This window comes from Nocardioides sp. Arc9.136 (genome assembly GCF_030506255.1).
Lineage (GTDB): Bacteria > Actinomycetota > Actinomycetes > Propionibacteriales > Nocardioidaceae > Nocardioides.
This window is the reverse complement of sequence record NZ_CP113431.1, coordinates 1,468,428-1,580,276: the sequence shown is the minus strand read 5'-3', so window position 1 is coordinate 1,580,276 and position 111,849 is coordinate 1,468,428. Positions and strand designations below refer to the sequence as shown.

The window sequence follows — 111,849 nt, the reverse complement described above, 5'->3', positions numbered from 1 at the left end:
CGGCTTGGGCATGTCGGCGAGCGCGCAGAGCCGGTCGATCATGCCGTGCAGCTCGGGGGCCTCGGCCGGGGTCACCTCGCGAGCACGCATCGCGCGCATCGCCACCGAGTCGGAGGACCACCACTGGTACCAGGCGATGCCGAGGCCGGCGACGCCGATGAGCAGGGCGATGCCCGGGGAGCTGCTGAAGGCGTACATCAGCCCCACGATGAGGGCGACGAAAAGGCCGCCCAGCAGGAACATCACCAGGGTCATCCGGGCGGTCAGCCCGGGATCACCCACGAACCGCGACTTGGCCATGGCCCCAGTCTCGCGTGCCACCCCAAGAGCAGCCTGAGCGGGTCCGGCGGACCGGACCCGCGGTCGGCGACGGCGGTCAGCCCTCCTCGCGGGGGCGCTCCACCTTCTCCGGCTCCGCCACGAGGATGTCGTCGCTAGTAGAGCCGCCGGCCTCGATCGCGTCCGGCGCGGCCGGGGCGTCGAGGCCCTTCATCCGGGCCAGCTCGGCCTCGACGTCGGACTGGGAGCTCATCGCCTCGAGCTCGCGGGCGATGTCGTCGCCGCGGTTGAGCGAGCTCGCGTCGTCCAGCGCGCCGGAGGCGATCAGCTCGTCGATGGCGCCGGCGCGGGCCTGCATCTGCGCGGTCTTGTCCTCGGCACGCTCGATGGCCGCACCCACGTCGCCCATCTCGTCGCCGATGCCGGACATCGCCTCGTTGATGCGGGTCTGGGCCTCGGCGGCGGTGTACGTCGCCTTGATCGTCTCCTTGCGGGTGCGGAAGGACTCCACCTTGGCCTGCAGCCGCTGCTGGGCGAGGGTGAGCTTCTCCTCCTCGCCCTGGAGCTGCGCCTGCTGGGTGCGCAGGTCGTTGATCTGGCCCGAGAGCGCCGACTTGCGGGTCAGCGCCTCGCGGGCGAGGTCCTCGCGGCCCATGTCGATCGCCTTCTGGGCCTGGGCCTGCAGCTTGGCGGCCTGCGCCTCGAGCTGGTTGACCTGCAGCTCGACGCGCTTGCGGCTCGTCGCCACGTCCGCCACGCCGCGGCGCACCTTGGAGAGCAGGTCGAGCTGACGCTGGTAGCTGTAGTCCAGCGTCTCGCGCGGGTCCTCCGCGCGGTCGAGGGCCTTGTTGGCCTTCGAGCGGAAGATCATGCTGAGGCGCTTCATCAAGCTCATCGGGTACGGCCCTTCCAAGACGACCTGCGGTGTGGACCTCACCCTACGGCTCGACGGCAACCGGCGGCGAGGCGCCGGTAGGCTGGCCAGCACCGTCCGTCATACGCAGAAGGCCTCCGTGTTCCGTCGCAGCAAGCCAGAGACCGTCGTCTCCCCCGAGCCCGTCCCGACCAAGGTCGGCGGCAAGGGCCGTCCCACGCCCTCGCGCAAGGAGGCCGAGGCCGCCGCGCGGGCTCGCGCCAAGACCCCGCGCACCCGCAAGGAGATGGCCCGCGCCCAGCGCAGCGCCCGTGCGGAGTCCAGCCAGAAGGTGCGCGCCGCGATGAAGGCCGGTGACGAGCGCTACTACCTGCCGCGCGACCGCGGGCCGGTGCGCCGCTTCGTGCGCGACTTCGTCGACACCCGGTTCTCGATCATCGAGCTGATGATCCCGCTGCTGATCCTCACCATGGTGCTCGGCTACTCCGGGAACACCCGGCTGGCCGGGATCGGCAACACCATCCTGTTCGGCACAGTGCTGCTGGTGGTGCTCGACATGGTCTTCCTGCGCTTCCGCCTGCGCCGCGAGCTCGCCCGCCGGTTCCCCGAGGAGAGCACCAAGGGCACGACGTACTACGCCGTCACCCGCGCGATGCAGATGAAGTTCATGCGGCTGCCCAAGGCCCAGGTCAAGATCGGGCAGCAACTGCCCGACCAGTACCGCTGATCCTCGGGCCCGTCGGGCCGGTCTCGCGACCGGCCCGACGGGCGTCCGGGCGAGCGACCCTCAGGAGGGTCGGCTGGCCGGCGACTGCGTCTTGGCGGGGTCGCGCTCGACGACCGGGTCGAGGACCTCGTCGATCGCCTTGAGCACCGCGTCGTCGAGGGAGACCCCGGCGGCCTTGACGTTCTCGGTGACCTGCTCGGGACGGCTGGCTCCGATGATCGCCGAGGAGACGTTGTCGTTCTGCAGCACCCAGGCCACGGCCAGCTGCGACATCGACAGACCGGCGTCCTCGGCGATCGGGCGCAGCTGCTGGACCCGGGTGAGCACGTCGTCCTGCATCCAGCGGCCGATCATGTCGGCCCCGCCCTTGCTGTCGGTGGCGCGCGACCCCTCCGGCGGGGCCTGGCCCGGCTGGTACTTGCCGGTCAGCACGCCCTGGGCGATCGGGGACCAGACGATCTGGCCGATCCCCAGCTCCTCGCACGTCGGGACCACCTCGGCCTCGATGACGCGCCAGAGCATGGAGTACTGCGGCTGGCTGGAGACCAGCGGGATCCGCAGCTCGCGGGCCAGCGCGTGGGCGGCGCGGATCTCCTCCGCGCGCCACTCCGAGACGCCGATGTAGAGCGCCTTGCCCGAGTGGACGACGTCAGCGAAGGCCTCCATCGTCTCCTCGAGCGGGGTCTCGTAGTCGTAGCGGTGCGCCTGGTAGAGGTCGACGTAGTCGGTGCCGAGCCGCTGCAGCGAGCCGTTGATCGACTCCATGATGTGCTTGCGCGACAGCCCGTGGTCGTTGTGCTTGCCCGGGCCGGTGGGCCAGTAGACCTTGGTGAAGATCTCCAGGCCCTCGCGCCGCTCGCCGGCCAGTGCCTTGCCGAGCACGGTCTCGGCCGCGGTGTTGGCGTACACGTCGGCGGTGTCGAAGGTGGTGATCCCCTCGTCGAGGGCTTGACGCACGCAGGCCAGCGCGGCGTCCTCCTCGACCTGGGATCCGTGGGTGAGCCAGTTTCCGTACGAGATGGCCGAGATCTTCAGGCCGCTCGCTCCGAGGTTGCGAATCTCCATGCCGCGACGGTACCCAGCCCCATTCACCCGTCGAAGTCGAGCACCACTCGCTCGGAGGTCGGGTGCGCCTGGCAGGTCAGCACGTGCCCGGCGGCGACCTCGTCGGGCTCCAGCGCCCAGGCGGTGTCCATCGCGACGCTCCCCTCGACGAGGCGGGCGCGGCAGGTGCCGCACACCCCGCCGCGACAGGCCCAGGGCAGGTCGGACCGCACCCCCAGCGCGGCCTCGAGGACGGGCGGCCCGTCCGGGCGCAGGTCGATCGCCGTGCTGCGCCCGTCGCAGCGCACGACGACCCGCGCGGCGCCCGCCACGGCCGGCGCGACCACGGCGGACCGCGGCGCGGGCTCGGCGTGGAAGAGCTCGGTGTGCACCCGGCCGGGCAGCACCGGCTGCAGCTCGGCCACCAGGGGCTGCGGCCCGCAGACGAACCACTCGTCGGTCCCCTGCAGTCCGAGCACCTCGACCAGCCGGGTCATCCGCGCGCCGTCCAGCCGGCCCGACAGCAGCTCGACGTCCTGCTCCTCACGCGAGAGCACGTGCACGAGCTGCAGCCGCTCGGGGAAGCGGTCCTTGAGGTCGTGCACCTCGTCGAGGAACATGACCGACCGCAGGGTCCGGTCGGCGCGGACCAGCGTCACCCGCGCGTGCGGCTCGCCCTCCAGCAGCGCCGCGACGATCGGCAGGACCGGCGTGATGCCCGATCCGGCGGCGACCGCTCCGTAGCGCCGGTGCGCGGTGGCCTCGATGGTCGGGGTGAAGCGTCCCGACGGCGTCATCACCTCCAGCCGGTCGCCGGCCCGCAGCCGCGGGACGACCCCGTCGCTGAACGCCCCTCCCGGCAGCCGCTTGACCCCGATCCGGAGGGAGCCGGCCGGGCCCGGCGAGCACAGCGAGTAGGAGCGCCGGGTCTCGTCGGTGCCGGCCCGCACCGAGACGTGCTGGCCCGGTCTCGCGGCGTACGCCGTGGCGAGCTCGGGCGGCACGCGGAAGGTGATCGCGACGGCCTCGTCGGTCAGCTCCTCGACCTCGGCGACCTCGAGCGCGTGGAACGGCACGTGCGGCCCCTCAGATCGGCTTGACGTGGTCGAACGGCTCGGCGCAGGTGCGGCAGACGCGCAGTGCCTTGCACGCGGTCGAGCCGAAGCGGCTGAGCTCGCGCGTCTCGTGGCTGCCGCAGCGGGGACAGCGGACGGCGAGCACGAGGTCGACCGGCCCGGCGGCGACCGGCGCCGGCGGGGCGATGCCCGAGGCCGCCAGGCGGGCGCGGCCCTGCGGGGTGATCCAGTCGGTCGTCCACGAGGGCCACAGCACCGTCTCGACGTCGACCCGGCGGTAGCCGGCGCAGCTGAGCCGCTCGACGAGGTCCTCGCGGATGGTCTCGACCGCCGGGCAGCCGGAGTAGGTCGGGGTGATCTGCACGTGCACGCAGCCGGTGTCGTTCTCGGTGACGTCGCGCAGGATCCCGAGGTCGCCGATGGTGACGACCGGGAGCTCGGGGTCGGGGACCGCCGCGGCGATGTCCCAGGCGGGCAGCAGCGTGTGGCTCACCAGGAGGCTCCCGGGTGGGCGCGGGCGACCTGCTGCATCTCGGCGAGCAGCTCGGCCAGGTGGGCGGTGTGCCGCCCGGCGCGGCCTCCGCCGTCGGCGGGAGGAGCGCCGAGCTCGGGCACGACGAGGGTCGCCGCGGTCAGCACGGGCACCACGTGGTCGAGCACCGCCTCGTGGAGGCCGGCCGGGTCGACCGGGGCTGCCGGGTCCGCGGCGAGCAGCTCGGGCAGGTGCGGCCACTCGGCGTCGAGCGCGGACTGGGCACGGTCGTGGGAGAGGTCGGTGCCGTCCCCGAGACGGAGCACCCAGTGTCGGGCGTGGTCGAGGTGGTAGGCCACCTCCTTCACCGCCTTGCCCGCGACTCCCCGCGCTGGGCCCTCCCGCGCCGCCAGCGCGGCGTACACCTCGTGCTGCCAGGCGGCGAGCAGCAGCATCCGCACCACGCAGACGGCGAAGTCGGCCTGCGGCCGCTCGACGAGCACGACGTTGCGGAACTCCTCGGGGTCGCGGAGGTAGGCCAGGTCGTCCTCGGTGCGGCCGGCACCCTCGAGGTCCGCGACGACGGTGAGCAGCCCACGGGCCTGGCCGAGCTGGTCGAGCCCGATGTTGGCGAGGGCGACGTCCTCCTCGAGCTCCGGCGCGCGGCTGACCCACCAGCCGAGTCGCTGGGCGGTCACCAGTGCGTCGTCGGCCAGGCCGAGCAGGAAGGAGGACGTCGCGCGCGGGCGCGGCAGCGTGGTCACAGGTGCTCCACCCCGTCCGGCACGGAGTAGTGCGTCGGGTGGCGGTAGTCCTTGTCGGCGGCCGGCTCGAAGAACGCCCCCTGGAGGTCCGGGGTGGACGCGACCACCGCCGTCGACGGGACGACCCACAGCGACACCCCCTCCTGGCGGCGGGTGTAGACGTCGCGGGCGTTGCGCAGGGCCAGCTCGGCGTCAGGAGCGTGCAGCGACCCGACGTGGACGTGGGACATGCCCCGGCGGGCCCGCACGAAGACCTCCCACAGCGGCCACTCCCCCGGACCTCCGGTCGCGTCGCTCGTCATGCCGCCGGCTCCGTCCGCGCCGTGCGGGCGGCCTGCTTCGCGGCGTGGGCGGCCGCGGCCTCGCGCACCCAGGCGCCGTCCTCGTGCGCGCGCACGCGGTGGGCGAGCCGCTGGGCGTTGCACGGGCCGCGGCCGGCGACGACCTCGGCGAGCTCGGAGAAGTCCGGCGTGCCGAAGTCCCAGTGGCCCCGCTCGGCGTCCCAGCGCAGCTCCGGGTCCGGCAGCGTCAGCCCGAGCGCCTCGGCCTGGGGGACCGTGATGTCGACGAAGCGCTGGCGCAGCTCGTCGTTGGTGAACCGCTTGATGCCCCACTCCATCGACTGCGCGGTGTTCGGGGAGTCGGCGTCGGGCGGGCCGAACATCATCAGCGAGGGCCACCAGAAGCGGTCGACGGCGTCCTGGGCCATCGCCTTCTGCTCGGCGGTCCCGTGGCTGAGGGTGTGGAGGATCTCGAAGCCCTGGCGCTGGTGGAAGGACTCCTCCTTGCAGATCCGGACCATCGCGCGGGCGTAGGGACCGTAGGAGCACCGGCACAGCGGCACCTGGTTCACGATCGCGGCCCCGTCGACCAGCCAGCCGATGGCGCCGACGTCGGCCCAGGTGAGCGTCGGGTAGTTGAAGATCGAGGAGTACTTCTGCCGGCCGGTGTGCAGGGCGTCCAGCAGCTCGGCGCGCGGGGTGCCGAGCGTCTCGGCCGCGGCGTACAGGTAGAGCCCGTGGCCGGCCTCGTCCTGCACCTTGGCCATCAGGATCGCCTTGCGCCGCAGGCTCGGCGCCCGGGCGATCCACTGCCCCTCCGGCTGCATGCCGATGATCTCGGAGTGCGCGTGCTGGGCGACCTGGCGCACCAGCGTGCGGCGGTACCCCTCCGGCATCGGGTCCGGGGGCTCCACCGTCGCGCTGCGGTCCATCCCGGCACGCTAGCACCGATGTGTGACAGTTCACAGCACGCGTGCACGAACGGTGTCACAAGATGTGCGCCTGCGAGGATGCCCGGCATGACCACCGCCGACGTGAGCGTGCGCATCGCCTGGGCCGACGACGCGCCCGCGATCGCCGAGCTGCAGCTGCGCACCTGGCCCGAGACGTACGCCGGCGTCCTGCCGGCCGCGTCGTTCCCCACCGGGCCGGAGGCGGTCGAGCACGCCGCGGCCGCCTGGTACGCCTCGTTGACCCGCCCGCCGGACGCCCGCCACCGGGCGCTGGTCGCGCTGGAGCACAACCGCGTCGTGGGCTTCGCGGTGACCGGACCGGCCGGGGACCCCGACTGCGACCCGGTCGCCGACGCCGAGCTCACCGAGCTCACCGTCGCCCCCGCCGAGCGGGGCCGGGGCCACGGGTCGCGGCTGCTCCAGGCGGCGGTCGACACCATGCGCGCCGACCGGTTCGGACGTGCCGTGCTGTGGGCGGTCGCCTCCGACGACGCGCTGCGCGGCTTCCTCGCCTCCGCCGGGTGGGCGGCCGACGGCGCGCACCGCGAGCTGGACCTCGACGGCGAGGGCACCACGACGGTCAAGCAGGTCCGCCTCCACACGGGCCTCACCTGACCGTGGCTCCGCCACCCGAGCCACCCGAGCCGCCCGGGCTGCCCGAGCCCCTCGAGCAGCTGGACCCCTCCGAGCACCGCCGCATCGTCCGTGACGGCCTGGGCGTGGGCATCGCGACCGGCGTGTACGGCACGTCGTTCGGCGCCGTGTCGGTGGCCGCGGGCCTCGACGTGTGGCAGACGTGCGTGCTGTCGCTGCTGATGTTCACCGGCGCCTCGCAGTTCGCGCTCGTCGGCGTCGTGGCCTCCGGCGGCGCCCCGCTCTCCGGCGCGCTCACCGCGCTCCTCCTAGGGACCCGCAACACCCTCTACGGCCTGCGCCTGGCCCCGCAGCTGGGCTGGTCCGGCCGGCGCCGGGCGGCCGCGGCGCACCTGGTGATCGACGAGTCGACCGCGATGTCGGTGACCCGCGCGACCCGTCCGGCCGCGCGCCTCGGCTTCCTCGTGACGGGCGGGTCGGTCTTCGTGCTCTGGAACCTGGCCACGCTGGTCGGCGCGCTCGCCGGCACCGTGGTCGGCGACCCGCGCGACTACGGGCTCGACGCCGCCGTGGGAGCGGCGTTCCTCGCCCTGCTGTGGCCGCGGCTCGACACCACCCGCAACCGGGTCGTCGCCGTCGCGGCGGCGGCCGTGGCCGTCGGTGCGATCCCGCTGACCGCGGCAGGCGTCCCCGTCCTCGTCGCCGGTGGGGTCGCCCTCCTGGTCGGTGCCCTGGGCCCGCGGACGGGAGGGGCGCGGTGAGCCTGTGGGGAGCCGTGCTGGTGGCCGGGGTCGGTTGCTACCTGCTCAAGCTGGTCGGGCTGTCGATCCCCGCCCGCGTCCTGGAGCGGCCGGCCGTCTCGCGGGTCGCCGACCTGATCCCGGTCGCGCTGCTCACGGCACTCGTCGCGGTGCAGGTCGTCGGGGACGGTCGGTCGCTCGTCGCCGACGCCCGGCTGGCGGGCCTGGGCGCGGCCGTCGTGCTGCTGGTCCTGCGCGCGCCGTTCCTGCTCGTCGTCTTCGGCTCCGCACTCGTCGCCGCCCTCGTCCGCCTGCTCTGAGGCGGGTCCTTCAGTCCAGGTCGAGGTAGTGCTCGAGACCGACGGTGAGGCCCGGGTGGTCGGCCACGGCGCGGACGCCGGCGAGCACGCCGGGGCTGAAGGAGGAGCGGTCGAGCGAGTCGTGCCGGATGGTGAGGGTCTCCCCCACCCCGCCGAGGACGACCTCCTGGTGGGCGACCAGACCGCGGATCCGCAGGCCGTGCACGCGGATGCCGTCGACGTCGGCGCCGCGGGCGCCCTCGAGCGCGGTGCTGGTCGCGTCGGGCACCGGGCCGAGGCCGGCGTCGCGGCGGGCGGCGGCCACGAGCTGCGCCGTACGACGCGCCGTGCCGGAGGGCGCGTCGGCCTTGTCCGGGTGGTGCAGCTCGACGATCTCGACCGACTCGTAGAACGGCGCGGCCGCGGCCGCGAACCGCATCATCAGGATCGCGCCGATCGAGAAGTTGGGGGCCACGAGCACACCGACGCCCGGGGACCCCGCCAGCCAGCCGCGCAGCGTCTCGAGGCGCTGCTCGTCGAAGCCGGTGGTGCCCACGACGGCGTGGATGCCGTGCTGCACGCAGAAGCGCAGGTTGTCCATCACCACGTCGGGGTGGGTGAAGTCGACGACGACCTCCGCGCCGGAGTCGAGGAGCACGGCGACGTCGTCGCCCGCATCGACCTGCGCCACCAGCTCGGTCCCGTCGGCCGCCTCGACCGCCCGGCACACCTCGGCGCCGACCTTGCCGCGTGCGCCGAGCACGCCCACCTTGATGTTCTTGCTCACGCGTCCACGCTAGTCGGAGCGACCGCCGCACCCACCGCCCGGTCGGTTCTGGCAAAGTTGGCCTCATGGCTGTGCAGGCGATCCCCGCGCGTATCCGCTGGGCGGTGGACTTCATGGACGTCCAGCCCTCCGACCACGTGCTCGAGATCGGGTGCGGACCGGGCGCCGGGGTCGAGGCGATCTGCGCCAAGCTGGAGTCCGGCAGCGGCAAGATGTTCGCCATCGACCGCTCCGAGTCCGGTGTCGACCGCACCAAGCGCCGCAACCAGAAGCACGTCGACGCCGGCCGGCTCACCGTCCGCCAGATCGACCTGGCCACGCTGCGGGTGCCGGTCAAGCGGCTGAACAAGGTCTTCGCGTTCAACGTCAACCTGTTCTGGGTGCGCGACTGCGCCGACGAGATCGCGCTGCTGCACGAGCGGCTCCTGCCCGGCGGGGCGGTCTTCCTGTTCTTCGAGGTGAAGTTCCCCGACCAGGTCCAGGAGATGATCGCCAAGGCGTCGGCGTCGCTGGCGCAGGGCGGCTTCCGCGTCTCGGTCGTCGAGCAGAAGCAGCCGGCCGTCATCGGGATCATCGGCCGCCGCTGATCCCCCGATGAAGGCTGCACCCTGATGGACGGTCGACATTAGGCAATTCCCTAATGTAAGGTCGGCACCAGGTCGCACCCGGGACCGGAGGAGGCGAGGCGATGTCGCGCACGACCTCCGTCGCCGTGCTCACCGTCGACCAGCGCGGCAGCCGCAGCGGGCCCGACCGGGTCCCCGCCCTCCTGGACACCCTCGCCGGCCACCGCCTGCTGCGCCCGTTCGAGCGCACCGCCGGGGACGAGCTGCAGGGCGTGGTCAACGACGCCGCCACGCTCGCCTCGGTCGCCGGCGCCCTGCTGCGCGCGGAGGCGTGGTACGTCGGCATCGGGATCGGTCCCGTCGAGGAGCCCCTGCCGGCCAGCGCGCGCGCCGGCCGCGGCGCGGCGTACCTCCACGCGCGGGACGCCGTCACCGCGGCGAAGAACAGCCCCTGGAACCTCCGGGTGGTCGGCGAGCACCCCGACGCGCGCTCCCTGGAGACCACGCTGTGGCTGTGGGCGGCGGTCCTGGCCCGCCGCACCGCCCGGGGGTGGGAGGTGGCTGACCTGGTCGCCGAGGGGCTCACCTACGAGGAGGTCGGCCGGCGGCTGGGCATCAGCCAGTCCGCGGTCAGCCAGCGGGCGCAGGCGGCCGGCATCGTCGAGGCCCGCCGGGCACAGGAGCTCGCCACGACCCTGGCCGCCGGGATGCTGGACGCCCGGTCCGGGGGTGGCGACCGGTGAGCCAGGAGAACCTCGGCCAGCTGGTGGTCGTGCTGGTCGCCTTCGGCGCGCTGGCCTCGCTCCCGGCCTGGACCCGCGCCGGGGAACGGGTGTTCGTGCCGGCGACGGCCGGCCTGCTCGGCGCCGCGGCGCTGGTCGCCGCCGTGCCACCGCACGTGGCGGTCGAGGGGCGGTCGCTGACCGCGCTGCTGGTCCTGCTCGGCGGGGTCCTGGCCGTCGCCGGCGGCGGACCGGTGACCGCCCGGGTCTTCGCGCTCGTCGACCGCGAGGACTCCGGCTCCTCGCTCGACCGCGCCGGGAGGGTCCTGCGGGGCGGCGCCTGGATCGGGGTGCTGGAGCGGGCGGCGATCTACGCCACGCTCGTCGCGTCGTGGCCGGAGGGCCTGGCGGTCGTCCTGGCCCTCAAGGGCCTGGGCCGCTACCCCGAGCTCAAGGCCGAGGGCGAAGGCACCGCTGAGCGGTTCATCATCGGCACCTTCGCCTCGGTCCTCTGGGCGGCGGCCTGCGCCGCCGTCGTCGTGCTGGTGCGCTAGGCGGGACCCACCACGGCCAGCACCTCGGGCCGGGCGAACACCTCGGCGGCGACCGCGCGGACCTCCTCGAGGGTCACGCCGTCGATCCGGGCGATGACCTCGTCGATCGAGAGCAGCTCGTCGTAGACCAGCTCGGCCTTGCCCAGGCGCGACATCCGCGAGGCGGAGTCCTCCAGGCCCAGGACCAGCCCGCCGCGGAGCTGGCCCTTGCCGCGGGCGAGCTCCTCAGCGTCGATGCCCTCGGCGGCGACCCGGGCGAGCTCGGCGCGCACGGTGGCCAGCACCTCGTCGTACTTCGCGGGCAGGCAGCCGACCGCCACGCCGACCAGGCCGGAGTCGGCGTGGGTGCTGGCGAAGGAGTAGACCGAGTAGGCCAGCCCCCGCCGCTCGCGGACCTCCTGGAACAGCCGGCTGGACGTGCCGCCGCCCAGGGCGGTGTTGAGGACGCCCATGGCGAAGCGGCGCTCGTCGTTGCGGGCCAGGCCCTCCATGCCGAGCACGACGTTGACCTGCTCGAAGGGGCGGGTCGTCGCGACCGTGCCGGGTGCGACCGGCAGCCAGGGTCCGCCCGCCCGGGGCGCAGCCGGCTCGTCGGTGCCGTCGAGGAAGCCGTTGCGCCCGAAGGCCTCGACCACCTGCCCGACCAGCGCGTCGTGGTCGACCGCACCGGCGACCGAGACCACCATGCGCGGCGCCCGGTAGTGCTCGGCGTAGAAGGCCCGCACCTGGTCGGCGTCCAGCGCGGTGATCGAGTCGACCGTGCCGGCGATGTCCCGGCCGAGGGGCGAGTCGCTCCCCCACGCCTGCTCGGCGAAGAGGTTGTGCACCACGTCGTCGGGGTCGTCGTCGTGCATGGCGATCTCGTCGAGGATGACGTCCCGCTCGGCCTCGACGTCGTCGTCGGCCAGCACGGAGGCGGTCATCATGTCGCCGAGCACGTCGACGGCCAGCGGCAGGTCCTCGTCGAGGACCCGGGCGTGGAAGCAGGTGTACTCCTTGGCGGTGAAGGCGTTGACCTCCCCGCCCACCGCGTCCAGCGCGATCGAGATGTCGAACGCCGAGCGCTCCGCGGTGCCCTTGAACAGCAGGTGCTCGAGGAAGTGGGAGCAGCCGTGCAGCGTCGCCGACTCGTCGCGCGAGCCGACGCCGACCCACACGCCGATCGAGGCGGAGCGGACCCCGGCCATCTCCTCGGAGATGACCCGCAGGCCGCCGGGCAGGACCGTCCGGCGGATGGTGGAGGTGACCTGGCCCGAGGAGTCCCGCACCGTCTGCAGGGTCTCGGTCCGGGCGGTCATGTCGTCAGAACGGGACGACCGGCCAGCAGCGGGCTGCTGGCCGGTCGTCGTGGTCCGTGGAGCCACGATGGAGCTCAGGCCTCCTCGGTGACCTCGGCCGCGGCGTCGTCGGCACCCTCGGTGCCCTCGGCCTCCTCGACCACGGGGACCAGCGAGAGCTTGCCCCGGTCGTCGATCTCGCCGATCTCGACCTGGATCTTCTGGCCGACCGAGAGGACGTCCTCGACGGCCTCGACGCGCTTGCCGCCGGCGAGCGGGCGCAGCTTGCTGATGTGCAGCAGGCCGTCCTTGCCGGGGAGCAGCGAGACGAAGGCACCGAAGTTCGTCGTCTTCACGACCGTGCCGAGGTAGCGCTCGCCGACCTCGGGCATGGTCGGGTTCGCGATCGCGTTGACCGCGGACCGGGCGGCGTCAGCGGCCTCGCCGTTGGTGGCACCGATGTAGATCGTGCCGTCGTCCTCGATCGAGATCGACGCACCGGTGTCGTCCTGGATCTGGTTGATCACCTTGCCCTTCGGGCCGATGACCTCGCCGATCTTGTCGACAGGGATCTTGATGGTGATGATCCGCGGCGCGGTGGAGGACATCTCCTCGGGCGCGTCGATGGCCTCGGCCATGACGTCGAGGATGGTGTGGCGGGCGTCGCGGGCCTGCTTCAGGGCCGCGCCGAGCACGTCGGCGGGGATGCCGTCGAGCTTGGTGTCGAGCTGGAGCGCGGTCACGAAGTCCCGGGTGCCGGCGACCTTGAAGTCCATGTCGCCGAAGGCGTCCTCGGCACCGAGGATGTCGGTCAGCGCGACGTACTCGGTCTTGCCGTCGATCTCACCGGAGACCAGGCCCATCGCGATGCCGGCGACGGGGGCCTTCAGCGGCACACCGGCCTGCAGCAGCGACAGCGTCGAGGCGCAGACCGAGCCCATCGAGGTCGAGCCGTTGGAGCCCATGGCCTCGGAGAGCTGGCGGATGGCGTAGGGGAACTCCTCGCGGTCCGGCAGCACCGGCAGCAGCGCGCGGCGCGCGAGCGCGCCGTGGCCGACCTCGCGGCGCTTCGGCGAGCCGACGCGGCCGGTCTCGCCGGTGGAGAACGGCGGGAAGACGTACTTATGCATGTAGCGGCGCGACTTCTCCGGGGAGAGGGTGTCGAGCTGCTGCTCCATCTTGAGCATGTCGAGGGTGGTGACGCCCAGGATCTGGGTCTCGCCGCGCTCGAACAGCGCCGAGCCGTGGACGCGCGGGATCACGCCGACCTCGGCGTGCAGCGGACGGATGTCGGCCAGGCCGCGACCGTCGATGCGGATCTTGTCGCGCAGGATGCTCTCGCGGACGAGCTGCTTGTTCAGTGCACGGAACGCCGCGCCGAGCTCCTTCTCGCGACCCACGAACTGGGCGCCCAGCTTCTCCAGCACCGAGTCCTTGAGCTCGTCGGTGCGGTCGTTGCGCTCGGTCTTGTCGGCGATCTTCATCGCGGTGGCGAGGTCGGCCTTGACGGCGGACTCGACGGCGGCGAAGACGTCGTCCTCGAAGTCGAGGAAGACCGGGAAGTCCTGGACCGGCTTCGCGGCGGCGGCGGCCAGCTCGGCCTGCGCCTCGCACAGCTGCTTGATGAACGGCTTGGCCGCGTCGAGACCGCCGGCGACGACCTCCTCGGTCGGGGCCTGGACGCCGCTCTGGACCTTGGCGAAGGTCTGCTCGGTGGCCTCGGCCTCGACCATCATGATCGCGACGTCACCGGTGTCGGTGACACGACCCGCGACCACCATGTCGAAGACGGCGTCCTCGAGCTGGCTGTGGGTCGGGAACGCGACCCACTGGCCCTCGATGAGGGCGACGCGGACGCCGCCGACCGGGCCGGAGAACGGCAGGCCGGAGAGCTGGGTGGAGATCGAGGCGGCGTTGATCGCGAGCACGTCGTACGGCGTGTCGGGGTTCAGCGCGAGGACGGTGATGACGACCTGGACCTCGTTGCGCAGGCCCTTCTTGAAGGTCGGGCGCAGCGGGCGGTCGATCAGGCGGCAGGTGAGGATCGCGTCCTCGCCCGGGCGCCCCTCGGAGCGGAAGAACGAGCCGGGGATCTTGCCCGCGGCGTACATCCGCTCCTCGACGTCGATCGTCAGGGGGAAGAAGTCGAAGTGGTCCTTGGGCTGCTTGCCGGCGGTGGTCGCCGAGAGCAGCATCGTGTCGTCGTCGAGGTAGGCCGTGACGGAGCCGGCGGCCTGACGGGCCAGCAGGCCGGTCTCGAACTTGACGGTGCGGGTGCCGAACTTGCCGTTGTCCAGCACGGTCTCGACGGCGGAGATGACGGGGTCGGTCAAAGGGTGTCCCTTGTCTGTCGCGGAGCGATCCCGCGGCGTCCCGCGTGGTGTGGCAGGCCGGTCTTCGATCGAGGCCCGCAGGCGCGCCCGCGAGGGGCGTCCGTCCTGAGGGCCACTACCGAGGACCGGGCCGAAACGGCGGGTCGCTCCTGGTGTGGTTGTTCAGTTGGTGAATCTAGCGCAGCGCGGCCGATCGGCCGGGGTTGCGTGGGCCGTGCGGCCCCGAAATGCGTGAAGGGCCCACCGGGGTGGGCCCTCCACGTCGTGTCAGCGGCGCAGGCCGAGGCGCTCGACGATCGACCGGTAGCGGTCGATCTCGGTCTTCTGCAGGTAGTTCAGCAGGCGACGGCGCTGGCCGACCAGCAGGAGCAGGCCACGACGGCTGTGGTGGTCGTGCTTGTGCTGCTTGAGGTGCTCGGTCAGGTGGGAGATGCGGTGGCTGAGCAGCGCGATCTGCACCTCGGGCGAGCCGGTGTCGCCCTCGGTCGTGGCGTACTCGGCGATGATGCGCTTCTTGGTCTCCGCGTCGGTACCGATCGACATGCGGGCTCCTTCCGGCCTGTGCGGCCTTGTCGTTGCGCGGCGCGCCGGGGCCTGTTCACCCGGGCACTCTGGTTCCGCGGCCGTCAGACGGCGGTCGCCCTCCTTCGGGCAACCGGAGAAGACTAGCGCGGCGCCGGAGGGCCGCCCAAAACGACGACCACCCGGCCGGCGGGGGCCGACCGGGTGGTGCGTGGTCCTGCAGGCGCTCCACCGGAGCGCACCGTGGTCAGACGGCGGGCGGCTCCTGGCGCTGCACGGTCTGCGAGCCGTCGGCGTGCGTGGTGGTCGACACCGCGCCGCCGCGGGCGCGCCGGCTGTTCAGCGTGACCGCCGTCAGCACGAGCACGAGGATGCCACCGATCGCCATGATCCAGCCGACCATCGTGAGGTCCACACCGCTGATCGCGTCCTCCACGGCGAGCGCGAGGATGAGACCGACGACGAGGAGGAAGACTCCGAGTCCGTAGCCCATGACTGTCCTTTCTCAGGTGACGTCGCAGGGGTGACGTCAGACGCCGGTCCCGGTGCCCACCCCGGTGGACGGGAAACGGCGCCGGATCAGACCACCCGACCGGCGGAGACCCGGTCGCGCAGTGCCAGGTAGACCGCGCGGACGCCGACCGCGCGCTCCATCTCCCGCAGCACGCTGCCGAAGAACTGCTCGCGGTAGGTCTCGTCGGTCACCGTCGAGACGGTCAGGTAGAGGTTGGAGAACGCCGCGAGGAACAGCGAGACCTGGAACAGCGGGACCGAGACCTGGTCGAGGTAGGGCAGGTTGCGGATCGACCCCTCGGCGGCGCCGGTCCAGGCCTCCTGGACCCCGATGTCCATGACCAGGCCGCCGAAGACCAGGAAGAAGACCAGGACGGTCGCCGCGAGCAGGAGCACCTGCACGGCCTGGATCACCACGAGGACGAGCACGAGGTTCCAGCGCTCGAACCCCACGACCGTCGCGTACGCCGCGGGGTCGGCGCCCGGGTCGTCGACCAGTGCGCGGCACTCCCCCTCCAGGGGCGTCCCGGCGCAGGCGCGCAGCAGGAAGTCGTCGTCGACGTCGTCGTCGGTGCGGTCGACCTCCTCGGGCAGCCGCACCAGCAGGAACGCGACGGCCAGCAGGCCGAACAGCAGGACGACGAGCCACAGGGTGCCGGTCGAGAGGCTCGCCGAGAGCTGCCAGGCCTCGGCGTTGATGAAGAGGAAGGTCACGAAGAGCAGCAGCAGCGGGAGCGCCCGGCTCATCATCGGCAGCAGCGTCCGCAGGCTGCCCAGCCCGCGGCGCAGCGCCCAGACGACGATCGGCCGCGTGCGCAGCGCGGTCAGGGAGTACGCCGCGGCGCCGAGCACGCCGATCGTCAGCAGGAACGCCGGGGCCGCGGTCAGCTCCTCGGAGAGCCACGCGAGCACCACCCCGCCGCCGAGGGCGAGCAGGACCGTCAGCACCGCCGCCGGAAGGAACCTCCGGGGCCGCAGCGCCTCGCGGGCCTGGTGGCGCTCCTCCGGCACGAAGTAGGACAGCCCGTGCTGCAGGAACCAGGCCTCCGTCGCCGGGAGCGGTCCGCCGGCGACGCCGTGCTCGGTGCTCACGGGACGAGCAGCTCGCGGGCCCGGCGGACGTCGTCGTCCATCTGGGCGACCAGGGACTCCACCGAGTCGAAGGCGGTCATCCCGCGGAGGCGGTCGACGAAGGACACCTCGACCTCCACGCCGTACAGCTCGAGGTCGGTGCGGTCGAGCACGTAGCTCTCGACCCGCCGCTCGCGCACGCCGTCGAAGGTCGGGTTGGTGCCGACCGAGATCGCGGCCGGGAACCGCTCGCCGGTGTCGAGCCGCCGCAGCCAGCCGGCGTACACGCCGTCGGCGGGGGCGGCCTGCATGCCGTCGGTGGGGACGTTGGCGGTCGGGTAGCCGAGCTCGCGGCCACGCTGGTCGCCGCGGACCACGACGCCGCGGACGGCGTAGGGGCGGCCCAGCGCCTCGGCGGCGCCGGCGACGTCGCCGGCCGCCAGGCAGGTCCGGACGTACGTCGAGGACCACACCATCGGCCCGCCGTCGAGCGGGATGCCCTCGGCGGTGAAGTCGTGGGTGCGGCCCTGCTCGGCGAGGGTGGCCACGTCACCGGCGGCACGGCTGCCGAACCGGAAGTTGGCACCGACGACCACGGCGGCGGCGTGGAGGGCGTCGACCAGCACGCGCTCGACGAACTCCTCGGGGCTCCAGCCCGCGACCTCCCGGGAGAAGGGCACCGCCAGCACGCCGTCGGCGCCGGCACCGGCCAGCAGGTCGGCGCGCACCTCCATGGTGGTCAGCGTCGTCGGGGCGTGCTCGGGCCGCAGGACCGCCATCGGGTGCGGGTCGAAGGTGACGGCCACGACCGGCAGGTCGCCGAGGTCGGCGGCGATCTGCTGGGCGCGGGCCAGCACCCGGCGGTGGCCGAGGTGGACGCCGTCGAAGTTGCCGATCACGACCACGGTGCGGCCGAGGCCGCCCGGGACCTCGTCGAGCGAGCGCCAGATCTGCACGGAGCGAACCCTATCGAGGCGGTGATCAGACGAAGACGGCAACCGGGCGGGCGAGACCGCCGCGCGGCTCGTAGAGCGCGAGGAACTCCCCCGACGGGGCGAAGACCGCGGTCGTGGCGTCGAGCTCGAGGTCGAGGCTGCGGCCGACCCGCACGTCGGCGGCCGCGCGGTCGTCGAGGTCGCGGGCCGGGAACGCCGCCCGCGCCGCGTCGGCGATCGGCAGCACTCCCCCGTGGCCGGCGGCGACCTCGTCGGCGAGCTCCTCCAGCGTGCGGGCGACGTCGAGCCCGTAGGGGCCGACGGCGGTGCGCCGCAGCGCCGTCAGGTGCCCGCCGACGCCGAGCCGGGCGCCGGCGTCGCGGGCGATCGCGCGGACGTAGGTGCCGCTCGAGCAGCGCAGGCTGATGTCGACGTCGACCACCTCGACCGCGTCGCCGCGCCCAGGCCTGTGCGCACCGCGACGCACCTCGTGCACGACGAGCTCGTGGACGGTCACGGCGCGGGCCTGGAGCTCGACCTGCTCGCCGTCGCGGACCCGCTGGTAGGCGCGCTTGCCGTCCACCTTGATCGCCGACACGGCGGTCGGGACCTGCTGCAGCTCGCCGACGAACTCGGCGAGCACCGCGCGGACGGCGTCCTCGTCCAGGTGGCCGGCCGGCGTCGCCGCGAGCACCTCGCCCTCGGCGTCGTCGGTCGTCGTGGCGACGCCGAGCCGCACCGTGGCGTCGTACCCCTTGTCGGTGAGCATCAGGTGACCCAGCAGGCGGGTCGCCCGGTCGACGCCGAGCACCAGCACGCCGGTGGCCATCGGGTCGAGCGTGCCGGCGTGGCCCACCTTGCGGGTGCCGACGAGCCGACGGACGCGGGAGACGACGTCGTGGGAGGTCATCCCGCCGGGCTTGTCGACCACGACGAGCCCGGGGCGCACGGCAGGGCGGGCGGCCGGAGCCGTCACACCTCGTCCGGGTCGACGGGGTCGATCGGCTGGGCCGGGCGGGCGGGGGCGCCCGCGGCCCCGTCGTCCTCGCCGTCGTCCTCGCCGTCGTCCTCGTCGGCGTCCTCGTCGTCACCCTCGGCGCGGGGCTTCTTGTAGGGGTCGGGCTCGCCGGCGTAGGCCTCCACGCGGCGGGCGGCGACCTCCTCGTCGAGCGCCTTCGCCCGGGCCAGCACCTCGTCGAGGTGGCGGGCGGACTCCGGCAGCGCGTCGGCGACGAAGGTCAGGCTCGGCACGTGCCGCATGCCGAGCTGCTTGCCGACCTCGGAGCGGATCAGGCCCTTGGCCGACTCGAGCGCCGCGGCCGTGCCGGCCATGGCGGTCTCGTCGTCCTGGGCGCCCTCGCCGGTGCCGGCGAGGACCGTGTAGAAGATCGTCGCCTGCTGGGAGTCGCCCGAGACACGGACGTCGGTGAGGGTCACGAAGCCGAGCCGCGGGTCCTTGATCCGCCGCTCGAGCATCTCGGCCACGACGACCTGGATCCGGTCGGCGATCTTGCGTACCCGGGGACTGCTCATGTCTCTCACTCTCTCAGAACGTGCCCGAGCCTTGACGGCCAGGCGGGGTCGGGCGGGCCGGCCCGTGCCGGCCCGCCCCAGACGCACCGGTCGGCGGGCCCCACCCACGAAGGGGGGACCCGCCGACCGGGTGGTGATCAGCTGCGGGGGATCTCCCGCATCTCGAACGCCTCGACGACGTCGCCTTCCTTGATGTCCTGGAAGTTGCGCAGGACCAGACCGCACTCGAAGCCCTCGCGGACCTCGGACGCGTCGTCCTTCTCCCGCTTGAGCGACGCGAGGTCGAGGTTGTCGGCCACCACGGCGCCGTCACGGATGACGCGCACCTTGGCGTTGCGTCGGATGACGCCCGAGGTGACCATGCAGCCCGCGATGTTGCCGATCCGGGAGGAGCGGAAGATCGCACGGATCTCCGCCTGGCCCAGGGTCGACTCCTCGTACTCGGGCTTGAGCATGCCCTTGAGCGCCGCCTCGATCTCCTCGATCGCCTGGTAGATGACCGAGTAGTAGCGGATCTCGACACCCTCCTTGTCCGCCATCTCGGTCGCCTTGCCCTGGGGGCGGACGTTGAAGCCGATGATGATGGCGTCGGAGGCTGCGGCCAGGTCGACGTTGGTCTCGGTGATCGCACCGACACCGCGGTCGATGACCCGCAGCGTGACCTCGTCGCCGACGTCGATCTGCGACAGCGAGTCCTCGAGGGCCTCGACCGAACCGGACACGTCGCCCTTGAGGATCAGGTTGAGCTCCTGGCTCTGGCCCTTCTCCATGGAGGCCATGAAGTCCTCGAGCGTACGACGCACGCGGCGCTTGGCCTGCATGGCCGCCCGCTCGCGGGCCTCGCGCTTCTCGGCGATCTGACGGGCCATCCGGTCGTCCTCGACGACCAGGAAGTTCTGGCCCGCACCCGGCACCGCGGAGAGACCCAGGACCATCGCCGGACGCGCCGGCGTGGCCTCGGTCAGCTCGTTGCCGTGCTCGTCGAGCATCGCCCGGACCCGGCCGTGGGCCGGACCGGCGACGATCGAGTCGCCGACGCGGAGCGTTCCGCGCTGGACCAGGACCGTGGCGACCGGACCGCGACCGCGGTCCAGGTGCGCCTCGACCACGAGGCCCTGGGCGTCCTGCTTCGGGTTGGCCCGCAGGTCCAGCGACGCGTCGGCGGTCAGCACGACGGCCTCGAGGAGGCTGTCGAGGTTGAGCCCCGACTTGGCCGAGACGTCGACGAACATCGCGTCGCCGCCGTACTCCTCGGGGACCAGGCCGTACTCGGTCAGCTGGCCACGGACCTTGGTCGGGTCCGCCTCCGGCTTGTCGATCTTGTTGACCGCCACCACGATCGGCACCCCGGCGGCCTTGGCGTGGTTGAGCGCCTCGACCGTCTGGGGCATGACGCCGTCGTCGGCCGCGACCACGAGGATCGCGATGTCGGTGGCCTGGGCACCACGGGCACGCATGGCGGTGAACGCCTCGTGACCGGGGGTGTCGATGAGGGTGATGCGGCGCTGCTCGCCGTCGACCTCGGCCGCGACCTGGTAGGCACCGATGTGCTGGGTGATGCCACCGGCCTCCTTGTCGACGACGTTGGCGTTGCGCAGCGCGTCGAGGAGCTTGGTCTTTCCGTGGTCGACGTGACCCATGACCGTGACGACCGGGGGTCGCACGACCAGGTCGGCCTCGTCGCCCTCGTCCTCACCGAACTCGAGGTCGAAGGACTCCAGCAGCTCGCGGTCCTCGTCCTCGGGCGAGACGACCTGCACGACGTAGTTGAGCTCCTCGCCGAGCAGCTCGAGCGTGGCGTCGTTGACCGACTCGGTCGCGGTGACCATCTCGCCGAGGCTGAACAGCATCTGCACCAGCGAGGCGGCGTCGACGCCGATCCGCTCGGCGAAGTCGGTCAGGGACGCACCGCGGGGCAGCTTGACGGTCTCGCCGTCGCCCTTGCGGACGCGCACGCCGCCGATCGTCGGGGCCTGCATGGCCTCGAACTCCTGACGACGCGCCCGCTTGGACTTGCGACCGCGACGCGAGGGACCGCCGGGGCGACCGAACGCACCCTGGGTCTGACCGCGCTGGCCGGGACGGTTGCCGCCGCCGGGACGACCGGCGAAGCCACCGGGACGACCCGGGGCACCGGCGCCGGCGCCACCCGGGCCACCGCGACCCGGAGCACCGGGACGACCGGGGGCGCCCGGACGGCCGGGACCGCCACCGGGACGACCCGGACCACCGGCGCGACCGCCGGGGCCGGCGCCGAAGGCGGCCGGGGACTTGGGCATCATCGCCGGGTTCGGACGGGGCATGCCCGGACGACCCGGAGCACCGCCGTCGCGACCGGCCGGCGGACGCGGCGGACGCTGGTCACCAGCGCCGGTGCCCGCACCGGCGCCGCCACCGGCGGGAGCGCCGCCGGCAGCCGGACCGGACGGAGCCGGACGCCGGCCCATGCCCTGGTTGGAGCTGAACGGGTTGTTGCCGGGACGCGGCGCGCCGGGGCGACCGACCGGGCGCGGAGCCGGGCTCGGGGCCTTCGGCGTGGCCGGAGCACCGGCCGACGCTGCGGGTGCGGCCGGCGTGGCGGGAGCGGCAGGAGCGGCCGGTGCCTGCTTGGCAGGCGCCTGCGGACGCTCGGGGGCCTTCTCCGGCTCCGGGGCCGGCTTGGCGGCCGGGCCGGGTCGCGGACCCGGCCGGGGGCCGGAGGGCGCAGCCGGGGCAGCCGGAGCCGACGGGGCAGCCGGAGCCGACACCGCGGGAGCCGGCGCTGCCGGAGCCGTGGGCGCCGGGGCGGACGGGGTGGGCGCCGACTGCGCGGGGGCAGCCGGAGCGGGGGCCGCGGGTGCGGCCGGGGAGGCCTGCGTGGCCGCCTTCTCGGCGGGCGCGTCGGCCTGGGCGGAGCCGCCGGCAGCCTTCAGCTGCTCGCCGAACTCCTTCTTGAAGCGCATCTCGACGGGGGGCTCCACCGTGGAGCTCGCCGACTTGACGAACTCCCCCATCTCCTTGAGCTTCTCGAGAACGAACTTGCTCTCGACGCCGTACTGCTTGGCGAGCTCGTGAACTCGGGTCTTGGCCACGTTTCTCCTTCTGGCCCCAGACCCGCGCTCGGCGTCCTAGGACCGTTGGTGGTTGTGCAAACTCATTGGGAAGTACTCATCGAGTGCTCATGAGCTGCTGCTCCAGTTCCTGGTCGTGTCATCAGGTCGGACGTGCGTGCGAGCGATGTGCTCGGCCACCGGCGTGCTGGGGAGCCCGGGCGTGCCGCTGATCCTCAGGGCCCGGCCGAACGCCTTCCGGCGCACCGCGAGGTCGTAGCACTCCTGGGTGGGGTGCAGGTGTGCACCACGCCCCGGAGCGGTGGCAGTCGGATCGGGGACCACGGCCGGACGGCCGTCGTCGCCCGAGCCGGCGGTCACCCGCAACAACTCGCGCTTGGCGGTCCGCCTCCGGCATCCGATGCAGGTCCGGACCGGCCCCGAGGGGTCGATGTCGTCCGGGCGTGCGGAGGACTGAGGAGAGCGAGCCACTGGCCTCAACCCTACCGGTTCGACGGCTCTTCACCGAACCGGGAGGGTCGAGGGCCGTTCTCAGGCGTCGTCGTCGGGCTCGTCGGAGCGGATGTCGATGCGCCATCCGGTCAGCCGGGCGGCGAGGCGGGCGTTCTGGCCCTCCTTGCCGATGGCGAGGGAGAGCTGGAAGTCCGGCACGACGACGCGGGCCGAGCGGGCGGCGGCGTCCACGACCTCCACGGAGGTGACGCGGGCCGGGGAGAGCGCGTTGGCGACCAGGGTGGCGGGGTCGTCGGACCAGTCGACGATGTCGATCTTCTCGCCGTTGAGCTCGGCCATCACGTTGCGCACGCGCTGGCCCATCGGGCCGATGCACGCGCCCTTGGGGTTGACCCCCGAGGCGGTGCTGTGGACGGCGATCTTGCTGCGGTGGCCCGCCTCGCGGGCGATCGCGGCGATCTCGACGGTGCCGTCGGCGATCTCCGGGACCTCGAGCGCGAAGAGCTTCTTGACCAGGCTCGGGTGCGAGCGCGACAGCGTGATCTGGGGACCGCGCATCCCCTTGCGGACCGAGACGACCAGGCACTTGATGCGGGTGCCGTGGCTGTAGTCCTCGCCCGGCACGCGCTCGCTGACGGGCAGGAGCGCCTCGACCTTCCCCAGGTCGACCATGACGTCGTCGGGGTTGCGACCCTGCTGGATGACGCCGGAGATGATGTCGCCCTCCTTGCCGGAGAACTCACCGAACCGCATCTCGTCCTCGGCGTCGCGCAGCCGCTGCAGCATGATCTGCTTGGCGGTCGTGGCGGCGATCCGGCCGAACCCCTGCGGGGTGTCGTCGTACTCCCCCACCGGGTTGCCCTCGTCGTCGACCTCGGTCGCCATCACGGTCACGTGGCCGGACTTGCGGTCGAGCTCGACACGCGCACGCTCCTGTGCGCCGGGGGTCTTGTGGTACGCCGTGAGCAGGGCCTGCTCGATCGCCTCGACGAGGACGTCGAAGGAGATCTCCTTCTCCCGCTCCAGCATCCGCAGGATGCTCAGGTCGATGTCCATCAGGACTCCTCCTCCTCGAGGCCCTCGGCCTCGTCCGGACCCTCGTCGGGGTCGGCCTTGCGGTTGAACTCGACCTGGACGAGCGCCTTGGCGACCTCGGTGTACGCCACCCGCCGCGCGCGGCCGGTCACGTCGAGCGTGACGCCGTCGTCGTCGGACGCGGTCACCCGGCCGGTGAGGGTCTGGCCGTCGGTCGTGGTGACCTTGACCAGGCGGTCGGCGTTGCGGCGCCAGTGGCGCGGGAGGGTCAGCGGGCGGTCGACGCCCCGGGAGGTGACCTCGAGGGTGTAGGGCTGCTCGCCCATCACGTCGGAGGCCTCCAGCACGCGGTCCACCTCGCGGGTGGCCTCGGCGACGTCGTCGAGGGTGACCCCGCCGTCCTTGTCGACCGCGACGCGGAGCACGCGCCGCTTCCCGGCCGGGGTGATCTCGACCGCCTCGACGTCGAGCCCCAGCTCCTTCAGGGGGTCGCGGAGCTCGTCCTCGATCCGACCCCGGACGGCGTCCTGCTTGCCTGTGGTCACGGGTGCGCGACCTCCCTGTTCTGTTGTCCTGCACGTGCCGGTGTCCGGACACCATAACGCCCGGGAGGACGGACGTTAGGGTCACGCCGTGCCCTCCCTCCCGACCGCCTCCCGACGCACCGTCGTCGGGGTGGCTGCGGTCACCCTCGGGCCCCTCGTGGGGGGCGCGCTGGCCGGCTGCGACGCCGACCTCGACGGCCTGCTGCCCGGCGGCGACCAGCCCGGCGCGGCGTCGCCGGCGCCCGACCCGGACGCCGACGAGGCGCTCGTCGAGGAGGTCGTGGGCGAGGTGGCGGCCCAGCTGTCGCTGGTCGCGGCCGTGCGGGTCCGCCACCCCAGGCTCCGCCCGGTGCTGGCCGGCCTGGAGGCGGTGCACGTCGCCCACCTCGAGGCGCTCGAGGGCACGCAGGATGGCCCGTCCGCCCCACCGACCGCGGACGCCGCCGCCGCGCTCGCGCTGGTCCGCCGCCGCGAGACCGCCCACCAGCGACGGCTGGCCGGCGCCGCGGTGCGCGCCGACAGCGGCCCCCTGGCCCAGCTGCTGGCCTCCATGGCCGCGGCGCTCGCCCAGCAGCTCACGGTCCTCCCCCGGACCGGCGCCGGGCCCTCGCCCTCCTCACCGGGGGCGTCCTCGTGACCACCCTGGAGGCGCTGCGGACCACCCTCGCGGCCGAGCACGCCGCGCTCTACGTCGTAGGCGCGCTCGGCGCGCAGACGTCGCAGTCCGGCGCCCCGGGCCTGTACGCCGCGCTGCAGGACGCCTACGTCCAGCACCGCGCGCAGCGCGACCGTCTCGAGCGCGAGCTGCTGGACCGCGGCGCCGACCCGGTGGCGGCGGAGCCGGCCTACGAGCTCCCCGAGCGCCTCGGCACCACCGCGGCGGTCGAGCGCCGGGCCCTGCAGCTGGAGACCGACTGCGCCGCGACGTACGCCGCACTGGTCGCGCACAGCGCGGGACCGCTGCGGCGCTGGGCGGTGGAGGTGCTCGTGCGCACAGCGGTCCGCGAGCTCGCCTTCCGGGGAACGCCCGAGATGTTCCCCGGAGTGCGCGAGCACGCGGACCGCTGACGCGACCCGGACACGGTGGGTCCTGAGGGAGACGTCCGAGGTGGGGACCGACGGGGAACTCCCTCGTGCAGAACTCTGCATCACCGCAGGTCCCGGGCGCGATGCCGGCGACCCCTCAGGTTCTCGCATTGCACGAACCTGCAGACCGGCGAGGCGAGAGCAACCGCCCCGCGCGGTCAGTACCAGCGGCTGACGACCTCGTGGACCTCGCCGATCCGCTGCACCACGGCGTCCGGACTGCCCTCGGCGTGGCCGACCTGCTCGGGCGGGATGACGCTGTGCGGGACGTGCACCGCCCGGAGGCCGGCCTGCTGGGCTCCCCAGACGTCGTCGTAGAGCCGGTCGCCGACGTACACGCAGCGGGCGGGGTCGCTCGCGCCCACGGCGTCCATCGCAGCGCGGAAGGCCAGCGGCGAGGGCTTGGTCCACGGTATCTCGCTGGTGTAGACGTCGCCGTCCAGCAGGTCCAGCACGCCGTCGCGCTCGAAGAACCCGCGGTGCCACGAGCGCGGCCAGATCGTGTTGGAGAGCACGCCGACCTTGACGCCGTCGGCGCGAAGGGCCTCGAGCAGCGGGCGCACCTCGGGGTCGGTCCCGGTGTGCGGCTCCCAGAACTCGTAGTAGGCCGTCAGCAGCTCGGGGTCGTGCTCGAGGCCCGCCGCGGTGAAGAGGTCGCCGATCGTGGCGCTCTCCTGGTGGTCGCGGCTGCGGCCCCAGACGACGGAGCCGGCGGCGTGCAGGCGCTCGGCGTGGAGGTGGCGGTCGTCGTCCTTCGACGGGGTCGCGACCACGGCCGCGGCCAGCGCCAGCGACTCGGCGTGGAAGTCCACGTCGTGCCATCGGGTCAGCGTGCCGCCCCAGTCGAAGATCACCGCCTCGACGCCGCGCCCGCCGGCTCGGCCCGGAGTCCCGGGACGGCGCGGCTCAGGCACGGACGAGGCGCACCACGTGGTCGACCACGTGGTCGGCGGGGACCTGCTCGCGCTCGCCGGTGCGTCGGTCCTTGACCTCGATGACGCCGTCGGCGAGGCCCTTGCCGACCACGACGATCGTCGGGACGCCGATCAGCTCGGCGTCCTTGAACTTCACCCCGGGGCTGACCTTGCCCGGGCGGTCGTCGAAGAGCACGTCGATGCCCTGCTTGGACAGCTCGTGGGCGACGCGCTCGGCGGCGGCGAAGACGGCCTCGTCCTTGCCGGTGGCCACCAGGTGCACGTCGGCCGGCGCGACGTGGCGCGGCCAGCACAGGCCCAGCTCGTCGGCGGTGCCCTCGGCGATGGCCGCGACGGCGCGCGAGGGGCCGATGCCGTAGGAGCCCATCGTGACGGTGACCAGCTTGCCGTTCTCGTCGAGCACCTGCAGGCCCAGCGCGTCGGCGTACTTGCGGCCGAGCTGGAAGATGTGGCCCATCTCGATGCCGCGGGCGGTCTCCAGGACGCCGCCGTCGCAGGCGGGGCACGGGTCGCCGTCACGGACCTCGGCGGCCTCGATGGTGCCGTCGGGGGTGAAGTCGCGTCCGGCGACCAGGTCGAGGACGTGGCTGCCGTCGACGTCGGCGCCGGTCACCCACCGGGTGCCCTCGACGACGCGGGGGTCGACGAGGTAGCGGATGCCCGAGGCGTTGTCCTCCCCCAGCACGCCGGGGCCGATGTAGCCCTTGACCAGCGCGGGATGCTTGCGCAGCTCCGCCTCGTCCATCGGCTCGACCTCGATCGGCTCGAGCTGGCCCTCGAGCCGCTTCTGGTCGACCTCGCGGTCGCCGGGCAGGCCGATCGCGAGCGGCTCGCGGGTGCCGTCGGGGTGCTTGAGGGTCACCAGGACGTTCTTGAGCGTGTCGCCGGCGTGCCAGGGCCGGTCCGCGCGCGGGTACGCCGCGTTGAGGTGGTCGACGAGCGTCTCGATCGTGGGCGTGCCGGGGGTGGCCTCGGCGTGGGCGGCCGGCGCGTCGTCGTACGGCACCGGCTGCGGCGCGCGGACCTGGACGGCCTCGACGTTCGCGGCGTAGTCGCAGGTGGTGCAGCGGACGTAGGTGTCCTCGCCGACCGCGGCCTTGGCGAGGAACTCCTCGGACCTCGAGCCGCCCATGGCCCCCGAGGTGGCCCGGACGATGGCGTACTCGAACCCGAGCCGGTCGAAGATCCGGATGTAGGCGTCGCGGTGGCGCTGGTAGCTCTCCTCCAGGCCGGCGTCGTCGACGTCGAAGGAGTAGGAGTCCTTCATGATGAACTCGCGGCCGCGCAGCAGCCCGGCGCGGGGACGCGCCTCGTCGCGGTACTTCGTCTGGATCTGGTACAGCGCGAGCGGGAGGTCCTTGTAGGAGGAGTACAGGTCCTTGACCAGGAGCGTGAACATCTCCTCGTGGGTCGGGCCGAGCAGGTAGTCGCCGCCCTTGCGGTCCTGCAGGCGGAACAGCCCGTCGCCGTATTCGGTCCAGCGGTTGGTGGCCTCGTAGGGCTCCCGGGGCAGCAGCGCGGGGAAGCTGACCTCCTGGGCACCGATCCCGTCCATCTCGTCGCGGACGATGTCCTCGATCCGGCGCAGCACCCGCAGGCCCAGCGGCAGCCAGGTGTAGATGCCGGGGGCGGCGCGGCGGATGTACCCGGCGCGCACGAGCAGCTTGTGGCTGGGGACCTCCGCGTCCGCCGGGTCGTCGCGCAGCGTGCGGACGAAGAGGCTCGACATGCGCAGGATCCGGGCGGTCATGGGCGCAAGGGTACGGCGGGCGGTCCCCCGCCGGCGCACCGGTTCCGGGCCGCCCGCCGGGTCAGGCGCGGGCCGCCTTCAGCGCGGCGCGGATCATCGGCAGCTGCATCGGCAGCCGGCCCAGCGCGATCGCCTTGAACCGGGTGTTGCGGGTCCGCATGGCGTCCTGCGCCATCTGCACGTTGCCCGGGAAGACGCCGAGCAGCACCGCCACGCTGGCGTACGCCGCGACCTTGCGCGTGGCGGGCAGGGCCATGCCCGCGGCGCAGGCCAGCTCGGCGACGCCGCTGGCGTAGATCAGCTCGCGGTGGGCGGGCACCCAGGCCGGCATCAGCGGCTCGAAGACCTGGGGGCGGACCAGGTGGACGACCCCGCTGACGGTGAAGCCGGTGGCGAGGACCTTGGCGCTCAGGGGCAGGCTCATGCGCCCAGCGTGGCAGACCCGGCGGGGCGCGGGCTCAGGACCGGCTCAGGACGCCGCGGTCAGAACATCACGGTGGAGAAGCGGGCCGTCTCGCGGAAGCCCACGCGGTGGTAGGCGCGGCGGGCCGGCTCGTTCCACTCGTTGACGTAGAGCGAGACCACCGGGGCGACCTCGGTGCGGACCAGCTCCACCACGGCGGCCATGCCGCTCTCGGCCAGCCCCTGGCCGCGGTGGTCCGGCGGCACCCACACCCCCTGGATCTGGGCGGCGTACGGCGAGGCGCAGGCGACCTCGGCCTTGAAGACCAGCCGGTCGCCCTCGAAGGCGGCGAAGGACCAGCCGCGGTTCATCAGCTGGGTGACCCGCGCCCGGTAGAGCTCCGCGCCGCCGCCCTGCTCGGGCGAGACGCCGACCTCCTCGGTGTACATCGCCACGCACGCGGGGTAGAGCTCGGGCATGTCCTGCCGCGTCGTACGACGCACCCGCGGGTCCGGCTCGACCTCCGGCGGACCGGTCATCTCCAGGTGGGGCTGCTGCCAGCGCAGCTCGCGCGGGCGGCCCCAGCTGTCCGCGACGCCGTTCCAGAACTCCTGGACCGGCTCGTGGGGGCCGACGATGGTCGAGACGGTCCGGCCGCGGGCCAGCGCTCGCTCGGCGAAGGCCCGGGCGTCGTCGGGCGAGGCGCCGATCGGCACCAGGTTCGCGCCGACGTGGCAGGCGGCCACCAGCTGGCCGTCGGCGTACCGGCCCCACATCTCACCGCCGAGCCAGCGCGGCTCGAGGTTGGTGGTGCGGGCGCGGTAGTCGGCGAAGACGTTGACCACCGGGTCGCGGCCGGTCAGCTCGAGGAAGGCGCCGAGGTCGGCCGCCCCGAGGGGGCGAACACCGTGACGCGTCGACAGCACGTCGGCAGCCTACGCGACCGACGCGTCAGCCGACGGTGACCTCGGCGGCGGCGCCGTCGATGCTCTCCATGCCCTCCGCGATGCGCATGGCCTCCTCGATGAGGGTCTCCACGATCTGCGACTCCGGCACGGTCTTGATGACCTCGCCCTTGACGAAGATCTGCCCCTTGCCGTTGCCGGAGGCGACGCCGAGATCGGCCTCGCGCGCCTCGCCGGGACCGTTGACGACGCAGCCCATGACCGCGACGCGCAGCGGGACCTCCATGCCCTCGAGGCCGGCGGTCACCTCGTCGGCGAGCTTGTAGACGTCGACCTGGGCGCGGCCGCAGGACGGGCAGGAGACGATCTCGAGCTTGCGCGGGCGCAGGTTGAGCGACTGCAGGATCTGGATGCCGACCTTGACCTCCTCCACCGGCGGGGCGGAGAGGGAGACGCGGATCGTGTCGCCGATGCCCTGCGACAGCAGGGCACCGAAGGCGGTGGCCGACTTGATGGTGCCCTGGAAGGCCGGGCCGGCCTCGGTGACACCGAGGTGGAGCGGCCAGTCGCCCTCGGCGGCGAGCAGCTCGTAGGCGCGGACCATGACGACCGGGTCGTTGTGCTTGACCGAGATCTTGAAGTCGCGGAAGCCGTGCTCCTCGAAGAGGCCCGCCTCCCACTTCGCGGACTCCACGAGCGCCTCGGGGGTGGCCTTGCCGTACTTCTCCATCAGCCGCTTGTCCAGCGAGCCGGCGTTGACGCCGATCCGGATCGAGGTGCCGCGGTCCGCGGCGGCCCGCGCGATCTCCTTGACCTGGTCGTCGAACTTCTTGATGTTGCCCGGGTTCACCCGCACGGCGGCGCAGCCGGCGTCGATCGCGGCGAAGACGTACTTGGGCTGGAAGTGGATGTCGGCGATGACCGGGATCTGGCTCTTCGCGGCGATCGCGGGCAGGGCCTCGGCGTCGTCCTGGCTCGGGCACGCCACGCGCACGATGTCGCAGCCCGACGCGGTGAGCTCGGCGATCTGCTGGAGGGTGGCGTTGATGTCCGCGGTGACCGTCGTGGTCATCGACTGCACCGAGACCGGGTGGTCGCTGCCGACGCCCACCTTGCCGACCTGGATCTGGCGGGTCTTGCGGCGGGGCGCGAGCACCGGCGGCGGCGCTGCGGGCATCCCCAGGCTGATGGCGGTCATGCCCTCCAGCCTACGGGCCGCCCAGGCACGGTCACGACTCGAGATGCAGCGGCACGACGAGGTCGCCGACGATCAGCACGACGCCCATCACCAGCATGGCCGAGGCGACGACGTACGCGACCGGCAGCAGCTTGGCGGCGTCGACGTACCCGGGGTCGGGGCGGCCGACGACCCGGGCGAAGCCGCGGCGGACCGCCTCCCACAGCGCGCTGGCGATGTGGCCGCCGTCGAGCGGGAGCAGCGGCAGGAAGTTGAACATGCCGATGAAGAAGTTGAACCCGGCGATCAGCAGCAGCAGGAAGACGGCCTTGTCGCCGCCGGGGATCTCCTCGTGCGAGGTGGTCTCCCCCGCGAGGCGGCCGCCGCCGACGATGCTGACCGGGCCCTCGGGGTCGCGCTCCTCGAGGCCGACGATCGCCTGGCCTACGTCCCACACCTTCGCCGGGAGCGTCCCGAGGGCCACGAAGGTGTCCTTGGTCATCTCCCCCATCTGGCCCAGGGTGTAGCCGATGCCGCCGCTCACGAGGTCGGCGCTCGGCGAGATGCCGAGGAACCCGACCTGCTGCAGCGTCTCGTCGGTCGCCGAGGTCGGCCGCGCCGAGACGGTCGTGTTGGTGACCACGGTCTGCTGCTCGCCGTCGCGCTCGATGACGATCTCCGCGCGGCCGTCGTCGTTGCCGCGGATCAGGTCCTGCAGCTGCTCCCAGTCCGCCACCGGCGTGCCGTTGAAGGAGACGAACCGGTCACCCGGCTGCAGCCCCGCCTCGACGGCCGGCGTGGCGGGGTCCTCGTCGGTGCAGACGCGACCGTCCTCGGCCGCCGGGACCACGCACTTCTGGACCGAGCTGACGACCGGCTGGATCTCGACGTCGCCGGGGTTGCCGTAGGTGCCGAAGACCGAGGCGTAGATGCCGAACGCGATGAGGATGTTGACCGTCGGGCCCCCGGCCATCACGACGACCTTCTTCCACCAGGCCATCTTGTAGAACAGGCGCCCGTCGTCGCCGGGCTGGACCAGCTCCCACTCCGCCGCGCGGGCGTCGGAGATCAGCTGGGTGAACATGCCGGTGTTGGACTTGCGGACCTTCACGACCTGCTGGCCGTGCTCGTCGTACGTCACCTCGTCGGCGACCGCGGTGGCGCCCGGGGGCAGCATCCCGATGATCTTCACGTACCCGCCGAGCGGGATGGCCTTCAGGCCGTACTCGGTCTCGCCGACCTTCCTGCTCCACACGGTGGGGCCGAACCCGATCATGTACTGGGTGACCTTCCCGCCGAACCGCTTGGCGGGGATCATGTGGCCGAGCTCGTGCAGGCCGATCGAGGCGAGGATGGCGACGACGAAGGTCACCACTCCGAGCAGGTAGAGCAACGCGGTCATCCGGGTCCGATCAGGGGTGGGTCACGACACGAGCTCCTCGGCCCGGCGACGTGCCCAGGCGTCGGCAGCGAGGACGTCGTCGACGGAGAGGTGCTCGATCGAGGGTACGTCGTGCTCGCTGAGAACGGCCTGAACCGTGGGCACGATGTCGATGAACCCGAGCCGCCCGCGGCGGAAGGCGTCGACGCAGACCTCGTTCGCCGCGTTGTAGACCGCGGGCGCCGTGGCGCCACGCTCCCCGGCCGCCCGGGCCAGCGACACCGCGGGGAACGCCTCGTCGTCGAGCGGGTGGAACTCCCAGGTCTCGGTCCGGGTCCAGTCGACCGCGGGCGCGGCGTCCGGCACCCGGTCGGGCCAGGCCAGGCCCAGCGCGATCGGGATCATCATGGTAGGCGGGCTGGCCTGCACCAGCGTGGAGCCGTCGACGAACTCCACCATCGAGTGCACGACGCTCGTCGGGTGGACCACGACCTCGATCCGGTCGTAGGGGATGCCGAAGAGCAGGTGCGCCTCGATCACCTCCAGCCCCTTGTTGACCAGCGTCGCGGAGTTGATCGTGATCACCGGGCCCATCGCCCAGGTGGGGTGCGCCATCGCCTGCTCGGGGGTGACGTCGGCGAGCTCCGCGCGGGTGCGTCCGCGGAACGGCCCTCCGCTGGCGGTCAGCACCAGGCGCCGCACCTCCTCGGGCGAGCCGCCGCGCAGGCACTGGGCCAGCGCCGAGTGCTCGGAGTCCACCGGCACGATCTGGCCGGGCCGCGCGCGCTCGAGCACGAGCGGGCCGCCCATGACCAGCGACTCCTTGTTGGCCAGCGCCAGGGTGGTGCCCGCGTCGAGCGCGGCGAGCGTCGGGCGCAGCCCGACCGCACCGGTGATGCCGTTGAGCACGACGTCCGCCTCCATCGAGGCGGCCTCGACCGAGGCGTCCTCCCCCAGCCCGGCGTACGCCGGCCGCAGCTCGGCGACCTGCTGCTCGAACAGCTCGGGGTGGGAGCCGCCGGCGGTCAGCCCGACGACGCGGAAGCGGTCGGGGTTGGCCCGGACCAGGTCGATCGCCTGGGTGCCGATGGAGCCGGTCGAGCCGAGGATGACGATGTCGCGGCGGGCAGTCACCCGCCCAGTCTCCCAGCCGGCGCCCGTCCGGCCCGGGTGGGAGGTTCCAGCGACCGCTTGACGCGCGTCGGGAAGGCCGCTTCGATCCGGTTGTGACCTACGACACGATCATCAAGGGTGGCCGCTGGTTCGACGGGACGGGTGCACCGTCCGCGGTGCGCCACCTCGGGATCCGCGAGGGTCGCGTCGCGACGGTCTCGGCCGTCCCGCTGGAGGAGGCCGGGTGCCCCGAGGTGGTCGACGCGGCGGGGCGGTGGGTCATGCCGGGCATGGTCGACATCCACACCCACTACGACGTCGAGGTGCTCGAGGGACCGGCGCTGGAGGAGTCGCTGCGGCACGGCGTGACGACGATCCTGCTGGGATCCTGCTCGCTGTCGACGGTGCACGTCGACGCGGTCGACGCCGGCGACCTCTTCGGCCGCGTCGAGGCCATCCCGCGCCAGCACGTGATCCGCTCGGTCGGCGCGCACCGGACCTGGCGCTCCGCCCAGGAGTACGTCGCGGCGCTGGAGTCCCTGCCGCTGGGCCCCAACCTGGCCAGCTTCATCGGGCACTCCGACATGCGCACCGCCACGATGGGCCTGGACCGCGCCACCCGCGACGACGTCCGGCCCACGCGCAGCGAGCTGGACCGGATGGAGGGGATGCTCACCGAGGCGCTCGACGCCGGCTTCATCGGCATGTCCGCCCAGCAGCTGCTCTTCGACAAGCTCGACGGCGACCTGTGCCGCTCGCGCACGCTGCCCTCGACGTACGCCCGGCGGCACGAGATGAAGCGGCTGCGCGACGTCCTGCGCCGGCGCGGCCGCGCGCTGCAGGCCGGACCGGACGCCACCCACCCGCACACGATCGTCACCCAGGCGCTCGGCTCGATCGGCCTCCTCGGCCGCCGCCCGCTGAAGACCAGCCTGCTCTCCGCCGCCGACATCAAGGCGATCCCGTTCGTCATCCACCTGATGCGGCTGCTCGGCGGGGTCGTCAACCGGCTCGGCGCCGACTTCCGCTGGCAGCACCTCCCGGTGCCCTTCGAGGTCTACGCCGACGGCATCGACCTGGTGATCTTCGAGGAGTTCGGCTCCGGGGCCGCGGCGCTGCACCTGCAGGAGAAGCTCGCCCGCGACGAGCTCATGCGCGACCCGGCGTACCGCGCCCGCTTCCGCAAGGACTACGAGTCCAAGTACGGCCCGCGGGTGTGGCACCGCGACTTCTTCGACGCCGAGATCGTCGAGTGCCCCGACGCCTCGGTGGTCGGCAGGTCCTTCGGGCAGGTCGGCGTCGAGCGCGGCGGCGCGCACCCGGTCGACGCGTTCCTCGACCTCGTGCTCGAGCACGGGACCGCGCTGCGCTGGCGCACCACGATCTCCAACCACCGCCCGAAGGTGCTGCGGAGGATGGCGCAGACCCCGAGCATCCAGATGGGGTTCTCCGACGCCGGCGCCCACCTGCGCAACATGGCCTTCTACAACTTCGGCCTGCGCCTGCTCAAGCACGTGCGCGACGCCGAGCGGGCCGGCACGCCGTTCCTCACCACCGAGCAGGCCGTGCACCGGCTGACCGGCGAGCTCGCCGAGTGGTACGACCTCGACGCCGGCCACCTGCGCGAGGGCGACCGGGCCGACCTCGTCGTCGTCGACCCCGAGCGGCTGGACGCCTCGCTCGAGGAGTACGCCGAGAGCCCCGTCGAGCAGTACGGCGGCCTCTCGCGGATGGTCAACCGCAACGACGCCGCCGTGCCGCTGGTCATGGTCGGTGGCCGCACGGTCTGGCGCGACGGCCGCGCGGGCGAGGTGCTCGGCCGCGAGCGGACCGGGCGCTTCCTCCGCGCCGGGCAGCCGGCCGTGGACCCGTTGCCGGCCAGCGGCGCCGACACCCTCCCGTCGGCCAGCTGACCCTCGCCGGCCGCCCGCCCGGAGCCCGGAGGCGGGCCCTCAGGCGTCGAGCTCCTGGATCCCCCACGGGCTGCCGTAGGCCGTGAGCAGGTCGAGGAAAGGGACGGCGTCGAAGGCCTCCGGGCCGAGCACGCCGGCCCCCTTCCAGGCCCCGGTGGCGAGCAGCTCCAGCGCAACGACCGGGTTGACCGCCGTCTGCCAGACCACGCACTGGTGGCCGTACTCCTGCATCGACCACTCGTTGTCGACCACGTGGTAGAGGTACGTCGACCGCGGCGCCCCGTCCGTGCCGCGCCCGGTGACCCACAGCCCGGCGCAGGTCTTGCCGGTCATCAGCGGGCCGAGCTCGGCGGGGTTGGGCAGGCAGGCGGCCACCACGTCGCGGGGGCTGACCTCGACCCCGCCGACGCGCACCTTCTCGGTGCGGTCCAGGCCCAGCTTGTGCAGGGTCTTGAGCACCTCGATGAACTCGTTGCCGAGGCCGTACTTGAACGTTGCCCGCCGGCAGTCGATCCAGCGCGGCATGAGGAGCACCTCCTCGTGCTCGACGTTCACGCACTCGACCGGCCCGATCCCCTCGGGGAAGTCGAAGACCTCCGGCTCCGAGAACGGCGCGGTCGTGCGCCAGCGGCCGTCCTCCCAGATCACCGGCGGGTTGAGGCACTCCTCGATCGTCGTCCAGATCGAGAACGACGGCGCGAAGTCGTACCCCTCGACCGCGAGGTTGGCGCCGTCGCGGGTGCCGAGCTCGTCGATCTCGGAGAACAGGTGGTCCGCGGCGTACCGCGCGAAGACGTCGGAGAGCCCCGGCTCGACGCCGATGCCGACCAGGGCCAGCCGCCCGTCGGACTCCCAGGCCTCCGCCTGGGCGAACTGCTCGTCGCCGAGCTTCACGCCGGTCTGCTCGTACGGCGCGTCCGGGTGCGGGCGCGACAGCGACATCGCCATGTCGAGGTAGTCGGCGCCGGCGGCGCGTGCGCCCTCGAAGACCGGCATCACGAAGCGCGGGTCGACGGCGTTCATGACGTGGGTGGCGCGGTGCTCGCGGGCCAGCGCCGCAACCGACTCCGCGCTGGACGCGTCGACCTGCGCGGGGGTGAACCGGTCGTCGGCGGCCGCGGCCGCCCGCTCGGCCGAGGCCAGCGAGTAGTCGGCGACCACGACGGAGGAGAAGAAGTCGCGGCGGGTCGCGATGGAGCAGAAGGCGGCGCCGACGCCGCCGGCGCCGACCAGGAGGATGCGCATGGGTCTCTTTCCCGTGGCTGGTGGGTGGTGGCTGGGTGTGGAGGTCGGTGTCGCGGCGCTCAGCCGAGGTAGCTCATGACGTGCTTGATGCGGGTGTAGTCCTCGAGGCCGTACATCGAGAGGTCCTTGCCGTAGCCGGAGTGCTTGAAGCCGCCGTGCGGCATCTCCGAGACGTAGGGGATGTGGGTGTTGATCCACACGACGCCGAAGTCGAGGGCGCGCGACATCCGCATCGCGGTGCCGTGGTCCCGGGTCCACACGCTCGAGGCGAGCCCGTACTGCACCCCGTTGGCCCACCGGAGCGCCTCCGCCTCGTCGGCGAACCGCTGGACGGTGATCACCGGGCCGAAGATCTCCTGCTGCACCTGCTCGTCGTCCTGCCGCAGACCCGAGAGGACCGTGGGCTCGTAGAAGTAGCCGGCCTCCCCCTGCCGGTGGCCGCCGCCGTCGAGCCGGGCGTGGTCGGGCAGCCGGTCGACCATCGCGCTGACCCGGGCGAGCTGGTCGGCGTTGTTGAGCGCGCCGTAGAGGACGTCCTCGTCGTCGGGCATGCCGGTCCGGGTGCTGCGCGCCTGCTCGGTGAGCGCGGCCACGAAGTCGTCGTGGACGCCCGGGCCGGCCAGCACGCGGGTGGCGGCGGTGCAGTCCTGGCCGGCGTTGAAGTAGCCGGCCTCGGCGATCGCGGCGGCGGCCCGTCCCACGTCGGCGTCGTCGAAGACGATCACGGGCGCCTTGCCACCCAGCTCGAGGTGGACCCGCTTGAGGTCGGTGGCCGCGGAGCCGGCGACCTCCATCCCGGCGCGCACGGAGCCGGTGATCGCCACCATCTGCGGCGTCGGGTGGGCGACCAGCGCACGGCCGGTCTCCCGGTCGCCGCACACGACGTTCAGCACTCCGGGCGGCAGGAACTCCTGGGCCAGCTCGGCGAGCATCGTCGAGGTCGCCGGGGTGGTGTCCGAGGGCTTGAGGACGACGGTGTTGCCGGCGGCGAGCGCGGGCGCGATCTTCCAGACCATCATCGGCAGCGGGTAGTTCCAGGGCGTCACCTGCCCGACCACGCCGATCGGCTCGCGGCGGACGAAGGAGGTGTGGTCGGGGAGGTACTCCCCCGCGGACTTGCCCTCCAGCACACGGCAGGCGCCGGCGAAGAAGCGGAAGTGGTCGACGGTCGGCGGCATCTCCTCGCTGGTGGTCAGGTGGAGGGGCTTGCCGGTGTCGCGGCACTCCGCGGCCACGAACTCCTCGGTGCGCGCCTCGAGCGCGTCGGCGATCCGCAGCAGGGCGAGCGAGCGCTCCTGGGGCGTCGTGCTCCCCCAGCCGTCGAAGGCCCGGCTCGCGGCGGCGTACGCGCGGTCGACGTCCTCGGCGCCCGACCGCGGCGCGGTGGCGTAGACCTCGCCCGTGCTCGGGTCGATCACCTCGTAGGTCTCGCCGGAGGCGGGGTCGACGGCCTTCCCGTCGACGACATTGCGGAACGTCTGCTCGGCCATGGCCCGACCCTAGTGATCGGGCACGCGATTGGGGAGGTCTGAGCGGCACTTGTCCACGGATTTCGTCGTGAAACACGGGCGACACATGCGGATTCCCTCGTCGTGGTCTTGCTCGCCGGGGGTCAGGGCGCGCACCATGGACCCATGCACCCGGACTACGACCACCTGCAGCAGGCCGCCAAGGACCACCTGTGGCTGCACTTCTCCCGCCACGACGCCTACGCCCAGGGCGACGTGCCCGTCATGGTGCGCGGCGAGGGCGCCTACCTGTGGGACGCGACCGGGAAGCGCTACCTCGACGGCCTGGCCGGCCTGTTCGTCTCCCAGCTCGGCCACGGGCGCACCGAGCTGGCCGAGGCCGCCGCCGCGCAGGCCAAGGAGCTGGCCTTCATGCCGCTGTGGTCCTACGCCCACCCGCCGGCCATCGAGCTGGCCGCCAAGGTGGCGTCGTACGCACCGGGCGACCTCAACCGCGTCTTCTTCACCAGCGGCGGCGGCGAGGCCGTCGAGACGGCGTGGAAGCTGGCGAAGAACTACTTCAAGCTCACCGGCCGGCCGATGAAGCACAAGGTGGTCAGCCGGTCGATCGCCTACCACGGCACGACCCAGGGCGCGCTGTCCATCACCGGCCTCCCGCTGCTCAAGCAGCAGTTCGAGCCGCTCGTGCCCTCGACGTTCCGGGTGCCGAACACCAACGCCTACCGCGCCGACGAGATCACTTCCGGGTTCCTCGACGGCTCCGACCCCGAGGCGTTCGGCCGCTGGGCGGCCGACCAGATCGCGGTCGCGATCGAGAACGAGGGCCCCGACACGGTCGCGGCCGTCTTCCTCGAGCCGGTGCAGAACGCCGGCGGCTGCTTCCCGCCCCCGCCGGGCTACTTCCAGCGGGTGCGCGAGATCTGCGACGAGTACGACGTGCTGCTGGTCTCCGACGAGGTGATCTGCGCCTTCGGGCGCCTCGGGCACATGTTCGGCGCCGAGCGCTACGGCTACCAGCCCGACATCATCACCTGCGCGAAGGGCATCACGTCCGGCTACGCCCCGCTCGGCGCGATGATCGCCTCGGACCGGCTGATGGAGCCGTTCCTCGAGGAGAAAGCGATGTTCGCCCACGGCTACACCTTCGGCGGCCACCCGGTCTCCACCGCGGTCGGGCTGCGCAACCTCCAGCTGTTCGAGGAGGAGCGCGTCCTGGAGAACGTCCGCGACAACGAGGCGGAGTGCCGCGCGATCCTCGAGCGGCTGCTCGACCTGCCGATCGTCGGCGACGTCCGCGGCGACGGGTACTTCTACGGGATCGAGCTGGTCAAGGACAAGGCGACCAAGGAGTCCTTCACCGCCGAGGAGTCCGAGCGGATCCTCTACGGCTTCGTCTCCAAGCAGCTCTACGCCGAGGGCCTCTACTGCCGCGCCGACGACCGCGGCGACCCGGTCGTCCAGCTCGCTCCCCCGCTCATCTGCGGCCCCGAGCACTTCGAGGAGATGGAGCAGGTCCTCCGCGTCGTCCTGGACAAGGCCTCCTCGCTCCTCTGAGGAACCCGGGCCCCGCGCCCTGCCTCGTGGTGATGCCCAGCGCGCGCCGGAGCGCCCGCTGGGCATCACGAGGCGGTCCAGGGGCAGCCGCAGGCTCAGGTGCGGGCGCGGACCCGGCGGCGGTTGCCGACCTCGCCCAGGACCACCACGACGACCGAGACCAGGAACATCACCGCGCCGATGACGTTGACCTGCATCGGCACGCCGCGCTGGGCGACGCCCCAGACGTACATCGGGAACGTCGTGGTGGTGCCGGCGTTGAGGTTGGTGATGATGAAGTCGTCGAAGGACAGCGAGAAGCTCAGCAGCGCCGCGCCGAGGATGCCCGGGAAGACGAGCGGGAACGTCACCCGCCAGAACGTCTGGGCCGGGGTGGCGTACAGGTCCATCGCCGCCTGCTCGAGGTGGTCGTCCATGCCGGCGAGCCGTGCGCGCACCGCCACGACCACGAACGACAGGCAGAACATCACGTGGGCCACGAAGATGGTCCAGAAGCCCAGCTGCCCGCTGAACCCGGTCGCCACGAAGAGCGCCAGCAGCGAGGACCCCAGCACGATCTCCGGGGCCGCCATGGGCAGGAACACCAGCAGGTTGGTGGCCGAGCGGCCGGCGAAGTCGTGGCGCACGAGCGCGAACGCCGCCAGCGTGCCCAGCACCGTGGCGACCAGCGTCGAGAGCGCCCCGATCTCGACGCTGCGGACCAGCGCGTCGCACATGCTCGGGTCCGCGCACGGGTTCGCCCAGTTGTCGAGGGTGAAGGAGCCGAAGGCGTAGACGTTGCGGCTGGCCGGCTCGTTGAAGCTCATCAGGACGACGACCGCGATCGGCACGAACGTGTAGGCCAGCACCAGCAGGCCGAGGACCAGCACCAGGTGCTCGCGCAGCCAGCGGACGGGGGCGCTCACAGCAGCTCCTCGGTGCCGGCGCGGCGGACGTAGACGAGCACCATCACGACGATCAGCACCATCAGCACCATCGACAGCGCGGCGGCGGCCGGGTAGTCGTTGGCGTCGGTGAACAGGCTCTGGATGACGCCGCCGACCATGCGCTGGTTCGGCGAGCCGAGCAGCTCGGCGTTGATGTAGTCGCCGGAGGCCGGGATGAAGGTGAGCAGCGTGCCGGACACCACCCCCGGCAAGGAGAGCGGCCAGGTCACCTTGAAGAAGCCGACGGCCGGGTGGGCGTAGAGGTCGCTGGAGGCCTCCACGAGCCGAGGGTCGATCTTGTCAAGGCTGGCGTAGAGCGGCAGCACCATGAACGGCAGGAAGTTGTACGTCAGCCCCGCCACGACGGCGACCGGGGTGGCCAGCAGGCGGCCGTCGTCGCCGAGCACGTGCAGCAGCTGGAGGCCGTCGACGATCCAGCCGTCGTCGGCCAGGATCAGCTTCCACGACAGCGTGCGCACCAGGAAGCTGGTGAAGAACGGCGCGACGACGAGCACCAGCATCAGGTTCTTCCACCGCCCCGCCTTGAAGGCGATGGCGTAGGCCAGCACGTAGCCGAGCACCAGGCAGAACAGCGTCGCGAGGCCGCCGTACCACAGCGAGCGGAGCATCGGCCGCCAGTACTCCTGGAGGGCGTCGACGTAGTTCCCGAACGCCCACGTCATCTCGTAGCCGCGGAAGTCCGAGCCGGCCGGGTCGTAGAGACTGGTCGCGACCAGGGAGTAGAACGGCACGACGAAGAAGAGCGCCAGCCACAGCAGGCCGGGCAGGAGCAGCAGGTAGCCGGTGCGCCCGCGGCGGCGGCCGGTCTCGGCGGGGGTCTCCGGCGCGACGTCGGTCTCGGCGAGCGGGGCGACCCCCGCGGTGCTCGTCACTCAGGCCCCCGCCCGCTCGGCGGCGCCGGCGTCGGCGGCCTGGCTGCGGTCGAGGAGGAACGCGTACTCCGGGCGCCAGGACAGCTCGACGGGCTCGCCCTGCCGGAAGAGGCGGGTGCGGCCGGTGTTCTGCGAGAAGACCTGCAGCTCCTGGCCCCACGGCATCCGGACGAGGTACTGCGTGCTGACGCCGACGAAGCTGACGTCGCTGACGACGCCGCCGGGGATGGTGTTGCCCGGCGCGTCGAGCTCCTCGCCGGGCCGGCCGATGAGCACCTTCTCGGGCCGGATGCCGACCCAGCCGGCGTCGGAGCCGGTGTGCACCCGCGCGGTCGGCACCGACACCTCGATCCCCTGCATGTCGACGGTGGCCACGTCGCCGGCCCTGCGGCGTACCCGCCCCTCGATGAGGTTGGACTGGCCCAGGAAGTTGGCGACGAAGGTGCTGCGCGGGTTCTCGTACAGCTCGGCCGGCGCGCCCATCTGCTCGATGACGCCGCCGTTCATCACCGCCACGGTGTCGGCCATCGTCATCGCCTCCTCCTGGTCGTGGGTCACGTGGACGAACGTCCGGCCCACCTCGACCTGGATCCGCTTGACCTCGATCTGCATCGACCGGCGCAGCTTGAGGTCGAGCGCGCCGAGCGGCTCGTCGAGCAGCAGGACCTCGGGGCTGTTGATCAGGGCCCGCGCCAGCGCGACGCGCTGCTGCTGGCCGCCGGAGAGCTGGGCGGGCCGCTTGCGGGCCTGGGAGGTCAGCTCGACCAGCTCGAGCATCTCGCGGACCCGGGTGTCGACGTCCTTCTCCTTGCGCCGGCGCAGGCCGAACGCGACGTTCTCGAAGATGTCGAGGTGCGGGAAGAGCGCGTAGCTCTGGAAGACCGTGTTGACCGGGCGGCGGTAGGGCTTGGCGTAGGTGATGTCCTGGCCGGCCAGGGTGATCGTCCCCGAGGTCGGCGTCTCGAGGCCGGCGACCATCCGCAGCGTGGTGGTCTTGCCGCACCCCGACGGCCCGAGCAGCGCGAAGAACGACCCGCGCGGGACGTCGAGGTCGAGGTCGCGGACCGCGGTGAAGCCGGCGAACCTCTTGGTCACCTGGCGCAGCCGGAGCCCGTCGTACGGCGCGTCGTCGCCGCGGTCGCCCGGGGTCGTCCGGCTCGCGGGGTTCTCAGCCACCTGTGACATCGGACCAGTCCCTTTCGTAGGCCGTCGCCTGCCGGTCGTCCAGCGGCATGAAGGCGAAGGTGCGGGCGAGCATCTCCTCGTCGGGGAAGATCAGGGTGTTGTCGACCAGCGAGGCGTCGATCTTCTCCATCTCCTCGCGCGCCCCCTCGACGGGGCAGATGTAGTTGACCCAGGCGGCGAGGCGCGCGGCGACGGCCGGGTCGTAGAAGTGGTCGATCCAGGCCTCGGCGTTCGCCTGGTGCTCGGCGCCGTTGGGCACGAGCATGTTGTCGCTCCACAGCGCCAGGCCCTCCTCGGGCGCGACGAACTTGATGTCGGGGTTCTCGAACTGGAGCTGGATGACGTCGCCGGACCACGCCTCGCAGGCGACGATGTTGCCCGCGGCGAGGTCCTGGATGTACTCGTTCCCCGTGAAGGCGCGCACCTGGCCGTCGCTGACGGCTTTGCGCAGCCGGTCCACGGCGTCGTCCCACTCGTCCTGGGTGAAGTCCTCGGGGTCGGCGCCGACGATCTTCAGCGCGAACGCCATCGTGTCGCGCATCTCCGAGAGCAGCGTGACGCGCCCCTTGAGCTCGGGGTTGTCGAGCAGCTCGGCGAAGCTGCCGATCTCGCCGGTCTTGGCGGCGTTGTAGGCGACGCCGGTCAGCCCGGTCTGCCAGGGCGCGTGGAACTGGAGGTCGGGGTCCCAGGCGACGCCGCGCAGCGGCTCGATCAGGTTGGCGTGCAGGTTCGGCACCGCCCGCCGGTCGATCGGCTGCACCCAGCCGAGGCTGATCATCCGCGCGGCCATCCAGTCGGTGAGCATCATCAGGTCGCGACCGACCGGCTCGCAGCTGCTGAGCTGGTTCTTGACCTTGGCGTAGAACTCGGCGTTGTCGTTGACGTCGTCGGTGTAGCGGACCGTGACGCCGGTCCGCTCCTCGTAGAGCTCGCGGGTGTTCCCGGCGTCGCGGCGCGGGTCGATGTAGCCCGGCCAGTTCGACACCACGAGCAGGCCGTCGTCCTCCGACCGGTCCGTTGCCCGGCACTTCGCCGGGTCCTGCTGCGCACCGTCCTGGCCGAACAGCGGCAGGACGCCGACGCTGGCGCCCGCCACCACGAGGCCCCCCAGGCCTCGCAGCACGGTACGTCGGGAGGTCAGCGCCCCCCGGGCAGCCGACGGGCCGGTGGGTGTTCGCGGTGTCATCCGGCTCCGCTCCCCTCCGCGGCCCGGCCGGCCGCAGCGCTCCGTGGCTGGCGTGCTCCGGATCGTGCCACCGGTGACCGTCACCGGCAAGGGAAACCGTCGACACGAAACCTGTTCGCAACGAAATCGCTCGTCCGGCACCCCTCCGACCGGCGGTCCGCGCTCGCCAGGACCACGCCCCCGTGGGAGAGTGCCGCCCATGAGTCGCAAGCAGGACCGCGCCCCCATGGCGCTCGACGAGGTCTCCAAGGCGATCATCGAGCAGCTCCAGCAGGACGGGCGCCGGTCCTACGCCGCGATCGGCAAGGTCGTCGGGCTCTCCGAGGCCGCGGTCCGGCAACGGGTGCAGCGCCTCGTCGACGGCGGGGTGATGCAGGTCGTCGCGGTCACCGACCCGCTCGAGCTCGGGTTCGCCCGCCAGGCGATGGTCGGCATCAAGGTGCAGGGGCCCTTGGACGCGGTGGCCGACGCGCTCGCGGCCCTCGACGAGGTGGACTACGTGGTGGTCACCGCTGGCTCGTTCGACCTGCTCGTCGAGGTCGTGTGCGAGAGCGACGAGCACCTCCTGGACCTGCTCTCCCACCGGATCCGCGCGATCGACGGCGTCGTGGCGACCGAGACGTTCATGTACCTCAGCCTGCGCAAGCAGACCTACTCCTGGGGTGTCCGCTGACCGCCTCGCTCTGGCAGGACACCGCTCCGCCGGCTCCCGCGCGACCGCCCCTCCCGGGCGGCCGCGACGCCGACGTGGCGATCGTCGGCGGCGGCTACACCGGGTTGTGGACGGCGTACTCCCTCGCCGTGGCCGATCCCTCCCTGCGCATCGTGGTGCTCGAGGCCGAGCGGGTCGGCCACGGCGCGTCGGGGCGCAACGGCGGCTGGTGCTCGGCGCTGTTCCCCGCCTCGCTGCCCTCGCTGGCCGCGACGGCCGGCCGCGACGCCGCCCTCGCCCAGCACCGGGCGATGCGGGAGACCGTCGACGAGGTCGCCCGCACGACCGCCGCGGAGGGCATCGACTGCCACCTGGCCAAGGGCGGCACCGTCGTGCTCGCCCGCAGCCGCGCGCAGTGGACGCGTGCCCGGGACGAGGTCGCCGACGCCCGCCGCTGGGGGCGCGGCGAGGACGACTTGCGCCTGCTGGGCGCCGCCGAGGCCGACCGGGTCCTCCGCGCCGGCGGCACGCTCGGTGCGACGTACACCCCCGACTGCGCCGCCGTCCACCCGCTCCGCCTGGCCCGGGGGCTGGCCGAGGCGTGCGAGCGGCACGGCGTGACCATCCACGAGCAGACCCGCGTGACCGCGATCGAGCCGGGGGTCGCCAGCACCGAGCACGGGGACGTCCGGGCCGACGTGGTCGTGCGCGCCACCGAGGGCTTCACCCCGACCCTCCCGGGCCTGCGGCGCGCGGTCGTCCCGGTCTACTCCCTGATGATCGCGACGGAGCCGTTGCCCGCCGAGGTGTGGGACGAGATCGGCCTGGCGCGGCGCGAGACGTTCAGCGACCACCGGCACCTGGTGATCTACGGCCAGCGGACTTCCGACGACCGGCTGGCCTTCGGCGGCCGCGGCGCGCCGTACCACCTCGGCTCGCGGGTGCGCCCGGCGTTCGACCGGGACGAGCGGGTCTTCGCGGGGCTCTACGCGACCCTCACCGAGATGTTCCCGGTGCTGGCCGGCACGCGGGTCACGCACGCCTGGGGCGGACCTCTGGGCATCCCCCGCGACTGGTGCGCCTCCGTCGGGCTCGACCGGAGCACCGGGCTCGCCTGGGCGGGCGGGTACGTCGGCGATGGGGTCGCGACCACGAACCTCGCCGGCCGCACCCTCCGCGACCTCGTCCTCGGGCACGACACCGACCTCGTCCGCCTGCCGTGGGTCGACCACCGCTCGCCGGCCTGGGAGCGCGAGCCCCTGCGCTGGCTGGGCATCAACCTCGGCCTGCGCGCCACCCGGCTCGCCGACGCCGAGGAGGCCCTCACCGGCCGCCCCAGCCTCGTCGCCCGCGCCACCGCTCCCCTCCTCGGCTGACCGCTGGTCGAGCAGCCGAGCCCTGGCGAGGCGTCGTCGAGACCCGGTGAGGTGCGCAAGACCTGCTGGTCGAGCAGCCGAGCCCCGGCGAGGCGTCTGCTGGTCGAGCAGCGAGCCCCGGCGAGGCGTCGTCGAGACCCGGTGAGGTGCGCAAGACCTGCTGGTCGAGCAGCCGAGCCCCGGCGAGGCGTCGTCGAGACCCGGTGAGATGCGCAGGGCCTCGGGTCCTCGCCTTCGCCGCGAGTAGTCCCTGAACCCGTGGTCCACGATGTGGCCTGACCTGGGGAAACAGGACCGGGACTGTCGGTGGTCGGTGCTTGAGTAGACCCATGGCCAAGGACTCCCGACGCAGCGCGCACGTGGTGTGCCGCGCTGTCGCGAAGTCGCGAAAGCAGATGCGGTCGGCCGCCGAGGTCCACCTGTGGTCGATGTCGGACGACGACGTCACCGACACGCTCAGCGAAGCCGCGAAGCTGCGCGCACAGGCCGAGGCTCTCGAGCTCCGCCTCGCCGCCGAGGCCGACCGCCGGCACGCCGGCGAACGGGTCGGTGCCACCGACACCGCCGCCTGGTGGGCGACCGAGACCCGCCAGACCCGACCCGCCGCGAAGCACCGCATGCGGCTGGCCGAGTCGCTGGACCGCCACAGCCCGACGGCCACCGCTTTCGCGGAGGGTGATGTGTCGGTCGATCACGCTCGCGTGATCACCGAGTGCCTCGACCGGCTGCCCACCGACCTGGAGGACCCGACCATCCCGCTCCGTGCCGAGCAGCACCTGCTGGCCGAGGCACGGCACCGTGACCCCAAGTCGCTGCGCATCCTGGCCAAGCACGTGCTCACCGTCGTCGCACCCGAGGTCGGCGAAGCCCGCGACGCCCGCGCCCTGGAGGCCGAGGAGCGGCTCGCCCGGGAGACCGCGTGGCTGACGATGAGCCCCGACGGCCGCGGGTCGGTGATCGGGAAGTTCAAGATCCCCGAACTCCACGGCGCCATGCTCAAGAAGACCCTCCTCGCCTTCGCCGCACCGAAGCACCAAGCCGCCACCCAGGACCCCGCTGCTGCCGAGCCCGTGGAGCGCCGGCCGTCTCCGGAGCGGATGGGCGACGCGTTCTGCGAGCTCCTCGAACGCATCCCCACCGCCTCGGTCCCGAAGCTCGGCGGCCTCAACGCCACCGTCGTCGTCACCATGGACATCGCGTCCCTCATGGGTGGCCTCGCACCGGGTGTCCTCGACGACGGCAGCACCATCTCCGCCGCCCAGGCACGACGGCTCGCCTGCGAAGCAGGCCTGATCCCCGCCGTCCTCGGCACTCAGTCCGAGCTCCTGGACCTGGGGCGCACCACCCGGCTGTTCACCGGAGCCCAACGCAGAGCCCTCAACCTCACCCAACCGACCTGCACCGCAGAAGGCTGCGACTGGCCCGCCCACCTCTGCCACGCCCACCACGACCAACCCTGGTCGAACGGCGGAGCCACCGACCTGACGAACGCCCGCAACCTCTGCCCCAGGCACCACGCTCGGATCCACGACCCGGCCTACGAGACCACCCATCTACCCGGAGGGGAGGTCGCGTTCCACCGACGGACCTAGGCCGAACCCGCCGGTCCATGCTGATGGTCGAGCAGAGAGGCGCCCCAGCGCCGAACGTCGTCGCGACCCCCAAAGCCACTCGACGCCGCAACCACCCTCACCGGGTCTCGACGACGCTCGCCAGCGCTCGCTGCTCGACCAACAGGAGGCCGGCCCAACGACCACCCCGACGCCCTGCGCACCTCGCCGGGTCTCGACGACGCTCGCCAGCGCTCGCTGCTCGACCAGCAGGAGGCAGGCCCGACGACCACCCCGACGCCCTGCGCACCTCACGGGTCTCGACGACGCTCGCTCGCGCTCGCTGCTCGACCAGCAGGCGCGCGGTCTCGGCGACGCTCGCCAGGGCTCGCTGCTCGACCAGCGGGCGCGGTCTCGACGACGCTCGCCAGCGCTCGCTCGACCAACAGGGCGGCGGGCCTCAGTCGGCCGACCGGAGGGCGACAGCGGCGGAGGGGGCGAGCGGGAGCGACGGGAGCAGGAGGGCGTTGAAGGCGTGGTAGGCGTCCGGCTTGCCCGGCCAGGTGACCCCGGACGGGGCGAGGCCGGCGTCGAGCTCGTGCAGCCAGGAGCCGTCGGCCTCGACGAAGTGCTCGCGGGTGAAGGTCCACCAGCGGTCGGCCAGGTCGGCGTACCGCTGCTCCCCCGTCGCCGAGGCGAGGGCGCGGGCGGCCAGCACGGCCTCGCAGTGCACCCAGTGGAAGCGTTGGTCGACGACGGGCGTGCCGTCCCAGTCGGTGGTGTACGGGAAGCCGGTACGGCCCTCGTCGCAGTCGGCAGCGGCCCGCTCGACCAGTCCGACCGCGGCCTCGAGCAACCAGTCCGGGGACGCCTCGCCGGCGAGCGAGTGCGCGGCACGGAGGTGCAGGAGCAGCCGCGCCCACTCCAGGCCGTGGCCCGGCGTCGCGCCGTACGGGCGGAACGGGTCCGCCGGACGGTCGCGGGAGTGCTCGGGCAGCGGACGCCAGTCACCGTCGAAGTGCTCCACGACCCGCCAGTCGTGCTCCTGGGCGACCCGGTGCACGAGGTGCTCGGCGATGCGCAGGGCGCGGTCGCGCCAGACCGCGTCGCCGCTGGCGTCGGCGGCGACGAGGTAGGCCTCGACCGTGTGCATGTTGCTGTTGGCGCCCCGGTAGTCCTCGGTCGTCGACCAGTCCCCCGCCCGCTGGTCCATGCACCGGCCGAGCGGCTCCTCCCAGAACCGCTCCTCGTGCACGCGCAGCGCGCGCTCGAGGAGCGCCGCGGCGCCCGGCACGTCGGCGACGGTCGCGGTCGCACCGGCGAGGACCACGAAGGCGTGGTCGTAGCAGGACTTGGTCGCGCTCCCCGGCCGGCCGGCGTCGTCCACGGTGCTCCACCAGCCGCCGTGGACGCGGTCCTCGAAGAGCCCGGTCAGCGCGTCGACGCCGTGGCGGGCCTGGTCGGAGGCGTGCTCCACCCCGAGCAGCGAGGCGAGCGCGAAGACGTAGGTCATCCGGGCGTTGACCCACAGCTCGAGACCGCGGGCGGAGTCGACCGTGCCGTCGCGGCGCAGGTGGCCGAAACCGCGCTCGAGCCGCGACCGTCCCGCGAACTCCAGCAGCGGGACGAGCAGCTCCCGGCGCTCCCCGTCGGGCACCGGGCCCATCAGACCAGCCCGTTCGCAGCCGTGCGCGCCGGCGGCTCGTCCGCGCGCAGCCAGGCCTCGAAGAAGCCGTCGAGGTCCTCGCCGCTCACTTCGGCCGCGAGCGCCTCGAACTGCGGGCTCGAGCCGTTCCCGCCCCGGCGCGTGCCGAGCCAGGTGCGCAGCAGGGTCCAGAAGTCGGTCTCGCCGATCCGATGGCGCAGCGCCTGCATCGCCATCCCCCCGCGCTGGTAGACCGGTGCGTCGAAGATCCGGTCCGGTCCGGGGTCGTCGATCCGCAGGTCCCAGAACTCCCGCGAGCCGGAGAGCGCGGCGTGGTCGCGCTGCAGCGCGCGCTGCGCGGACGGGCCGCCGTGCGTCTCGGCGTACCGCGCCTCCATGAACGTCGCGGCGCCCTCGTTGAGCCAGATGTCGCGCCACCCGCGCACCGACACCGAGTCGCCGAACCACTGGTGGGCGATCTCGTGGACGAGGATCGTCTCGCCGTAGGCCCTGCCCATGACCGGGTACGTCGGACGCGTCTGGTTCTCCAGCGCGAAGCCCGGCTGCAGCCCGGTCGTCAGCCCGCCGGTCGTGCTGAAGGGGTAGGCGCCCAGCTGCTCCTCGGTCCACGCCACGACCGCAGGCGTGCGTCGCATCAGGTCCATCGACCGCCTGCGCGCCGCGGGCGGGACCTGCTTGGACACCGCGACGTACCAGGGCAGCCCGTCGCGGCTGCCGCGGTCGACCTCGAAGCGTCCGGCCGCGAAGAAGGCGAGGTACGGCGCCATCGGCTCGTCGGCCCGCCACCGGGTGGTCGCGTTGGCACCGTGCACGGTGCGCGAGACCCGCCGTCCGTTGGCGACGACCTGGTTGCGGGCCGGGACGGTCACCTCGACGTCCATGAGCGCCTTGTCCCGGGGGTGGTCGTTCGCGGGGAACCACCAGGCGGCCATGTGCGGCTCGTTCATCGCCACGACCTCGGTGTCGTCGGCGAGCCAGCTGCGCTCCCCGCGCCAGCCGATGCGCCCGGGGTGCCCTGCGTACCGCACGAGGACCGTCACGACGTCGCCGCGGGCCACCGGCCTGGCCGGGGTGACCCGCAGCTCGTGACGGTCCGGTCGCGACCAGCGGGCGGGCCGTCCGCCGACCCTGACCTCCTGCACCGGCAGGAGCAGGTCGAGGTTGAACCGCGAGAGGTGCTGGGTCGCGCGGAGCCGCAGGCGGGTGGTGCCCCGCAGCCGGCCGGTGGCGAAGTCGTACGCGACGTCCACGTCGTAGCGCCGGACGTCGATGCCGCCGTTGCCGTCCCGGGGGAAGTAGGGGTCGCCGATCCCGGCCGCCCCGGGTGTCGCGGGCCCGGCGGCCCGCCCGGAGGTCCCGGCGAGCCCGGACGAGGCGGACGTGCCGCCGAGGACGAGCGCAGCGGCGAGGAGGCCCGGGAGGAGGCGGCGTGGTCGTGGCACGCGCGAACCGTAACCCCCACGCCGCTGACGGGCCCGGGAACAGGCACGGGAACAGCACGGGAACAGGCACGGGGGTCGGTCTGGTTGTGCCAGGTCCGTGCCCGCGACCGGAAGGCGACCATGTCCATCCTGCAACGACCCGGACCCCGCAGCGCTGCGGCCGACGGCCCCCGCGCCGTCCCGCCGGGCCCCCCGCCGGCCCAGGCGCCCCCGGCCCAGGCCGGCCTCGTGGTCGGCGGCCTGCTCGCGGCCCTCGTCCTGGGCGGCGTCATCTGGACCCGCTCCGGCGGCGTGCCGACCGCGCTTTTCGCGATCGGCCTGGCCCTGGGCTTCGTGCTCTTCCACAGCCGCTTCGGGTTCACCTCCGCCTGGCGCCAGCTCGTGGCGGTGCGCCAGGGCAAGGCCCTGCGCGCGCACATGCTGATGCTCGCCGTCGCGTGCACGCTGTTCGCGCCGATCCTGGCCACGGGCGCCGCGATCGGCGACGCCGTGCCCGCGCCGAGCCTGGCCCCGATCGGCTTCGGCCTGTTCGTCGGGTCGTTCCTCTTCGGCGTCGGGATGCAGCTGGGCGGATCGTGCGCCTCCGGCACCCTGTTCGCCATCGGCTCGGGCCAGACCGCCATCGTGCTGACCCTCGCGGGCTTCGTCGTCGGCTCGACGATCGGCGCGCTGCACTTCCCGTGGTGGACCGAGGACCTCCCCAGCCACGCCCCGGTGTCGCTGACCGACGTCGGCGGCGGCTACCTGGGGGCGTGGGCGATCTCGCTGGCGGTGATGGCCGTGGTCGTCGGGCTGACCTACCTGCTCGCCCGCGGCCGGTCCGTGCCGCCCGTCCAGCAGCCGCCGGTCGCGACCGGGGCGGCACGCGCCGTACGCGGGTCCTGGCCGCTGTGGGTCGGCGCGCTGCTGCTCGCCGGTCTCAACGCCCTCACGCTGCTGGTCTCGGGCGGGGCGTGGGGCATCACGTTCGCGTTCTCGCTGTGGGGCTCGAAGATCCTCGACGCGGTCGGCGTCGACGTGCTCTCGTGGGGCTTCTGGTCCGACCCGGCGAACCTCGCGAAGTACCAGGCCGGCGTCCTCGTGGAGAAGACCTCGGTGATGGACCTCGGCATCATCCTCGGGGCCCTGGTCGCGTCCGCCGCGGCGGGCTCGTGGGTGCTGCACCGCCGGATCCCCTGGCGGCTCGCGGCCGGCGCGGTCATCGGCGGGATCATGATGGGGTACGGCGCCCGCATCGCCTTCGGCTGCAACATCGGCGCCTACTTCGGTGGCATCGCCTCGTTCAGCCTGCACGGCTGGCTCTGGGGCGTCATGGCCGTCGCCGGGACGTTCGGCGGGCTCGCGCTGCGCCCGCTGTTCGGGCTGGGCAACCCCAAGCCTTCGGACTCGGTCTGCTGACCGCCCGGTAATCCAGTTGCGGCGCCCGGTCGCGGACCTCCACCATGGTCCGCGACCGGGCGCCGTGCCCGTCCGGGTGACGGCGTCCGCAGCGGCGCAGCGGCCCCAGCGATCGAGAGGAGCGTGACATGTCCACGACTGTCTCCGGCCTGCCCCCAGCAGACCACCTCCTCTCGCATCCCTGGAGCACCCGTGACACAGCACGACCAGCACGACCAGCACGCCCGCAGCACCGCTGAGCCCCTCGCCGGGGTCGACCCCGCCTTCGTCACCGAGTGGCGGACCTACGAAGAGCTGGCCGACGGCCAGCGCTGGACCACGTGGTACGACGTGGAGCCGCTCGCCCGTGGCCCGGAGCCGCGTCCGGCCTGGGTGGTGACGTCCCGCGGCGCGGTCGACACCGACCTCGGCGTCCTCAAGACAGGCAAGGAGGCCGACGTCTTCCTGCTCGAGCGGGGCGACCCGCACGACCCGGGGAGCTCGGTCGTGATGGCGGCCAAGCGCTACCGCTCGACCGAGCACCGCACCTTCCACCGGGCCGCGTCCTACACCGAGGGCCGGGGCATGAAGCGCTCGCGGGACGTCCGCGCGGTCAAGCGCGGGTCCACCTTCGGCCGCCAGGTGGCGGCCGCGGAGTGGGCCGTCGCGGAGTGGGCCGCGCTCAAGCGGCTGTGGACCCTCGGCCTGCCGGTCCCCTACCCGGTCCAGGTGGACGGCACCGAGCTGCTGATGGAGTGGGTGTGCGTCGAGGGCGAGGACGGGCCGGAGACCGCCCCCAGGCTCGCGCAGACGCGACCGGACGGCGCGCTGCTCGCCTCGTGGTTCGACCAGCTGCGCGACGCGCTCGCGACGATGGTCCAGCACGGCGTGGTGCACGGCGACCTGTCGCCGTACAACATCCTCGCCGCCGGTGAGCGCCTCGTGGTCATCGACCTCCCCCAGGTGGTCGACCTGGTCGCGAACCCCAACGGGATGGACTACCTGCTGCGCGACTGCACGAACGTGTGCCGGTGGTTCCGCGCGCGGGGGCTCGAGGCCGACGAGCAGGAGCTCTTCGGCGACCTCCTGGCGCACGCCTTCTGAGGCCTCCTGGGGCGGCCCCCTAGGTTGACGGGGTGAAGCAGACCCACGGCCGCGTCGTCCACGTCGAGTCGCTGGCCGACTTCGACCGTCGCATGGCTGCCGGGGTCAGCTCCCTGTCGGGCTGGCGGGTCCGGGCGGTCGACCTCAGCGACCGCTCGGACCTGCTGTCGCGCTGCCAGGCGGCGGGCGCGGCGTTCCTCGGGTGCACGCTCGCACCCGGGGACGGCGAGCGCCTCCTGGCGGAGGGCGCGCTGGTGCTGCCCGCCGTGCCGTCCGCGCCCCTGGACACCGCGCGGTCGACGCTCTACACCGCCGAGGAGCTCTACGGCGAGGGCGAGTACCCGCTCTCGCTCGACGCCCGGGCCTACGCCTGGTCGCAGGAGCCGCCCACGCCGGAGTCGGCGCTCGCGGAGGCCCTGCACGACCACGCGGTCGACCAGGCGCTCGACAGGTGGGTCGGGGGCCGACGGCTGGTCGGGGTCATGGGCGGCCACGCGCTCGAGCGCGGGTCCGCGGGGTACGCCGCGGCGGCGGCGCTCGGGCACGCGCTGGCCCGCGACGGCTCACGCACGGTGGCCACCGGCGGCGGGCCGGGCGCGATGGAGGCGGCGAACCTCGGGGCCCGGCTGGCCCGCCGGTCCGTCGAGGAGCTGACCGCCGCGCTGGCCGGGCTGGCGAGCGTGCCGACGTACCGTCCCTCGATCGGCGCCTGGGCGCGCGCCGCGCTCGCCGTCTGCGCCGCCCATCCCGACCCGGTCGAGACGCTGGGGATCCCCACCTGGCACTACGGGCACGAGCCGCCCAACGTCTTCGCGACCGCCATCGCGAAGTACTTCCGCAACGCGACCCGCGAGGCGGTGCTCCTCGAGGTGTGCGACGCCGGGATCGTGTTCCTGCCCGGCGCCGCCGGGACCGTCCAGGAGGTCTTCCAGGACGCGTGCGAGAACTACTACGCCGACGAGTCGTCGGTGGCGCCGATGGTGCTGGTCGGCGGCTCCTACTGGACCGAGACCTACCCCGTCTGGCCGCTGCTGGAGGCGCTCGCCCGCGGGCGGCACATGGCGCCGCACGTCCACCTCGTCGACACCGTCGAGGAGGCCGCCGAGGTGGTCGCACGAGTTCGGTGAATCCGCTTCGCGGTGGCGGTCGTCACACCTAGGGTGCTGGGACCATGCCTATGCCAGAGATCTCCCGCCGCCACCTGCTCCGCTCCGCCGGGGCCGCCGCCCTCGCCGCCACGGCCGCCGCGTCGGGCGCCCTGTCGTCCGCCTCCTCGGCCGCGTCGTCCGCTGCCTCCTCGGCCGCGGCGTCCGCCTCGTCCGCGGTCGCGCGCGTCGTCCGCGGGACGACCCTCGCGGGCGTCATCCGCAAGGGTCCGGTCGCGAACCCGCTCGGCTACCGCACGCTCGTCGCCGGAGCGGGCGAGAAGCACCTGGTGCGCACCGACCTGGGCCTGGCCGCCAAGAAGGGCCGCGGCCGGCGCCGCAAGGGCCTGCTGGCCTTCGCCCAGCTCAGCGACATCCACGTGGTCGACGCCCAGTCGCCGCTGCGCGTGGAGTGGGTCGACCGCTGGGACGACGAGGACGCCGAGAACGGGCCGACCGGCCTGCTGGCCTCCTCCTACCGCGCCCACGAGATGCTCGCCGCGCACATCGCCGACTCGATGGTCCGCCGGATCAACTCCATCGGGAAGGGCCCGGTCACCGGCAAGCCGCTGGCCCTCGCCGTGCAGACCGGCGACAACTCCGACAACTCCCAGCGCAACGAGATCCGCTGGAACATCGACGTCCTCGACGGCGGCGAGGTGCGCGTCGACTCGGGCGACCCCGAGAAGTGGGAGGGCGTCGCCGACCTCGACCCCGACCACTACGACATCCACTACTGGCACCCCGACGGTGCGCCCGCCGGCGCCGATGCCGACCGCGCCCGCTCGCGCTACGGCTTCCCGAGCGTGCCCGGGCTGCTCGACGCCGCGCGCCGGCCGTTCACCGCCGAGGGCCTGAAGATGCCGTGGATCAGCGCCTTCGGCAACCACGACGGGCTCGTCCAGGGCAACTTCCCCACCAGCATCGAGGGCCTCAACGCGGTCGCCACCGGCTCGACCAAGGTGATCTCGCCGCCCGAGAACGTCACCAAGCTCGAGGTGCTCCTCGCCCTGAAGTCCGGCAAGGTCGCCGAGATCCTGCAGAAGGTGATCGCCGCGCCCGGTGCCCGCACCGTCACCCCCGACGAGGACCGCCGCCTGCTCAGCCGCGCCGAGGTCGTCGCCGAGCACTTCACCACCAGCAGCAAGCCGGTCGGGCACGGGTTCACCGCCACCAACCGCGCCCAGGGCACGGCGTACTACACCCACGACCGCGGCCGCGTGCGCTTCGTCGTCCTCGACTCGGTCAACACCGCCGGTGAGCAGAACGGCTCGCTGGACCAGGCGCAGTTCGCCTGGCTCAAGACGGTGCTGAAGAAGGCCAAGCGGGACAAGAAGTACGTCGTCGTCTGCTCGCACCACCCGTCGACCTCGATGACGAACAACACCGGCGGCGGGCGCGTCCTCGCAGCCGACATCATGGAGGTGCTGCTCGCCAACCCCGTCGTCGTCGCCTGGGTCAACGGCCACACCCACAGCAACCACGTGTGGCCCCGCCTGGTGAAGGCGAACAAGAAGAAGAACAAGGGCCGCGGATTCTGGGAGATCAACACCGCCTCCCACATCGACTGGCCGCAGCAGGCGCGCCTGGTCGAGATCGCCGACAACAAGGACGGCACGCTGTCGATCTTCACCACGATGGTCGACCACGGCGGCCCGGTGACGCCCGGTACGGACCTCTCCGACACCCACGCCCTCGCCGCCTGGGGCCGGGAGCTGGCCGCGAACGACTGGCACGAGCGCTCCAGCAGCCACGAGGGCACGCGTCAGGACCGCAACGTCGAGCTGATCATCCGCAACCCACTGGGCTGACCGGCCTCACCACTCGAAGGACCCGCCCTCCCCCGGGCCACCAGTCTCGCCGGGGGTGGGCGGGTCCTCGCCGTCGTGGGGCCAGTCGGTCGACGGCGATCGGTGGGGGAGGTGGTCACTCCGCCGCGGCGAGCTGTCCGCAGGCACCGTCGATCTCGCGGCCGCGGGTGTCGCGGACGGTGGTCGGGATGCCCTTGGCCTCGAGCCGGCGCACGAACTCGCGTTCGTCAGCGGGGTCCGAGGCGGTCCACTTCGAGCCCGGCGTCGGGTTCAGCGGGATCAGGTTGACGTGCACCCAGCCCCAGTCGCCGTAGGAGTTGAGGACGTCGGCGAGCAGGTCGGCGCGGTGCGCCTGGTCGTTGATGCCGCGCATCATGGCGTACTCGATCGAGACACGACGCTTGGTCGTGCGGGCGTAGTTCCACGCCGCCTCGACGGTCTCGGCGACCGAGAACCGCGTGTTGATCGGCACCAGCTCGTTGCGCAGCTCGTCGTCGGGCGCGTGCAGGCTCAGGGCGAGCGTGACAGGGATGCCCTCCTCGGCCAGCTGGTTGATCCGCGGGACCAGCCCGACGGTGGAGACGGTGATCCCGCGCGCGGACATGCCCAGGCCGTCGGGCGCGGGGTCGGTGAGGCGTCGGACGGCGCCGATGACCGCCTTGTAGTTGGCCAGCGGCTCACCCATGCCCATGAAGACCACGTTGGAGACCCGGCCCGGCCCGCCGGGGACCTCGCCGCGGGTCATCGCTCGGGCGCCGGCGACGACCTGCTCGACGATCTCAGCGGTGGACATGTTGCGCTGCAGGCCGCCCTGGCCGGTCGCGCAGAACGGGCAGGCCATGCCGCAGCCGGCCTGGCTGGAGACGCAGATGGTCGCGCGGTCGGGATAGCGCATGAGCACCGACTCCACCAGCGCGCCGTCGAAGAGCTTCCACAGCGTCTTGCGGGTCGTGCCGCGGTCCGCCTCGAGGGTGCGCAGCGGGGTCATCAGCTCCGGCAGCAGCGCCGAGACCAGCTCCTCGCGCTGACCGGCCGGAAGGTCGGTCATCTGCGCGGGGTCGTCGACGAGGCGCGCGAAGTAGTGGGTCGAGAGCTGCTTGGCGCGGAAGCCCGGCAGGCCCTGCTCCTCGAGCAGCGTCTTGCGCTCGGCTGAGGTGAGGTCGGCGAGGTGCCGCGGGGGCTTCTTGCGGCCGCGCGGCTCGTTGAAGACGAGAGGAAGGGGCTTCGGGTCGGACATCGCCGCCCATTCTCCCACCCGGCCGGTCACCGCGATGAATCCACGGAGCCGTGGGGTCCGGCACGCGGAGCCGCGTCAGGACTCGACGCGCATCAGGTACCAGAGCACGAGCGCCGCGACGCCACCCACGACCAGGGCGGTCAGGACCGCGCCCAGCAGCATGTAGCGGGCGAAGCGCCGGGCGCGCGGCACCGCCAGGAGGACGAGCGGCACGGCGAGGACGACCACCACGAACGGGAAGAGGCGCTCGGCGGTGTCGCTGTCGAAGAGCGCGCCGAGCACCGCTGCGTAGATCCCCGGCAGGAGCGTCACGGCCAGCAACCCCGCGAAGAACCCGCTGAGCGGGGTGAACACGGGATGGTCGCGGTGCCACCAGTCGGGCTCCTCCCGATCGGTGCCGGTCCGTTCCTCGAGGGCCTGTCCCGCCGGGGTCTCCTCCCCCGCGGCGGACTCCTGCTCGCGCGCGTCGCTCTCCACCAGCGCGACCATAACGGCTCCGTACGTCGCTCGCGCGGAGCCACCGCCGGCCGGCGCAGGGCCCGCTGCAAGACGGCCCGCTGGAAGACGGCCCGCTGCAGACCGCCCGCTGGAAGACGGCCCGCTAGAAGACGGCGTAGTGCAGCAGCAGCCAGATCGGCGCGACGGTCGCGAGGAGGGAGTCGAGCCGGTCCATCAGCCCGCCGTGACCGGGGATCACCTGGCTCATGTCCTTGATGCCCAGGTCGCGCTTGATGACCGACTCGCACAGGTCACCGAGGGTCGCCATGACCACGGCGATGAGGCCGAGGACGACGCCCACCCACCAGTCGCCGTCGAGCAGGTAGGTCACCAGGGCCCAGCCCGCCGCGACGGTGAACACGAGCGACCCGGCGAAGCCCTCCCAGGACTTCTTCGGGGAGATCACCGGGGCCATCGGGTGCTTGCCGAACAGCACGCCCGCGACGTACCCCCCGATGTCCGAGGCGATGGTCACCAGGATGAAGGCGATGATGCCCTGCACGCCCGGGTCGTCCAGCCCGGCGCCGCCGGAGTCCGAGCCGAGGCCGGTGCCGCCCTCGGCGAGCAGCAGGGCCACGAACGAGCCCAGGAACGGCACGTAGACGAGCGTGAAGACCGACGCCGTGGCGTTCTGCACGTAGCCGTCGATGCCGCGCCGCAGCAGCCACAGCATCGTCGCGAGCGCGGAGACCGCCGTGGCGGTCACCAGCGCGGGCGCGCCGTAGAAGTAGGCGACCACGACCATCACGACGCCGCCGACCATCAGCGGCTGCTCGGGCAGGTCGATGCCCTTGGCGGAGAAGCCCTTGCGCAGCTCCCACACCGCGACGACGACCGCCACGGCGACGATCACCATGAACGCGGTCTTCCAGAAGAACAGCGACGCGGCGATCGCGCCGAGCAGCACGACGGCCGACGCGACGGCGGCGCGCAGGTCCCGGCCGGCGCGCCCGTGGTCCTTGGCCGGCGGTGCCGCCGGCTGTGGCGAGTCGGTCATGGAGTCCCGAGGCCCTCAGACCTCGAGGAGCTCGGACTCCTTGTTCTTCAGCATCTCGTCGATGGCGTCGGTGTGGTTCTTGGTGATGCTGTCGAGCCGCTTCTCCGCGCCGGTGACGTCGTCCTTGCCGACCTCGCCGTCCTTCTCGAGCTTCTCGAGGTTCTGCTTGGCGGTGCGGCGCAGGTTGCGCACGGCGACGCGGCCGTCCTCGGCCTTGCCGCGGGCGACCTTGATGTACTCCTTGCGGCGCTCCTCGGTCAGCTCGGGGAAGACGCAGCGGATGACCTTGCCGTCGTCGGCCGGGTTCACGCCCAGGTCGGAGTCGCGGATGGCCCGCTCGATGTTCTTCATCGCGCCCTGGTCGAAGGGCGAGATAAGGATCGTGCGCGCCTCGGGGGCGGTGAACGACGCGAGCTGCTGGATCGGGGTCGGGGTCCCGTAGTAGTCGACCATGATCTTGCTGAACATGCTCGGGTGGGCGCGGCCGGCGCGGATCGCGGCGAACTCCTCGCGCGTCGCCTCGACCGACTTGTCCATCTTGCTGTCGGCCTCGTTGAGGATGTCGTTGATCACCGGTGCTCCTGACTCGTTCGCTTCGTCTCGTCGCTGCGCGTGCTGCTTGCTGAGGGGGTCGGCGCCTCAGCCGGCGCTGACCAACGTCCCGATCCTCTCACCCTGCACGACGCGCAGGATGTTGCCCTCGGGCTCCATGCCGAACACGACCATCGGCAGCTTGTTCTCCCCGCAGAGCGCGAAGGCGGTCTGGTCCATGATCCGCAGGCCCTGGCTGATCGCGTCGTCGTAGGTGAGGTCGTCGTACTTCGTCGCCGTGGGGTCGATCCGCGGGTCGGCGCTGTAGACGCCGTCGACGCCGTTCTTGGCCACCAGCACCACGTCGCACTTGCTCTCGAGCGCGCGCTGGACCGCGACGGTGTCGGTGGAGAAGAACGGCATGCCCATGCCGGCGCCGAAGATCACGACGCGGCCCTTCTCCATGTGCCGGATGGCCCGGCGCGGGATGTAGGGCTCGGCGACCTGGCCCATGGTGATGGCCGTCTGGACGCGGGTCTCGACGCCCTCCTTCTCCAGGAAGTCCTGGAGGGCCAGGCAGTTCATGACGATGCCCAGCATGCCCATGTAGTCCGCGCGGGCGCGGTCCATGCCGCGCTGCTGCAGCTCGGCGCCGCGGAAGAAGTTCCCGCCCCCGGTCACGATGGCGACCTGGACGCCGGCCCGCGACACGGCCGCGATCTCCCGCGCGATCTTCTGCACGACGTCGGGGTCCACCCCGACCTTGCCGCCACCGAAGACCTCGCCCGACAGCTTGAGCAGGACTCGCTTGTAGGCGGTCAACCGGCTCTCCTCTCCTCGGTGGGTACGACGAAGGCCGGTCCGATGGACAGTGTCTGCTCCATCGAACCGGCCTCCTCGTGATGTCTGGCCAGACCTTAGTGCCTCAGGCGCCGACCTCGAAACGGGCGAAGCGCTTGAGGGTGGTGCCGGCCTCGTCGAGGACGGCCTTGACCGACTTCTTGCTCTCGGTCACCGAGGCCTGCTCGAGGAGCACGACCTCCTTGAAGAAGCCGTTGAGGCGACCCTCGGTGATCTTGGCGATCGCCTGCTCGGGCTTGCCCTCCTCGCGGGACTTCTGCTCGGCGATGCTGCGCTCGTGGGCCACGACGTCGGCCGGGACCTCGTCGCGGGTGAGGTACTGCGGGCGCATGGCCGCGACCTGCATCGCGGCGCCGCGGGCGGCGTCCTCGCTGCCGTCGTACTCCACCAGCACGCCGACGGCGGGCGGGAGGTCGGCGGCACGCTTGTGCATGTAGACGACGACCGGGCCGTCGAAGTACGCCACCTGGCCGAGCTCGATCTTCTCGCCGATGGAGATCGCGAGGTCGCCGACGACGTCGCCGACGGTCTTGTCGCCGAGCTGGACGGCCTTGAGGGTCTCGGCGTCGCCGGCCTTGGCCTCGGCGGCGGCGTCGGCGATCTTCTGGGCGGTGGCGACGAACTCGTCACCCTTGGCCACGAAGTCGGTCTCGCAGCGCAGCTCGACGAGAGCGCCGCCGGAGGTGGCGACGAGGCCGGCGGTGGCCTCGCGCTCGGCGCCGCGGGCCTCGGCCTTCGCAGCGCCCTTGACGCGCAGGATCTCGACGGCCTTGTCGAAGTCGCCGTCGGCCTCGGTCAGGGCCTTCTTGCAGTCCATCATGCCGGCGCCGGTGAGCTCACGGAGCTTCTTGACGTCGGCGGCGGAGATGTTCGCCATGGTGTTGTCCCGTCTGGGTCGCAGGATTCAGGAGTGGAGGGGACGAGTCGGGCTCGTCCCGGCACCGCGCCGCGGCGCCGCTGCGTACGTCGTACGAGCGGCGCCGCGGGCGCGGAGGGTCAGGCCTGGGCCTGGTCGGCGGTCTCGACGGCCTGCTCGGCGGCGGGCTCGTCGGTCGCAGCGGCGGCGGCCTCGTCGGAGGCAGCGCCCTCGGAGGAGGCACCGGTCGCCTCGGAGGCCGGGGCCTCGTCGGTCGCGGCGTCGCCGCCGGTCGCCTCGACGGCGGCCTTCTCGGCGTCGCCACCGAGGAGCTCGCGCTCCCACTCGGCGAGCGGCTCGGCCGCGGTCGCGGTGTCAGCGGCGGCCTTGCCACCGGAGCGGGCGATGAGGCCCTCGGCGACGGCGTCGGCGACCACGCGGGTCAGCAGGCCGACGGCGCGGATCGCGTCGTCGTTGCCCGGGATCGGGAAGTCGACCTCGTCGGGGTCGCAGTTGGTGTCCAGGATGCCAATGATCGGGATCCGGAGCTTGCGAGCCTCCTCGACGGCGAGGTGCTCCTTCTTGGTGTCGACGATCCAGACGGCCGAGGGGGTGCGACCCATCTCGCGGATGCCGCCGAGGGTCTTCTCGAGCTTGTCGCGCTCCCGCTTCATCTGCAGGAGCTCCTTCTTGGTGCGACCCGAGCCCGCCACGTTGTCGAAGTCGACGTCGTCGAGCTCCTTGAGGCGGTTGATCCGCTGGTGCACGGTCTGGAAGTTGGTGAGCATGCCGCCCAGCCAGCGCTGGTTGACGTAGGGCATGCCGACGCGGGTCGCCTGCTCGGCGATCGCCTCCTGGGCCTGCTTCTTGGTGCCGACGAACATGATCGTCCCGCCCTTGGCCACCGTCTCCTTGATGAAGGCGTAGGAGCGGTCGATGTAGGCCAGCGACTGCTGCAGGTCGATGATGTAGATGCCGTTGCGCTCGGTCATGATGAAGCGCTTCATCTTCGGGTTCCAGCGACGGGTCTGGTGCCCGAAGTGAACGCCGCTCTCGAGGAGCTGGCGCATGGTCACGACTGCCATGGTGTTTGTTCTCCTGTGTGGTGGAGCCGCCGCCGTGCGCCCGCCCTTGCGAACGAGGACGGACCGGTGACGCGCTCCGGTCGTTTTCAGTTGCCGCGAGCCGACGGGTGCCGGTCGCCCTGACGCCGGCGCGCGACCCGACCCGGCTCTCGCTGGGACCGAGGGTCGTCGCCCGCGGGTGGTCGGGCCCTCCCAGGATGGAACCCGGAGGGGACCGCCGCGGTCTGCCGACGTGCGAAGTCAGTACGCGTGGTGACGTGCGGACTGCCCTGCCAGCGTACGCGACTCCGGCAGGCGCCCGCCAATCCACCGGGAACCGTCCCCAGGCCTCGTCCCCCGCCGGCTCCTCCCCAGGCCGCCGCCCGGCGGTCGCGCCAGTCCGGCGACCGGCGCACCGTGGCGCCCATGGTCTCCCCGACACTCGCCGCCGCCGTCCTCCTGCTGCTCCCGTCCCCCGCCGGTGCGGGCGCGCCGGCCGGCTCCGGGACCGACCCGGTCGGCGAGTGGCCGCTGCGGCCGGAGCCGGCGGTCGTCGAGCACTTCGACCCACCCGACGACCCGTACGGCGCGGGCCACCGCGGTGTCGACCTGCTCGGCTCCCCCGGGCAACCGGTCCACGCGGCGCTCGCCGGCCGGGTCTCGTGGGCCGGCACCCTCGCCGGGCGTGGCGTCGTCGTGGTCGACCACGGCACGACCCGGACGACCTACGAGCCGGTCTCCGCTGCCCTGGCCGTGGGGACCGTCGTGACCGCCGGCGACATGATCGGCACGCTGCAGGTCCCCGGCTCGCACTGCTTCCCGCGCGCGTGCCTGCACTGGGGGTGGATCGAGGGCGAGACGTACCTCGACCCCCTCGACCTCGTCGGGGCGGGACCGGTGCGGCTCCTGCCGCTGTGGCGCGACGAGCCGGTCACCGGGCGGGTCGCCGTCCCTGTCGCCCACCCCTCCGTCGCCCACCCCTACGACGGGTGGCGACCTCAGGCCCGGGGGTGCGCCTGCTGGTAGGCGCGACGCAGGCGGTCGGTGGTGACGTGCGTGTAGAGCTGGGTCGTGGCCAGTGACGCGTGGCCGAGGATCTCCTGGACCGAGCGCAGGTCGGCGCCGCCCTCGAGCAGGTGGGTCGCAGCGGTGTGCCGCAGGCCGTGCGGACCGATGTCCGGGGCGCCCGGGACGTCGGCGATGCGCCGGTGGACGAGCGTCCGGACGGCCCGCTGGTCGATCCGCCGGCCGCGGACACCGAGGAACAGGGCCGGCCCCGAACCGTCGGCGGCCAGGTGCGGCCGACCGTGCTTGGTCCAGAAGTCGAGGGCGCGCGCGGCGGGGCGGCCGAACGGCACCGTCCGCTCCTTGCGGCCCTTGCCCAGCACCCGCACGACGTTGCGGTCGCGGTCGACGTCGTCGACGTCGAGACCGACGAGCTCGCCCACCCGGATCCCGGTGGCGTAGAGCAGCTCGATCATCGCGACGTCGCGCAGGCCGACCGGGCTGCCGTCGTCGGCGCGCTCGGCTGCCGCGCGCACCAGGTCCGCGGCCTCGTCGGCCCGCAGCACCGGCGGCAGCGTCTTGTGCGCCTTGGGCGATCCCAGGCTGGCGCCGGCGTCGGTCGCCGCTCGCCCGGTGCGCAGCAGCCAGGCGGTGAACACCCGGGCCGCGGTCGCCCGGCGGGCGACCGTCGTCCGGGAACGGCCCAGGGTCTGCTGCTTGGCCAGCCAGCTGCGCAGGGCGCGCAGGTCCAGCTCGGCCGGGTCGGTGTGGCCGAGCCGGGCCGCGTGCTCGAGCAGGCCGGAGACGTCGGTGGTGTAGGCGCGCACCGTGTGCGGCGTCAGGTCCCGCTCGGAGACCAGGTGGCGCTCGTAGTCGGCGAGCACGCGGGCCATCGGCTCGGGCAGCACGTCCGGCAAGTCCCCGGGCGGGTCTTCGGGCCGGCCCTCGGGCAGGTCCTCGGACTGCGGTCCGGCCGCCCGCGGCTCGTGCTCCTGGTTCCCCACGGTCGCCGAGTCTAGGAAGCGCGAGCCCCCTCACCGGTGAGCCAGCGCGGCGAGCCGCCACCCGTCCGGTCCCTCGTCGACGAGACCGAGGGCGTGCAGGCGCACCAGCCCGGAACGCACCTCGACCAGCCCGAGCCCGGCCGCTCGCGCGATCGAGTCGGACCTGGCCCCGGACGCGACCGGCACCGCGTCGAGCACCTGCTGCTGGCGCAGCGACAACCGGTCCCGCTGGCGCACCGGCCCACGCGGCTCCTCGACCAGGTGGGCTCCGGAGACCCCGATCAGCTCCAGGACGTCCTCCCCGGACGTCACCAGGGTGGCCGCGCCGGTTCGCACCAGCTGGTGCACACCCTGGGAGGGCGCGCTCGTCACCGGGCCGGGAACGCCCATCAGGACGCGGTTGAGCCGTCCGGCCCAGTTGGCGGTGTTCAGCGCGCCGCTCCGCACGGCCGCCTCGACGACGACCGTGCCTCGCGTCAGGGCAGCGATGAGCCGGTTCCGGGCGAGGAAGCGCAGCCGGGTCGGTGCCGACCCCGGCGGGAGCTCGGAGACGACCAGCCCCTCCGCTGCGAGGTGGGCCAGCAACGAGCGGTGCGCGGCAGGGTAGGCCCGGTCGACCCCGCAGGCCAGGACGGCCACGGTCGGGCCGTCGACCGCGATCGCCCCGCGGTGGGCCGCCTGGTCGATCCCGAACGCCGCGCCGGAGACCACCGGGACGCCGGCCCCGGCGGCGCAGGCGCCGATCGAGGCGGCGACGTCCGCGCCGTACGTCGTGGCGGAGCGGGAGCCGACCACCGCCAGCGAGCCGTCGAGCCCGTCGAGACGCAGAGGCCCTCTCGCCCACAGGCCGAGGGGTGCGCCGGTGCGCCCCTGCACGTCCCCCGCGGACCCGAGCCCGTCGAGCTGCGCCGGCCACTCGGCGTCGCCCGGGACGACGAACCGGATGCCCAGCCGGGCGGCGATCTCCAGGTCGCGCTCCGGCTCCATGGTCGCCAGCCGCTCCGCGACGTCGGTCAGGACCCCGTTGCCCGGGTCCCGCTCGTGGGCGAGGGCCTGGTGCAGCTCGACCGCGCCGAGCTCGGCGGTGAGCCCGGCGATGCGCGGGTCGCCGGGCTCGGTCAGCCGCGACAGGGCGACGCGTGCCACCCGCTCGCGGTCCGACGGCTCCCCGGGCGTCCTGTCCCGCGTGTGGTCCGGCCGGGTGTCCGGCGGGGTGTCCGGCGTCGACGGGGACGGCTCGCTCATCCCGCCCTCCTGGTCAGGTCCGAGAGCATGAGCGGCTCGGCCGTGCGCAGCCTCAGGGCAGTGCACAGCTCGACCTCCCCGGGGCCCGGAGCACCCGCGAGGTCGGCGACCGTCCAGGCGAGGCGGTGGACCCGCACCGCCCCGCGCCGGGTCAGCAGGCCCTTGCTGATCTTGTCGTCCAGCACCCGCTGCGCGGACGCCGTCAGCGGCCACAGGTCGCGGAGCGCAGGTCCGGGCGCGTGCCCGTTCAGGCGCCACCCGCAGCCGGCGTACCGCTGGGCCTGGCGGTCGCGAGCCGCGGTCACCCGCGCCCGGATCGCCGCCGTGGGCTCCGGGGGCGCCGCGCCGACCTCCCCGCCCTTGAGCGGGGCGACCTCGCGGGTGATGTCGATCCGGTCGCTGAGCGGCCCGGTGATCCGGCTGCGGTAGTCCCGGCGTGCGCGCTCGCCACACTTGCACTGGTTGTCCCGCGCGACCGGCGAGTACTCACCGCACGGACAGGGGTTGCAGGCCACGACCACGATGCCGCGCGCGGGGAAGGTCGCCGACTCCTCGCCCCGCGCGATGGTCACGTCCCCGCTCTCGAGCGGTTGGCGCAGCGCCTCGATGACGTCGGTGCGGAACAACGGGAACTCGTCGAGGAACAGGACGCCGTGGTGTGCCCGGCTGATCGCCCCCGGGCGGACCCGTCCGCTCCCCCCGCCGATCAGGCTGGCCTTGCTGGCGTCGTGGTGCGGCGCCGCGAACGGCGGGCGGGTCAGCATCCCGCCGGCGGGGTCGAGGACGCCGGCGAGCGAGTGGATCGCCGTCAGCTCGAGCGACTCCTCACCGTCGAGGTCCGGCAGCAGGCCGGGCATCCGCTCGGCCAGCGTCGTCTTGCCCGCGCCCTTCGGGCCGGTGAGCATGACGTGGTGGCCGCCGGCCGCGGCGACCTCCAGGGCGTAGCGGGCGTCCGCCAGGCCGAGGACGTCGACCATGTCGGTGTCGTCGAGCCGGTCGTCGCCCCGCCACGAGAGCAGGCGGCTGCCGGACTGCTCCGCCACCGGCGGCGCCTCGGGCACCTCCTCCCCCGCCAGCTGCGCCGCGACCTGCGCCAGCGAGCGCATGCCGTACACCGACACCCCGGGGACCATCGCGGCCTCCGCCGCCTGCGGCTCGGGCACGTAGACCTCGGTGATCCCCCGGCGCGCGGCGGCCAGCACCATCGGCAGCACCCCGGGGACCGAGCGGAGCCCACCGGCCAGGGTGAGCTCGCCGACGAAGAGGCAGCCCTGGAGGCTGGGCTTCGGGACCGCCCCGTTGGCGCCGAGCACCGCGACCGCCATCGCGAGGTCGAAGTGGCTGCCGGTCTTGCTCAGGTCTGCGGGGCTCAGCAGGATCGTCACCCGCTTGGTGGCGGGCCACCCGAGGTCGCTGTTGGCGATCGCCATCCGGCAGCGGTCCCGCGCCTCGTTGAGGGAGACGTCCGGCCGGCCGACGACGATCGTCGCGACGATGCCCGGGGACACGTCGGCCTGCACCTCGATCAGGTGGCCGACCGCTCCCTGGAGCGAGACGGTGTGCGCGGTGGCGAAGGCCATCAGCCGATCCCCCGCACGTGGTCCAGCTCGGCGGCACCGCGTCGTGGCAGCTGCACGCAGACCATGTCGACGCGTGCCTCGAGGTGGGCCACGCCGTGCTCCTCCAGCCAGCGGTTCGCCAGCCGTCGCAGCCGGGCGACCTTGATGTCGGTCACCGCCTCGTGCGGCGTGCCGCCGACCCTGCCGCTGCGGGTCTTGACCTCGCAGACGACGACCGTCCGCCCGTCCCGCAGGACCAGGTCGATCTCGCCCTGCTCGCACCGCCAGTTGCGGTCGAGGAGGGCCATGCCCTCCGCGACCAGGTGCCGGGCGGCCAGCGTCTCGCCGTACTGCCCCACCGCGTGGTTCCGCGCTGCTGTCGTCGTCATGTCCTCGACCTCCTGCCCAGGAGGCTGCCGCGGACGGCTGGCGCTCGACCGGCCTCGAGGACCGCCGTGTGGACAAGCGTCGTCACCGACCCGCTGTGAGCGCCAGCTGGGCCGTCAGCGGACCAGGCGCCCCACTTTCATGCCCACCACCGGGTCGTAGGCCACCGTCGGCGCGGACGCCTCGATCGGGAGGGCGTCCTTGTTGAAGACGTAGACCTGGATGCCTTGGACCTGCCTGCCTCCCCCGTTCAGGACGATCCCGTTGGCCGCCGTCGCGTCCGACAGCCCTCGGGTGCTCACCGGCGACTCGTCGGTGACGAACGCCGGCACGAACTCGCGGATCGGCTGGAAGCCCTTCTGCACGCGGTCCGCGGCGTGGACCACCGGCACCCAGACGAACCGCGGCGACCGGATGACCGCCGGGTCCAGCATCGCGGGCGTCACGCCCGTCGCCTTGCTGATGTCGTCGAGGGAGGCCCCGCCCCGGAGGAAGCAGGAGAGGACGTCGTTGTTGATGGTCGCGCCGCCGTACGACACGTCCGACCGACCCTGGCACGTCGTGCTGCCCCGCTCGGCAGCGATGCGACCCGGCCGGGCCCCCACTCCGGTGAGGAACCCGGGGCCCAGCGGGGAGACCCGGTTGCCCGGAAGACCCGTGATGCAGTTCCGCCCGTCCTGGGACACGTCGTCGAGGCGGGCGCCGGGGATCGTCCTGGTGCCGGACCCGCACTCCTTGACCACGGCAGCTCCGCTCGCGAACCGGTAGGGCTCGAGCAGGTGGTCGAGGCCGGCGGCGATGTTCAGCGCGAGCGCGTCCGCAGTCCCCTCACCGCTCTTGCGCGGGCTGTCGAGCTGTCCGAAGTTGCCCCGCTGCTGCCCGACGCAACCGACCGCCGTCGACGCGGGCACGACGATCTCGGAGTCCATGCCGGCGCCGGTCGCCGGGAGGGGCGCGGGCGCAGGGGCAGGCGGTGCCGAGGCCGGCGGCGTCCCGTTGACGGTCAGCGTCTGGTGGTCCACCGAGATCTGCGGGAGCTTCCTGTCGTTCTTCTCCTGCACCACTCCGTAGACCCGCCACGTCCCGGGCGTGCCGGTGACCTCGGGTCCGATCGAGAAGGGGGGCACGATCAGTGGGTCGGTCCTGCCGACGTCCATCGCGGCGTACTCGTGCCAGGTGCCGTCAGGTGCCACGAACCGGATCGAAGCGCGGTCGATGTTGCTCGGGATCTTGGTCAGCCGCAGATTGCTGACCGTCAGCGTCTGTCCCACCCAGGCGACGCTCGGGACGATCGGGCCCACGACGGTGTGGCCACCCTGCTGGACGTCGCTCGGGAGCACCGTCGGCGTCGCGGTCGGCGTCGCGGTCGGCGTCGCGGTAGGCGTCGCGGTCGGCGTCGCGGTAGGCGTCGCGGTAGGCGTCGCGGTCGGCGTCGCGGCCGGCGTCGCGGCCGGCGTCGCGGCCGGGGACGCCGTCGCGGCGCTCGGAGCCGACCGCGCGCTGGTCGCGGCCTCGTCCGCGTCGGCCGTGACCGTCGTGGAGCCGAACTTCCCCGGGCCGCTCCCCGGCGTCGCATCGAGCATGGCCGGGCCCAGCGCACACCCGCTCGGCAACCAGAACGGCAGCACGCTCTCGCCACGGGGGATCGACGAGAACACCTGCACCGTGGCGGAGCGCTGGACGTCCGTACCGCCCTGTCCGAGCGCTCCGGCCAGGCCGAAGTCGACGCGTGCCTGAGGAGCGGTGACGGAGAGCCGTACGCAGTCGGTCTGGCAGGGCGCTCCGTTCTCGTCCTGCAGGTGCACCTCGCCGTCGAGGACGGAGCCGTTGTGGAGGTCGCCCGGCAGGACCGTTCCCTGGCCGGAGGCGGCGTTGCGCACCAGGTAGGCCGCAGCAGCGGTCGTGATCGTCGCCAGGTCGGTCTCGGAGGCCGGCAGGAGGTGGCTCACGCTCAGTGCGGTCAGGTCGACCTGCTTCTGCACGGACCGCTCGCGCGCCCAGGCGTTGCCCAGGTCGACGGCGAGGGCGGCGACCCCGAAGAGGACGACGGCGAGGACACCGACCATCACCGCGACGGCTCCACCCTCGTCGCGGTGCGCCAGTCGCCTCCTCATGAGCACGCCTCGGGCGCGGACGGCACGAACTCGACCCGGGCCTCGGCGGTCGTCGACACCAGACCTCCGTGGAGGAAGGGCAGGAACGGCAGCTGGAGGTCGGCGGCAGGGAACTCCACGCGCACCTTGACGGTGTCGCCGACGTTGATGCCAGGAGGCATCGAGTCGACGTACGTGCGGGTGATCGAGGCGGCCTCCCCAGCGCCGTTCAGCGTCTCGACCTGCGACCGGACCGAGGTACGGAAGTCCACGCACCTCGCGGGCGTGCCGACAGCCGACTGGCGCGCGGCGTCGCGCGCGATGTCGCTGCCTCCCTGCAACGTCCAGAAGTACAAGCCGTACTGGACGATGCCGAAGACGAGCAGCAGCAAGAGCGGCAGCACGAGCGCGAACTCGACCGCAGCCGCTCCCCCCTCCTTGCCGCGGCGCTGCGTGAGCCGACGGCCGGTCAACCTGGTGCTCCTCCCTACGACCCCCGATGGTCCGAGACCAGGAGCGTAGGCATCTTTACCCGGGCCGACCGGGTCGCTAGTCCGGATGGACTAGGAGGAAGGTCCGGTCGGCGGACGGCCTTCAGCCGACCAGCTTGGGCACGCTGCAGCTGAGCGCGGGCCTGCTGTCGAGCACCACGTCGGACCCCCCGACGCGTGCGCCGGCGAGCGCGAGGAGCGGGTCGAGCAACGTGGCGGTGAGGCTGGCCGGGTTCGCCGGGTCGAAGAGCCGGGTGAGCCCGGACGTGAGGATGGCGTCGAGCAGCTTCGTCTGGTTGGCCGGCGAGATGTAGATGCCCGCGCCGAGCAGCCCTCCGAGGACACCCACGTGGGCGCTGATGTTGGCCCAGGTGCGCGACACCGACTGGAGGCTGGCGCTCCCGCTGCCCGTGTCGTAGGGCGTGTCGAAGGACCGGGGTGGGACGTCGACCCTCACGTCGACGTGCCCGTTCGCGCCCACCGCGATCCGGACCAGCACCTCGGCGTCCACGGCGATCACCGCCTCGGCGAGGCTCGGCAGTCCGAGGAAGGAGCCGTCCAGGACCTTCGCCCCCACCCGCGCGCGCAGCGGCGTCCGGACCGAGAGGGTCGCGACCCCGTTCTCGACGTCGACGACGATGCCGTCCGGCTGCCCACAGGTCACCGCCTTCAGCCTCGAGCTCGTCCCGGCGACGCTGAGGTCGATCGCGACGTGGTTCTCGGCAGTGATCTGCGCGGAGACGACGTTCTCGAGGAGGCCCTCGATGACCGGCGGCACGAAGCTCGTCGTCGTCGGTGCCAGGGTGCCGTCGACGTGGACGCCCAGCTGCTCGGTGTCGGACGCGACCCCGATGGTGGTGCCGTCCCCGGGAGCACCGCAGTACTGCCGGGGGCCCTGGACCAGCTTGGCCCGGAGGTTGACGTTGGCGAGGCCCGGGATCCCGGCGCCGAGATGGACGTTGGCGAGGTTGGTGCCGTTGACCGCGGACACGGCGCCTCCGACCAGGTCCAGGAGGTTCGCGGTGGCGCCCGCCATCGAGCCCGCCCCGCTCGAGACGCCGACCAGCTTGCCGAGCTGCACGCTGACGGTCGAGCTGGCGTTGGCCACGAGGACGTCGAGCACGTTCACGACGGCCGTGCTGGCGGGCTGGGCCAGTGCCCGGACGGCCACCAGGAGCTGCTTGATGGTCACCGTCGTCGTGGCGAGCTGGTCGACCGACCCGACGCCGAGCCGCACCGCGAGCTGGGTGAGGTCCACCGCGGCGGTTGCCAGGCCGGTGTAGCTCAACGCTGCGACCGCCGCGCCGTTGGAGAACGCTCCGGACTGCTCGGCGATCTTGCGGAGGACGGGGTCGAGCAGCGCGGAGTCGCCCGTGTCGACCTTGGTGGCCCAGGATCCCAGCTTGTAGCAGGCGAAGGACGACAACGACGCCGTGGCCGCTCTCGACACCTCGCCGCGACCGGTCGCGAAGGCGAAGTCGACCCCGTTCGACGCGGTCACCCGGACGGCGTTCGGGACCATCGACCCTGCGGTGACCGACGGCGACGACACCGTCGCCGAGCTCGTCGCGTAGCTGACTGCTCCCGCGGCAGTGAAGGCCCCGTCGACCACGCGACCGACCTCCACGCGGACGTCCGGCGCGCTGCCGAGCACCTTGTCGTCGTTGCGGGCCACCGCGTCCTTGACCGCAGCACGGAACGCGGTACTGGCGAGGACGGTCGCGGCGTCGTGGCCCGTCATCTCCCGGGAGAGGTCCAGGGCGACGATGTCCGACAACGCCTGCATGTCCCGTCTCGCCACCCTCTGCATCCCGAGGTCGACCGCGAAGGCGGCGACGAGCAGCAGGACGGTCATCGAGACGGCCACGAGGACCGTGACGCCTCCCTCGTCGGAACGGCGACGCACTCAGCTCACCCGTGCGGACGAGGTGTACGCGAGCCGGTCGGGGAGCACGGTGCCGAGCCCGGGGAAGGCAGGCGTCAACGGGTGTGCGCGGTAGGCGTAGTCCACGGTCACTGACAGGCAGAGCGGCGGGGCCGTACCGTGCCCGGCGCACGAGGCGGGAGCGGACACCGCACAGGTCCCCACCTGCGCGGAGCCTTTGACCAGCTTGCCCGCGGCGCACGTCACGCCGTATGAGCGCAGCCCCTCGTTGACCGCTTTCACGGCATCGCTCTCGCGCGAGGTCGCCACGGTCGAGACGGCCGCCGCCCGGGCTCCCTCGGCCGCCGCCTGGCTCAGCGCCTGGCGGAAGCTGAGCATGTACCCGTAGCTGATGATCCCGAAGACGAGCATCAGCAGCAGTGGGGCGACCAGCGCGAACTCCACGGCAGCGGCCCCGCGCTCGGTACGGCGCGTGCGTGCGCGTCTGCTCGTCACTGCTGGTCCCCTGGCGTGCGTGCCGCGGGCTGTCCCCACGACCGCCCGACCCCGCGACGACCATAAGACCGAGGCTTAGCACTTCGGGCCGAAATGACCCGTTCGGACTACGGCTTGGGCGGATCGATGTCCGAAGGTTGGAGCTCCTCGACGTTCACGTCCTTGAACGTGAGCACCTTGACGTTCTTGGCGAAGCGCGCCGGCCGGTACATGTCCCAGACCCAGGCGTCGGACATGGACACCTCGAAGAAGACGTCCCCGGCCTCGGTGCGGGCCTTCACGTCGACCTGGTTGCACAGGTAGAACCGGCGGTCGGTCTCGACGACGTACTTGAAGATGCCGACGACGTCGCGGTACTCGCGGTAGAGCGTCAGCTCCATCTCGGCCTCGTACTTCTCGAGGTCCTCGGCGCTCATGACAGGTCCTCCAGGGCCTCGACGGGTACGGCGTCCTCATTGTGCACGCGGTCGTCCGGCTCGAGCCCGGCCGCCCGGCGCACGTTGACGAACCGCATCCGGTGCACCGGCGACGGGCCGTGCTGCAGCAGCGCCGCGGTGTGGGTCTCGGTGATGTAGCCCTTGTGCGTCGCGAAGTCGTACGCCGGCCAGTCGGCGTCCATCTCGCGCATGATGCGGTCGCGGGTGACCTTCGCGAGGACCGAGGCCGCCGCGATGCACGCGGCGACCCGGTCGCCCTTCCAGACCGCCAGGCCGGGCACCCCCAGGCCGTCCACGGGGAACCCGTCGGTGAGCACGTACGCGGGAGGCACGTCGAGCAGGGCGACGGCCCGGCGCAGCGCCTCGACGTTCGCCACGTGCATGCCGAGCCGGTCGCACTCGTCGTGCGGGACCACGACGACCGACCAGGCCACCGCGCGCCGCACGACCTGGTCGTAGCAGCGCTCGCGCGCCCTCTCGGTCAGCAGCTTGCTGTCGGCCAGGCCCGGGACGATGCCGGCCTTCCCCGACGGGAGGATGCAGGCACCGGCGACCAGGGGCCCGGCGCAGGCGCCGCGGCCGGCCTCGTCGACCCCGGCGATCGGCTCGATGCCGTGCCGGCGCAGGGCGCGCTCGTAGCCGTAGATGCCGGCGTCACGCCGGACGGTCGAGCCACGTGGGAGGACGCTCACGGGTTCCCGGAGGGGTCAGGACGGGTCGGGCACGTCCGCGAACGCGTCGGGACGCCCCACCCAGTCGAAGCGGTCGGTGGGCCAGAGCAGCACGAACACCTTGCCGACCACTGAGTCCACCGGGACGTAGGGGTTCTCGGTGCAGTCGGTCTCCTGCTCGGGCAGGCACAGGTGCGCGCTGGAGTCGGCGGAGTGGCCGCGGTTGTCACCCATGACGAACAGCTGGCCCTCGGGCACGGGGCCGGCCGACCAGCTGCAGTTGCCGGTCATCGGCCCGCGGCAGTCGATGCCCTTCTCCTGCTTGACGTAGGCGTCCTCGTTCAGCGGCTTGCCGTTGACCGAGATCCGGCCCTTCTTGTCGCAGCAGGTGATGGTGTCACCGGCGACGCCGACGACCCGCTTCACCAGGTGGCCACCGGTCGGGTAGAGCCCGATCTTGGCCATCAGCGAGGTCAGCCCGTTGGTGGGCTCGGCGTCCTCGCTGTCGCTGAGCCAGCTGCCCGGGTCCTCGAAGACGACGACGTCGCCGCGCTGCGGCTCGCGGCCGAACCAGTAGGAGACCTTCTGCACCAGGATCCGGTCGTTCTTGACCAGCCCGGGCTCCATGGACTGCGAGGGGATGTAGAAGGCCTGGACGAAGAGCGCCTTGATGACCACGGCCAGCACCAGCGCGATGCCGAGCAGCAGGATCGTCTCCTGCCAGACCGGCAGGTGCTTGCGCTTCTTCTCGGCCGCCGCGCCGTCGGGAGACGACGAAGACCGCGACCCGTCCGGCGTGCCGACGGTGTCGTCGGCGGGATCGAGGTCGCGGTCTTCGGTGGTCACGCGCAGAGTCTAGGGAGGAGTGACCCACCCGAGACGCATCAGGCCTCGCGGCGCTCCTTGATCTTGGCGGCCTTGCCGCGCAGGTTGCGCAGGTAGTACAGCTTCGCGCGACGGACGTCACCGCGGGTGACGATCTCGATCTGCTCGAAGATCGGGGAGTTCAGCGGGAAGGTGCGCTCGACGCCGACGCCGAAGGAGACCTTGCGGACGGTGAAGGTCCGGCCGATGCCGGAGCCCTGCACGCGGATCACGACGCCCTGGAACACCTGGACGCGGGAGCGGTTGCCCTCGACGACCTTGACGTGGACCTTGATGGTGTCACCGGCGCGGAAGGCCGGGACGTCGTCGCGCTTGGCGCTGTTGCCGAGCTCGGCCACCAGGTTGTTGCTCATGACTGCTCCTCGCGAGTGCCACAGGTCAGCCGCGGTTCGAGTGTTGACGGTGCGGGTGGCGCAGTGCGTGTGGCCGGCGGCGCAGGACTCCCCCTGTGGCAGGAGCCCGGCGCGGACCCCCCGGGTGTGTGCTCGGAGCGGTCCTTCGGCCGACTGGGCCGGTGGACCAGTCTGCCACAGCGCGATCAGCGGCCAGAAATCCGCTTGGTGAGCACCGCCGGGCCCGATCGCCCGTCGAGCACCTCGCGCAGGCGGAAGCCCGCCTTCTTGTACATCCGCAGGTTGTCGGCGCTGCCCTTGCCCGTGAAGAGGCGGTACGACGCGGCGCCGGCCGGCGCGACCGCCTCGACGTGCTCGAGCAGCAGCCGGCCCAGGCCGCGCCCGCGCAGGTCCGGGGCGACCATCAGCCGCCCGATCTCCCAGACGTCGCCGTCGAGCCGGCCGCGCACGGAGCCGACCAGCCGGCCGGCGACCCGCACCACGTAGGTGTCCCAGGTGGCCAGCGAGTCGGTGACGGTCGCCAGGTCCTCGTGCAGGGGCGGGATCCCGAGGTCGTCGTTGGCGATCGCCTCGCGGACCCAGCAGGCGAGCTGGAGGGTGAGGATCTCCGGGGCGTCGGCGCGCACGGCGGGCACGACCTCCCACTCCCCCGCGACCGCGCTGCCGTGCAGCAGGTCCGGCCGGCGCTCGGCGGTGCGGCGTACCGCCTGCTCGTGGCGCCAGCGGGCGATCGCACCGTGGTCGCCCGACAGCAGGACGGGCGGCACGTCGTGGCCGCGCCAGCTGGCCGGCTTGGTGTAGACGGGGTACTCCAGCAGCCCGTCCTCGTGGGACTCCTCGACCAGCGAGGCGGCGTTCCCCATGAATCCGGGCAGCAGCCGCACGACGGCCTCGGTCACCGCGAGCGCAGCCACCTCGCCGCCGTTGAGCACGTAGTCGCCGATCGAGACCTCGCGGACCTCGGTGACGGTCCGGGCGTGGTCGAGGACCCGTTGGTCGATCCCCTCGTAGCGGCCGCACGCGAAGACCAGGCGCTCGCGGGTGGCCAGCTCGCGGGCCACCTCCTGGGTGAACGGCTCCCCCGAGGGCGTCGTCACCACCACGGTCGCCCCCTCGACGGCCAGGTCGTCCAGCGCGGCGCCCCACGGCTCGGGCTTCATCACCATGCCGGCGCCGCCGCCGTACGGCGTGTCGTCGACGGTGCGGTGCCGGTCGTGGGTCCACGCGCGCAGGTCGTGCACGTGCACCTCGATCAGCCCCGACGCCACCGCCTTGCCCGGCAGCGAGAGCTGCAGCGGCGCGAGGTAGTCGGGGAAGATCGTCAGGTAGTCCAGCCGCACCGCCGGCTCACGCGTCCTCGGGCAGCGGCGTCACCAGGCCGGGCCGGTCGGCGACGACCACGCGTCGGGCCGCCAGGTCGACCTCGGGGACGAGGGCCTTGACGAACGGCACCAGCGCCTCGCGGCCCTCGGGCGTGCGGATCGTCAGCAGGTCCTGCGCGCCGCCGTGGACCAGCGCGGAGACCGTGCCGAGCTCGGTCCCCTCCAGGTCGTACGCCGCCAGGCCGATGAGCTGGTGGTCGTAGTACTCGTCGGGGTCGGCCGGGGTCTCGTCGGCGGGGATCGTCGCGTGCAGCACGATGCCGCGGGCGGCCTCGGCGGCGTTCCGGTCGGCGATCTCGGCGAAGGAGACCAGCAGCGTCGTCTGGTGCCAGCGCGCGCTCTCGACGGTCACCTCGCGCAGCGGAGAGGCCGAGCCGCGGGGCGGCTCGGCCCGCAGCCGGGCCCCCACGGCGTACCGCCGCTCGGGCTCGTCGGTGCGCACGTCGACCGTCACCTCGCCGCGGATGCCGTGCGGCTTGCCGATCCGCCCGACCACCAGCTCGATCGTCTCCACTGCTGCTCTCCTCCAGGGAATCGGTGAAAATGCGAACGGGTGCCGCCCCCACAGGGAGCGGCACCCGTCCGGAGTGCTGGACTCAGCGACGCCGGTCGACGTCGACGAAGTCGATCCGCGCACCCTCACGCCCGGCGAGCGCCGAGATGACGGTGCGGAACGCGGACGCCGTGCGGCCGCCGCGCCCGATCACCTTGCCGAGGTCGTCGGGGTGCACCAGGACCTCGAGGACCGAGCCGCGACGGAGCTGCTTGTCGCGGACGACCACGTCGTCGGGGTTGTCCACGACGCCGCGGACGAGGTGCTCGAGCGCGTCGGCCAGCATCGTGCTCAGGCCTGCTTGTCCGCGTCAGGACGCTCGGGGTCGGCGTCCGACTTGGTCTGGGCGGTCTCCACGGCCTCGGCCTCCTCGGTCGCACCCTCGGGGGTCTCGACGCCGGGGGTCACGTTGGCCTCGGGAGCGGCGGCCTCGGCCGACTTCTTCGCGGCCTTCTTGGTCGTCGCGTCGCCGCGGGGCTCGCTCTGAGCCTCCTTGAGCGCCTCGTTGAAGATCTCGAGCTTGTCCCGCTTGGGCTCGGCGTGGCGCAGGGTGCCCTCGGCGCCCGGCTCACCCTTGAACTTCTGCCAGTCGCCGGTGACCTTGAGGATGGCGGCGACGGCCTCGGTCGGCTGCGCGCCGACGCCGAGCCAGTACTGCGCCCGCTCGGAGGTGACGTCGATGTACGACGGGTCCTCCTTGGGGTGGTACTTGCCGATCTCCTCGAGGACGCGACCGTCGCGCTTCTTGCGCGAGTCGACGACGACGATGCGGTACTGCGGCACCCGGACCTTGCCCAGGCGCTTCAAACGGATCTTGACGGCCACAGCTGTGGTGTCTCCTCAGGATGTCGTGTGTGGTGAGGTGCACCGCCACCAGGTGGGGACCGGGTCGGGCTCCTCGGATGGGTCCAGCTGCGTCCGGGTGAGAGGGTCCGGGCGCGCAGGACTCAGCGGCGAAGTCTGCCAGAACGGCGTCCGCGCGGCGAAATCGGGCAGGGTGCGGGCATGAGCGTCCCGCCGGGCCCCCCGACACCCCCACCGTACGCCGCCGGGCCGGGCGCGCCGGACCCGCGCCGGCCCCGGCCGAGCGGCTGGTGGTTCGCAATGGGCGGCGCGCTCCTCGTGGCGGCCGTCGCGTCCGGGATCGGACTCCTGGTCTGGACCCTCTCGGGCTTCCTCGACACCGACGCCACGGTCCCCGGCGACGGCCGGCCCCACCTCGTGACGGTGGACGACGACCGCGACCGCGTGCTCTGGCTGCGCACCGACGACCCGACCGCCTGCCGGGCCGTCGACGCGACCACCGGCCAGGAGGTCCGCCTCGGGCCGGTGGGCGGGACCTTCGAGAAGTCCGACGGCAGCGGCGAGTGGACCGCCGACAGCCGGTTCCGCCCCGGCTCCGGGGAGCTCGAGGTCACCTGCGCCGCGGGCGGTGCGCCGGTGCAGGTGGGCCCCGCCCCGGACGTGCGCGGGTTCGTGGGCGGGATCGTCGCGACGGTCGCCGTGCCCCTCGTCCTGGGGCTCGCCGGCCTGGTCGTCCTGCTCGTCACCGCCGTCCGCTGGGGGACGGGGCGCCCCCGGGGACCGACCCGCACCCTGGCCCGGACCGGCGGGCCGGTGCCCTAGGCGGGCGCGCGACCGACGACGCGGCCCCGCAGCACGACGCAGACCGGCTCCCACAGCACGGTGGGGTCGGCGACGGGGTCGCGGTCGTAGACGACCAGGTCGGCGCTCGCGCCCTCCTCCAGGCCCGGGAACCCCAGCCACTCCCGGCCGCGCCAGGACGCAGCGGCGACGACGTCCTCGGCCGGCAGGCCCAGCTCGACCATGGCCAGGACCTCGCCGGCGAGCCAGCCGTGCCGCTGCGCGCCGCCGCCGTCGCTGCCGACGTACATCGCCACGCCCGCCTCGTGGGCCGACATCAGCACCTCCCGGCGCCGGGCGTGCAGGTCCTCCATCGTGGCCGCGTAGTCGGGGAACCGGTCGCGGCCCTGCTCGGCGAAGGTCGGGAACTTGGCCGTCTGCATCACGGTCGGCACCAGCGCCACGCCCCGCGACGCCATCTGGTCGAGCTGGTCGAGCGAGAGGCCCGTGCCGTGCTCGATGCAGTCGATGCCCGCGTCGAGCAGGCCCTGCAGCACGTCGCGGCCGAAGCAGTGGGCGGTCACCTTCGCACCCTCGGCGTGGGCGGTCGCGATCGCCTCGGCGAACGCCTCCGGCGGGAACGACGGCGCCAGGTCGCCCACGTCGCGGGAGATCCAGTCGCCGACCACCTTCACCCAGCCGTCGCTCCCCTGCGCCTCCCGACCGACGTACGTCGCGAGGTCGGCCGGCTCGACCTCGTGGGCGTAGCCCCGGATGTAGCGCTTCGTGCGCGCGACGTGCCGCCCGGCCCGCACCAGGCGCGGCAGGTCCTCGCGCTCCTGGACCCAGCGGGTGTCGGCCGGGGAGCCGCAGTCGCGCAGCAGCAGCGCGCCGGCGTCACGGTCGGCCAGCGCCTGGCCCTCGACCTCGGACTCCTCGACCGCGCCGTGGTCCTCGAGGCCGAGGTGGTTGTGGGCGTCGACCAGGCCCGGGACGATCCACCCGCGGGCGACCGTCTCCGCGCCGGCCTGCGGCTCGTAGGTGACCGTGCCGTCCACGACGTACAGGTCGCGGCTCCCGCCGTCGGGCAGGACCGGTCCGGAGAACCTCAACGCAGCCATGCCCCGACGCTAGCGGGCCGGCTCAGCCGATGAGGTCGAGGAGCCAGGAGGGCCCGACGGCGAGGGCGCCGACGCCCTCGACCCGCGCCTGCAGCATCCGGTCGGCGGTCACCACCGTGACCCGCTCGCCCCGTCCGGCCGCCGCCCGGGCCTCGGCGACGATCGTCTCGTCGCCGGCGCCCTTCGCGTGCACGGTGCGCACGTGCTGGTCGCGCCCGGGCCGGACGCCGCCCTTGGCCGCCCCCTCCAGCACGAGGACGACCACGTCCTGGGGCGTGTCCCCCACCAGCAGCTGCTCGTGCAGCCGGCGGGCGGCACCCGCCCGGTCCTTCCACCAGCCGTCCGGGCGGCTGCCCACCACGTTGGCGCCGTCGACCACCAGCGTGGTGGTCACTTGAGGAACTTCGAGAAGTCCTTCGGCAGGTCGAGGGCGGCAGCGGCCTGCTCGTAGTCCACGTCCGCACCGCCGGGGGTGCCGAAGGGGTTGGCGGCCGCGGCGGCGGCTGCCTTCTCCTTCTCGGCGGCCGCCTGCTGGGCGGCCTTCGCCGGGTTGCCGGACCGCTTGGCGCCCTTGCCCTTCTTCTGCTGCGGCTTGGCCTTGCCCTTCTTGGGACCGCCCATGCCGGGCATGCCCGGCATGCCGGGGATCCCGCCGCCGCGCGCCATCTGCATCATCATCTTGCGCGCCTCGAAGAACCGGTCGACGAGCTGGTTGACGTCGGAGACCTGGCGGCCCGACCCCTTCGCGATGCGCGCCCGGCGCGAGCCGTCGATGATCTTGGGGTTGGCCCGCTCGGCCGGCGTCATCGACTGGATGATCGCCTGGATCCGGTCGATCTCGCGCTCGTCGAAGTTCTCCAGCTGCTCGCGGAACTGGCCCATCCCGGGGAGCATCCCCATGATCTTCGACATCGAGCCGAGCTTGCGGACCTGCTGCATCTGCTCGAGGAAGTCGTCGAGGGTGAACTCGCCGCCCTGGCCGCTGAGCTTCGCGGCCGCCTTCATGGCCTGCTCGGAGTCGAAGGCCTTCTCGGCCTGCTCGATCAGGGTCATCACGTCACCCATGTCGAGGATGCGCGAGGCCATGCGGTCGGGGTGGAACAGGTCGAAGTCGGTCATCTTCTCGCCGTTGGAGGCGAACATGACCGGCTTGCCGGTGATCGAGGCGATCGACAGCGCCGCGCCACCGCGGGCGTCGCCGTCGAGCTTGGTGAGGACGACGCCGTCGTACCCGACGCCGTCGAGGAAGGCCTGGGCGGTGGAGACGGCGTCCTGGCCGATCATCGCGTCGACGACGAAGAGGACCTCGTCGGGCGAGACCGCGTCGCGGATGTCGGAGGCCTGCTGCATCAGCTCGGCGTCGAGGCCGAGGCGGCCGGCGGTGTCGACGATGACGACGTCGTGCAGGCGGCGCTTGGCCTCCTCGATCGACGCGCGGGCCACCGCGACGGGGTCGCCCACGCCGTTGCCGGGCTCCGGCGCGAACACCGGGACGCCGACCCGCTCGCCGTTGACCTCGAGCTGGCGCACGGCGTTGGGGCGCTGCAGGTCGCAGGCCACGAGGAGCGGGGTCTTGCCCTGCTCCTTGAGCCAGAGCGCGAGCTTCGCGGCCAGGGTCGTCTTGCCGGCGCCCTGGAGGCCGGCGAGCATGATCACGGTCGGGCCGCTCTTGGCGTACCGCAGGCGGCGCGTCTCACCGCCGAGGATCGTCACGAGCTCCTCGTTGACGATCTTGACGATCTGCTGGGCGGGGTTCAGCGCCTGGCTGACCTCCTCGCCGCGGGCGCGGTCCTTGACCGCGGCCACGAACTCCTTGACGACCGGGAGCGCGACGTCCGCCTCGAGCAGGGCGATCCGGATCTCGCGGGCGGTGGCGTCGATGTCGGCCTCGGAGAGCCGACCCTTGCCCCGGAGGTTCTTGAAGGTGTCGGCGAGCCGGTCGGAGAGGGTGGCGAACACGTGAATCCTGACGATCGGTGACGGGTACGACGGGTGGTCGGACACCCAAATCCTAACCGGGTGCCGTGGCTACCCTCCGCCCGCTCGGCGTGCGAGGGTGAGCGCAGTCACTCGGGACAGGAGCACCCCCATGAGCACGGCCACCGACGTCCGCCAGCCCACCCGTCCGCCGCACCGCCGCGACCCCCGGTCGATCGCCCTCTGGGCCGCCGTGGGCGTCGTCGGCGCCGTCTGCTGGGCGGTCCTCGCCCTGTCCCGGGGCGAGGACGTCTCGGCGCTGTGGATGCTGTTCGCAGCGCTGTGCTCCTACGCCATCGCCTACCGGTTCTACGCACGCTTCATCGCCCGGAAGGTGCTCGAGGTCGACGACACCCGGGCCACGCCCGCCGAGCGGCTCGACAACGGCGTCGACTTCGAGGTCACCGACCGCCGGGTGCTCTTCGGCCACCACTTCGCGGCCATCGCGGGCGCCGGGCCGCTCGTCGGGCCGGTCCTGGCCGCCCAGATGGGCTACCTGCCGGGGACGATCTGGATCGTCGCCGGCGTCGTCGCGGCCGGCGCCGTCCAGGACATGGTCGTGCTCTTCTTCTCGATGCGCCGCGACGGCCGGAGCCTGGGCCAGATGGTCCGCGACGAGGTCGGGGTGGTCGGCGGTGTCGCGGCGCTCATCGCGGTGTTCGCGATCATGATCCTGATCCTGGCGGTGCTCGCGCTGGTGGTGGTCAACGCGCTGGCGGAGTCCCCGTGGGGCGTGTTCTCGATCGGGCTCACCATCCCCATCGCCCTGCTGATGGGCTTCTACCTGCGCTACCTGCGCCCGGGGCGCGTCCTGGAGGTCACCGCGATCGGCGTGGTGCTGCTCCTGCTCGCGATCGTCGGCGGCGGCTGGGTCGACGGCTCGTCGCTCGGCGACGACCTGACGCTCTCCAAGGAGACGCTGGTCATCTGCCTGGTCGTCTACGGCTTCGTCGCCTCCGTGCTGCCGGTGTGGATGCTGCTGACCCCGCGCGACTACCTCTCGACGTTCATGAAGGTCGGCGTGATCGTGCTCCTCGCGGTCGGCCTGGTCATCGCCGCGCCGTCGATCCAGGCCGACGCGGTGACGTCGTTCGCCACCGACGGCGACGGGCCGGTCTTCTCCGGCAAGGTCTTCCCGTTCGTGTTCATCACCATCGCCTGCGGGGCCCTGTCGGGCTTCCACGCACTGATCTCCTCGGGCACGACGCCGAAGCTGATCGCCAAGGAGAGCCAGGTACGGATGATCGGGTACGGCGGCATGCTGATGGAGTCCTTCGTGGCCATCAGCGCGCTGATCGCCGCGGTCGTCATCGACCAGGGGCTCTACTACTCGATGAACGCCCCCGCCGGCGCCACCGGAGGGACGGTCGAGAGCGCCGCCCAGTTCGTCGCCGGGCTCGGCTACACGATCACCCCCGACCAGCTGGCCGCGGCCGCAGCGGCCGTCGAGGAGGAGTCGCTCATCTCGCGCACCGGCGGTGCGCCGACGCTGGCCTTCGGCCTCTCCCAGGTCTTCTCCGAGGCCTTCGGCGGAGGGCTCCAGGCGTTCTGGTACCACTTCGCGATCATGTTCGAGGCGCTCTTCATCCTGACCGCCGTCGACGCCGGCACCCGCGTGGGCCGGTTCATGCTGCAGGACACCGTCGGCAACGTCTGGAAGCGGTTCGGCGACACCTCGTGGCGACCGGCCTCCTGGATCGCCAGCGCCGTCGTCGTCGGCGCCTGGGGCTCGATGCTCTACATCGGCGTGACCGACCCGCTGGGCGGGATCAACCAGCTCTTCCCGCTCTTCGGCATCGCCAACCAGCTGCTCGCCGCCATCGCGCTCGCGCTGTGCGTCACCCTGCTCATCAAGCACGGGAAGCTCCGCTACGCCTGGGTCCCCGGCATCCCCCTCGTCTGGGACCTGGTCACGACCATGACCGCGAGCTGGCAGAAGGTGTTCTCCGACAACCCGGCGATCGGCTACTTCGCCCAGGCCGACCGCTACCGCGAGGCACGGGACGCCGGTGAGGTGCTGGCCCCGGCAGCCGACGCCGGGCAGATGGACCAGGTGGTCTTCAACTCCACGCTCAACGGGGTGCTGCAGGCGGCCTTCGCCGTGCTCGTCATCGTGGTCGTCGCCAACGCCGTGGTCGTCTGGGTGCGCGCCGCCCGGGCCGGCGGCCTGCCGACCACGGAGGTGCCGCACACCCCCTCGCGGATCGTCGCACCGGCCGACTTCTTCCCCACCGCCGAGGAGAAGGAGGCGCTGCGCGCCTGGGAGGAGTCCCGGCGGGCCGAACCGGTCGGGGGCCGACGATGACGGGGCGAGGCGTCCTCGGCGGGGTCCGGTGGTACCTCAGGGAGGTCACCGGCGAGTCCCGGTGGGAGGCCTACCTGGCGCGGTGCGAGCGCGACGGCGTCCGGCCGATGACACGTCGCGAGTACGAACGGCACCGCTCGGACCTCCGCGAGCACAACCCCCAGTCGCGCTGCTGCTGACCGTCGCGGTCGGTCGGCCGCGGGGCAGCTACTCCCCCGACAGCGCCGCCCGGACGGCGTGGGCCGCCTCGGCCGCGCGGCCGTCCGGCAGCGGCCCGGCGTCGACCTCCTGGACGTAGAAGACGTCGACCGCCTGCGGCCCCAGGGTGTCGACGTGCGCCGATCGCACCGCCACCCCCAGCCGCGCCAGCGCCGCGCAGACCAAGTGCACGACGCCGGGCCGGTCGGTCGCCCGGACCTCCAGGACGGTCGACTGCTCGGAGGCCTCGGGGCGCACGGCGACGGTCGGCGCCAGCACGTCCGGGCCGGCCGGCCGCAGCCGGGCGGCGGCGTCGACCGAGCCCGAGCGGACGGCGTCGTACCGGGTGCGGAGGACGGCGGGGTCCAGCCCCTGCGCGCCGACCTCCCAGATGCTGACCGCGTGCTGGTCCTGGGACCAGGCGCGGGCGGCGCGCACGGGCAGGCGCTGCAGGGCGAGGACACCGGCGAGGTCGGCGAGGAGGCCCACCCGGTCGGGTGCGACCACCGTGACCCGCGAGCCGTCGGCCAGCTCCTCGACCTCGACGGAGATCCCGCCGCGGCGCACCTCCTCCGGCACGGGGACCTCGTCGGCGACGACGGGCGGCGGCGCCGACCCGCTGTCCAGGGCGGCCCGGGCGCGGCGCGCCAGGTCGAGCACCAGGCCGGCGCGCCAGGACGACCAGGCCTTGGGGGACGTCGCCTTGGCGTCGGCCTCGGTGAGCGCGGTCAGCAGCGACAGCGCCTCGACCGACCCGACCCGGGAGGTGACCAGCTCGACCGTCGCGGGGTCGTCGGGGTCGCGGGTCGTGGCGGTCTCGGCGAGCAGCAGGTGCCAGCGCACGAGCGTGCCGACCAGGTCCACGGCGGCCTCGTCGAACCCCATCCGCCGCGCGATGTCCCGGGCGATCGGCTCGCCGGCCACGCTGTGCTCGGTCAGGCTGCCCTTGCCGATGTCGTGCAGCAGCGCGGCGACCATCAGCACGTCGGGGCGGGCCACCGACCGGATCAGGCCGGAGGCCTCCACGCAGGTCTCGACCACGTGCCGGTCGACGGTGTAGCGGTGGATCGCGGAGGCGTGCGGGAGCAGCCGGATGCGGTCCCACTCCGGCAGGACCGCCCCCAGCGCGCCGGTCTCCTCCAGCGTCTCCCAGGTGTCGAGCAGCCCGCGCCCGGAGGCGAGCATCCGCACCAGCAGCTGGCGGGCCTCGGCGGGCCACGGGTCGGGCAGCGGCGCGCACTCCCGCGCCAGGCGGGCGGCGGTCGGCGGTGCGAGGACGACGTCGCGCTCGGCGGCGTGCGCGGCCGCGCGCAGCAGCAGCACGGGGTCCTGGGCCGGTCGCGCCCGGCCGTCCAGCACCACCTCGCGCCCGGCCATCGCGACCCCCTCGGCCAGCGGGGTCAGGGCCGGTCGGCGCGCGCCGACCGCGGCGGGGCGGGCCAGGTAGTCCTCGACGCGGCGCCAGGTCAGCCGGGACAGGTGGGTGATCCGCCGGCCGAGCTCGCGGACGTGCACCTGCGCGGCGCGGGCGTCGGGCAGCTCGAGGCGGGTGGCCAGCTCGGCCCACATCTCCGGGACCACCCGGTCGCTGGGCCGCCCGGCGACGTCGTGGACGAGGTCGCGGACGTCGAGCAGCGCCAGCCGGACCCGCTCGAGCTCGACGTGGGGGACGTCGACCAGCCAGGTGGCCACCAGCGCTCGCAGCACGGTGGCGTCGCGGATCCCGCCCTCGGCCTCCTTCAGGTCCGGCACCGAGACGTGGGCGAGCTCGCCGACCAGGTCGTGGCGCGCGCGGACCAGCCGCTGCACCTCCGGCAGCCGTTCCCGGGCACCGCGGCGCCACTGGGCGAGCATCGTGGTCCGCAGGCGCAGCGACAGCCCGGGGTCGCCCGCGAGGTGGCGCACGTCGAGCAGGCCGAGCGCGACCTTGAGGTCGGCCTCGGCCGCGGTGACCATCTCCGGCAGCGCCCGCACCGAGTGGTCCACGCGGGCCCCGGAGTCCCACAGGGGGTACCAGAGCTGCTCGGCCACCTCGCCGGGGTCGACCCCCTCGTCGTGGACCAGGACCACGTCGAGGTCGGAGTGGGGCGCCAGCTCGGAGCGGCCGTACCCACCGACGGCGACGAGCGCCATCCCCGCATCGGGACCGCCGACGCCGTCGTAGGCCTTGACGCACAGCGCGTCGGCGTCGGCGGTGCGGGCGGCACGGTCGGCGGCGGTCACGGCGTCCTGGGGCCGGCGGAGAGGACCGTGCCGGGAGGGGCGGGGGCGCGAGAGGTCACAGGGCCTCGTCGTCGCGCTCGCCGGTGCGGACGCGCAGGACCGAGTCGACCGGGCTCACCCAGACCTTGCCGTCACCGATCTTGCCGGTCTGCGCGCCGCGCTCGATGGCGCCGACGACCTCGTCGACGTCGCCGTCGGCCACGACGACCTCGAGCCGCAGCTTCGGCACCAGCGCGACGTCGTACTCCGCGCCGCGGTAGACCTCGGTGTGCCCCTTCTGCCGCCCGTAGCCGCTCACCTCGCTGACCGTCATCCCGGTGACGCCGACGGACTCCAGGGCGACCCGGACGTCCTCCCACTTGTGCGGCTTGACCACCGCGGTGACGAGCTTCATCGGTTCTCCTGGTCGCTGGGCTGAGGTGGGCCGATCATGCCCGACCATGCCGACGGCCCGGCTCCCCCACGCGGGGAGGGCCGGGCCGTCGGGGTGGTCACAGGGCGGCTTCGTCCTTGTCGCCGGTGCGGACCCGCACCACCGTCTCGACCGGGCTCACCCAGACCTTGCCGTCGCCGATGCGGCCGGTCTGCGCGGTCTTGACCACGATCCCCACCACGTCGTCGGCGTCGCTGTCGTCGACCACGATCTCGATGCGGATCTTCGGCACGAGCGCGATGTCGTACTCCGCGCCGCGGTAGACCTCGGTGTGGCCCTTCTGGCGTCCGTACCCGCTGACCTCGCTGACGGTCATGCCGGTGACCCCGAAGGTCTCCAGCGCCTCGCGGACGTCCTCCCACTTGTGCGGCTTGATCACCGCGGTCACGAGCTTCATGCGTTGGCTCCTTCCGAGGCGGGGGCGGTGTGTGCGGCGAGGACGCCGGACTTGCCGCCGCCGCCCAGGCTGCTGGTGTGCAGGTCGTACGCCGACTCGCCGTGGGCGCTGAGGTCGATGCCCTCGACCTCGTCGTCCTCGGTGATCCGCAGGCCGATGGTGAACTTGATGGCCAGGGCGATGACCGCGGTCACGATCGCCGAGTAGACCACCGCGACGACCACGCCGAGCGCCTGGTCGCCCAGGGAGCCGGCGCCGCCGCCGTAGAAGAGGCCGTCGATGCCGCCGGCCCCGTCGGAGGTGGAGAACAGGCCGATGAGCAGCGTGCCGACGATGCCGCCCACGAGGTGGACGCCGACGACGTCGAGCGAGTCGTCGTAGCCGAGGCGGAACTTCAGGCCCACGGCCCAGGCGCACACGGCACCGGCGATGACGCCGATGGCGACCGCGCCCTCGATGTCGACCGCACCCGCGGCCGGGGTGATGGCGACCAGGCCCGCGACGATGCCGGAGGCGGCGCCGAGCGAGGTGGCCTTCTTGTGGATCAGCTTCTCCACGGCCAGCCAGCCGAGGATGGCGGCCATGGTGGCCAGCGTGGTGTTGGCGAACGTGCGGCCCATCTCCGAGGGGATGTCCTGGTCGACGACGACGATCGAGCCGACGTTGAAGCCGTACCAGCCGAACCACAGCAGGCCCGCGCCGAGCATGGTCAGCGTCAGGTTGTGCGGGCGCATCTTGTCGCGGGGCCAGCCGAGGCGCTTGCCGAGGAGGACCACCAGCACGAGCGCCGCGACGCCGGCGTTGATGTGGACCGCGGTGCCACCGGCGTAGTCCTGCGCGCCGATCCGTCCGCAGATGAGCGAGTCCTCGGTGCAGCTGAAGACCATGTGGGCCATCGGGAAGTAGCAGAGCAGCGCCCACAGCGGCACGAAGGCCAGCCACGCGCCGAACTTCATCCGGCCCTCGACGGCGCCGCTGATCAGGGCGACGGTGATGATCGCGAAGGTCATCTGGAACATGACGAAGACGTAGTCGGCGGTGCCGACGCCGTCGAGCCAGAACAGGTCGAAGGGGTTCGCGAAGAGCGTGCCGTCGCCGGCCCAGCCCATCGACCAGCCGACCGCGACGTACAGGATGCCGACGATCGCAGCCGCGATGTAGGACATCATCATCATGTTCAGCACGGACTTCGAGCGGGACATGCCGCCGTAGAAGAGCGCCAGTGCGGGCACCGTCATCATCAGCACCAGGGCTGTCGCCACCAGCATGAAGGCGTAATAGCCGTCCACGAAACCTCCAGGGTTGCTCTCGTCGAAGGCCGGCCCGCACGTCGACTGACGTCGCTGTCAGGTGCGGGTCCGGCCGCTGTCGAGAACACTCGGCGGCCGAGGTTTCGCTGCCCGCCGCGCGATGTTGCGAGCAGGAAACGAGTCCTGGAGTTTCGTTACGTCCCGGTTACGGACCGGGCGTGCCGCGTTTGCCCGGCCCGGTCGCCAGGCGCTTCAGCCGAGCAGTGCGTCGACGAACGCGCCGGCGTCGAACGGCGCCAGGTCGTCGGCGCCCTCGCCGAGGCCGACCAGCTTGACCGGTACGCCGAGCTCGCGCTGGACCGCGACCACGATGCCGCCCTTGGCGGACCCGTCGAGCTTGGTGAGCACGATGCCGGTCACGTCGACGACCTCGCTGAAGACGCGGGCCTGGATCATGCCGTTCTGCCCGGTCGTGGCGTCGAGGACGAGCAGCACCTCGGTGACCGGTGCCTGCTTCTCGATGACGCGCTTGACCTTGCCGAGCTCGTCCATCAGGCCGGCCTTGTTCTGCAGGCGGCCGGCGGTGTCCACGATGACGGTGTCGATGCCGCGGTCCACGCCCTCCTTGACCGCCTCGAAGGCGACGCTGGCGGGGTCGGTGCCCTCCGGGCCGCGGACGACCTCGACGCCGACCCGCTCGCCCCAGGTCGCGAGCTGCTCGACCGCAGCCGCACGGAACGTGTCGGCCGCCCCGAGGACGACGCTGCGGTCCTCGGCGACCAGGATCCGGGAGATCTTGCCGACGGTGGTGGTCTTGCCGGCGCCGTTCACGCCCACGACCAGCACCACGCCGGGCCGGCCGTCCTCGCCGCTGACCTGGAGCCGGCGGTCCATCGAGGGGTCGACCAGCGTGAGCAGCTCCTCGCGCAGGACGGTCCGGGCGTCGGCGCCGGTGCCGCCCTCGACCCGCATCCGGGTGCGCAGCCGGTCGACCAGCTCCTGGGTGGGCGCGACGCCGATGTCGGCGGTGAGCAGGGTGTCCTCGATCGACTCCCAGGTGTCCTCGTCGAGCCGGTCGCGGCTCAGCAGGGCGAGCAGCCCGCGGCCCAGGGAGCCCTGGGAGCCGGCCAGGCGCTGGCGCAGCCGCACCAGGCGGCTGGCCGTGCCCTCGGGTCGCTCCAGGACGGGCGCCTCGTCGACCGGCGCGACCTCGGCCTCGACCTCCGGCTCGAGGGTCGCCGGCGGCGAGCTGAGCTCGACCGCCGCCTCGTCCTCGGGCGCCTCCGACGGCGGCCGGACGATGACGTCGGTGTGGGTGTTCGGCAGCGGCTTCGGCGTCCGCCGCCGCCCGACGATGAGCCCGGTGACGGCCGCGACGAGGCCGAGGCCCACGAGCGCGACGATGAGGATCAGGGCGGAGACGGCTTCCATGGCGTCATCCAATCATCCGGGGCGGGAGCCCCCGAAACGCGTGCCGCGGGTCAGTGGCGGCGGGCGCCGGCGGCCTCGTCGGCCTCGGGGTCGAGCACCGGGGCACGCTCGGCCACGCGCTCCATGGCCTCGCCGAGCCAGGGCGCCTGCGGCACCTGCTGGCCGCGGTGGGGGAACGCGACGTACGTCACCACGAGCCCCGCCACGAGAACGATGAACAGCATCACCAGGGAGATCGTCAGCACTCCTCAGTGTTACCCCTGGGGCGCACGGGGCAACCCACCGGGTCAGCGCAGGAGCGGGGCGACGGCGGCGCGGATCACGTCGGGCACCGGGGTGACCGGCCGCGCGGGATCGGTGTCGTCGACGTAGACGTGCACGAACCGGCCCTCGGCGGCGGCCTCCTCGCCGTCGCCCTGGAACAGCCCGATCCGGTAGACGACCGAGGAGGTGCCGACCTTCTCGCAGACCAGGCCCGCCTCGACCGGTGCGGGGAAGCCGATCTCGCGGAAGTACCGGCACCCGGTCTCGGCGACGATGCCGATCTGCGGCAGCCTGCGGATGTCGACGCCGGTCGCCTCGTAGAGGTGGGCGTTCACCGCGGTGTCGAACATCTCGTAGTACGTCGCGTTGTTGAGGTGCCCGTAGGCGTCGTCGTCGCGCCACCGGGTCGTGATCGTGCGCCACGCGACGTAGTCGGCGCGCATGGGGCGGGTGCGGTCGCTCATGCCGGCTCCGGCTCCCGCAGCCGCTGGCTGATGACGGCCGAGACGCCGTCCCCTCGCATGGTCACGCCGTACAACGCGTCCCCGACCTCCATCGTCCGCTTCTGGTGGGTGATGACGAGCAGCTGGGAGTTCTCCCGCAGCTCCTCGTAGATCTCGAGCAGCCGCCCGAGGTTGGTGTCGTCGAGCGCCGCCTCGACCTCGTCGAGGATGTAGAACGGCGAGGGCCGGGCCTTGAAGAGCGAGACCAGGAAGCAGACCGCCACCAGGGAGCGCTCGCCGCCGGAGAGCAGCGAGAGCCGCTTGACCTTCTTGCCGGCGGGGCGGGCCTCGACCTCGATGCCGGTGGTCAGCATGCTGCCCGGGTCGGTGAGCACCAGGCGTCCCTCGCCCCCGGGGAAGAGCCGCGCGAACGTCGCGTCGAAGGCCCGCTCCACGTCGGCGTACGCCTCGGTGAAGACCTGCTCGACGCGGGTGTCGACCTCGCGGACGATGTCGAGGAGGTCCTTGCGGGTCTTGCGGAGGTCCTCGAGCTGCTCGGTGAGGAACTTGTGCCGCTCCTCCATCGCCGAGAACTCCTCGAGCGCCAGCGGGTTGACCCGGCCCAGCATCGACAGGGCGCGCTCGGCGGCGCGCAGCCGCTTCTCCTGCTCGGCGCGGACGTACGGCGCAGGCTCGGGGGCTGGGTCGTCCTCGGCCGCGTCGGCGGCAGGTGCGACCGGCACCGGCTGGTCGGGCCCGTAGTCGCCGACCAGTGCGTCGGGCGCGAGGCCGAGCTCCTCGACGGCGCGCTGCTCGAGCTGCTCGATCCGCATCTGCTGCTGCGCGCGGGCCAGCTCGTCGCGGTGGGCGGAGCTGACGAGCTCGTCGTGCTCGCGGGCGAGGTCGCGCAGCCGGGCCCGCACGTCGCGCAGCTGCTGCTCGCGCCCCGCCCTGGCCTGCTCGACGGCGGTCCGTGCCTCGGCCGCGCGGGTCACCGAGACCTCGAGCCGGACGAGCACGTGCGCCACGGCCGTGCCGACCGCCTCCGCGGCCCGCCCCTCGCGCATGAGCCGCTCGCGGCGCTCGGCCGCCTTCGCCCGCGCCTCGCGCTCCGCGCGCGCCGCGCGCAGCAGGCCGTCGGCCCGCCCGTGCAGCGCCCGGGCGCGCTCCTCGGAGGTGCGCAGCGCGAGCCGGGCGTCCATCTCGCCCTGGCGGGCGTCGCGGGCGGCGGCGACCAGGCGCTCGCGGTCACCGGTGTCGGGCTCCTCCTCGGGAGCGTCCTGGGCCGTGGCCAGGCGCGTCTCGAGGTCGGCGAGTCCCGCCACCGCCTGCTCGCGGGCCTCCTGGGCCTTGGCGATGGCCTGCGCGAGGCGCTCGGCCTCGCCGCGGGCCGCGCGGGCCTGCGAGCCGTACTGCCCCAGCTCCTCGGCCACTGCCGCCAGCGTCGCGTCCGACTCGTGCAGCTTGGCCATCGCCACGTCGGCGCGCTTCTGCGCCTCCAGCCGCTCGGCCTCGAGCCGGGAGATGTCGAAGGAGAGCCGCTCCCCCGCCGCCGTCACCTCGGCCAGCTGCGCGGCGGCCTCGTCGACCGCGGCCTGCACCTCGATGAGGCTGGGGCGGCTCGTGGACCCGCCCGCGGCGAAGTGGGCGGCCAGCACGTCGCCCTCGCGGGTGACGGCGGTCAGGTCCGGCAGGTCGCCCACCAGGTACCGGGCGGTGTCGAGGTCGTCCACGACGGCCACCCGGTCGAGCAGGCGCGACAGCGCCGGTCGCAGCTCCTCGGGGCACTGCACCACGTCCACGGCGTACGTCGCGTGGCCGGGCAGCGCCGGCCGGTCGGTCGCTCCGGTGGTCCCCGCGCCGCCCAGCACGAGGCCGGCGCGGCCGAGGTCCTCGCCCTTGAGGTGGGCGATCGCGTCGACCGCGGCCGCCGCGTCGGCGACGGCGACCGCGTCGGCGGCCTGCCCGAGGGCGGCGGCGACGGCGGTCTCGAAGCCCGCACGGACCGTGAGCAGGGCCGCGACCGACCCGAGCAGGCCGGGGACGGCGTCGGCGGCGCCCAGCAGCGCGCCGGCGCCGTCCTTGCGGTCCAGGCCGAGCTCGAGGGCGTCCTTGCGGGCCGCCAGCGCGGAGCGGTCACGGTCGGCCTGCTGGGCCGCGTCGCGGACCTTGGCCAACCGCTCCTCGACGTCGTCGAGCAGCGAGGTGGCCGCCTCGTGCTCGGCGTCGAGGCCCTCCTCCCCGGCGTCGAGGCCGGCGACCCGGGTCTCCAGGGCGGTGAAGTCCCGCTGCGCCCGGTCGGCGCGGGCCAGCGCCTCCTCGCGGGTGAGGGAGAGCCGACCCACCTCGTCGTCGGCGGCCGAGGCGCGCGAGCGCAGCGCGTTGACCTGGCCGTGCAGCCGGGCGAGCCCCTCGCGGCGGTCCGCGGCCGCGCGCTGGAGGGCCGCGATGCGGCGGTCCTCCTCCGCGGCGGCGTCCTCGGCGGCCCGGCGGGCCGCGACGGCCTCCTCGAGCGCGGTGCGGTGCCGGTCGACCTCGGCGGCGGTGCGCTGCTCGTTCTCGCGCATCCGCTCCGCCTCGGCCTCGAGCTCCGCGGGGTCGCGCCCCCCGCGGTGCTCGGTGCCGGCGCTGCCGGCGGCGTTGCGCCTGCGCTCGGCGGCCAGGGACTGGGTCCCGCGCAGGCGCTCGCGCAGGCCAGACAGGGCGAACCACGTCTCCTGGGCCGCAGCGAGGGCCGGCAGGTCCTCGCGCAGCGCCGCCTCGAGGGCGGCCTCGGCCTCCCGGGCCGACGCGATCGCCGCCTCGACCTGCTCGCGACGCTGCACCAGGACCGACTCGTCGGCCAGCTCCTGCTCCAGCGCGGTGCGCGCGGTCACCAGGTCGTCGGCGAGCAGCCGGGCCCGGGCGTCGCGCACGTCGGCCTGCACGGTCTGCGCGCGCCGGGCGACCTCGGCCTGCCGGCCCAGCGGCTTGAGCTGCCGGCGGATCTCGCTGAGGAGGTCGTTGAGGCGGTTGAGGTTGCCCTCGGTCGCGTCGAGCTTGCGGAGCGCCTTCTCCTTGCGCCTGCGGTGCTTGAGGACGCCCGCCGCCTCCTCGATGAAGCCGCGGCGGTCCTCGGGCGTGGCGTGCAGGATCTGGTCGAGCTGGCCCTGCCCGACGATCACGTGCATCTCGCGTCCGATGCCGGAGTCGGAGAGCAGCTCCTGGACGTCGAGCAGCCGACAGGTGCTGCCGTTGATGGCGTACTCCGACCCGCCGGAGCGGAACATCGTCCGGCTGATCGTGACCTCGGCGTACTCGATGGGCAGGGCGCCGTCGGAGTTGTCGATGGTCAGCACCACCTCGGCGCGCCCCAGCGGTGGGCGGCCGGAGGTGCCGGCGAAGATGACGTCGTCCATCTTGCCGCCGCGCAGCGACTTGGCGCTCGCCTCGCCCATCACCCAGGCGAGCGCGTCGACGACGTTGGACTTGCCCGAGCCGTTCGGCCCGACGATGCAGGTGATGCCCGGCTCGAGCTGAAGCGTCGTCGAGGACGCGAAGGACTTGAACCCCTTCAGGGTCAGGCTCTTCAGGTACAACGGGGGCTCCCTCACACCGGTGGGCGTCGGCGCTGACGTGCGCGCGGCGGCTGGCGGGTGCCGCGCGGGGGAAGCTCAGCGGCCTCAGGGTACCTCCCGCGCCGGTCCGCGAGGCCGCCCTGCGGCCCCCGCGCGTCGCGTCGGCGCCCTCAGCTCCGGCGCACGGCGAGCGCGGTGAGCCCGACCGCGGCCACGTCCTCGGCGACGGCGGCCTGCCAGGTCCACCCGCGGCGCTCGGCGGCGTCCCGCCACAGCGCTCCGGCGACGGTGCCGATCGCCGCGCCCGCGGCCCCGGCGAGGACCGCGAGGACCCGCGGGGCGTCGGCACGGCCGGCCAGGGCGGCGCCGCCGCCGGCGCCGGCCAGGAGCCGGCCGCCCGTCGCCTGGGCCTGGAGCCGGCTCGGGGCCTGCGGCAGCTTGTCGCCGACCACCTCTGCGGCCACCAGCCCGGCGCTGAGGACGCCCCGGGCACGGTTGCCCGACGTCAGGGCCGGACCCGCGACGGCGAGGGACGTGCGGCTGCCGGCAGCGGCGCCCAGCGCGAGGCTGCGCCCGAGCAGCCCGACGGTGACCCGCCCGGTCGGCGCCACCTCGCCGGCCGGCGGCGTGACCCGGTCGAGGGTCCACTGGACGCCGGCGCCGTACGCGAGGTGCGGGAGGACGTCACGGGTCCAGTCCGCGGCCGACCACTCCCGCGGGTCGGTGAGCCCGCCGGCGGCCATCGGCACGTCGGTCGCGGCCATCGCCGCGAGACCGGTCGCCACCGCCCCGACCGGCCCCGGCAGGCGCAGCCCAGCCCGGCGCAGCGCGCTGGCGGCCACGCCGAGGCCGAGACCGGTCGCGGTGCCGGCGAGCGCGCCGTACGCCTCGGGCCGGCCGCCGTCGGTGGGCGGCTCCAGCCCGAGGGACCCGGCCAGGCGGAGCACGGTGCGCGTCGGCTGCGCGCTCGCCTCGCGGCCGGTGAGGGCCATGTCGAGGTAGGTGGCCGCGTTCAGCAGCGTGGTGCCCACGGCCCCTGCGGCCAGGCCTCGTCCGATCGTCGTCGCCATGCCGGGGAGGTACCCGCGGCGGGCGGCGCCAGCCGCGACCGTCGCAGGACCCGCGGCGCCGGTCGGCGGCTCAGGCGGGCTGCATCTCCTGCAGCGCCGACTCGCGGTCGAGGATGTCGGCGGCCTGCGCCGCGACGAGGCGGTCGTTCTCCTCGCTCAGCTTGAGCACGAGGGCCTCGAGCTCGCGGACGCGGGCGCGGAGACGGGCGTTGTCCGCCGAGAGGCGGGGGTCACGCAGGTCGCTGTCCAGGTAGCCGATCAGCGCCTTGGCCATGGGGTCTTCCTTCGGTTCGGAGATGGTCGTGCGGAGGGCGGTCCTCGTGGGACCGGGGAGCGGCGCAGATGGCCACCGGGGGCGTGCCGCGCGGAGGCGGGCCGTCTTCAAGAGTCCCACCGAGGCGCCGTCCGGTCAATCCGGGACGGGCACCACCGGCGGGGCACCCGCCGGCACCGGGCGTCGCCGGCGCGGCGCCGGCTGGCAGCGCGGGCAGAAGTACGACGAGCGGTTCATGAACGCCACCCGGCGGATGGGCGTCCCGCACCGGTCGCACGGCTCCCCCTCGCGGCCGTAGGCGTGCAGCGAGCGGTCGAAGTAGCCGGACTCGCCGTTGACGTTGACGTACAGCGCGTCGAACGACGTCCCGCCCTGGGCGAGCGCGTCGGTCATCACGTCGCGCACGTGGCCGAGGAGCTCGCGCACCTGCGGACCCGTCAGCCGGTCCCCCGGGCGCTCGCCGTGCAGGCGCGCGCGCCACAGCGCCTCGTCGGCGTAGATGTTGCCGACGCCCGAGACGAGGTTCTGGTCCAGCAGCAGCCGCTTGACGCCCGAGGTCCGGCGCCGCACGCGACGTACGACGTCGTCGAGGTCGAACTGCTCGTCGAGCGGGTCGCGGGCGATGTGGGCGATCTCGGGCGGCAGCCCGGCGCCGCCGGCCGAGACCGAGAGGCCGCCGAACATCCGCTGGTCGACGAACCGCAGCTCGCGCCCCTCGTCCGCGCCGTCGAGCGCCAGCCGCACCCGCAGGTGCCGCTCGGCCGGCGCGTCGGGCGGCTGCACCAGCAGCTGCCCGCTCATGCCGAGGTGCGCCATCAGCGCGTCGCCGTCGTCGAGCGGCAGCCAGAGGTACTTCCCGCGCCGGCGGGCGGCGACGATGCGGCGCCCCGCCAGCGCCTGGGCGAAGCCCTCCGGCCCGCGGGGGTCGCGGCGCACCGGTCGCGGGTGGAGGACGTCGACGCGGGTGATCGTCGCGCCGAGCACGTGCCGCTCGAGGCCGGCGCGGACGACCTCGACCTCGGGCAGCTCCGGCACGGCTCAGGCGGAGTGCTGGGAGGCGCTGGTGGCGGTGCTCGTGGCGGTGCTCGTGGCGGCGTCGGCCGCCGGGTCCGTGACGCCCAGGGCGGTGGCGATCTCGCCGTACGCCGTCTCCGCGGCGGCCTGCTCGGCCTCCTTCTTGGAGCGGCCCACGCCGTTGCCGTAGAGCTTGTCGCCGACCCGGACCTGCGCGGTGAAGGTCTTCTGGTGGTCGGGGCCCTCGTCCTCGATGACGTACTCGGGGACCCCGAGGGCGTGCTCGGCGGCGAGCTCCTGCAGCGAGGTCTTCCAGTCCAGGCCCGCGCCCATGGCCGAGGCGGCCTCGATGAGCGGGTCGAAGAGGAGGTGGACGACGCGGGCGGAGGTCTCGAAGCCGCCACCGGAGAGGTGGACGGCCCCGATGACCGCCTCGACGGTGTCGGAGAGGATCGAGGCCTTGCCCCGACCGCCCGTCGACTCCTCGCCACGACCGAGCTTCACGTGGTCGCCCAGGCCGATGGCCCGACCCACCTCGGCCAGCGCGCGGGCGTTGACGACCGCGGCGCGGAGCTTGGCCAGCCGACCCTCGGAGAGGTCGGGGTGGGTCGTGTAGAGCGTCTCGGTCACGACGACGCCGAGCACCGAGTCACCCAGGAACTCCAGGCGCTCGTTGGTCGGCAGGCCGCCGTTCTCGTACGCGTAGGAACGGTGCGTGAGCGCACGCTCCAGCAGCTCGGGGTCCAGCTCCGGATCCCCGAGCGCCGCGCGCAGCTCGCTGTAGTTGGTCAGTGGACCGGTTCTCAGATGACCTGACGACGGTCGGCGCGAGCGCCGTACTGGCCGCACTCGCCGCACGCACGGTGCGGGAGGTGCTTGGCACCGCAGGCGGGGTTCGCGCAGGTCACCAGGGTGGGCGCGACGGCCTTCCAGGCCGACCGACGGTGACGCGTGTTGCTGCGCGACATCTTCCGCTTCGGGACTGCCACTGTTCTCTCCTCGTTCTGGACCGGTGGTGCCGGCCGTACCTGGCTTCGGTGCTGCTCGCGGGACCGAGGTCGGTCCTGCTGTCTTGGTGGCTCTCAGCTGTCCTGGGAGTCCTGGTCCTGCAGGGCCGCGAGGCCCGCCCACCGCGGGTCGACCGGCGCCTCGTGCGAGTGGTCGGGGTCCTCGGCCAGGCGTGCACCGCACTCGGTGCACAGGCCAGGACAGTCGTCCTCGCACAAGGGCTGGAACGGCAGTGCGAGCACCACCGCGTCCCGCAGCAGCGGCTCGAGGTCGAGCAGGTCGTCCTCGAGCTTGCTGACCTCGTCGTCCTCGGAGTCGCCCTGGTGGGCAGGGTCGTCGTAGACGAACAGCTCCTGGAACGTGACCTCGGTGTCGTCCTCGATCGGTTCCAGGCACCGTGCGCACTCGCCCTCGAGCACGGCTCGCGCCGTGCCCGTCACCAGCACGCCCTCCATGACCGCCTCGAGGCGCAGGTCGAGCTCGACCGGCGACCCCTCGGGGACCTTGAGGACTTCGATGCCTAGATCTGGCGGTGCCGGCACCGTCCGCGTCACCTGTCGCTGGGACCCCGGGCGGCGGCCGAGCTCGCGGGTGTCGAGCACGAGCGGCGCTCTCGGGTCCAGGCTGTTCAGGAGATCACTTCCGGTCCGGGCACGTACAGATCAGCGAGAAGCCTAACCGGCGTGCCGACGATCGGACAAAACGCAGGTCGCGAGGTGTCAGGCACGGGCGGCACGCCGTTCGGCCAGCCGCGCGGTGAGCCGCTCCAGCACGGGTGCCGGCACGAACGCCGAGACGTCGCCGCCGTACGTCGCGACCTCCTTGACCAGGCTGCTGGAGAGGAAGGACCACTCCGGGCTGGTGGGGACGAAGACGGTGTCGACGCCGGTGAGCGAGGTGTTCATGTGCGCCATCGGCAGCTCGTACTCGAAGTCGCCCGCACCCCGCAGGCCCTTGACGACGGCGACGGCGTCGTTCTCCTGGCAGTACGTCGTGAGCAGGCCGGTGAAGCCGTCGACGCGGACGTTGTCCCAGCCGGCGCAGGCCTGCTCGAGCATCGAGATCCGCTCCTCGGCCTCGAAGAGCCGGTTCTTCGACGCGTTGACCCCGACCGCGACGACGACCTCGTCGAAGAGCACCGAGGCGCGTCGGACGATGTCGAGGTGGCCGTGGGTGACGGGGTCGAAGGACCCCGGGCAGACGGCTCGGCGCACGTGCGGCTCCGCTCTAGTCCTCGGCCGGGTCGTCGCCGGCGGGAGGGTCGTCGGTGGGTCGGGCGGCGCGACCGTACCAGAGCACGGTCTCCCCGTAGCGGCGCTCCCGGACCGGCTCGATGCCGTCGGGCCAGGTCGGCTCGGGGCTGCGCACGGACCGCTCGACGACGACCAGCGCGTCGGGGACGAGCCACCCGTGCTCGACCAGGGCGAGCAGGTCGCGGGCCAGGCCCGCCTCGTCCAGGGGGTACGGCGGGTCGGTGAAGACCACGTCGTACGGCGCGGCCGGCGCCCGGTGCAGCGTCGTGCCGACCGCGGCCGCGACGACGTCGGCCCGGGGGAAGCCGATGGTCCGGGCGTTCTCGCGGACGAGGGCGGCCGTGCGACGGTCCTGCTCGACCAGCGTGACCACCCCGGCGCCTCGGGACCACGCCTCCAGGCCCACCGCGCCGGAGCCGGCGTACAGGTCGAGGAAGCGCAGGCCGTGCAGCGAGCCGCACCAGGACTCCACGGCGGAGAACAGCGCCTCGCGGACCCGGTCGCTGGTGGGCCTGGTTGCGGCCCCGCGGGGGGTGGCCAGCCGCCGCCCGCCGGCGGACCCGCCGATGATCCTCGTCACTGGTCCCTCACGACTTCTCCATGTACTCGCCGGCCACCGAGAGCTCCATGTCCCGCACGACCGCGGCCAGCTCGGGTGCACCGGCCAGCGCGGGGTCGCGGTCCAGCAGCGTCTCGGCGGCCTGCCGCGCCGCCACGATGGTCTCCTCGTCCCGGAGCACGCGGAGGTTCTGGAGGCTCGAGCGGTAGCCGGACTGGTTCTTGCCCAGCACGTCGCCCTCGCGGCGCTGCTCCAGGTCCACCCGGCTCAGCTCGAAGCCGTCGGTGGTCCCGGCGACGGCGTCGAGCCGCTCGCGCGCCGGTGTGCCGGCCTCGGCGCGCGAGACCAGCAGGCACAGCCCCGGCAGCCCGCCGCGGCCGACGCGACCACGCAGCTGGTGCAGCTGGGAGACCCCGAACCGGTCGGCGTCGAGCAGCACCATCGTGGTCGCGTTGGCGACGTCGACGCCCACCTCGATGACCGTGGTCGAGACCAGCACGTCGACGTCGCCCGCGGCGAAGGCGCGCATCGTGCGGTCCTTCTCCTCCGGGTGCATCCGGCCGTGCAGCGCCTGGACGCGGAGGTCGGCGAGCGGGCCGGCGGCGAGCTCCGCGACGACCTCCTCCACGGCCGCCAGGGGCGGTCCGGTGCGGGCGGCCTTCTTCTCCCCCGCCTTCTCCCCCGCCTTCTCACCTGTGTCCTCCCCCGGCGCCCCGGGGTCGTCGGCGGGTGCGTCCTCGCCGCCCTGCTCGAGCTCGTCGCCCGCGATGCGCGGGCACACGACGTACACCTGGTGGCCGGCGGCGACCTCCTCGCGGACCCGCTCCCACACCCGCCCCATCCAGCCGGGGTGCTCGGCGAGCGGCACGACGTTGGTCTGGATCGGTGCCCGGCCCGCCGGCAGCTCGGTGAGCGTCGAGGTCTCCAGGTCGCCGAAGACCGTCATCGCCACGGTGCGCGGGATCGGCGTGGCGGTCATGACCAGCACGTGCGGCGGGGTGCCGGCCTTGTCGGTCAGCGCGGCCCGCTGCTCCACGCCGAAGCGGTGCTGCTCGTCGACGACGACCAGGCCGAGGTCGAAGAACGAGACGTGCTCCTCGAGCAGCGCGTGGGTGCCGATCACGATGCCCGCCTCGCCGGTGGCCAGCCGGGACAGCGGACCGGTGCGCTGGGCCTTGGTCATCGACCCGGTGAGCAGCTCGACGTTCGTGCCTTCCGCGGCGCCGCCGAGCATGCCGCCCGCGGCGAGGTCGCCGAGCATGGCGGTGATCGAGCGGTGGTGCTGCTGGGCGAGCACCTCGGTCGGCGCGAGCAGGGCCGCCTGCCCGCCGGAGTCCACGACCCGGAGCATGGCCCGCAGCGCCACCAGGGTCTTGCCGGAGCCGACCTCGCCCTGGAGGAGGCGGTTCATCGGGTGCGGCTCGGCGAGGTCGCGCTCGATCTCCTCCCCCACCGTGCGCTGGCCGGCGGTGAGCTCGAAGGGCAGCCGGGCGTCGAACGCCGCGAGCAGCGCGCCCTCGCCGCCGGTGCGGGTCCGGGCGCCGAGGTCCCGCAGCGCCCGGCGGCGCCTGGCCAGGACCAGCTGGGTGACCAGCGCCTCCTCGAAGCGGAACCGCTTCATCGCCGCGCCGACCTGGCGACGGTCGTCGGGCGCGTGCACCCAGTCCAGGGCCCGCCGGGCGGGCAGCAGTCCGTGCTCGTCGCGGACGTCGGGCGGGAGGAGGTCGGGCACCTCGTCGACGACGCTGCGCGCGAAGGTGATCGCCCGCTGCAGGTCCCACGACTCCACCCCGCTGGTGAGCGGGTAGATCGGGTAGAGCGCGCCCAGGGCGTCCAGCTCGGCCTCGACGTCCTCGGCGTCGGGCCCGCCGGGACCGCCCTCGGGGCCCTCGCCGAAGAGCACTATCTTGGGGTTGGTCAGCTGCCACTCGCCACGGAAGGCGTTGACGCCGCCGACGAACAGCCCGCGCCGGCCGACCGCCAGGCGGCGGGCGTTCCACTCCGCGACGTGGCGGCCCTTGGCGAAGAACGACATCCGCAGCCGCGGGCCGTCGGTGGTCAGCGTCGTGTCCAGGCGGTACGCCGTGCGGCCGGTGCGCCGGTCGGTGTAGGTGCGGACGTCGGAGGCGACGACCTCGCCGACCACGGTGATGACCTCGCCGGGCTGCAGCTCGTCGACCTTGGTGAGCTCCTTGGTCTCGACGTAGCGCCGCGGGAAGTGGTGCAGCAGGTCGCCGACCGTGCGGATGCCGAGCCTCTCCTCGATCTTGGCGCGCTTGCCCTTGTGGTCGCCCAGCACGGCGGCGACCGGCGTCTCGACGGTGATCACGCGGTGTCCGCTCCCCTCACTCGACCGCCACCAGGAGCGGGTACCGCTCCTGGCCACCGTCGTACACCACGACGTCGACAGCGGGGTGGTGCTCCTCCACCCAGCCGGCGCACCGGGTGGCGAGGGCGCCCTCGGGATCCTCGGCGCCGGCGACGATCGTCACCAGCTCGCCGCCGCCGCCGAGCAGCCGGTCGAGGACCTGCGTGCCCACGGCGAACTGGTCCTCCCCGACGACCACGAAGTCGCCCGCCACCACGCCGAGGACGTCGCCGACCTCGCAGGGGCCGGCCATCGTCATCGCCCGGCGCGCCGCGACGGTGACCGCCCCCTGGCGGGCGTGCCGGGCGGTCGCGGTCATCTCGAGCACGTCCTGGTCGAAGGAGCGGCCCGGCTCGTGGACCGCCAGCGCGGCCAGCCCCGAGACCTGGGCGGGCGTCGGGATGACCGCCACGCGCAGGCCGCCCTGGGCGTCGCCCTCGGCGGTGCTGGCCGCGACCTGCGCGACCCGCACGGAGTCGTGGTCGTTGGGCAGCACGACGACCTCGGAGGCGCCGCAGGAGGTGATCGCCTCCAGCAGCTCCCCCGTGCTCGGCCGGCGGCCCGGCCCGCCGTGCACGACCACCGCGCCGGCCTCCTCGAACAACCGGGCCAGTCCCGGGCCGGCAGCGACGGCCACGACCTTCCGCCCGGCGCGCGCGGGGGTGCGGCGACGTGCCTCGGCGACCTGCTCGGCGAAGTGGGTGACGCGCACCCGGTGCGGCCGGCCGGCCTCGATGCCGGCCTCGATCGCGGCGCCGACGTCGTCCACGTGGACGTGGACGTTCCAGAGCCCCTCGCCGCCGACGACCACCAGCGAGTCGCCGAGCGCGCCCAGCGACCGGCGCAGCGGCGGGATGTGCTCGTCGTCGGCCTCGAGCAGGTACATGACCTCGTAGGACGGACCGTCCGGGGACAGCTCGTGCTGCACCATGGCCGGCTGCGGGATCAGGTGGCTGCCCAGGGGCGCGGTCACCGGCACCGGCCGGCGGCCGGTCAGGACCGTCTCGGCGGCGTCGAGCACCACGCTCAGCCCGCGACCGCCGGCATCGACCACGCCGGCGTCGCGCAGCACGGCCAGCTGCTCCGGCGTACGCGCGAGGGCGGTGCGGGCCGCCTCCGCGGCGGCGGCGAAGACGTCGCGGGCGCGCGCACCCGGCTGGGCAGCGCGTTCCCCGGCCGCCTCGGCGGCGGCGCGACCCACGGTGAGCATCGTGCCCTCGACCGGCTCCCCCACCGCGGCGTACGCCGCGTCGCTGGCGTGCCGGAGCGCGTCGGCCATGACCGCGGCGTTGCGCTCGCCGCCCCGGCCGGACGCGAGCCGCCGGGCGATCGCCCCCAGCATCTCGCTGAAGATCACCCCGGAGTTGCCGCGGGCACCGAGCAGCGCCCCGCGCGCCAGGGCCGCCAGGGCCGGGCCGAGGTCGGCGTCGGGGTCCCCGCCACCGGTCGCCTCGCGCAGCGCGTCGCGCGCCGCCGAGACCGTCAGCCACATGTTGGTGCCCGTGTCGCCGTCCGGCACCGGGTAGACGTTGAGCGCGTCCACCTCCTCGCGCGCCTCGGCGAGGGCCTCGACCGCGATGTCGACGAACCGCAGCACGACCGCGAGCGAGATGGCGCCGTGGCCCGGCACTTGCTCCATCGGCGTCCTCGACTGTCGTGGGTGACCGTGGACCGTGGCACGATGGTCGGGGCCGGTCCTGGCGGATGACGAGGAGCCAGGGTATGGCCTCGGGCGACGATTTCCGGGTGGACCCACTCGTCAGATATTCTCGCCCGGTTGCCCGCTCGTCGGGCGCCTCACACGTAATCGATCATCAGGAGTTCACGGTGGCTGCCGTCTGCGACATCTGCGCCAAGAAGCCTGGCTTCGGCAACAACCGGCCGTGGTCGCGCAAGATCACGAAGCGTCGTTTCGACCCCAACATCCAGCGGGTTCGTGCGACCGTCAACGGTACGCCCAAGCGGCTCAACGTCTGCACCGGCTGCCTCAAGGCCGGCAAGGTCACTCGCTGAGCGAGTCGATCCGCGGAGGCCGTCACCCCTGAGGGGTGGCGGCCTCCTGCTTTTCCCCGCCTTCCGGCGCGCACCCGCGCGTTCGTGCAACGCGCTGTCCGGTGGTCTGCCGCGCTGTCCGCTGGTCTGCCGCGCCGTCGGAGCGTGCAACGCGCCGTTCGGTGGTCTCCCGCGCCGTTGGAGGCACTGCCGCGCCGATCCGCCGGCGCGGTAGTCCTTCGAACGGCGCGTTGCAAGCAGCGACGCCCGCCCGCCCGGGGCGCCGGCTCGGCTCAGAAGTGCGTCCAGCCGGTCGGGCCGTCGTAGGGGGCGCCGTCGACGGTGACGGCGCCGACCGCGCCGTCGGCCGGCTCGGTGACCTCGCCGACCACGTCCCAGCCCTCGGGGACGTCGGCGGAGTCGAAGGTCGCGAGCAGGGCGTGGTCGTCGCCTCCACCGAGCACGAAGCCGAGCGGATCGGCGCCGAGAGCCGCGCCGACGGCGTGCAGCGGCTCGGGGACCTCGAACGCGCCGCGGCGGACGTCGATCGCCACCCCGGAGGCCGAGGCGAGGTGGCCGGCCTCGGCGAGCAGGCCGTCGGAGACGTCGATCATCGAGGTCGCACCGGCCTCGGCGGCGGCCGGCCCGGCGTCGTACGGCGGAGCGGGGCGGCGGTAGGCCTCGACGAGCACGCGCGGGGAGCGGAAGCCGCGACCGAGCACCGCCAGTCCCCCGGCGGCCCAGCCCTGCCGGCCGTGCAGGGCGAGCACGTCCCCGGGGCGGGCGCCCGAGCGGAGCACCGGGGAGACGGTGCAGGCGCCGAGGACGGTCACGGCGATGACGATCTCGTCCGCGCGGGTCAGGTCGCCGCCGACGACGCTCGCGCCGACGAGGGCGCACTCGTCGGCGAAGCCGCGGGCGAAGTCCAGCGCCCACTGCGCCTCGAGGTCAGCCGGTGCGGCGAGCCCGACGGTCAAGGAGCCGGCGCGACCGCCCATGGCGTTGATGTCGGAGATGTTCTGCGCGGCGGCACGGTGCCCGACGTCCTCCGCGGACGCCCACTCCCGGCGGAAGTGACGGCCCTCGACCATCAGGTCGGTGGAGACCACGACGTGCCCGGTGCGCACGCGCAGCACCGCCGCGTCGTCGCCGGGGCCCACCAGGACGTGCTCGCCCTGCTCGAAGAGCCGGGTGAACGCCTCGATCAGGCCGAACTCACCGGCGTCGCCCAACGTCGCGCCGGCGGGGAACGGAGCACTCGCAGCCATGGACCCATCCCACCAGACGCCCGCCGGGCGGCGAGCGGGCGCCGGGCTGTCGGCGCGTGGCGACCAGGGGGTAGGTTGACGCCGAACCGCAGTCCAGCGCTGAGCAGCAGGGAGAGCACCACGATGGTCGTCCAGGCGTACATCCTGATCCAGACCGACGTCGGCAAGGCTGCCGAGGTCGCCCGCGAGATCGCGCAGGTCAAGGGTGTCACCCTCGCCGAGGACGTCACCGGGCCCTACGACGTGATCGTGCGCGCCGAGGCGCGCAACGTCGACGAGCTCGGCAAGCTCGTCGTCGCGAAGGTGCAGACCCTCGACGGCATCACCCGCACCCTCACCTGCCCGGTCGTCCACATCTGAGGACCGCACCCGACGCCCCGTGCCCGCCGGGCGCGGGGCGTCGTGCTGCTCCGGGGCAGGGCGTCAGCGCAGGCCGGTGTCGCGCGCCAGCGCGAGGCGGAGCAGCCGGTCGACCAGCGCCGGGTAGTCCAGGCCGGTGGCCGCCCACATCCGCGGGAACATCGACAGCGGGGTGAACCCGGGCATGGTGTTGAGCTCGTTGACCACCAGCGAGCCGTCGGGGAAGACGAAGAAGTCGACCCGGGCCAGCCCCTCGCACCCGACCGCCTCGAACGCCGCGGCCGACAGGCTGCGCAGCCGCTCCTCCACGCCGTCGGGCAGCACGGCGGGCACGTCGAGCTCGGTGGCCTCCTCGGGGAGGTACTTGGCGTCGAAGTCGTAGAACTCGTGGTCACCGGTGATCCGGATCTCCGCCGGGACGCTGGTCTCGGTCGACCCGTCCAGCGCCTGCAGCACGCCGCACTCGACCTCGCGGGCACCGGTGGCGCAGACCTCGACCAGCACCCGAGGGTCGTGCTCGAGGGCGTGCTCGATCGCCGCGTCGAGACCGGCGGGGTCGTGGACCTTGGAGATGCCGATCGACGAGCCGCCGCGGGCGGGCTTCACGAAGAGCGGGTAGCCCAGCCCGGCGGAGCGCTCCCGGCACTCCTGCGGGTCCGCGGACCACTCGCGGGCGGTGACCACCACGCTCGGCATGACCGGCAGGCCGGCGGCGGCGAGGACCACCTTCATGTAGGCCTTGTCCATCGCGACCGCGGACGCGAGCACGCCGGCGCCGACGTACCGCACCCCGGCCATCTCGAGCATGCCCTGGATCGTGCCGTCCTCGCCCCACGGGCCGTGCAGCAGCGGGAAGACCACGTCGACCTCGCCGAGCGTGCGCGGCGGCGCCGAGGCCTCGGTGACGACGAGGTCGGTCCCGGCCGCGTCGGGGGCGAGCGCGACCGTCGCGCGCTCGCCGTCGACGCTGGGCATCCGGTCGGCGCCGTCACCGGCACCGATCCGCAGCCGCTCGACGTCGCCGGACTCCAGCACCCAGCGGCCGTCCCGGGCGATGCCGACCGGCACGACGTCGTACTGCTCGGGATCGATGGCCTGGAGGACGCTGCCGGCGGTCACGCACGAGATGGCGTGCTCGCTGGAACGGCCACCGAAGACGACGGCGACGCGGGGCTTGCGGATCACCGTCCGACCCTATCGACCTAGGGTTGTCCCATGACTGCGGACGCGCCCGACCACCTGACCGACCACCTCGCGTCGATGGGCACCGGCACCCGCGCGGTGCACCTGGGCCGCCCTCCGCACGTCGCGGACCAGCCGCTGAACGAGCCGATCACGCCGGCGTCGACCTTCGTGGCCGGCGGTGACCGGGAGTACGGCCGGTACGGCAACCCGACCTGGAGCGCGTTCGAGACGGCCCTCGGCGGGCTCGAGGGCGGCCGCGCGCTGGCGTTCTCCTCCGGGCTCGCCGCCGTCGCGACCGTGCTGGACCTCGTCGGCAACGGCGCCAAGGTCGTCGCGCCCCGCAACTGCTACACCGGCACGGCCATGCAGCTCGGCGACCTCGAGGCCCGCGGCCGCCTGCGCACCGAGCTGGTCGACGTGACCGACACCGCTGCGGTGGTCAGGGCCTGCGAGGACGCCGCGCTGGTGTGGCTGGAGTCGCCCACCAACCCGGCGCTCGAGATCGCGGACCTCCCGACGATCATCGCCGCCGCCCACGAGGCCGGGGCGTACGCCGTCGTCGACAACACCTTCGCCACTCCCCTGCTCCAGCGACCGCTGGAGTCCGGCGCGGACCTGGTCGTGCACTCGGTCACCAAGTACCTCGCCGGCCACAGCGACGTCCTCATGGGTGCGGTCGTCACCGCCGACGACGAGCTGCACGGAGTGATCAAGGGCCGTCGCGACCTGCTCGGCGCGGTGCCCGGCACGTTCGAGGCCTACCTCGCCCTGCGCGGCCTGCGCACCCTCCACCTCCGCGTCGAGCGGGCGCAGTCGAACGCCGCCGAGCTGGCGCGCCGGCTGGGCGACCACCCGGCGATCGAGGAGGTCCGCTACCCCGGGTTCGGCGGCATCGTGGCGATCGTGCTGGCCCAGGGCGCCATGGCCGCGGACCTGCTCACCCACAAGACGAGGCTGTGGGTGCACGCCACGTCCCTCGGCGGCGTGGAGTCCACCTTCGAGCGGCGCCGTCGCTGGAAGGCCGAGCCCGCCACGATCCCCGACGCGCTCGTCCGGCTCTCCGTCGGCGTCGAGGACGTCGACGACCTGTGGGAGGACCTCCGCGTCGCGCTGGACGACCTCACCTGAGGCACCGCCCGCTGGTCGAGCAGCGAGCGCTCGCGAACAGCCGCGCTGGTCGAGCAGCGAGCGCCGGCGAGCGTCGTCGAGACCCGGTGAGGTCCCCACCCGCGGTGCGCACCTCACCGGGTCTCGACCCGCTCGCGCGACCTCGTTCCTCGGTCGCGTCGCTTGCTCGACCTTCGCGAGCCACGCGGCGACCTCGTTGCTCGGTCGCCGCTGCTCGCTCGCTCAGTCGGTCTCGGCCTTGGTGTCGCGGGCGATGAAGGACTCCATCATCTCCTGGGCGGTCATCCGCCCGGCGACGACGGCGTCGACGTGCTCGGCGATCGGTGCGTCGACACCGGTCTGCCGGGCCAGCGCCAGCAGGGAGGAGCAGGACTTCGCGCCCTCCGCGACCTGGCGGGTCGAAGCGTAGATCTCCGCGGCGCTCAGCCCCTGCCCGAGCTTCTCGCCGAACGTGCGGTTGCGCGACAGCGGCGAGGAGCAGGTGGCCACGAGGTCGCCGAGGCCGGCGAGGCCCATCAGGGTCAGCGGGTTGGCGCCGAGGCCCATCGCGAGCCGCGCGGTCTCGGCGAGGCCGCGGGTGATCAGCGAGGCGGTGGTGTTGTCGCCGAAGCCCAGGCCGACCGCCATGCCGACCGACAGCGCCACGACGTTCTTGTACGCCCCGCCCAGCTCGCAGCCGAGGACGTCGACGCTCGTGTAGGGCCGGAAGGCCGCCGTGTGGCACCGCTGCTGCAGCATCCGCGCGACGTCCTCGTCCTCGCAGGCGACGACCGACGCGGCCGGCTCGCGCCGCGCGATCTCCTTGGCGAGGTTGGGGCCGCTGACGACGGCGATCCGCTCCGGTCCGGCGCCGGTGACCTGGCCGATCACCTCGCTCATCCGCTCCAGCGTGCCGAGCTCCACGCCCTTCATCAGCGAGACGAAGACCGCGCCGGGCTCGACGTACGGCGCCCACGCGGTGAGGTTCTCGCGCAGGGACTGGCTGGGGGTGGCCAGCACGACGACGTCGGCGCCGTGCAGCGCCTTCTCCACGTCGTGGGTGGCCGACACCGACGGGGGCAGCTCGATGCCGGGCAGGTAGTCGGGGTTCTCGCGCCGCTCGTTGATCGACTCGGCGACCTCGGGCCGCCGCGCCCACAGCACGACGTCGTTGCCGGCGTCGGCGAGCACGATGGAGAACGCCGTCCCCCACGACCCGGCGCTGAAGACGGCGACCTTGCCGCGCCCACCGGGGGCGTCCTGGCTCGGGACAGTGGTCATGCGGGGTCCTCCCCGATCTCGTGGCGGCGCGGGTTGCCGGTCGGTCGTACCCCGTGCTTGCGCATGTCGAACCTCTCGGCGGGTGCCGTGCCGCCGCGCACGTCCTCGACCAGCACCGTGATCGCGGCCATGATCCGGTCGGTCGCCTCCTGGACGACCTCGGGACTGCGGGGCCGGGCGAGGAGGTCGGCGAGGTCGACGGGGTCGCCGACCTTCATCCTGATCAGCTTGCGGGGGACGACGTCCGGCTTCTTCGCGTACGGCGCCAGCAGCTCCTGCGCGCCCCACTGCCCGACGGGGATCACGGGACAGCCGGTCTCCAGCGCGATCCGCGCGGCCCCTGACTTCCCTGTCATCGGCCACAGGTCGGGGTCGCGGGTGATCGTGCCCTCGGGGTAGACCACCACGCACTCACCGGCGCGGACGGCGGCGACCGCGGCGTCGTACGCGCCGATCGCGTTGCGGGTCAGCCGCTCGACGGGGATCTGCCCGGCGGCCTGCAGGAAGAAGCCGAGCGCCTTGTTCTTGAACAGCCCGGACTTGGCCAGGTAGCGCGGGATCCGGCCGTGGTCGTAGACGATGTGCGCCGCGGTGAGCGGGTCGACGTGCGAGATGTGGTTCATGACCAGGATGCAGCCGCCGCGCACCGGGATCTTGTCGCCGCCCTCCCACTCGTGGCGGGTCGTGGCGAGCAGCGTGGGCTTCACGATCGCGACCGCGATGTTCCACGCCCAGCCTCGCTTCTGCTGCAGCTTCCGGACCGTCACGAGCGCAGGCTACTCGCCCGGCTCGCCGGCGCCTGAGAGGATCGGGAGCGATGTCTGCCCAGCCCCCGGGACCTCGCTCCCCCGCCCGCTTCGTCGTGGTCGTCCCCGTCAAGCCTCCCGCCTTCGGGAAGTCCCGCCTCGGCGGCCTCGGCGACGACCAACGACGCCGCCTCGCCGCGGCGTTCGCGGTCGACACCGTCGCCGCCTGCCTGGCCGCCGACGCGGTCGCACAGGTGCTCGTGGCGACCGACGACGCGGGGTTCAGCGCGCAGCTGGTGGCGCTCGGGTGCGCCGCCATCCCCGACGGCGACACCAACGACCTCAACTCCGCGCTGCGGCAGGCCGTCGCGGAGGCGGGGCGCCGCTGGCCCGAGCTCGAGCCGGTGGCGCTGTGCGCCGACCTCCCGGCCCTGCGGGCCGAGGACCTCGACGACGCCCTGCACGGACTGGTCCCGGGAGGGGCGTCGTTCGTCGCCGACGCCGCCGGGCTCGGCACGACGCTCTACACCGCGCCGTACGCCGAGTTCGACCCGCAGTTCGGCGTCGGCTCGCGTGAGGCTCACCTGGCCGTCGGCGCGCTCGAGGTGCGCGGCGGGCTGCGGACGCTGCGGCGCGACGTCGACGACCTCGACGACCTCCGCGAGGCCGCCGTCCTCGGGCTGGGCCCGAGGACGGCGCCGCTCGTCGAGGAGCTCGGCCTGGCCTGAGGCGCCTGGTCCGCCGGTGGTCAGCTGGAGCCGCCGGCGGCCTTCTTCGCGGGGGTCTTCTTCGCGGCGGTCTTCGTGACTGGCGCCTTCTTCGCGGCGCTCGTCTTGGCGGTGCTCTTCTTCGCGGTGCTCCCCGCGGCACTCGTCTTCTCGGCGGTCGCCTTCTTCGCCGGGGTCGCCTTCTTGGCCGGGGTCGCCTTCTTGGCCGCGGCCTTCGCCGCGGTCGTCCTCGAGGCCGCGGCCTTCGCGCCGGCGGCCTTGGTCGCCGGCGACTTCTTGGCCGCCGCCTTCGTCGTCGCGGCCGAGGTGGTGACGGCCGACTTCGCCGCGGTCGGCGCCGCCGCGCTCGTCTTGGCCGGCGCCTTGGCGGGCTGCTTCCCTCCGGACTTGCCCGCGGACTTGCCCGCGGACTTCCCGGCCGCGGCCGAGCCCTTGCCGGGCCCGACGGGCGCGGCCTTGAGGGCCACACCGGCCGCCGCCCGCGCAGCACCCGTCGAGGCGGCGACGGTCAGCGCCGGGAGCTTCTTGGCCCCGGAGACGACGTCCTTGAGCTGGGCGCCGGCCTTGAACTTCGGCACGGCGGTCTTCTCGGCCTTGACCCGCTCGCCCGTCGAGGGGTTGCGCACCCAGCGCGCGTCGCGGACCCGCTTCTCGAACGAGCCGAAGCCCGTGATCGCGACCTTGTTGCCCTTGGCCACCTCGCGGGTGATGGTGTCGACCACCGACTCCAGCGCGTGCGCCGCCGCCTTCCTGTTGCCGTCGAACCGCTCGGCGAGCGTGTCGATGAGCTCGGACTTGTTCATCTGGCTGTCCTTCCGACGAACCCCGGACGCCGAGCTCGTGCTCGACCCTCGAGCACGCACGCTAGGGACAAGTGGCCCGGGCCACAACGACCGCGCCGACGACCGCGGGAGGCGGTCGTCGGCGCGGGACGTCGACAGCGGGCGTCGGCGGGAGCCGGTTCAGGCGTGCTGGGTGACCGGCTTCCACCGCGGGCGCGAGCCCTCGTAGGTGGAGATGTCGCCCTCGTGGCCGAGGGTGATGCCGATGTCGTCGAGGCCCTCCAGGAGCCGCCACCGGGTGTAGTCGTCGATGTCGAAGGAGTCCTCGATCGCGTCGACGCCCTCGCCGGCGCGGACGGTCCGGGTCTCCAGGTCGACGGTGACGGAGGCGCCCGGGTGCTCGTCGAGGTGGTCCCAGAGCCGCTGGACGACCTTCTCGTCGACCTGGGCGGCCAGCAGCCCGGCCTTGCCGGAGTTGCCGCGGAAGATGTCGGCGAACCGCGGCGAGATGACCGCCTTGAAGCCGTAGTTCTGCAGCGCCCAGACGGCGTGCTCGCGCGAGGAGCCGGTGCCGAAGTCCGGCCCGGCGACGAGCACCGAGCCGGCGGCGTACACCGGGTTGTTGAGGACGAAGGACGGGTCGTTGCGCCAGGCGGCGAAGAGCCCGTCCTCGAAGCCGGTGCGGGTCACCCGCTTGAGGTAGACCGCGGGGATGATCTGGTCGGTGTCGACGTTGCTGCGGCGCAGCGGGACGCCGACGCCGGTGTGGGTCGTGAACTTCTCCATGGACGTGCTCCGGTTCAGACGGTCGCCGGCGCGGCGACGGGCTCGAGGTCGGCGGGCGAGGAGAGGGTGCCGCGGACGGCCGTGGCGGCAGCCACCGGCACCGAGACCAGGTGGGTGCGTCCACCCTTGCCCTGGCGGCCCTCGAAGTTGCGGTTGGAGGTCGAGGCGCTGCGCTCGCCGGGCTGAAGGGTGTCGGGGTTCATGCCCAGGCACATCGAGCAGCCGGCGCCGCGCCACTCGGCGCCCGCCTCCTTGAAGACCACGTCCAGGCCCTCCTCCTCGGCCTGCAGCCGCACCCGGACCGAGCCGGGGACGACGAGCAGGCGCGTGTCGGCGGCGACGTGGTGGCCCTTGATGATGTCGGCGGCCAGCCGGAGGTCCTCGATCCGGCCGTTGGTGCAGGAGCCGACGAAGACGGTGTCGACCTTCACCTCGCGCATCGGGGTGCCGGCCTCGAGACCCATGTACTCCAGGGCCTTCTCGGCGGCGACCTGGTCGCTGACGTCCTCGAAGTCGGCGGGCACCGGGACGGCCGCGCCCAACGGCACGCCCTGGCCCGGGTTGGTGCCCCAGGTGACGAACGGGGTCATCACGCTCGCGTCGAGCACGATCTCCTTGTCGAAGACCGCGTCGTCGTCGGTGCGCAGGCTCGTCCAGTGCTCGACGGCCGCGTCCCAGTCGGCGCCGGTCGGCGCCTCGGGGCGGCCGGCGATGTAGTCGAAGGTCGTCTGGTCGGGCGCGATCATCCCGGCCTTGGCGCCCCACTCGATGCTCATGTTGCACACCGTCATCCGGCCCTCCATCGAGAGCTCCTCGATGGCCTGGCCGCGGTACTCCACGATGTAGCCCTGGCCGCCGCCGGTGCCGGTGTGCGCGATGAGGTTCAGGACCATGTCCTTGGCCGTGACGCCCTCGGGCAGGCTGCCGTTGATGGTGACGGCCATCGTCTTGGGCTTGGCCTGCATCAGCGTCTGGGTGGCCAGCACGTGCTCGACCTCGGAGGTGCCGATGCCGAAGGCGATCGCACCGAAGGCCCCGTGGGTGCTGGTGTGGCTGTCGCCGCACACGATCGTCATGCCCGGCTGGGTCAGGCCCAGCTGCGGGCCGACGACGTGGACGATGCCCTGGTCGAGGTCGCCGAGCGGGTGCAGGC

Annotated in this window: 113 protein-coding genes and 1 pseudogene (2 of these 114 running past the window's edge); 26 read left to right on the top strand and 88 right to left on the bottom strand. The window is 73.2% G+C overall.

Translation table 11 applies throughout. The features are described 5' to 3' along the window. A protein-coding gene (gene htpX, locus OSR43_RS07665; RefSeq protein ID WP_302270658.1) for a zinc metalloprotease HtpX crosses the window boundary here: on the bottom strand, window positions 1-300 show its start. The gene continues 621 nt to the left of window position 1, outside the view; the window shows 300 of its 921 coding nt (coding positions 1-300); it begins with the start codon at window positions 298-300; the stop codon falls past the left edge of the window. A 76-nt stretch (window positions 301-376) separates the two neighbouring features. Beyond that, complete coding sequence (locus OSR43_RS07660) at window positions 377-1,174, bottom strand: PspA/IM30 family protein (protein WP_302270656.1); 798 nt, start codon at window positions 1,172-1,174, stop codon at window positions 377-379. A 118-nt stretch (window positions 1,175-1,292) separates the two neighbouring features. Here OSR43_RS07660 and OSR43_RS07655 point away from each other — a divergent pair, with 118 nt between their 5' ends. Beyond that, window positions 1,293-1,880, top strand: a complete 588-nt coding sequence (locus OSR43_RS07655) for a DUF3043 domain-containing protein (RefSeq protein WP_302270655.1) — start codon at window positions 1,293-1,295, stop codon at window positions 1,878-1,880. A 60-nt stretch (window positions 1,881-1,940) separates the two neighbouring features. On the opposite strand, the gene OSR43_RS07650 is transcribed toward OSR43_RS07655, so the two are convergent. The 6 genes from OSR43_RS07650 to paaA are packed head-to-tail and all read right to left on the bottom strand — an operon-like array spanning window position 1,941 to window position 6,449. After that, window positions 1,941-2,945 (bottom strand): aldo/keto reductase family protein, encoded by a 1,005-nt coding sequence (locus tag OSR43_RS07650; protein WP_302270654.1) that lies wholly within the window; start codon window positions 2,943-2,945, stop codon window positions 1,941-1,943. A gap of 23 nt (window positions 2,946-2,968) precedes the next feature. Then, window positions 2,969-4,000 (bottom strand): 2Fe-2S iron-sulfur cluster-binding protein, encoded by a 1,032-nt coding sequence (locus OSR43_RS07645; RefSeq protein WP_302270653.1) that lies wholly within the window; start codon window positions 3,998-4,000, stop codon window positions 2,969-2,971. Window positions 4,001-4,010: 10 nt separating this feature from the next. After that, the gene (paaD, locus tag OSR43_RS07640; protein ID WP_302270652.1) at window positions 4,011-4,493 is read right to left on the bottom strand and encodes a 1,2-phenylacetyl-CoA epoxidase subunit PaaD; all 483 of its coding nucleotides are present in this window, start codon (window positions 4,491-4,493) and stop codon (window positions 4,011-4,013) included. Then, window positions 4,490-5,236 carry a 1,2-phenylacetyl-CoA epoxidase subunit PaaC gene (gene paaC / locus OSR43_RS07635; protein WP_302270651.1) on the bottom strand — a complete coding sequence of 249 codons (747 nt, stop codon included), beginning with the start codon at window positions 5,234-5,236 and terminating at the stop codon, window positions 4,490-4,492. Before paaC ends, paaD begins: the two co-directional genes overlap by 4 nt. Beyond that, window positions 5,233-5,538 (bottom strand): 1,2-phenylacetyl-CoA epoxidase subunit PaaB, encoded by a 306-nt coding sequence (gene paaB, locus OSR43_RS07630; RefSeq protein WP_302270650.1) that lies wholly within the window; start codon window positions 5,536-5,538, stop codon window positions 5,233-5,235. The genes paaC and paaB overlap by 4 nt, the downstream gene beginning before the upstream one ends. Beyond that, window positions 5,535-6,449: a 1,2-phenylacetyl-CoA epoxidase subunit PaaA gene (gene paaA, locus OSR43_RS07625; protein ID WP_302270649.1), complete on the bottom strand. Its 915-nt coding sequence runs from the start codon at window positions 6,447-6,449 to the stop codon at window positions 5,535-5,537. Before paaA ends, paaB begins: the two co-directional genes overlap by 4 nt. Window positions 6,450-6,536: 87 nt before the next feature. On the opposite strand from paaA, the gene OSR43_RS07620 reads away from it, so the two are divergent. Genes OSR43_RS07620 through OSR43_RS07610 form a run of 3 tightly spaced genes read left to right on the top strand, consistent with a single transcriptional unit; the run spans window position 6,537 to window position 8,124 of the window. Beyond that, complete coding sequence (locus OSR43_RS07620; RefSeq protein ID WP_302270648.1) at window positions 6,537-7,085, top strand: GNAT family N-acetyltransferase; 549 nt, start codon at window positions 6,537-6,539, stop codon at window positions 7,083-7,085. Between the two features lie 2 nt (window positions 7,086-7,087). After that, a complete protein-coding gene (locus OSR43_RS07615; RefSeq protein ID WP_302270647.1) occupies window positions 7,088-7,825 on the top strand; it encodes an AzlC family ABC transporter permease in 738 nt (245 codons plus the stop codon). Beyond that, window positions 7,822-8,124 carry an AzlD domain-containing protein gene (locus tag OSR43_RS07610; RefSeq protein WP_302270645.1) on the top strand — a complete coding sequence of 101 codons (303 nt, stop codon included), beginning with the start codon at window positions 7,822-7,824 and terminating at the stop codon, window positions 8,122-8,124. The genes OSR43_RS07615 and OSR43_RS07610 overlap by 4 nt, the downstream gene beginning before the upstream one ends. Before the next feature lie 10 nt (window positions 8,125-8,134). Here OSR43_RS07610 and dapB read toward each other — a convergent pair whose 3' ends face one another. After that, complete coding sequence (gene dapB, locus OSR43_RS07605; protein WP_302270643.1) at window positions 8,135-8,890, bottom strand: 4-hydroxy-tetrahydrodipicolinate reductase; 756 nt, start codon at window positions 8,888-8,890, stop codon at window positions 8,135-8,137. A gap of 65 nt (window positions 8,891-8,955) precedes the next feature. Here dapB and OSR43_RS07600 point away from each other — a divergent pair, with 65 nt between their 5' ends. From OSR43_RS07600 to OSR43_RS07590, 3 genes are all read left to right on the top strand, one after another. Beyond that, window positions 8,956-9,477, top strand: coding sequence for a trans-aconitate 2-methyltransferase (locus OSR43_RS07600; RefSeq protein WP_302270641.1), 522 nt, complete (start codon window positions 8,956-8,958; stop codon window positions 9,475-9,477). 101 nt (window positions 9,478-9,578) lie between these two features. Continuing rightward, window positions 9,579-10,199, top strand: coding sequence for a sigma factor-like helix-turn-helix DNA-binding protein (locus OSR43_RS07595; RefSeq protein WP_302270640.1), 621 nt, complete (start codon window positions 9,579-9,581; stop codon window positions 10,197-10,199). Next, the gene (locus OSR43_RS07590) at window positions 10,196-10,732 is read left to right on the top strand and encodes a hypothetical protein (protein WP_302270639.1); all 537 of its coding nucleotides are present in this window, start codon (window positions 10,196-10,198) and stop codon (window positions 10,730-10,732) included. The genes OSR43_RS07595 and OSR43_RS07590 overlap by 4 nt, the downstream gene beginning before the upstream one ends. Here OSR43_RS07590 and OSR43_RS07585 read toward each other — a convergent pair. The 12 genes from OSR43_RS07585 to rimP form a co-directional block, all read right to left on the bottom strand. After that, window positions 10,729-12,030 (bottom strand): pitrilysin family protein, encoded by a 1,302-nt coding sequence (locus OSR43_RS07585; RefSeq protein ID WP_302270638.1) that lies wholly within the window; start codon window positions 12,028-12,030, stop codon window positions 10,729-10,731. The two genes, OSR43_RS07590 and OSR43_RS07585, sit on opposite strands and share 4 nt — an antisense overlap. 74 nt (window positions 12,031-12,104) lie before the next feature. Continuing rightward, complete coding sequence (locus tag OSR43_RS07580) at window positions 12,105-14,342, bottom strand: polyribonucleotide nucleotidyltransferase (protein ID WP_302270637.1); 2,238 nt, start codon at window positions 14,340-14,342, stop codon at window positions 12,105-12,107. Window positions 14,343-14,609: 267 nt separating this feature from the next. Continuing rightward, window positions 14,610-14,885: a 30S ribosomal protein S15 gene (gene rpsO / locus OSR43_RS07575; RefSeq protein WP_166189906.1), complete on the bottom strand. Its 276-nt coding sequence runs from the start codon at window positions 14,883-14,885 to the stop codon at window positions 14,610-14,612. Between the two features lie 226 nt (window positions 14,886-15,111). Then, window positions 15,112-15,357 (bottom strand): DUF6458 family protein, encoded by a 246-nt coding sequence (locus OSR43_RS07570; RefSeq protein WP_302270636.1) that lies wholly within the window; start codon window positions 15,355-15,357, stop codon window positions 15,112-15,114. Between the two features lie 86 nt (window positions 15,358-15,443). Then, window positions 15,444-16,469, bottom strand: coding sequence for a hypothetical protein (locus OSR43_RS07565; protein ID WP_302270635.1), 1,026 nt, complete (start codon window positions 16,467-16,469; stop codon window positions 15,444-15,446). After that, the gene (locus OSR43_RS07560; protein WP_302270634.1) at window positions 16,466-17,404 is read right to left on the bottom strand and encodes a bifunctional riboflavin kinase/FAD synthetase; all 939 of its coding nucleotides are present in this window, start codon (window positions 17,402-17,404) and stop codon (window positions 16,466-16,468) included. Before OSR43_RS07560 ends, OSR43_RS07565 begins: the two co-directional genes overlap by 4 nt. A 25-nt stretch (window positions 17,405-17,429) precedes the next feature. After that, a complete protein-coding gene (gene truB / locus OSR43_RS07555; protein WP_302270633.1) occupies window positions 17,430-18,359 on the bottom strand; it encodes a tRNA pseudouridine(55) synthase TruB in 930 nt (309 codons plus the stop codon). Further along, window positions 18,356-18,916, bottom strand: a complete 561-nt coding sequence (rbfA, locus tag OSR43_RS07550; RefSeq protein ID WP_367891518.1) for a 30S ribosome-binding factor RbfA — start codon at window positions 18,914-18,916, stop codon at window positions 18,356-18,358. The genes truB and rbfA overlap by 4 nt, the downstream gene beginning before the upstream one ends. Before the next feature lie 137 nt (window positions 18,917-19,053). Beyond that, the gene (gene infB, locus OSR43_RS07545; RefSeq protein ID WP_302270632.1) at window positions 19,054-21,987 is read right to left on the bottom strand and encodes a translation initiation factor IF-2; all 2,934 of its coding nucleotides are present in this window, start codon (window positions 21,985-21,987) and stop codon (window positions 19,054-19,056) included. 87 nt (window positions 21,988-22,074) lie between these two features. Beyond that, the gene (locus tag OSR43_RS07540; protein WP_302270631.1) at window positions 22,075-22,437 is read right to left on the bottom strand and encodes a YlxR family protein; all 363 of its coding nucleotides are present in this window, start codon (window positions 22,435-22,437) and stop codon (window positions 22,075-22,077) included. A gap of 60 nt (window positions 22,438-22,497) precedes the next feature. Next, a complete protein-coding gene (nusA, locus tag OSR43_RS07535) occupies window positions 22,498-23,475 on the bottom strand; it encodes a transcription termination factor NusA (protein WP_302270629.1) in 978 nt (325 codons plus the stop codon). After that, window positions 23,475-23,999 carry a ribosome maturation factor RimP gene (gene rimP / locus OSR43_RS07530; RefSeq protein WP_302270628.1) on the bottom strand — a complete coding sequence of 175 codons (525 nt, stop codon included), beginning with the start codon at window positions 23,997-23,999 and terminating at the stop codon, window positions 23,475-23,477. Before rimP ends, nusA begins: the two co-directional genes overlap by 1 nt. Before the next feature lie 88 nt (window positions 24,000-24,087). Between rimP and OSR43_RS07525 the strand changes: the two genes are divergently transcribed. Together OSR43_RS07525 and OSR43_RS07520 are read left to right on the top strand one after the other, a co-directional pair. Next, window positions 24,088-24,636: a hypothetical protein gene (locus OSR43_RS07525; RefSeq protein WP_302270627.1), complete on the top strand. Its 549-nt coding sequence runs from the start codon at window positions 24,088-24,090 to the stop codon at window positions 24,634-24,636. Further along, window positions 24,633-25,067 (top strand): ferritin-like domain-containing protein, encoded by a 435-nt coding sequence (locus OSR43_RS07520; protein WP_302270626.1) that lies wholly within the window; start codon window positions 24,633-24,635, stop codon window positions 25,065-25,067. Before OSR43_RS07525 ends, OSR43_RS07520 begins: the two co-directional genes overlap by 4 nt. A gap of 176 nt (window positions 25,068-25,243) precedes the next feature. Here OSR43_RS07520 and OSR43_RS07515 read toward each other — a convergent pair whose 3' ends face one another. The 7 genes from OSR43_RS07515 to dxr form a co-directional block, all read right to left on the bottom strand. Then, window positions 25,244-25,999, bottom strand: coding sequence for an HAD family hydrolase (locus OSR43_RS07515; protein ID WP_302270625.1), 756 nt, complete (start codon window positions 25,997-25,999; stop codon window positions 25,244-25,246). Beyond that, window positions 25,992-27,770: a proline--tRNA ligase gene (locus OSR43_RS07510; RefSeq protein WP_302270624.1), complete on the bottom strand. Its 1,779-nt coding sequence runs from the start codon at window positions 27,768-27,770 to the stop codon at window positions 25,992-25,994. The genes OSR43_RS07515 and OSR43_RS07510 overlap by 8 nt, the downstream gene beginning before the upstream one ends. A 61-nt stretch (window positions 27,771-27,831) precedes the next feature. Beyond that, on the bottom strand, window positions 27,832-28,194 hold the full coding sequence (locus OSR43_RS07505; RefSeq protein WP_302270623.1) for a DoxX family protein: 363 nt from the start codon (window positions 28,192-28,194) through the stop codon (window positions 27,832-27,834). Between the two features lie 59 nt (window positions 28,195-28,253). Continuing rightward, the gene (locus OSR43_RS07500) at window positions 28,254-29,099 is read right to left on the bottom strand and encodes a GNAT family N-acetyltransferase (RefSeq protein WP_302270622.1); all 846 of its coding nucleotides are present in this window, start codon (window positions 29,097-29,099) and stop codon (window positions 28,254-28,256) included. Window positions 29,100-29,124: 25 nt separating this feature from the next. Continuing rightward, entirely contained in the window at window positions 29,125-30,276 is a 1,152-nt protein-coding gene (gene ispG, locus OSR43_RS07495) for a flavodoxin-dependent (E)-4-hydroxy-3-methylbut-2-enyl-diphosphate synthase (protein WP_302270621.1), read from the bottom strand. 31 nt (window positions 30,277-30,307) lie between these two features. Further along, window positions 30,308-31,657, bottom strand: a complete 1,350-nt coding sequence (locus OSR43_RS07490) for an RIP metalloprotease (protein ID WP_302270620.1) — start codon at window positions 31,655-31,657, stop codon at window positions 30,308-30,310. 21 nt (window positions 31,658-31,678) lie between these two features. After that, on the bottom strand, window positions 31,679-32,770 hold the full coding sequence (dxr, locus tag OSR43_RS07485; RefSeq protein WP_302270619.1) for a 1-deoxy-D-xylulose-5-phosphate reductoisomerase: 1,092 nt from the start codon (window positions 32,768-32,770) through the stop codon (window positions 31,679-31,681). Between the two features lie 92 nt (window positions 32,771-32,862). On the opposite strand from dxr, the gene OSR43_RS07480 reads away from it, so the two are divergent. Then, window positions 32,863-34,662 (top strand): amidohydrolase family protein, encoded by a 1,800-nt coding sequence (locus tag OSR43_RS07480; RefSeq protein ID WP_302270618.1) that lies wholly within the window; start codon window positions 32,863-32,865, stop codon window positions 34,660-34,662. A 39-nt stretch (window positions 34,663-34,701) separates the two neighbouring features. On the opposite strand, the gene OSR43_RS07475 is transcribed toward OSR43_RS07480, so the two are convergent. Next, window positions 34,702-35,907, bottom strand: coding sequence for a saccharopine dehydrogenase family protein (locus tag OSR43_RS07475; protein WP_302270617.1), 1,206 nt, complete (start codon window positions 35,905-35,907; stop codon window positions 34,702-34,704). Between the two features lie 59 nt (window positions 35,908-35,966). Continuing rightward, window positions 35,967-37,397 (bottom strand): gamma-aminobutyraldehyde dehydrogenase, encoded by a 1,431-nt coding sequence (locus OSR43_RS07470; protein WP_302270616.1) that lies wholly within the window; start codon window positions 37,395-37,397, stop codon window positions 35,967-35,969. 144 nt (window positions 37,398-37,541) lie between these two features. On the opposite strand from OSR43_RS07470, the gene OSR43_RS07465 reads away from it, so the two are divergent. Further along, a complete protein-coding gene (locus tag OSR43_RS07465) occupies window positions 37,542-38,930 on the top strand; it encodes an aspartate aminotransferase family protein (protein ID WP_302270615.1) in 1,389 nt (462 codons plus the stop codon). 95 nt (window positions 38,931-39,025) lie between these two features. Here the strand turns inward: OSR43_RS07465 and OSR43_RS07460 are convergent, their stop codons facing one another. Genes OSR43_RS07460 through OSR43_RS07445 form a run of 4 tightly spaced genes read right to left on the bottom strand, consistent with a single transcriptional unit; the run spans window position 39,026 to window position 43,057 of the window. Next, entirely contained in the window at window positions 39,026-39,835 is an 810-nt protein-coding gene (locus tag OSR43_RS07460) for an ABC transporter permease (RefSeq protein WP_302270614.1), read from the bottom strand. After that, entirely contained in the window at window positions 39,832-40,749 is a 918-nt protein-coding gene (locus OSR43_RS07455) for an ABC transporter permease (protein WP_302270613.1), read from the bottom strand. Before OSR43_RS07455 ends, OSR43_RS07460 begins: the two co-directional genes overlap by 4 nt. After that, the gene (locus OSR43_RS07450; RefSeq protein WP_302270612.1) at window positions 40,750-41,925 is read right to left on the bottom strand and encodes an ABC transporter ATP-binding protein; all 1,176 of its coding nucleotides are present in this window, start codon (window positions 41,923-41,925) and stop codon (window positions 40,750-40,752) included. It abuts the gene before it with no gap. Continuing rightward, on the bottom strand, window positions 41,918-43,057 hold the full coding sequence (locus OSR43_RS07445; protein WP_302270611.1) for a spermidine/putrescine ABC transporter substrate-binding protein: 1,140 nt from the start codon (window positions 43,055-43,057) through the stop codon (window positions 41,918-41,920). The genes OSR43_RS07450 and OSR43_RS07445 overlap by 8 nt, the downstream gene beginning before the upstream one ends. 262 nt (window positions 43,058-43,319) lie before the next feature. Between OSR43_RS07445 and OSR43_RS07440 the strand changes: the two genes are divergently transcribed. The 3 genes from OSR43_RS07440 to OSR43_RS07430 all read left to right on the top strand — a co-directional run bounded on the left by OSR43_RS07440 (window position 43,320) and on the right by OSR43_RS07430 (window position 46,740). Next, the gene (locus OSR43_RS07440; protein WP_302270609.1) at window positions 43,320-43,793 is read left to right on the top strand and encodes an Lrp/AsnC family transcriptional regulator; all 474 of its coding nucleotides are present in this window, start codon (window positions 43,320-43,322) and stop codon (window positions 43,791-43,793) included. A gap of 74 nt (window positions 43,794-43,867) precedes the next feature. Further along, complete coding sequence (locus OSR43_RS07435) at window positions 43,868-45,148, top strand: FAD-binding oxidoreductase (RefSeq protein WP_302270607.1); 1,281 nt, start codon at window positions 43,868-43,870, stop codon at window positions 45,146-45,148. 329 nt (window positions 45,149-45,477) lie between these two features. Next, window positions 45,478-46,740, top strand: a complete 1,263-nt coding sequence (locus OSR43_RS07430) for an HNH endonuclease signature motif containing protein (RefSeq protein WP_302270606.1) — start codon at window positions 45,478-45,480, stop codon at window positions 46,738-46,740. 418 nt (window positions 46,741-47,158) lie between these two features. On the opposite strand, the gene OSR43_RS07425 is transcribed toward OSR43_RS07430, so the two are convergent. Both OSR43_RS07425 and OSR43_RS07420 read right to left on the bottom strand, forming a co-directional pair. Further along, entirely contained in the window at window positions 47,159-48,364 is a 1,206-nt protein-coding gene (locus OSR43_RS07425; RefSeq protein WP_302270604.1) for an AGE family epimerase/isomerase, read from the bottom strand. After that, on the bottom strand, window positions 48,364-49,806 hold the full coding sequence (locus OSR43_RS07420; protein WP_302270603.1) for a M1 family metallopeptidase: 1,443 nt from the start codon (window positions 49,804-49,806) through the stop codon (window positions 48,364-48,366). The genes OSR43_RS07425 and OSR43_RS07420 overlap by 1 nt, the downstream gene beginning before the upstream one ends. A 120-nt stretch (window positions 49,807-49,926) precedes the next feature. Between OSR43_RS07420 and OSR43_RS07415 the strand changes: the two genes are divergently transcribed. From OSR43_RS07415 to OSR43_RS07400, 4 genes are all read left to right on the top strand, one after another. Next, the gene (locus OSR43_RS07415) at window positions 49,927-51,204 is read left to right on the top strand and encodes a YeeE/YedE family protein (RefSeq protein ID WP_302270602.1); all 1,278 of its coding nucleotides are present in this window, start codon (window positions 49,927-49,929) and stop codon (window positions 51,202-51,204) included. 192 nt (window positions 51,205-51,396) lie between these two features. Beyond that, window positions 51,397-52,287, top strand: a complete 891-nt coding sequence (locus tag OSR43_RS07410; RefSeq protein WP_302270601.1) for a serine protein kinase RIO — start codon at window positions 51,397-51,399, stop codon at window positions 52,285-52,287. A 92-nt stretch (window positions 52,288-52,379) separates the two neighbouring features. After that, window positions 52,380-53,414 (top strand): LOG family protein, encoded by a 1,035-nt coding sequence (locus tag OSR43_RS07405; protein ID WP_302271625.1) that lies wholly within the window; start codon window positions 52,380-52,382, stop codon window positions 53,412-53,414. Between the two features lie 44 nt (window positions 53,415-53,458). Next, window positions 53,459-55,243, top strand: a complete 1,785-nt coding sequence (locus OSR43_RS07400) for a TIGR03767 family metallophosphoesterase (protein ID WP_302270600.1) — start codon at window positions 53,459-53,461, stop codon at window positions 55,241-55,243. Between the two features lie 115 nt (window positions 55,244-55,358). Here the strand turns inward: OSR43_RS07400 and rlmN are convergent, their stop codons facing one another. The 7 genes from rlmN to rpsB form a co-directional block, all read right to left on the bottom strand. Then, window positions 55,359-56,480 carry a 23S rRNA (adenine(2503)-C(2))-methyltransferase RlmN gene (gene rlmN, locus OSR43_RS07395; RefSeq protein WP_302270598.1) on the bottom strand — a complete coding sequence of 374 codons (1,122 nt, stop codon included), beginning with the start codon at window positions 56,478-56,480 and terminating at the stop codon, window positions 55,359-55,361. Window positions 56,481-56,555: 75 nt separating this feature from the next. Further along, window positions 56,556-56,957, bottom strand: a complete 402-nt coding sequence (locus tag OSR43_RS07390) for a hypothetical protein (protein WP_302270596.1) — start codon at window positions 56,955-56,957, stop codon at window positions 56,556-56,558. A 124-nt stretch (window positions 56,958-57,081) separates the two neighbouring features. Further along, entirely contained in the window at window positions 57,082-57,975 is an 894-nt protein-coding gene (locus OSR43_RS07385) for a phosphatidate cytidylyltransferase (protein WP_302270595.1), read from the bottom strand. A gap of 15 nt (window positions 57,976-57,990) precedes the next feature. Next, window positions 57,991-58,545 carry a ribosome recycling factor gene (frr, locus tag OSR43_RS07380; RefSeq protein ID WP_302271624.1) on the bottom strand — a complete coding sequence of 185 codons (555 nt, stop codon included), beginning with the start codon at window positions 58,543-58,545 and terminating at the stop codon, window positions 57,991-57,993. Window positions 58,546-58,614: 69 nt separating this feature from the next. Continuing rightward, window positions 58,615-59,328 (bottom strand): UMP kinase, encoded by a 714-nt coding sequence (gene pyrH, locus OSR43_RS07375; protein WP_302270594.1) that lies wholly within the window; start codon window positions 59,326-59,328, stop codon window positions 58,615-58,617. Window positions 59,329-59,431: 103 nt separating this feature from the next. After that, on the bottom strand, window positions 59,432-60,244 hold the full coding sequence (gene tsf, locus OSR43_RS07370) for a translation elongation factor Ts (protein WP_302270592.1): 813 nt from the start codon (window positions 60,242-60,244) through the stop codon (window positions 59,432-59,434). A gap of 119 nt (window positions 60,245-60,363) precedes the next feature. Continuing rightward, the gene (gene rpsB, locus OSR43_RS07365; RefSeq protein ID WP_302270591.1) at window positions 60,364-61,308 is read right to left on the bottom strand and encodes a 30S ribosomal protein S2; all 945 of its coding nucleotides are present in this window, start codon (window positions 61,306-61,308) and stop codon (window positions 60,364-60,366) included. Between the two features lie 405 nt (window positions 61,309-61,713). On the opposite strand from rpsB, the gene OSR43_RS07360 reads away from it, so the two are divergent. Beyond that, window positions 61,714-62,313 (top strand): M23 family metallopeptidase, encoded by a 600-nt coding sequence (locus tag OSR43_RS07360; RefSeq protein ID WP_302270590.1) that lies wholly within the window; start codon window positions 61,714-61,716, stop codon window positions 62,311-62,313. On the opposite strand, the gene OSR43_RS07355 is transcribed toward OSR43_RS07360, so the two are convergent. From OSR43_RS07355 to rpsP, 17 genes and pseudogenes are all read right to left on the bottom strand, one after another. After that, complete coding sequence (locus OSR43_RS07355) at window positions 62,286-63,185, bottom strand: tyrosine recombinase XerC (protein ID WP_302271623.1); 900 nt, start codon at window positions 63,183-63,185, stop codon at window positions 62,286-62,288. The genes OSR43_RS07360 and OSR43_RS07355 overlap by 28 nt on opposite strands. Before the next feature lie 141 nt (window positions 63,186-63,326). Further along, on the bottom strand, window positions 63,327-64,541 hold the full coding sequence (dprA, locus tag OSR43_RS07350) for a DNA-processing protein DprA (RefSeq protein WP_302270589.1): 1,215 nt from the start codon (window positions 64,539-64,541) through the stop codon (window positions 63,327-63,329). Continuing rightward, window positions 64,538-66,121, bottom strand: coding sequence for a YifB family Mg chelatase-like AAA ATPase (locus OSR43_RS07345; protein WP_302270588.1), 1,584 nt, complete (start codon window positions 66,119-66,121; stop codon window positions 64,538-64,540). Before OSR43_RS07345 ends, dprA begins: the two co-directional genes overlap by 4 nt. Beyond that, on the bottom strand, window positions 66,121-66,489 hold the full coding sequence (locus OSR43_RS07340) for a YraN family protein (protein WP_302270587.1): 369 nt from the start codon (window positions 66,487-66,489) through the stop codon (window positions 66,121-66,123). Before OSR43_RS07340 ends, OSR43_RS07345 begins: the two co-directional genes overlap by 1 nt. Before the next feature lie 114 nt (window positions 66,490-66,603). Further along, window positions 66,604-68,601 carry a TadE/TadG family type IV pilus assembly protein gene (locus OSR43_RS07335; RefSeq protein WP_302270586.1) on the bottom strand — a complete coding sequence of 666 codons (1,998 nt, stop codon included), beginning with the start codon at window positions 68,599-68,601 and terminating at the stop codon, window positions 66,604-66,606. Further along, a complete protein-coding gene (locus OSR43_RS07330) occupies window positions 68,598-69,053 on the bottom strand; it encodes a TadE family protein (protein ID WP_302270584.1) in 456 nt (151 codons plus the stop codon). Before OSR43_RS07330 ends, OSR43_RS07335 begins: the two co-directional genes overlap by 4 nt. 121 nt (window positions 69,054-69,174) lie before the next feature. Next, the gene (locus OSR43_RS07325; protein ID WP_302270583.1) at window positions 69,175-70,977 is read right to left on the bottom strand and encodes a pilus assembly protein TadG-related protein; all 1,803 of its coding nucleotides are present in this window, start codon (window positions 70,975-70,977) and stop codon (window positions 69,175-69,177) included. After that, window positions 70,978-71,400, bottom strand: a complete 423-nt coding sequence (locus OSR43_RS07320; RefSeq protein ID WP_302270582.1) for a TadE family protein — start codon at window positions 71,398-71,400, stop codon at window positions 70,978-70,980. A gap of 158 nt (window positions 71,401-71,558) precedes the next feature. Beyond that, entirely contained in the window at window positions 71,559-71,867 is a 309-nt protein-coding gene (locus OSR43_RS07315) for a DUF2469 domain-containing protein (protein WP_154612081.1), read from the bottom strand. After that, window positions 71,864-72,580, bottom strand: coding sequence for a ribonuclease HII (locus tag OSR43_RS07310; protein ID WP_302270581.1), 717 nt, complete (start codon window positions 72,578-72,580; stop codon window positions 71,864-71,866). Before OSR43_RS07310 ends, OSR43_RS07315 begins: the two co-directional genes overlap by 4 nt. Before the next feature lie 15 nt (window positions 72,581-72,595). Beyond that, window positions 72,596-73,405, bottom strand: coding sequence for a signal peptidase I (gene lepB / locus OSR43_RS07305; RefSeq protein WP_302270580.1), 810 nt, complete (start codon window positions 73,403-73,405; stop codon window positions 72,596-72,598). Window positions 73,406-73,443: 38 nt separating this feature from the next. Further along, the gene (rplS, locus tag OSR43_RS07300) at window positions 73,444-73,797 is read right to left on the bottom strand and encodes a 50S ribosomal protein L19 (RefSeq protein WP_302270578.1); all 354 of its coding nucleotides are present in this window, start codon (window positions 73,795-73,797) and stop codon (window positions 73,444-73,446) included. Window positions 73,798-73,982: 185 nt separating this feature from the next. Next, the gene (locus tag OSR43_RS07295; protein ID WP_302271621.1) at window positions 73,983-74,276 is read right to left on the bottom strand and encodes a GNAT family N-acetyltransferase; all 294 of its coding nucleotides are present in this window, start codon (window positions 74,274-74,276) and stop codon (window positions 73,983-73,985) included. A 192-nt stretch (window positions 74,277-74,468) separates the two neighbouring features. After that, window positions 74,469-75,137, bottom strand: a pseudogene (gene trmD, locus OSR43_RS07290) (tRNA (guanosine(37)-N1)-methyltransferase TrmD); the annotation flags it as partial. A 7-nt stretch (window positions 75,138-75,144) separates the two neighbouring features. Beyond that, the gene (gene rimM / locus OSR43_RS07285; RefSeq protein WP_302270577.1) at window positions 75,145-75,693 is read right to left on the bottom strand and encodes a ribosome maturation factor RimM; all 549 of its coding nucleotides are present in this window, start codon (window positions 75,691-75,693) and stop codon (window positions 75,145-75,147) included. Window positions 75,694-75,775: 82 nt separating this feature from the next. Next, window positions 75,776-76,018 (bottom strand): RNA-binding protein, encoded by a 243-nt coding sequence (locus OSR43_RS07280; protein WP_302270576.1) that lies wholly within the window; start codon window positions 76,016-76,018, stop codon window positions 75,776-75,778. Between the two features lie 5 nt (window positions 76,019-76,023). Beyond that, the gene (gene rpsP / locus OSR43_RS07275) at window positions 76,024-76,557 is read right to left on the bottom strand and encodes a 30S ribosomal protein S16 (protein ID WP_302270575.1); all 534 of its coding nucleotides are present in this window, start codon (window positions 76,555-76,557) and stop codon (window positions 76,024-76,026) included. 180 nt (window positions 76,558-76,737) lie between these two features. Here rpsP and OSR43_RS07270 point away from each other — a divergent pair, with 180 nt between their 5' ends. Continuing rightward, entirely contained in the window at window positions 76,738-77,358 is a 621-nt protein-coding gene (locus OSR43_RS07270) for a hypothetical protein (protein ID WP_302270574.1), read from the top strand. Here the strand turns inward: OSR43_RS07270 and OSR43_RS07265 are convergent. The 3 genes from OSR43_RS07265 to ffh are packed head-to-tail and all read right to left on the bottom strand — an operon-like array spanning window position 77,355 to window position 80,396. Then, window positions 77,355-78,437, bottom strand: a complete 1,083-nt coding sequence (locus OSR43_RS07265; protein WP_302270573.1) for an amidohydrolase family protein — start codon at window positions 78,435-78,437, stop codon at window positions 77,355-77,357. The genes OSR43_RS07270 and OSR43_RS07265 overlap by 4 nt on opposite strands. A 22-nt stretch (window positions 78,438-78,459) precedes the next feature. After that, window positions 78,460-78,831, bottom strand: coding sequence for an NYN domain-containing protein (locus tag OSR43_RS07260; RefSeq protein ID WP_302270572.1), 372 nt, complete (start codon window positions 78,829-78,831; stop codon window positions 78,460-78,462). Further along, window positions 78,828-80,396 (bottom strand): signal recognition particle protein, encoded by a 1,569-nt coding sequence (gene ffh, locus OSR43_RS07255; RefSeq protein WP_302270571.1) that lies wholly within the window; start codon window positions 80,394-80,396, stop codon window positions 78,828-78,830. Before ffh ends, OSR43_RS07260 begins: the two co-directional genes overlap by 4 nt. A 130-nt stretch (window positions 80,397-80,526) precedes the next feature. Between ffh and OSR43_RS07250 the strand changes: the two genes are divergently transcribed. Further along, window positions 80,527-82,719 (top strand): carbon starvation CstA family protein, encoded by a 2,193-nt coding sequence (locus OSR43_RS07250; protein ID WP_302270569.1) that lies wholly within the window; start codon window positions 80,527-80,529, stop codon window positions 82,717-82,719. Next, on the top strand, window positions 82,716-82,898 hold the full coding sequence (locus OSR43_RS07245) for a YbdD/YjiX family protein (protein ID WP_302270567.1): 183 nt from the start codon (window positions 82,716-82,718) through the stop codon (window positions 82,896-82,898). Before OSR43_RS07250 ends, OSR43_RS07245 begins: the two co-directional genes overlap by 4 nt. Window positions 82,899-82,926: 28 nt before the next feature. Here OSR43_RS07245 and OSR43_RS07240 read toward each other — a convergent pair whose 3' ends face one another. From OSR43_RS07240 to OSR43_RS07155, 18 genes are all read right to left on the bottom strand, one after another. After that, window positions 82,927-85,140, bottom strand: a complete 2,214-nt coding sequence (locus OSR43_RS07240) for a [protein-PII] uridylyltransferase (protein ID WP_302270566.1) — start codon at window positions 85,138-85,140, stop codon at window positions 82,927-82,929. Between the two features lie 55 nt (window positions 85,141-85,195). Continuing rightward, window positions 85,196-85,534: a P-II family nitrogen regulator gene (locus tag OSR43_RS07235; RefSeq protein ID WP_302270565.1), complete on the bottom strand. Its 339-nt coding sequence runs from the start codon at window positions 85,532-85,534 to the stop codon at window positions 85,196-85,198. 97 nt (window positions 85,535-85,631) lie between these two features. After that, window positions 85,632-85,970 (bottom strand): P-II family nitrogen regulator, encoded by a 339-nt coding sequence (locus OSR43_RS07230; protein WP_302270563.1) that lies wholly within the window; start codon window positions 85,968-85,970, stop codon window positions 85,632-85,634. Further along, window positions 85,967-87,259, bottom strand: coding sequence for an ammonium transporter (locus tag OSR43_RS07225; RefSeq protein ID WP_302270562.1), 1,293 nt, complete (start codon window positions 87,257-87,259; stop codon window positions 85,967-85,969). Before OSR43_RS07225 ends, OSR43_RS07230 begins: the two co-directional genes overlap by 4 nt. A 213-nt stretch (window positions 87,260-87,472) precedes the next feature. Continuing rightward, window positions 87,473-88,651 (bottom strand): signal recognition particle-docking protein FtsY, encoded by a 1,179-nt coding sequence (gene ftsY / locus OSR43_RS07220; RefSeq protein WP_302270561.1) that lies wholly within the window; start codon window positions 88,649-88,651, stop codon window positions 87,473-87,475. A 50-nt stretch (window positions 88,652-88,701) separates the two neighbouring features. After that, window positions 88,702-88,896, bottom strand: coding sequence for a hypothetical protein (locus tag OSR43_RS07215; protein WP_302270560.1), 195 nt, complete (start codon window positions 88,894-88,896; stop codon window positions 88,702-88,704). A 42-nt stretch (window positions 88,897-88,938) separates the two neighbouring features. After that, window positions 88,939-89,379, bottom strand: coding sequence for a thioesterase family protein (locus tag OSR43_RS07210; protein WP_302270559.1), 441 nt, complete (start codon window positions 89,377-89,379; stop codon window positions 88,939-88,941). Further along, on the bottom strand, window positions 89,376-92,936 hold the full coding sequence (gene smc / locus OSR43_RS07205; RefSeq protein ID WP_302270558.1) for a chromosome segregation protein SMC: 3,561 nt from the start codon (window positions 92,934-92,936) through the stop codon (window positions 89,376-89,378). Before smc ends, OSR43_RS07210 begins: the two co-directional genes overlap by 4 nt. 149 nt (window positions 92,937-93,085) lie before the next feature. Beyond that, window positions 93,086-93,985: a hypothetical protein gene (locus OSR43_RS07200; RefSeq protein ID WP_302270557.1), complete on the bottom strand. Its 900-nt coding sequence runs from the start codon at window positions 93,983-93,985 to the stop codon at window positions 93,086-93,088. A 70-nt stretch (window positions 93,986-94,055) separates the two neighbouring features. Beyond that, entirely contained in the window at window positions 94,056-94,259 is a 204-nt protein-coding gene (locus tag OSR43_RS07195; RefSeq protein WP_302270556.1) for a hypothetical protein, read from the bottom strand. Window positions 94,260-94,394: 135 nt separating this feature from the next. After that, window positions 94,395-95,294: a bifunctional DNA-formamidopyrimidine glycosylase/DNA-(apurinic or apyrimidinic site) lyase gene (gene mutM, locus OSR43_RS07190; protein WP_302270555.1), complete on the bottom strand. Its 900-nt coding sequence runs from the start codon at window positions 95,292-95,294 to the stop codon at window positions 94,395-94,397. Between the two features lie 3 nt (window positions 95,295-95,297). Then, window positions 95,298-96,065, bottom strand: coding sequence for a ribonuclease III (gene rnc, locus OSR43_RS07185; protein ID WP_367891526.1), 768 nt, complete (start codon window positions 96,063-96,065; stop codon window positions 95,298-95,300). An 11-nt stretch (window positions 96,066-96,076) separates the two neighbouring features. Further along, complete coding sequence (gene rpmF, locus OSR43_RS07180; RefSeq protein WP_166189999.1) at window positions 96,077-96,262, bottom strand: 50S ribosomal protein L32; 186 nt, start codon at window positions 96,260-96,262, stop codon at window positions 96,077-96,079. A 93-nt stretch (window positions 96,263-96,355) separates the two neighbouring features. Then, complete coding sequence (locus tag OSR43_RS07175; protein ID WP_302270553.1) at window positions 96,356-96,883, bottom strand: DUF177 domain-containing protein; 528 nt, start codon at window positions 96,881-96,883, stop codon at window positions 96,356-96,358. 117 nt (window positions 96,884-97,000) lie between these two features. Further along, window positions 97,001-97,495: a pantetheine-phosphate adenylyltransferase gene (gene coaD / locus OSR43_RS07170; protein ID WP_302270552.1), complete on the bottom strand. Its 495-nt coding sequence runs from the start codon at window positions 97,493-97,495 to the stop codon at window positions 97,001-97,003. A gap of 13 nt (window positions 97,496-97,508) precedes the next feature. After that, on the bottom strand, window positions 97,509-98,114 hold the full coding sequence (gene rsmD, locus OSR43_RS07165; protein WP_302270550.1) for a 16S rRNA (guanine(966)-N(2))-methyltransferase RsmD: 606 nt from the start codon (window positions 98,112-98,114) through the stop codon (window positions 97,509-97,511). Between the two features lie 7 nt (window positions 98,115-98,121). Further along, window positions 98,122-100,422 carry an ATP-dependent DNA helicase RecG gene (locus OSR43_RS07160; protein WP_302270549.1) on the bottom strand — a complete coding sequence of 767 codons (2,301 nt, stop codon included), beginning with the start codon at window positions 100,420-100,422 and terminating at the stop codon, window positions 98,122-98,124. Window positions 100,423-100,438: 16 nt separating this feature from the next. Then, window positions 100,439-102,100 carry a DAK2 domain-containing protein gene (locus tag OSR43_RS07155; RefSeq protein ID WP_302270548.1) on the bottom strand — a complete coding sequence of 554 codons (1,662 nt, stop codon included), beginning with the start codon at window positions 102,098-102,100 and terminating at the stop codon, window positions 100,439-100,441. Between the two features lie 188 nt (window positions 102,101-102,288). Between OSR43_RS07155 and rpmB the strand changes: the two genes are divergently transcribed. Further along, window positions 102,289-102,474, top strand: a complete 186-nt coding sequence (rpmB, locus tag OSR43_RS07150) for a 50S ribosomal protein L28 (protein ID WP_011756723.1) — start codon at window positions 102,289-102,291, stop codon at window positions 102,472-102,474. A gap of 272 nt (window positions 102,475-102,746) precedes the next feature. Here the strand turns inward: rpmB and OSR43_RS07145 are convergent, their stop codons facing one another. Continuing rightward, the gene (locus OSR43_RS07145; protein ID WP_302270547.1) at window positions 102,747-103,721 is read right to left on the bottom strand and encodes a thiamine-phosphate kinase; all 975 of its coding nucleotides are present in this window, start codon (window positions 103,719-103,721) and stop codon (window positions 102,747-102,749) included. Between the two features lie 123 nt (window positions 103,722-103,844). Here OSR43_RS07145 and OSR43_RS07140 point away from each other — a divergent pair, with 123 nt between their 5' ends. Then, on the top strand, window positions 103,845-104,081 hold the full coding sequence (locus OSR43_RS07140; RefSeq protein ID WP_166190128.1) for an Lrp/AsnC family transcriptional regulator: 237 nt from the start codon (window positions 103,845-103,847) through the stop codon (window positions 104,079-104,081). Window positions 104,082-104,144: 63 nt separating this feature from the next. Here OSR43_RS07140 and OSR43_RS07135 read toward each other — a convergent pair whose 3' ends face one another. Then, window positions 104,145-105,266, bottom strand: coding sequence for a D-alanine--D-alanine ligase family protein (locus tag OSR43_RS07135; protein ID WP_302270545.1), 1,122 nt, complete (start codon window positions 105,264-105,266; stop codon window positions 104,145-104,147). Window positions 105,267-105,296: 30 nt separating this feature from the next. Between OSR43_RS07135 and OSR43_RS07130 the strand changes: the two genes are divergently transcribed. Continuing rightward, window positions 105,297-106,394 (top strand): PLP-dependent aspartate aminotransferase family protein, encoded by a 1,098-nt coding sequence (locus OSR43_RS07130; protein ID WP_302270544.1) that lies wholly within the window; start codon window positions 105,297-105,299, stop codon window positions 106,392-106,394. Window positions 106,395-106,616: 222 nt separating this feature from the next. Here the strand turns inward: OSR43_RS07130 and OSR43_RS07125 are convergent, their stop codons facing one another. Both OSR43_RS07125 and OSR43_RS07120 read right to left on the bottom strand, forming a co-directional pair. Continuing rightward, on the bottom strand, window positions 106,617-107,654 hold the full coding sequence (locus tag OSR43_RS07125) for an NAD(P)H-dependent glycerol-3-phosphate dehydrogenase (RefSeq protein ID WP_302270542.1): 1,038 nt from the start codon (window positions 107,652-107,654) through the stop codon (window positions 106,617-106,619). Then, window positions 107,651-108,421 carry a 1-acyl-sn-glycerol-3-phosphate acyltransferase gene (locus OSR43_RS07120; protein ID WP_302270541.1) on the bottom strand — a complete coding sequence of 257 codons (771 nt, stop codon included), beginning with the start codon at window positions 108,419-108,421 and terminating at the stop codon, window positions 107,651-107,653. The genes OSR43_RS07125 and OSR43_RS07120 overlap by 4 nt, the downstream gene beginning before the upstream one ends. A gap of 50 nt (window positions 108,422-108,471) precedes the next feature. On the opposite strand from OSR43_RS07120, the gene cofC reads away from it, so the two are divergent. Then, window positions 108,472-109,128 carry a 2-phospho-L-lactate guanylyltransferase gene (gene cofC, locus OSR43_RS07115; protein WP_302270539.1) on the top strand — a complete coding sequence of 219 codons (657 nt, stop codon included), beginning with the start codon at window positions 108,472-108,474 and terminating at the stop codon, window positions 109,126-109,128. 20 nt (window positions 109,129-109,148) lie between these two features. Here the strand turns inward: cofC and OSR43_RS07110 are convergent, their stop codons facing one another. From OSR43_RS07110 to leuC, 3 genes are all read right to left on the bottom strand, one after another. Continuing rightward, window positions 109,149-109,931 carry an HU family DNA-binding protein gene (locus OSR43_RS07110; protein WP_302270537.1) on the bottom strand — a complete coding sequence of 261 codons (783 nt, stop codon included), beginning with the start codon at window positions 109,929-109,931 and terminating at the stop codon, window positions 109,149-109,151. Between the two features lie 159 nt (window positions 109,932-110,090). After that, a complete protein-coding gene (gene leuD, locus OSR43_RS07105) occupies window positions 110,091-110,696 on the bottom strand; it encodes a 3-isopropylmalate dehydratase small subunit (protein ID WP_302270535.1) in 606 nt (201 codons plus the stop codon). 14 nt (window positions 110,697-110,710) lie between these two features. Further along, window positions 110,711-111,849, bottom strand: partial view of a 3-isopropylmalate dehydratase large subunit gene (gene leuC / locus OSR43_RS07100; RefSeq protein WP_302270533.1) — the 3' portion only. It continues 286 nt past the right edge of the window; only the last 1,139 of its 1,425 coding nucleotides appear in the window; its start codon lies beyond the right edge, outside the window; it ends in the stop codon at window positions 110,711-110,713.

What these genes read in the sequence shown, in the direction of transcription:
- OSR43_RS07660 (WP_302270656.1), bottom strand. Translation starts at nt 1,174, where the DNA reads ATGAGCTTGATGAAGCGCCTCAGCATGATCTTCCGCTCGAAGGCCAAC.
- OSR43_RS07650 (WP_302270654.1), bottom strand. Translation starts at nt 2,945, where the DNA reads ATGGAGATTCGCAACCTCGGAGCGAGCGGCCTGAAGATCTCGGCCATC.
- paaB (WP_302270650.1), bottom strand. Translation starts at nt 5,538, where the DNA reads ATGACGAGCGACGCGACCGGAGGTCCGGGGGAGTGGCCGCTGTGGGAG.
- paaA (WP_302270649.1), bottom strand. Translation starts at nt 6,449, where the DNA reads ATGGACCGCAGCGCGACGGTGGAGCCCCCGGACCCGATGCCGGAGGGG.
- OSR43_RS07620 (WP_302270648.1), top strand. Translation starts at nt 6,537, where the DNA reads ATGACCACCGCCGACGTGAGCGTGCGCATCGCCTGGGCCGACGACGCG.
- OSR43_RS07600 (WP_302270641.1), top strand. Translation starts at nt 8,956, where the DNA reads ATGGCTGTGCAGGCGATCCCCGCGCGTATCCGCTGGGCGGTGGACTTC.
- OSR43_RS07595 (WP_302270640.1), top strand. Translation starts at nt 9,579, where the DNA reads ATGTCGCGCACGACCTCCGTCGCCGTGCTCACCGTCGACCAGCGCGGC.
- OSR43_RS07585 (WP_302270638.1), bottom strand. Translation starts at nt 12,030, where the DNA reads ATGACCGCCCGGACCGAGACCCTGCAGACGGTGCGGGACTCCTCGGGC.
- rpsO (WP_166189906.1), bottom strand. Translation starts at nt 14,885, where the DNA reads ATGTCGATCGGTACCGACGCGGAGACCAAGAAGCGCATCATCGCCGAG.
- OSR43_RS07570 (WP_302270636.1), bottom strand. Translation starts at nt 15,357, where the DNA reads ATGGGCTACGGACTCGGAGTCTTCCTCCTCGTCGTCGGTCTCATCCTC.
- rbfA (WP_367891518.1), bottom strand. Translation starts at nt 18,916, where the DNA reads ATGAGCAGTCCCCGGGTACGCAAGATCGCCGACCGGATCCAGGTCGTC.
- nusA (WP_302270629.1), bottom strand. Translation starts at nt 23,475, where the DNA reads ATGGACATCGACCTGAGCATCCTGCGGATGCTGGAGCGGGAGAAGGAG.
- OSR43_RS07510 (WP_302270624.1), bottom strand. Translation starts at nt 27,770, where the DNA reads ATGACCGCCCGGATCCTGCGCATGTCGAGCCTCTTCGTCCGCACGCTG.
- OSR43_RS07505 (WP_302270623.1), bottom strand. Translation starts at nt 28,194, where the DNA reads ATGAGCCTGCCCCTGAGCGCCAAGGTCCTCGCCACCGGCTTCACCGTC.
- ispG (WP_302270621.1), bottom strand. Translation starts at nt 30,276, where the DNA reads ATGACCGCCATCAGCCTGGGGATGCCCGCAGCGCCGCCGCCGGTGCTC.
- OSR43_RS07490 (WP_302270620.1), bottom strand. Translation starts at nt 31,657, where the DNA reads ATGACCGCGTTGCTCTACCTGCTCGGAGTGGTGACCTTCGTCGTCGCC.
- OSR43_RS07475 (WP_302270617.1), bottom strand. Translation starts at nt 35,907, where the DNA reads ATGCGCATCCTCCTGGTCGGCGCCGGCGGCGTCGGCGCCGCCTTCTGC.
- OSR43_RS07470 (WP_302270616.1), bottom strand. Translation starts at nt 37,397, where the DNA reads ATGGCCGAGCAGACGTTCCGCAATGTCGTCGACGGGAAGGCCGTCGAC.
- OSR43_RS07465 (WP_302270615.1), top strand. Translation starts at nt 37,542, where the DNA reads ATGCACCCGGACTACGACCACCTGCAGCAGGCCGCCAAGGACCACCTG.
- OSR43_RS07440 (WP_302270609.1), top strand. Translation starts at nt 43,320, where the DNA reads ATGAGTCGCAAGCAGGACCGCGCCCCCATGGCGCTCGACGAGGTCTCC.
- OSR43_RS07430 (WP_302270606.1), top strand. Translation starts at nt 45,478, where the DNA reads ATGGCCAAGGACTCCCGACGCAGCGCGCACGTGGTGTGCCGCGCTGTC.
- OSR43_RS07425 (WP_302270604.1), bottom strand. Translation starts at nt 48,364, where the DNA reads ATGGGCCCGGTGCCCGACGGGGAGCGCCGGGAGCTGCTCGTCCCGCTG.
- OSR43_RS07415 (WP_302270602.1), top strand. Translation starts at nt 49,927, where the DNA reads ATGTCCATCCTGCAACGACCCGGACCCCGCAGCGCTGCGGCCGACGGC.
- OSR43_RS07405 (WP_302271625.1), top strand. Translation starts at nt 52,380, where the DNA reads ATGGCTGCCGGGGTCAGCTCCCTGTCGGGCTGGCGGGTCCGGGCGGTC.
- OSR43_RS07400 (WP_302270600.1), top strand. Translation starts at nt 53,459, where the DNA reads ATGCCTATGCCAGAGATCTCCCGCCGCCACCTGCTCCGCTCCGCCGGG.
- rlmN (WP_302270598.1), bottom strand. Translation starts at nt 56,480, where the DNA reads ATGTCCGACCCGAAGCCCCTTCCTCTCGTCTTCAACGAGCCGCGCGGC.
- OSR43_RS07385 (WP_302270595.1), bottom strand. Translation starts at nt 57,975, where the DNA reads ATGACCGACTCGCCACAGCCGGCGGCACCGCCGGCCAAGGACCACGGG.
- tsf (WP_302270592.1), bottom strand. Translation starts at nt 60,244, where the DNA reads ATGGCGAACATCTCCGCCGCCGACGTCAAGAAGCTCCGTGAGCTCACC.
- rpsB (WP_302270591.1), bottom strand. Translation starts at nt 61,308, where the DNA reads ATGGCAGTCGTGACCATGCGCCAGCTCCTCGAGAGCGGCGTTCACTTC.
- OSR43_RS07360 (WP_302270590.1), top strand. Translation starts at nt 61,714, where the DNA reads ATGGTCTCCCCGACACTCGCCGCCGCCGTCCTCCTGCTGCTCCCGTCC.
- OSR43_RS07355 (WP_302271623.1), bottom strand. Translation starts at nt 63,185, where the DNA reads ATGGCCCGCGTGCTCGCCGACTACGAGCGCCACCTGGTCTCCGAGCGG.
- dprA (WP_302270589.1), bottom strand. Translation starts at nt 64,541, where the DNA reads ATGAGCGAGCCGTCCCCGTCGACGCCGGACACCCCGCCGGACACCCGG.
- OSR43_RS07345 (WP_302270588.1), bottom strand. Translation starts at nt 66,121, where the DNA reads ATGGCCTTCGCCACCGCGCACACCGTCTCGCTCCAGGGAGCGGTCGGC.
- OSR43_RS07340 (WP_302270587.1), bottom strand. Translation starts at nt 66,489, where the DNA reads ATGACGACGACAGCAGCGCGGAACCACGCGGTGGGGCAGTACGGCGAG.
- OSR43_RS07335 (WP_302270586.1), bottom strand. Translation starts at nt 68,601, where the DNA reads ATGAGGAGGCGACTGGCGCACCGCGACGAGGGTGGAGCCGTCGCGGTG.
- OSR43_RS07315 (WP_154612081.1), bottom strand. Translation starts at nt 71,867, where the DNA reads ATGAGCGCCGAGGACCTCGAGAAGTACGAGGCCGAGATGGAGCTGACG.
- rplS (WP_302270578.1), bottom strand. Translation starts at nt 73,797, where the DNA reads ATGAGCAACAACCTGGTGGCCGAGCTCGGCAACAGCGCCAAGCGCGAC.
- OSR43_RS07280 (WP_302270576.1), bottom strand. Translation starts at nt 76,018, where the DNA reads ATGCTGGCCGACGCGCTCGAGCACCTCGTCCGCGGCGTCGTGGACAAC.
- OSR43_RS07270 (WP_302270574.1), top strand. Translation starts at nt 76,738, where the DNA reads ATGAGCGTCCCGCCGGGCCCCCCGACACCCCCACCGTACGCCGCCGGG.
- OSR43_RS07265 (WP_302270573.1), bottom strand. Translation starts at nt 78,437, where the DNA reads ATGGCTGCGTTGAGGTTCTCCGGACCGGTCCTGCCCGACGGCGGGAGC.
- OSR43_RS07250 (WP_302270569.1), top strand. Translation starts at nt 80,527, where the DNA reads ATGAGCACGGCCACCGACGTCCGCCAGCCCACCCGTCCGCCGCACCGC.
- OSR43_RS07245 (WP_302270567.1), top strand. Translation starts at nt 82,716, where the DNA reads ATGACGGGGCGAGGCGTCCTCGGCGGGGTCCGGTGGTACCTCAGGGAG.
- OSR43_RS07235 (WP_302270565.1), bottom strand. Translation starts at nt 85,534, where the DNA reads ATGAAGCTCGTCACCGCGGTGGTCAAGCCGCACAAGTGGGAGGACGTC.
- OSR43_RS07230 (WP_302270563.1), bottom strand. Translation starts at nt 85,970, where the DNA reads ATGAAGCTCGTGACCGCGGTGATCAAGCCGCACAAGTGGGAGGACGTC.
- ftsY (WP_302270561.1), bottom strand. Translation starts at nt 88,651, where the DNA reads ATGGAAGCCGTCTCCGCCCTGATCCTCATCGTCGCGCTCGTGGGCCTC.
- OSR43_RS07210 (WP_302270559.1), bottom strand. Translation starts at nt 89,379, where the DNA reads ATGAGCGACCGCACCCGCCCCATGCGCGCCGACTACGTCGCGTGGCGC.
- OSR43_RS07200 (WP_302270557.1), bottom strand. Translation starts at nt 93,985, where the DNA reads ATGGCGACGACGATCGGACGAGGCCTGGCCGCAGGGGCCGTGGGCACC.
- OSR43_RS07195 (WP_302270556.1), bottom strand. Translation starts at nt 94,259, where the DNA reads ATGGCCAAGGCGCTGATCGGCTACCTGGACAGCGACCTGCGTGACCCC.
- OSR43_RS07155 (WP_302270548.1), bottom strand. Translation starts at nt 102,100, where the DNA reads ATGGAGCAAGTGCCGGGCCACGGCGCCATCTCGCTCGCGGTCGTGCTG.
- OSR43_RS07145 (WP_302270547.1), bottom strand. Translation starts at nt 103,721, where the DNA reads ATGGCTGCGAGTGCTCCGTTCCCCGCCGGCGCGACGTTGGGCGACGCC.
- OSR43_RS07140 (WP_166190128.1), top strand. Translation starts at nt 103,845, where the DNA reads ATGGTCGTCCAGGCGTACATCCTGATCCAGACCGACGTCGGCAAGGCT.
- OSR43_RS07130 (WP_302270544.1), top strand. Translation starts at nt 105,297, where the DNA reads ATGACTGCGGACGCGCCCGACCACCTGACCGACCACCTCGCGTCGATG.
- OSR43_RS07125 (WP_302270542.1), bottom strand. Translation starts at nt 107,654, where the DNA reads ATGACCACTGTCCCGAGCCAGGACGCCCCCGGTGGGCGCGGCAAGGTC.
- cofC (WP_302270539.1), top strand. Translation starts at nt 108,472, where the DNA reads ATGTCTGCCCAGCCCCCGGGACCTCGCTCCCCCGCCCGCTTCGTCGTG.
- OSR43_RS07110 (WP_302270537.1), bottom strand. Translation starts at nt 109,931, where the DNA reads ATGAACAAGTCCGAGCTCATCGACACGCTCGCCGAGCGGTTCGACGGC.
- leuD (WP_302270535.1), bottom strand. Translation starts at nt 110,696, where the DNA reads ATGGAGAAGTTCACGACCCACACCGGCGTCGGCGTCCCGCTGCGCCGC.